This is a genomic window from Kribbella sp. NPDC051586, assembly GCF_044453965.1.
Classification (GTDB): Bacteria; Actinomycetota; Actinomycetes; order Propionibacteriales; family Kribbellaceae; genus Kribbella.
This window is the reverse complement of sequence record NZ_JBITDF010000004.1, coordinates 167801-279702: the sequence shown is the minus strand read 5'-3', so window position 1 is coordinate 279702 and position 111902 is coordinate 167801. Positions and strand designations below refer to the sequence as shown.

The following is a 111902-nucleotide window of genomic DNA, read 5'->3' as shown; positions in this document are numbered from 1 at the left end:
GCGGTCCTGGTCGAGTTGGTGGCGTTTGCCCTGGGCAACAAGAATCGCTTCCGCCTCGGTGCGGTCGCCGGTTTGCTGATCGGGACCGTCGGCGTGGTCGCGGAGTACGCCTGGAGTCATGTCTGGATGCCGATCGCGTGGCCGTCGTCGATCCTGCCGTCCGCGCTCGGGTACGGCGTGGTCGTCGGGGCCGGAGCCGGTCTGGTCGGGGCCTGGCTCGCGACCCGGTACGCCGAGGTCGCCGGCGAGGAGCGTGCGGTCGGGATCAAGCACATCCGGCCGGTCGCGATCCGCCGTACCCATCAGCTCGGCGCCGTCGGGCTGGTCGCGGTGGCGGCGACCGTGTTCTTCTGCGTACCGCGGTCGGCCGATCCGGGCGTGTCGGGGGTCGTGTCGTTGGAGCGGGTCGCCACGGGGGCCGAGCCGACGGCGTACGTCACGGTCACTCTCACGCCTGCTGACGCGGCCGAGGATGCGCGCTGGTTCGAGGCGCTGGCCTGGCAGGGCGGCGGTTTGGTACACCACCCGATGCAGAAGGTTGCCGATGGCACGTATCGGTCGGCGGACGCGCTGCCGATGTACGGGAAGTGGAAGTCGATGATCCGGCTGCATCGGGGGCAGCGGGATCTGGTGGCGGCCTGGGTGTACGCGCCGGAGGATGCGGCGATCGAGAAGCCCGCGGTGCAGGTGTCGAACGGGCAGACGGTGCAGTTCGTCGACGAGCAGCAGATCCTGCGGCGCGAGGAGCGGACCGACGTGCCACGATGGATGTGGAACGCCGGCTATGGCTTGGTCGGAGTGGTCGGGCTGCTCGAGGTCATCGGGATCGCCTGGCTGGTCGGGCGTGGCGCCCGCGGCGGGCGGGCACGCGCGGCTCACCTGGCCGGCGGCGAACGGGAACGGGAGATTGCGTGACGATCCAGTTGGAGCGGTCCGGCGTTACCACTCGGGACGGCGTACGGCTGAACGTCGAGGCGACCGGGCCGGCTGACGCGCCGGTGACTGTGTTGCTGGTGCACGGGTGGACGTGTTCGACGCGGTCGTGGCACAACCAGGTCGAGAGGTTGCCGGAGGTCCTCGGCGAGGACGTCGTACGCGTCGTCACCTACGACCACCGCGGGCACGGCCGGTCGGAGGCGGCTCCGGCCGGTTCGATGCGCCTCGACCAGCTGGCCGACGACCTGGTCACGGTCCTGGACGAGGTCGTCGGCGACGGCCCGGTCGTGTACGCCGGCCACTCGATGGGCGGCATGACCCTGATGGCGGCCGCCGACCAATACCCCGACCTCTTCGGCACCCGCATCCGGGCGGCCGCCCTGGTAAGCACCACCTCGGGCCACCTCACCGAAGGCGCCCTGGGAATCCCCTCACGCTTCGATCCCGCGGCAGCGCGGATCGCCCCCCGAGTCCTGAAGCTCGTAGGCACTCGCGCCGACCGCCGCGCCGAGGCAGCCGCCCGCCGGGCGGCGGCACGCACCCGTCGGGAGCCGGGGGTCGAGCCTGCCTCCGGGACACGGGCCGCCTCGCGGTTCGTCGGAGCAGCTCGTCGTGCGGCCGTTGCCGCCGCGCACCTGCAGCGGCCTGCTTTGCGGCGGGTGGTGTTTGGGCGGCACGTGGATCAGGCGGAGGTTCAGTTGTTCTTGGAGGATCTGGCGGTTGTGCCGGGGCCTTCGTACGGTGGGTTCTTCGAGACGATGCTGGAGCATGATCGGGGGCATGCACTGAAGGTGCTCGGTGAGTTGCCGGTGGAGATCATGCACGGGACGCGGGACCGGCTGCTGCCGCCGCGGCATGCCAACCGGATGGCCGCGCAGCTTCCGTCCGCCCGGTTGTGGATCTACCCCGGCGCCGGCCACATGCTCATGCAGGAGCGCCCGCGCGACGTGACCCACCGCCTGGCGTCCCTGGCCCGCAAGGTGTCCGCCTGAGAGTCGCGTCACGGCCGGCCATCGCGTACTCGCCTACCCTCGACCCGTGAACCTTCTCTCCGACGTCGTGGTCGTGGACCTCACCCGCGCGCTCGCGGGTCCGCACGCGGCGATGATGCTCGGGGATCTCGGCGCCCGGGTGATCAAGGTCGAGACCCCGAACGGCGGCGACGACAGCCGCGGCTGGGGTCCGCCGTTCGTCGAGGGCGAATCGACGTACTACCTGTCCGCGAACCGGAACAAGGAATCGGTCACCGCGGACCTCAAGTCCGACGAGGGCAAGGATTTCCTGACCAAGCTCGTCCGCAAGGCCGACGTCCTGATCGAGAACTTCCGCCCGGGCGTCCTCGACCGCCTCGGGTTCTCCACCGAGCGCCTGCACGAGCTCAACCCCGGCCTCGTCATCCTCTCGATCACCGGCTTCGGTCATGACGGCCCGGACGGCGGACGGGCCGGGTACGACCAGATCGCGCAAGGCGAAGGCGGTCTGATGAGTATCACCGGCGCGGTCGAACCGACCAAGGTCGGCGCACCCATCGCGGACCTGCTGGCGGGTATGTACGGCGCCTACGGTGCGCTCGCCGCACTGCACGAGCGATCGATCACCGGCAAGGGCCGCGTCGTACGGACGAGTCTGCTGGCGTCGGTCGTCGGCGTCCACGCGTTCCACGGGACGAAGTGGACGGTCGCGCACCAGTTGCCCGAGCGGGTCGGCAACCACCACGCGCAGATCGCGCCGTACGGGATGTACCGCACCGCCGACACCAGCATCCAGGTCGCGGTCGGCAGCGAGGGGCAGTGGCGGACGTTCGCGCCGATCGTCGGTCTCGATCCGAACGACGAGCGCTTCGCCGTCAACGCCCAGCGGGTCGCGCATCGCGACGAGCTGACGGCCGCGATCGAGACCGCGTTCGCAGCCGAGCCGGCCGACGTGTGGCTGGAACGCCTTGCGGACAAGGGCATCCCGGCCGGCAAGGTCCGCGACTTCCAGCAGGTGTACGAGTGGGAGCAGACGCAGTCGCAGGGCCTGCTGATCGACGTCGAGCACCCCACCCTCGGCACGATCCAGCTGCCCGGCCCGCCACTACGCTTCGACGACAACCCGCACGCCGGCGCCCGCGAGACCAACCTCCCGCCGCCCCGCCTCGGCGAGCACAACGAGTCGGTGCGTAGGTGGTTGGAGGAGTAGCCGGGCCTCCACCACTCATCAACCACCCGCGGCTTGGCCACCTGCCGCTCAGCCGACCGTCGAGCTCGGCCGTTCCTGGCGCTTGGTGAGTGCCGACGGTCCGCCCGTCGACGCGCGGACCACCAGCTCGGGGCGGATCAGTGTTTTGCGGGGGCGCTCGGAGCTGGATCTCAGGCGCTGCATGAGCAGGTCGACCGCGGTCGAGCCGACCTCGGCCGCGGGTAGCCGGACCGTGGTGAGCGGAGTCTGCAAGTACGCCGCGTAGGGGTGATCGCCGTACCCCGTGATCGCGACATCACCTGGCACGTCGAGGCCGCGCTCGGCGAGCAATCGCAGTACGCCGAGTGCGAAGTAGTCGTTCCCGGTGACGATGCCGTCGGGATGACCGTCGGGGAGCAGCGTCTGCGCGAAGCGGTACGCCTCCTCGGGCTGCCAGGGCAGCGCCAACGAGTCGTAGCGCTTCGTCGGCACTGCCCGGATCGAGTCGTCGGACACCTTGAGACCGGCGTCCGACATGGCTCGCCGGAAGCCGGTCACCCGGTCCGCCGTGGTGGTGATCGGTAGGTCTTCCTCGAGGACGAGCAGCCGGCGGGCGCCGCCCGAGATCAGGTGGCTGGTCGCCTCGTACGCGCCGCGTTCGTTGTCGACGCCAACCATGTCGCAGTCGAGCTCGGGTACGTCACGGTTGACGAACACCAGCGGGATCCCGGCGTCGCGAACGCGGCGCCAGTGGTCCCACTCGGCCTGGACCGGGACGACCACGGCGCCGTCGACCGCGGACCGCAGCAACGCCTCGGTGGCGCGCTGTTCGTTCTCCGCGCTCTCGTCGGTGACGAGCAGCAGCAGCGAGTACCCCTGGGCGCGGGCCCGGAGCTCGATGGTGCTGATCAGCTGCGCGTAGAACGGGTTCGAGGGGTTGGTGATGACGAGTCCCAGCGTCATCGCGGAGCCGAGCACCAGGGACCGGGCCAGCGTGTTCGGCACGTACCCGATCCGGGCGGCCTCGGCCTGTACGGCGGCGCGCGTCTTCGGGCTGACGCTGTCCTTGTCGCCGAGCGCGCGCGACACGGTGTTCACCGACAGCCCGAGAGCCGTCGCGATATCCCGCAACGTCGCCCGCCGCGCCTCCGTCATCCTCAACCCCCTCGAGCAGCTTAGGCCTTCACGGCCAGGTGGATGCGCACCTGGACCGAGCCGTCGACCTTAGCGCGCAGTCGCAGCCAATGGCCGAACCCGGTGACCGGCCAGCTCACCAGCTTGCCGGGCTCGGCTGCGTGCTCCACGTCGTCGAGGTCGCACCAGGTGATCCCGTCGGGGGAGACCTGGGTGATGTACGTCGCCGTACCGTCGCCGCCGACGTGCTGGACGAACCAGCGTGCCTCGCCGGCCCAGGCGACCTCGTACGGCTCGGTGGCGAAGCGGGTGTCGAAGGTGGTGTCGCGTTCCAGCACCGCCGTCATGGACTGTCGCATGGGCCTACCAATCAACCGAGATGAGGACGGAGTCGAGGAAGAGGAAGTTGCGGACGCTGCTGTGAGTGCGGACCGAGAAGTAGAAGTTCAGCAGGTTCTCCAACGTCTCGTACCGCTCCTCGTACGGCGGGACCGGGACGTCGCGCATGTCCATCACGCGATCGTTGACCTGCAGCTCCACGTTGCGGCGCTTGTCGGTGTCGATCAGCCAGCGCAGGTAGTGCCAGTTCACCTTCGTCGGGACCTCGTTGTAGCAGAGCTCCTGCGGCTCGCCGAACGCCTGCCAGTCCTCCGGGTTCGGCGCGGTGAAGTCGGCGGCGTACTCCAGCTTCACCTTGCCCTCGAAGTGCTCGCGCGGCGTCGGCTCGGGGACGGTCGGCGCCATCCACCGCCGGGTGAAGCGGTTGTCCAGGTCGGTGTTCTGGTAGCGCGCGACCGTGTGGTAGCGCAGGCCGCCGTCGCCGCAGAGGTCGGTCGCGACCGTGAACGCGCCGAACTGCGCCTCGGACGGGTGGGTGTTGCCGTCCCACTGCACGTCGCCGAACGTGTCCAGCTCCGAGCCGCCGCCGAGCGTGGCCTCGGACTTGAAGGCGAAGTACGTCTCGAGCTGGACCAGCCCGCGGCCGCTCATCGTCAGCCGGCGGATCGCGACCGCGGTGTGGCCCTTGTACGGGCGGGTGGCGAGCTTCAGCGCGTACGTGCCGCTGAGCGCTCCGTGCGTGCCGATGTCGAAGAAGTTGCAGGCCGACAGCTGCGGCGGCCGGAAGTCGCGCATGTGGTCGTCGACGGTGCTGAGGTCGCCGCGGCCGTTGTAGTTGCCGAGCAGTTCGGTCCAGCCGTGCGTCCCGCTGTCGAACTCGTCGAAGGCCAGGATGCGCGGCAGCGGCGAGAACTTCGACAGCCGCGGATCGGCGGACAGTAACGCGGTGCGTAGATCGGAGGTCGTCACGCAGTGAAGTTAACGTTAACGGGAAATTGCCGTCAACGGGCCGTTCCACCCTCAGCAACGGTGGTCTATTGACACGTAAATATCACGCTTCTACGGTGCATTAACGCTACCGTTAACGTTCACGGCGGTGCCCTTTCTCCCCGGGAGTCGCTTATGCAGTCGCTGAGCCGTGCCCTCACCGTGCTCGCGGAACTGAACCGCGAGGATCGCGCGTACGGCGTGACCGAGCTCGCCGTCACCGTCGGCCTGCACAAGAGCACCGTCCACCGCATCCTCGCGACCTTCTGCGACCACGGCCTGGCCGACCGCGTCGACGACCACCGCTACACCGCCCGTGACGGCCTCGCCGCCCTCCGCACGACCCACCGCCGAGCAGGCCCGGAGCACTCGCTGGCCGATCTCGGCGATCGGCTCGGCCGCCTGGTCGTCCTCGCGAAGCCGTTGCCGAAGAGCATCGGGACAGTCCTGCAGGTCGCGGCGGTGGCCGGTAGTGGCACCGTGCTGCCCGGGCATGCGGTGTCGTTGCGGCAAAGCGCGCTCGGACGTGCCTATCTGTCCGCGTTGCCCGCTGATCAGGTCTCCGGGTCACCGGATCTGCTCGATGCTCTCCAACGGGTCCGTGCCACCGGCTTCGCGCACAACGCCCGGCCGGTCGCGTCGCTGCCGCGAATGGTCGCCGTACCGGTGCGTTCGAGCGACGGGACGTGCGCCGGCGCGCTGGGTGCGGAGTTGATCCAGCCGGGCTCGGTGGACGAGGTGCGGCGTGTGGTGTCGGTACTGCGGAGCGGCGTCTGATGGGGGCGTACGTCGTCCGGCGGCTGTTCTTCTCGCTCTTCGTGCTGTGGGGCGCCGTCACGATCATCTTCGTCGTACTGCGGCTCGTGCCCGGCGACCCGGCGTACATCATGCTCGGGCCCGACGCCGACCAGGCGCAGGTCGCCGCACTGCGGGCGCAGCTCGGTCTCGACCACTCGCTCATCCAGCAGTACGCGACGTACCTGGCGAACGTCGTACACCTGGACTTCGGGCAGTCGTTCCGGCTGAACGCGGACTCGATGAGCCTCGTCCTGCAACGCGTTCCGGCCACGATCCAGCTGGCTTCGACCGCGCTGCTGTTGTCCTTGCTGATCGGCCTGCCGCTCGGCGTGATCGCGGCGCTGCGGGCGCACAGCTGGGTGGACCGCGCGATCTCGGTGTTCTCGCTGATGGGCCAGTCGACGCCGTCGTTCTGGTTGGGGATCGTGCTGATCCTGGTGTTCGCGCGCGGGCTGAAGGTGCTGCCGAGTGCCGGATCAGGAACGTGGTCGCATCTGGTCCTACCGACGATCACGCTCGCGCTGCCGTTCCTCGCGATCCTGGTGCGGCTGACGCGCAGCGGGCTGCTCGAGGTGGTGCACGAGGGGTACGTGCAGACCGCCCGGGCGAAGGGGCTCGGCGAGGGCGTCGTGGTCCTCGTGCATGCGTTGCGGAACGCGCTGATCCCGATCGTGACCGTGGTCGGGCTGCAGTTCGGGGCGTTGCTCGGCGGCACGGTGATCGTCGAGACCGTGTTCGCGTGGCCCGGGGTCGGGCGGTTGCTGATCGACTCGATCGGGCGCCGCGACTACGGCGTTGTCCAGGCCTCGATCTTGCTGGTGGCAACGATCTTCGTGGTGATCAATCTGCTCGTGGACCTGCTCTACGGCTTCCTGGACCCGCGGGTCCGTCTGGCTGGTGACTGAACGATGACTGCTGAGATCTCGCTCGCCGAACCCCGGGTTGCGGTCCGGCGCCGTACCAGGGCCGGGTCGGCCCGGATCCGGTTCGGGCTGGTGGTGATCGCGGTGTACGTCGTGGCCGCGGTGATCGGGCCGTGGCTGATCCGGTACAACCCGGTCGACACCCGGACCGCGGACCGGCTGAAGCCGCCGTTCACCCGGCTGTCCGACGGGTCGTACGCGATCTTCGGCACCGACCAGGTCGGGCAGGACCTGTTCGCCCAGATGTTGCAGGGGGCAAGGATCTCGATCGCGGTCGGACTGGCGACACTGCTGCTGGCCGGAACGATCGGCGTGACGATCGGGCTCGCGGCCGGGTACTTCGGCGGCTGGCTGGACGGCGTACTGATGCGGCTCGCCGACATCCAGCTGGCGTTCCCGTCGATCCTGCTGGCGATCTTCATCGCCGCGTTGCTCGGTCCGTCGGTGGTGAACGTCGTAATCGTGCTCGCGGTGGCGAACTGGGTGACGTTCGCGCGGGTCGCGCGTGGTCAGGCGCTGGCGACGCGGCGACGGGAGTTCGTGGACGCGTCGCGGACGTTGGGCGCGGGGACGTGGCGGCTGATCACCCGATGCGTGCTCCCGGCCTGTGTCGCTCCGGTACTCGTCGTCGCGACGGTCGAGATCGGGCACGTGATCCTGGCCGAGGCGTCGCTGAGCTTCCTCGGACTCGGAACGCCGGCGAGTACGCCGAGCTGGGGCGTGACGATCGCGAACGGGCGCAACTACCTCGCCGATGCGTGGTGGATCTCGACCATTCCGGGGATCGCGCTGGCGTTCCTGGTGATTTCGCTCGGCGTACTGGGCGACGCGCTCCGGGACCGGTACGACCCTCGGCTGAGGAGTCTGTGATGGCTGTCTTGTTGAGTGTGCGAGACCTGCGCGTCGAGTTCAGCACCTCCGGTGGAGTGGTGACCGCGGTCGACGGAGCGTCGTTCGATGTCGGTCCCGGTGAGACCGTTGCGCTGCTGGGGGAATCGGGCAGTGGCAAGAGTGTCACCGCGCAGGCCGTGATGGGTATCGTGCCGAAGCCGGCCGGGCGGGTGTGCGGCGGATCCATCACGTACGACGACCGCGATCTGCTGGTGCCCGGTGTCGCGAAAGGCCTGCGCGGGCGGGAGATCGCGATGGTCTTCCAGGATCCGTTGAGCTCGCTGAACCCGGTGTTCCGGGTGGGCGCGCAGATCGGGGAGATGTTCCGCCGGCATCGCGGGGCGTCGCGCCGGGAGGCTCGCGCGGCGGCGCTGGAGCTGATGAAGCGGGTCGGGATCCCGGCCGCGTCGAAGCGGCTGGACGACTATCCGCACCAGTTCTCCGGCGGGATGCGGCAGCGGGTGATGATCGCGATGGCGCTCGCGCTGTCTCCACGCCTGCTGATCGCCGACGAGCCGACGACTGCCCTCGACGTCACCGTCCAGGCGCAGATCATGGATCTCCTGCGTCGGTTGCAGTCCGAGGACGGTATGTCGCTCGTACTGATCACTCACGACCTGGGCGTCGTGGCAGACGTCGCCGACCGGGTGGTCCTCCTGTACGCCGGACGGGTGGTCGAGACCGGGCCTATCCGCGAGGTCTACGAACACTGCGCTCACCCGTACACGTCCGGCCTGATGGCGTCCGTGCCCATCCTCGACGCCCCCCGCACTCGCCTGACCCCGATCCAGGGCTCACCCCCGGACCTCCTGTCCCTCCCCACCGGCTGCTCCTTCCGCCCCCGCTGCCAGTACGCCGACACCCACTGCGCCAACGAGGAGCCCGCACTCCTCCAACTCTCCCGCCGCCCCACCGGCCACCAGGCCGCCTGCCACCACCCCGAGGGAGTTCTGGCCAATGCCCACTGACCCAAACCCACCGGAGATGTTGTTGTCGGTGCGGGATCTGCACACGTCCTTCCCGCTGCGGTCGGCTGTGCTTCGGCGGACTGTGGGGGAGATACAGGCAGTGGCCGGGGTGTCTTTCGACATTCCGGCTGGGGGGACGTTGGGGTTGGTGGGGGAGTCGGGGTCGGGGAAGTCGACGGTGGCCCGGACGATCGTGGGGCTGGAGAAGGCTCGGTCGGGGAGCATCGTGTTCGACGGGGAAGAGTTGACCTCGTTGCCTCGGGCATCGATGCGGCGGGTGCGCCGGCAGCTGCAGATGATCTTTCAGGATCCGTACGCGTCGCTGAACCCGCGGGCGACCGTCGAGCAGATCGTCGCCGAGGCGTGGGAGATCCACCCGGACGTCGTACCGCGCAACCGGCATCGCGCCGAGGTACGCGAACTGCTCGAGCGGGTGGGGCTCAACCCCGACCACGCGCAGCGCTACCCGCATCAATTCTCCGGCGGACAACGGCAGCGGATCGGGATCGCCCGGGCGCTCGCCCTCAGGCCGAAGCTGGTCATCTGCGACGAGGCGGTGTCCGCGCTCGACGTATCCGTGCAGGCGCAGGTGCTCAACCTGCTGGACGATCTGCGGCGTGACCTCGGCCTCGCGTACCTGTTCATCGCACACGACCTGTCCGTCGTACGGCACATCTCGGACCGGATCGCGGTCATGTACCTCGGCCGGGTGATCGAGACCGCGTCGCAGGACGAGCTGTTCGCGCGGCCGCTGCACCCGTACACGCAGGCGCTGCTGTCCGCAGTACCGGATCCGAAGCCGTGGGACAAGCCGGCGCGGGAGCAGATCATCATCGGCGGTGACGTGCCGTCACCGGCGGATCCACCGTCCGGCTGCCGCTTCCGTACGCGGTGCTGGAAGGCCGAGGACCGCTGCGCCCACGACGATCCCGAGCTGATGACCCGCCTCGACCTGCACCCGGCCGCATGCCACTTCGCCACCGAGCTGACCGGAGCCGCCCGATGACCGAACTCGTCCTCCTCCGCCACGGCGAATCGGTCTGGAACGCCGAACTCCGCTACCAAGGTCAGCAGGGCACCGGGCTGAGCGCGCTCGGTCGGCAACAGGCAAAGGAGGCCGCCGCCTACCTGCAGTCCCTGGCCATCGACGCGATTGTCGCCAGCGATCTGCAGCGGGTGGCGGAGACGTTGCAGCCGTACGTCGACCTGCGCGGCCACCTGCCGATCCGCATCGACCAGCGGTGGCGCGAGATCGACGTCGGGACGTGGGGCGGGCGGACGTTCGCGGACGTGTACGCCGACGAGCCGGAGGTTGTGAACGCCTTCAAACGTGGCGAAGACGTGGCTCGCGGGGGCGGTGAGACCTTCCGGCAACTGCGCGCCCGGGTGTGGGAGGCGGTACGGGACATCTCGGCTGACGGCGCGCAGCGGGTGCTGGTGGTGACGCATGGCGGGCCGATTCGGGTGGCGGCGGCGTCGGCGCTGAGATTGCCGCCGGGAGGCGAAGTACTGCTCGATCCGCCCGAGAACTGTTCGCTCACCACCCTCCACCTCGACGGACTCACGTCGTACAACGTGCCTACCTGGATGGACCGATGACCTTCACCTTCGTGGCGATGACCTACAACCTGTGGGCGGACTTCCACCTCGACCAGCGGCGGGACGCGATCGAGAGCCTCTTCACGATCCGCCCGCCGGACCTGCTCGCCGTACAGGAGCTGCGACCGGTCACCCGCAAGCTCCTGGACGACGTAATGCCCGAGCATGACCGCATCGACGGCACTGCCGGCTGGGAGACGCAGAGCAACCTGTGGTGGCGCCGTGATCTGTTCACCTACCTCGAGCACGGCTCGGAGGACGTCGGCATCCTGTCGCCGGACGCGAAGCTCTTCTGGGTCAAGCTGCGGACCACAACGGGCGCCGACCTGATCTTCAGTACGGCGCACCTCACCTGGCCCGGCCACCCGGACGAACGCACCGACCACGTCAACCGCCGGATCGCGCAGGCCCGGGCGATCGGGGAAGCGCTCGAACGGCTGGCAGGCGAGGGCGCCTGCTTGTTCACCGTCGACATCAACGACATCGGCCCACCGCAGTGGGAGCTCGGGAACGCCGGGTTCCTGGACAGTTTCACCGCCCTCGGCCGGCACTCACCGGTGACCCATCCGGTCGTGCCGACGGTCGCCACCGGCCCTATCGGGACCAGGTTGTCTCCGCTCGCCTCACCACCCAAGGCAATCGACTGGATCTTCGCCCGCGGCCCGCTCGCCGCCCGGTCCAGCGAGGTCGTCGACTTCTTCCACGACGGCCGCGCCCCCTCCGACCACTACCCGGTCGTCGCCACCTACACGTACCACCCCTGAGGAGAACCCTGTGTTGAGGAAGCGATTCACGGCGGCGGTCGCCGTCGTCGCACTGGCGGCGCTGAGCGCGTGCTCGCCCGCCAGTGAACCGACCAGCAGCGGCGGTGACCAGGTCCTGCGGTACGCGCCGGCGATGTTCCCGGTGTCGCTGGACACCTACAAGTACGCCGGTGAGGAGAGCGTCCAGACCACGATCCAGCAGGTCATGGAACCGCTGGTCCGGGTCGACGACGGCAAGATCGTCCCGGTGCTGGCCACGTCGTGGACGAACCCGGATCCGAACACGTGGATCTTCAAGCTCCGCTCGGGCGTGAAGTTCTCCGACGGTACGCCGTTCACCGCGAAGGACGTGGTCGCGTCGTACCAGCGGCACCAGAAGCTCGATGGTCCGCTCGTACCGCTGTACTCGACGGTGACGTCGTTCGCGGCGACCGACGACCAGACCGTGACGGTGAAGACCAGCAAGCCGCTCGGCACGTTGCTGAGCTCGCTGACGCTGCTGTTCATCGGGCCGGCGGACAAGCTCAACACCGACGGGTTCTTCAACAAGCCGATCGGGACCGGGCCGTTCACGGTCACGTCGTTCCAGCCCGACGAGAAGCTCGAGCTGGCCGCGAACCCGACGTACTGGGACGGTGCGCCGAAGCTGAGCAAGCTCGAGTTCGTCAACATCCCCGAGGTCGCCGGGCGGATCACCGCGCTGGAGAACGGCGAGGTCGACGTACTGACGCAGATCCCGCCGGACCAGGTCGGATCGGTCAAAGGGAGCGACGCGATCAGCTATTCGACCACGCCGAGCTGGACGTACTACTTCGACTGGTTCAACGCCAACCGGAAGCCGTTCAACGACAAGCGGGTCCGGCAGGCGATGTGGCACGCGCTCAACCTCGACGGGACCGTCAAGGACCTCTTCGGTGACCTCGCCACGGTCGCGCAGGCGCCGCTGGCCCAGGGCGTGATCGGTGCGCCGAAGCTCTCGCCGTACAGCTACGACCCGGCGAAGGCAAAGCAGTTGCTGGCGGAGGCCGGGTACCCGAACGGGTTCACGACCTCGATGCAGTGGCCGCTCGAAGGCGGGCCGAACATCCGCGCGCTGGCGCAGGCGATGATCTCGGACTGGGCGAAGATCGGCGTCACGGTCAAGCCGCTGGAGAAGGAACGCGCCCAATGGCTGGAGGACTTCGGCAAGCTCAACTGGGACATGAACCTGCAGACCAACGTGACCGGCACCGGTGACGCCGACTACACGCTGGCCCGGCTGTACGTCTGCTCCGCCAAACGCAACGGCTACTGCAACCCGGCGGTCGACAAGCTGCTGCTCGACGCCCGCTCGTCGGTCGACCAGGCCGCGCGTCCGGAGCTCTACAAGCAAGCCGGCCAGATCCTGTGGGACGACGCGGTCGGCATCTTCCCCGCCGACCTGGCCTCGAACGCCGCCGTCCGGTCCCGGGTCCAGAACTTCGTGATGCCGCCGAGCGGCCGCCCGCTCTTCGCGAAGGTGAGCGTCTCGGGCGGCTGACCGGATCCCCGGGCCATCACAACTGACGCCGTCCTCGCGACTTCACGGTCGCGGGGGCGGCGTTCGCACGATCGCGATGGCCTGGCGATCCGCATTCGATCGTGGTCCAAGGGGTTGACGGGTTGGACAGGCGCGGTCTAGCGTCCGGGAAATCGATTACTCGCCCCGGATCGAGGAGGTGTTGTCATGCACGACGCCGCTGTCCTCGTTCGGATGGCCGGGATCGGCAAGCGGTACGGCGGGGTGCGGGCGTGCCAGGACGTCGACTTCGTGCTCGGGGCCGGTGAGGTGCATGCGCTGCTCGGCGAGAACGGCGCCGGCAAGAGCACGTTGATGAAGATCCTGTCCGGTGACGTGACGGACTTCGAGGGCACGATCGAGATCAACGGCGCGCCGATCCGGTTCAGCGGGCCGACCGACGCCCAGTCCGCGGGGATCGCGATGATCCACCAGGAACTCGACCTCGTCCCCGGCCTGTCCGTCGCCGACAACATCTTCCTCGGCCGCGAACTGCGGACCAGCTTGCGAACGGTCGACCGCCGCCGGATGGAACGCGCGGCCCGCGAACTCCTCGCCCGCAGCGGCGTCAGCCTCGACCCGCGACGCCCGGTCGGCGAGCTCCGTGTCGGCGAGCAGCAACTCGTCACGATCGCGAAGGCGATCTCCCTCGACGCCCGCGTGCTGATCATGGACGAGCCGACGTCCGCGCTCACCAGCTCCGAGGTCGAGCGCCTCTTCGACGTGATCCGCGAGCTGCGGCAGAGCGGCGTCGGCATCGTCTACATCTCCCACCGGATGGAGGAGATCGCGAAGGTCGCCGATCGCGCCACGGTGCTCCGCAACGGCCGGATCGTCACCAGCTTCGACCCACGCAGCCGCAGTACGGCGGAAGTCGTCGAGGCGATGGTCGGCCGCCCGGTACAGACCATGTTCACCACTCCCGACGCCGACACCGGCGACGAACTGCTGCGCGTCGAACAGCTGGCTCTGAAACCGCGCCGCCCGCGTCCCGGTCGCCGCGACCCCGACGGCATCAGCCTCACGGTCCGCTCCGGCGAGATCGTCGGCCTGGCCGGCCTGCTGGGTGCAGGCCGGACCGAACTCCTCGAGACCCTGTACGGCGTCGCACCCGGCGGTACCCGAACCGGCCGGATCCTCCTGCAGGGCAAGCCGATCCGCTTCCGCGGGCCGCGCCAGGCCCTTGCCCAGGGCATCGGATTCGTGCCCGAGGACCGGCGTGCGTCCGGGCTCGTGCTGTTCCACTCGATCCTCGCGAACACTGTCGTCTCGAGCCTGCCGACGTACGGGCGTCTCGGGGTGATCGCCCGGCGGATGGAGCGCGCGGCGTCGACGAGGATGGCGGATCGGCTGCGGCTGAAGTTCGGGCGGCTGCAGGACCAGGTCGGCACGTTGTCCGGTGGCAACCAGCAGAAGGTGGTGTTCGGCCGGATGCTGCTGACCGAGCCACGACTGCTCCTGCTGGACGAGCCGACCCGCGGGGTCGATGTGGGCGCGAAGGCCGAGATCTACCGCCTGCTCGGCGAGCTGGCCGCCCAGGGTCTCGGCGTACTGCTGGCGTCGTCCGAGCTCCCGGAATTGGTCGGTGTCTGCGACCGCGTCGTCGTCCTGCGCGACGGCCGCGACGTCGCGTCGTTCAGTACGGCGCACTCGGGCGAGGGCGATCTGCTCGCGGCGGCGATGGGACAAGGCGAGGTCGGAGGAGCGCAATGACCGACGTACAGGACAAGGTAGTGACGACGGAGAACACGTCCGTGGTCGCGACACTCTTCCGGTTCCAGAGTGTGTTCGGGCTGATCGCGGTGTTCATCGCGGCGATCATCTTCTCGCCGCGCAAGAACGGCGCGATCCTGTTCATCAGCGCCGACAACCTCGCGAACGTGGTCCGGGCGGTGTCCGAGATCGGGATCATCGCGGTCGGCATGACGTTCGTGATCCTGATCGGCGGTATCGACCTGTCGGTCGGCGCGGTCCTCGGGCTCGCAGCGGTCGGCTCGGCCGTGCTCATGGTCGAGGACAACTGGGGATTCCTGCCGTCGGTCCTGGTCGTGCTCGTGATCGGCCTGCTGTTCGGCGCCTTGCAGGGGATCGCGACGGCGATGATCGGGATCCAGTCGTTCATCGTCACGCTGGCCGGTCTGCAGATAGCCCGCGGACTGGCCCGGATCTGGTCCGGCGGGCAGGGTGTCGCGATCGCGTACGGCGACGGGCCGAACGAGGCGCCGGCGTCCTTCGCGCTGCTCGGCGAGCGGACCTTCGGCGGTCTGGTGCCGATCCCGGTGATCATCTTCGCGGTGGTCGCGATCGCCGCGGTGGTGTTCCTCCGCGTGAGCGCGTTCTCCCGGCACCTGTACGCCGTCGGCGGCAACGAGAAGGCTGCGCGGCTGTCCGGCGTACCGGTGGTGCGGGTGAAGGTCGCGGTGTTCGCGATCTGCGGCCTGCTCGCCTCGCTGGCCGGCATCGTGCACGCCGTACAGCTCAACCAGGGCAGCCCGAACGACGGACTCGGGTACGAGCTCGACGCGATCGCCGCGGTCGTGATCGGCGGCACCAGTCTGGCCGGTGGCCGCGGTTCGGTGGCCGGGACCGTCGCGGGCGCGCTGCTGCTCGGCGTACTGAACAACATCCTTGCCCTGAACAACATCGACTCCAACATCCAGCTCCTGATCAAGGGACTGGTCATCGTTGCCGCCGCCGCGCTGCAGCGACTCCGCCCCACCTCGTAAGGAAGGCTCTGTCATGCGTTCACTGAAGTTGCCGATCACAACCGCCGCGGTCGCCGCCCTGGTGCTGGCCGGCTGTGGTACGACGAACGAACGGACCTCGGGCAGTGCCTCGCCCGGATCGTCGAAGTCCTGTAAAGGGGCTGATGGCAAGTACACGATCGGGATGAGCCAGGCGAACGTGGCCGAGCCGTACCGGCAGCGGATGGACGACGACATCAAGGCCGCGGCCAAGGACGTGCCGCAGTTCGACGTGAAGTTCGCGGACGCGGCGCAGGACAACGCCAAGCAGGTCGCGGACGTGGAGAACTACATCACCCAGCAGATCGATCTGCTGATCATCAGCCCGAACGAGGCCAAGCCGCTGACCGCGGTGGTGAAGAAGGCCTACGACAAGGGCATCCCGGTGATCGTGCTGGACCGCAAGGTCGAGGGGGACGCGTACACCGGGTTCATCGGCGGGGACAACGTGCAGATCGGGCGCGAGGCCGGGAAGTACATCGCGGAGAAGCTGCTGCCGCAGGGCGGGAACGTGGTGGAGCTGAAGGGGCTGGCCGGGGCGACCCCGCAGGCCGAGCGGCACGAGGGGTTCGTCGAGGGGATCAAGGGCAACCCCAAGGTCAAGGTGATCGCGGCCGCGAGCGGTGACTGGTTGCGGGAGAAGGGCCAGTCGCAGATGGACGCGTTGCTGAAGGCGAACCCGAAGATCGACGTGGTGTTCTCGCACAACGACCCGATGGCCGAGGGCGCGTACCTGGCCGCGAAGGCGGTCGGCCGTGAGAAGGAGATGAAGTTCACCGGCATCGACGCGCTGCCGATCCCGTCCGGCGGTATCAAGGCGGTCGAGCAGGGCCGGCTGTCGGCCACCTTCACCTATCCCACCAACGGCAAGGAAGCGATCGCCGCGGCCAAGAAGATCCTCGTCGACTGCGGCACCATCGAGAAGTCGCAGACGCTGCCGACCCGGCTGATCGACCCGACCAACGCCGCGAAGATCTACGCCGAGGAGAACCCGGCCGGCTGAGAGCTGGCTCGCTCGATCAGGCGCGCGCCGAGGGTGGTCGCCGTTGCCGGGCGGGTGTTGTCGGCGATCCTCGCCAGCAGCAGCCGCGCCGCGACGGCGCCGATCTCGTACGCCGGTTGAGCGACGACGGACAGCGGCGGGTCGACCAGCTCCGCCCAGGGGGCGTCGTCGAACGCGACCAGGCCGACGTCGCTGCCCGCCCGCAGACCGCGTTCCCGCAGGGCTTGCAGTACGCCGACTGCCATGGCGTTGTTCGCGATCAGCAAGGCGTCGGGTGGCTCCGGCTGGGACAGCAGGTCCAGGGCGGCGCGATGAGCACCCGCGGCTTTGTACTCGGTCCGCCGCACCAATCTGGTACGACGCTTGGCAGCTTTCAGCGCGTCGCGATAACCGGCGAGGCGATCATCGGCGGTGCGTACGCCGGTCGGGCCCGTGATGCACCCGATCCGCTCGTAGCCCTGGGCAACCAGATGCGCGGTCGCCTCGCGGGCCGCGAGCCGGGTGTCGACCAGTACGACGTCGCTGTCCTGCCCTGGCAACGGACGGTCCACCGCGACGTACGCCGTACCTCGCCCGGCCAGCTTGGCGACCGACGTCGTGGAGCCGCTCGGGGACAGGATGACGCCGGCGACGCGCTCCTGGATCGCGATGTCGAGGTAGCGGTTCTCCTTCTCCGCGCTCTCGTCGGAGTTGCACAGGACGACGGAGTACCCGACCTCGTGCGCGACATCCTCCACCCCACGGGCGATCGCGGTGAAGAACGGGTTCTCCACGTCGGAGATGATCAGCGCGACCACCGCGGCCTCCTGGCGGCGCAGGTTCCGCGCCGGGCCGTTCGGCTGGTAGCCGAGCTCGGCGGCGGCGGTCCGGACCCGCTCGGCCAGCTCCGGGTCGACGGTCGGTTTCCCGTTCAGCGCCCGCGAGACGGTCGCCGTCGACACCCCGGCCCGCGCCGCCACGTCGCTGATAGTCGGCACCTGTCAAACCTCCTCGCTGACCGAACAGTAACCGCTCGAGTAATGGATTACCCAGACCTGCGTGATGCACTTTACGTACGTAACCTCGGGGCATTACCAGTAGCGTGAGAGGATCACCCGCGTGACTGCCTTGCCGAGTGTTTCGTACTCCATCACCGTTCGCCTCGAGGTGCCCGCGGGTGGCTCGACGGTGAGCAAGCTGACGACCGCGGTCGAGCAGGCCGGCGGTCTGGTCACCGCGCTCGACGTGACCGCGTCCGGCCACGAGCGACTGCGGATCGACGTCACCTGCGCCGCCGCCGACACCGAGCACGCCGGCCGGCTGGTCGAGGCGATGCGGGCCGTGCCGGGCGTCGAGATCGGCCGGGTCTCGGACCGGACCTTCCTGATGCACCTCGGCGGCAAGATCTCGATGGAGGCCAAGCACCCCATCCGCAACCGTGACGACCTGTCGATGATCTACACGCCGGGTGTCGCGCGGGTCTGCCTGGCGATCGCGAACAACCCCGACGACGCGCGCCGGCTGACCATCAAGCGCAACAGCGTCGCGGTCGTCACCGATGGTTCCGCCGTCCTCGGCCTCGGCAACATCGGCCCGAAGGCCGCGCTGCCGGTGATGGAGGGCAAGGCCGCGCTGTTCAAGCGGTTCGCCGGGATCGACGCGTGGCCGCTGTGCCTGGACACCCAGGACCCGGACGCGATCGTCCAGATCGTCAAGGCGATCGCCCCCGGATTCGCCGGCATCAACCTGGAAGACATCTCCGCGCCCCGCTGCTTCGAGATCGAGGCCCGGCTGCGCGAGGAGCTCGACATCCCGGTCTTCCACGACGACCAGCACGGTACGGCGGTCGTCGTCCTGGCCGCGCTCTACAACGCGCTGCGCGTGGTCAGCAAAGACATCACGAACGTGCGGGTCGTGCTGTCCGGCGCCGGCGCGGCCGGTACGGCGATCCTCAAGCTGCTGCTCGCCGCCGGGGTCAAGGACGCCGTCGTCGCGGACGTCGACGGAGTGATCCACACCGAGCGCGAGGGCCTGTCGCCGGAGCTGCGCTGGATCGCGGAGAACACCAACGCCGCGAGGTACAGCGGGAACCTGAAGGGTGCGCTGGCCGGCGCCGACGTCTTCATCGGCGTGTCCGCGCCGAACATCCTCGACGGCGCCGACATCGCCACGATGAACGAGGACTCGATCGTGTTCGCGCTGGCGAACCCGGTGCCCGAGGTCGACCCGGGCGAGTCCGGCGAGCACGCGGCCGTGGTCGCGACCGGCCGCAGCGACTACCCGAACCAGATCAACAACGTGCTGGTCTTCCCGGGTGTCTTCCGCGGTCTGCTCGACGCGCAGTCGTCGAAGGTCTCGGTCGAGATGGAGCTGGCCGCCGCGAAGGCGCTGGCCGGTGTCGTCACGGACGAGGAGCTGAACGCGGCGTACATCGTGCCGAGCGTCTTCCACCCGGAGGTGCACACGCGGGTCGCGCACGCGGTCCGCGACGCCGCCGGCGGCAAGGCCCCGGCGCACGAGAACTACCCGGACGACACCCCGGCGTGACCGTGCCGGTGGTGGAGAAGACAAGGCCCGGCCTGACGGTCTGGCTCTGGCGGATCGCGTTCGTCGCGGCGGTGGCGTTGCAGCTGTACGGCGTCTACTCGCCGCGTGAGGCGGGCCCGCACATCGGGTTCCCGCAGATCGACAAGATCGCGCACTGCTTCCTGTTCGCGGCGGTCGCGTTCACCGGGCTGAAGGTCGGGATCCCGGCGCGCTGGTTGCTCGGAGCACTGGCGGCGAACGCAGTGGTCAGTGAGCTGGTGCAGCACTGGCTGCTGCCGCAGCGCGACGGGGACCCGCTCGATGCGCTCGCCGACCTGGTCGGGGTCGCCCTGGGCACGTGGATCGGCCTCAGAACTCGCAGCAGGGCGAACCGGCGTACGCCATGATGGGGGTATGACGGTCTCGACCCTGACCGGATCGCTGCTGGTGGCGACCCCGTTGCTCGACGAACCGCCCTTCCGCCGGTCGGTGATCCTGCTGCTGGACCACGACGACGACGGCGCACTGGGGGTGGTGGTGAACCGCGCCGCCGACCTCGCGGTGGACCGGGTGCTGCCCGACTGGTCGACGGCGGTGGACGAGCCCGGCGTGCTGTTTATGGGCGGGCCGGTCGGCACCGACAGCGCCCTCGCGGTCGCCGAGGTGGTCGAGGCCACCGACCCGCCGGGCTGGCGGGAGTGCTTCGGCCGGATCGGGCTGGTCGACCTCGACGTACCGCCGGTACTGCTGGAGGGCGCGATCAGCCGCATGCGGATCTTCGCCGGGTACGCCGGCTGGTCCAGCGGTCAGCTCGAGGGCGAGATCGCCGAGGGCGCCTGGTACGTCGTGGAGTCCGTCCCGGAGGACGTGTTCGGCGACGACCCGGACACGCTGTGGCGCCGGGTCCTGCGCCGCCAGAACGACCAGCTGGCCTACCTGGCGACGTACCCCGACGACCCGTCGATGAACTAGCGGGTCCTACTCGCCGCCACCGTCGCCGTCGCCGCCCTTGCCGCCGCCCTTGCCGCCGCCCGGGTTCAGCGAGGCCCAGATCTCCTTGCACTCCGGACAGACCGGGAAACGCTCCGGATCGCGGCTCGGCACCCACACCTTGCCGCACAGGGCCACCACCGGCGTGCCCATCACCATCGCCTCGGTCAGCTTGTCCTTCGGCACGTAGTGCGAGAACCGCTCGTGGTCCCCACCCTCCAGCGGCTGCGTCCGCTCATCGACAACCGTCTCCGCACCCGGGGTCAGCTGAGTACTCATAACCCCGAGTGTAAGACGTCCCCCCAGCCGACCCGGACTTTTCCACAGACTGCCCGTACCCCGACATGCCGTACGACGGTTGTCACGTCTGTCAGGTAACGTTCCTGCACGGCCGACAGTCGACTATCGGGGGAGTATGCCGTCCGTGGATTCGCATCTGCCCGCCGCGCCAGCCGTGCTACCACCGGCGTATCCGGAGCGTGCGGCGTGGGGTACCGCGAGCAAGCTGCGTGCGTGGCAGTCCGAGGCGCTGAAGCAGTATCTCGACGCCAACCCGCGGGACTTCCTGGCGGTGGCGACGCCGGGTGCGGGGAAGACGACCTTCGCGCTGACCGTGGCCGCCGAGCTGCTGCACCGGCGGGTGATCGAGCGGATCACCGTGGTCACCCCGACCGAGCACCTGAAGGTCCAGTGGGCCGAGGCCGCCGACAAGGCCGGGATCGCGATCGACCCCGCGTTCGCCGGGCGGCGCGGCAAGACCAACAAGGACTTCCAGGGCGTCGCGGTGACGTACGCCGGGGTGGCGGTCAACCCGCTGGCGTTCCGGGTCCGGACCGAGCGGTTCAAGACGCTGGTGATCCTGGACGAGGTGCACCACGGCGGTGACGCGCTCAGCTGGGGTGACGGTGTGCGCGAGGCGTTCGAGCCCGCCGCCCGCCGGCTCTGCCTGACCGGTACGCCGTTCCGCAGCGACGACAACCCGATCCCCTTCGTCACCTACGAAGACGCGCACGACGGGGTCGCGCGGAGCAAGGCGGACTACACCTACGGGTACGGCCACGCGCTGCGCGATCACGTCGTACGCCCGGTGATCTTCATGTCGTACTCCGGCGAGATGCGCTGGCGGACGAAGGCCGGCGACGAGGTCGCGGCGCGACTGGGCGAGCCGCTGACCAAGGACCTGACCGCGCAGGCGCTGCGGACCGCGCTGGACCCGACCGGCGAGTGGATGCCGGCCGTTCTGGCCGCGGCGGACAAGCGGCTGACCGAGGTACGGCGGCACATGCCCGACGCCGGTGCGCTGGTGATCTCGGGCGACCAGAACACGGCCCGGGCGTACGCGAAAACCCTCCGCGAGCTGACCGGCGAGGCGCCGACGGTCGTGCTGTCGGACGAGAAGGCGGCGAGCAAGAAGATCCAGAAGTTCTCCGAGGGGGACTCGCGCTGGATGGTCGCCGTCCGGATGGTGTCCGAGGGCGTCGACGTGCCGCGGCTGGCGGTCGGGGTCTACGCGACGCCGACCTCGACGCCGCTGTTCTTCGCGCAGGCGGTCGGGCGGTTCGTGCGGGCCCGGAAGCGGGGTGAGACGGCGTCGGTGTTCGTGCCGTCGGTGACCCGCCTGCTCGGGTTCGCGGCCGAGATGGAGGTCGAGCGGGACCACGTCCTCGGCCGGAAGAACAGCAACGACGACGGCGACATCTTCGCGCTCGAGGACGACCTGCTGAAGCAGGCGAACCAGACCGAGGGCGCCAGCGACGAGCTCGAGGGCAACTTCGAGGCCCTCGGGTCGGACGCGAGCTTCGACCGGGTGGTGTTCGACGGCGGTGACTACGGGACCGGCGGCGACAACGCGTCCGACGAGGAGCTGGACTTCCTCGGCCTGCCGGGTCTGCTGGAGCCGGACCAGGTACGGGAGCTGCTGCACAAACGCCAGCAGAAGTCCCTGGCCGCCCAGAAGAAATCTTCCCGCACGACCAGCGACCGTGAGAACCCGACGCCGACCGAGCTGGCCACCCACGAGCAGATCGCCCTTCTCCGCCGCGAGCTGAACGGCCTGGTCGCTGCCTGGCATCACCGCACCGGCCAGCCGCACGGCGTCATCCACAACGACCTGCGACGCAAACTCGGCGGCCCGGCCGCCGCCCACGCCTCCTCGATCCAGCTGAAGGAGCGCATCGAGCTGATCCGCGATTGGGCCACGCAGCGCCGGGCCTGAGTCCTCGAGCACCGAAACACCCCACCCCGGGAGTCTCCGGGGTGGGGTGTTTCCGTCGATGGCGAGCTGTTGACCTGCTGCCACTCGTGCTGCAAGCTTCCGGTACTGAGCTGCAAGAAACGATCATTCTGATGAAATTTCTCTAGCTCACCTCCCACCGCCCCGATGGAGGACCGATGCGTCGGAAGACTCTTCTACGGCTGCTGCTTGCCGCCGTTCTCATCACCACCGGCCTGCTGTCCGTCCCGACAGCCACCGCCGCCACCCTCACCAAGACCCTCTCCGCCAGCAGTTCGCTCGGGGACTACCCGAGCGGCAATGCGGGCGACGGCAACCAGAACACCTACTGGGAAGAGCAGCAACAGCGCCTTCCCGCAGTGGATCCAGGCGGACCTCGGCGCCACCAAGGACGTCAACCAGGTCACCCTCAAGCTCCCCGCTTCATGGGGCCCGCGCGGCCAGACGTTGACCGTCCAAGGCAGCGCCAACGGCTCGTCGTTCACCACACTCGTCAGCAGCACGGCGTACTCCTTCGGCGGGGGCAACGTCGTCACGATCGACTTCACCAACACGGCCGCGCGCTATGTCCGTCTGACGTTCACCGCGAACACAGGCTGGCCGGCCGCGCAGTTGTCGGAGTTCGAGCTGGCCGGGCCTGGTGGCGGCCCGGTCGAGCCTCCGACCGGGACCGACCTCGCCGCCGGCAAGGCGATCGAGGCGTCCAGTTCGGTCTTCAGCTTCGTCGCCTCCAACGCGAACGACGGCAACACCGGCACCTACTGGGAGTCCAACGGCTACCCGTCGACCCTCACCGTGAAGCTCGGCGCGAACGCGGACCTCAGCTCGGTCGTGGTCAAGCTCAACCCGGATCCGGTGTGGGGTGCACGCACCCAGAGCATCCAGGTCCTCGGCCGTGAGCAGTCCGCGACGACGTTCACCTCCGTCGTGGCACGGGCCGACTACCAGTTCGACCCGTCGGCCAACCAGAACGCGGTCACGATCCCCGTCACCGGCCGGTACGCCGACCTCCGCCTGCAGGTCTTCAGCAACACCGGCGCACCGGGCGCCCAGGTCGCGGAGCTCCAGGTCCTCGGTACGGCGGCGCCCAACCCCGACCTCGTGGTGACGAACGTCGCCTGGTCCCCGGCCACCCCGACCGAGACCACTCCGATCACCCTGTCGGCAACCGTCAAGAACAACGGCACCGCAACCGCCCCGGCGAGCGCCCTGAACTTCCTCCTCAACGGCAGCACGGCAGGCACAGCGGCAGTCGGCACCCTGGCGGCCGGCGCATCCACGACCGTCACGGCCAACGCCGGAACGCATGCCCAGGGCAACTACACCGTTGCCGCCGTCGCCGATCCGGCCAACGCGATCGTCGAGCAGAACGACGACAACAACACCCTCCAATCGCCCACCCAACTAACCGTTGCCCAAGCCGCCGGCCCTGATCTCCAGGTCACCGGCATCACCTCCAACCCGGCGAACCCGGCACCGGGCGCAGCGGTCTCGTTCACCGTTGCCGTGAACAACCGTGGTACGACGGCGTCGGCCGCCAGCGTCACCAAGCTGACCATCGGCGCTACCACCCTCACCGGCAACACCTCATCGATCGCGGCCGGCGCCACCGCCAACGTCGCGATCAGCGGAACGTGGACGGCGACCAACGGCGGCGCGACGCTCGCCGCGACCGCCGACTCCGCCAATACCGTTGCCGAGACCAACGAAACCAACAACACCCTGACCAGGTCGATCGTCGTCGGCCGCGGCGCCGCCGTACCGTTCACGTCGTACGAAGCCGAGGCCGGCTCCTACAACGGCACGCTGCTGACCGCCGACGCGCTGCGCACCTTCGGCCACACGAACTTCGCCACCGAGTCGTCCGGCCGCCAGTCGGTGCGGCTGAACTCGAGCGGGCAGTACGTCGAGGTCACGTCGACCGTGCCGACCAACTCGATCGTGGTCCGCAACTCGATCCCCGACTCCGCCGACGGGCAGGGGCTCCAGGCAACGATCAGCCTGTACGTCGACGGCACGTTCAAGCAGAAGCTGAACCTGTCGTCCCACAACAGCTGGCTCTACGGCAACACCGACCAACCGGAGGGGCTCACCAACACCCCGGGTGGCGACGCGCGCCGCCTGTTCGACGAGTCGCATGCCCTGCTCGGCACGTCGTACCCGGCCGGCACCAAGTTCCGGTTGCAGCGCGACGCCGGCGACACGGCGTCGTACTACATCATCGACCTGGTCGACCTCGAGCAGGTCGCGCCGCCGCTGACCCAACCGGCCGGCTGTACGTCGATCACGCAGTACGGCGCGGTACCCAACGACGGGATCGACGACGCGGACGCGATCCAGCGCGCGGTGACCGACGACCAGAACGGTGTCATCAGCTGCGTGTGGATCCCGGAAGGTCAATGGCGGCAGGAGAAGAAGATCCTCACCGACGACCCGCAGAACCGGGGTCAGTACAACCAGGTCGGGATCAGCAACGCGACGATCCGCGGCGCCGGGATGTGGTACTCGCAGCTGTATTCGACGATCGAGCCGCAGAACGCGGGCGGCATCAACCACCCGCACGAGGGCAACTTCGGCTTCGACATCGACAAGAACGTCCAGCTGAGCGACATCGCGATCTTCGGGTCCGGCCGGATCCGCGGCGGTGACGGGAACGCCGAGGGCGGCGTCGCGCTGAACGGCCGGTTCGGGACCGGTACGAAGATCAGCAACGTCTGGATCGAGCACTCGAACGTCGGGGTCTGGGTCGGGCGCGACTACGACAACATTCCCGAGCTGTGGGGCCCGGCCGACGGGCTCGAGTTCAGCGGGATGCGGATCCGCGACACGTACGCCGACGGGATCAACTTCTCCAACGGGACCAGGAACTCGAAGGTGTTCAACTCGTCGTTCCGCACCACGGGTGACGATGCACTGGCGGTGTGGGCGAACAAGTACGTGAAGGACCAGTCGGTCGACATCGGCCACGACAACTCGTTCACCAACAACACGGTCCAGCTGCCGTGGCGGGCGAACGGGATCGCGATCTACGGAGGCTACGGCAACAAGATCGAGAACAACCTCGTCTACGACACGATGAACTACCCCGGGATCATGCTGGCGACCGACCACGACCCGCTGCCGTTCTCGGGCCAGACACTGATCGCCAACAACGCGCTCTACCGCTGCGGTGGCGTGTTCTGGAACGAGGACCAGGAGTTCGGCGCGATCACACTGTTCCCGTCGAACCTGCCCATCCCCGGCGTCACGATCCGCGACACCGACATCTACGACTCGACGTACGACGGGATCCAGTTCAAGACCGGCGGCGGCGAGATGCCTAACGTTGCTCTCAGCAACATCCGGATCGACAGGTCCAGCAACGGGTCCGGCATCCTCGCGATGGGCGGCGCCCGCGGCAACGCGACGCTCTCCAACGTCGCCATCACCAACTCCAGGGACGGCGACATCCTGACGGAACCAGGCTCGACGTTCACCTTCACCGGCCAGTAGCACCCCGAGACCCCGCACCCGGTTCCGGGTGCGGGGCCCCAGCCTGTGTCACTCCGGACGGTAGACCCGGACGTAGTCGAGCTGCATCGACTCCTCGCTGACCGTCGGCGGGATCTTCCCGTAGACGAACAGATCCAGGATCAGCGCGTCGCCGGTGCCGGCGTACGCCCCCTGGCGGCACACCTCCTTGCCGTCGACATACCAAACCGTATGGTCTGGTCCGAGCTGCTCGGCGATCGTGTGCCAGTCCGTGGTGAGGTCGGTCGGCGACTGGTACGTGCAGGCGCCGCCGGGGGACTGGTGGTTGGTGAGATACAGCGCGTTGTGGTTGTCGCTGTAGAACTCGTACGTGTCCTGCTCGTTGGCTCCGTTGCCGTTCCACGTCCAGGTCGAGGGCCAGAAACCCTTGTCCGCCGGGAGTTTCAGCCGCGTCTCGACATAGTCCCCGGGCTGCACGGCGAACGCCTGCGCCGGATCGTGCCCGCAGGCCTGCCCGGTGGTGATCAATGCGCCGGACCACTCGTACCCGGGCGCCGGGCTGTTCTTCCGCGCGGTCATCGTGAGCTTGCCGTCCTGCACCGACAACGCGTCCCAGGTGTGCCACTCGAGCTGCTGGTTGCCCTTGTTGCCGAGGCACTGGTCGGCTTCCGCGTTCGAGTGGATCGCCCACTTCGTCCGGTCGATCGCCGTACCGTCGAACTCGTCGGCGAAGACGACCTTTCCCGGCGCGGCGTCGGCCGCCCGGATCGGTACGGCGAACAAGCCGAGCACCACCAAGGCAGTAAGTAACTTACGCATCAGCTAGACCTCTCCGTCGGAAACCAACGGATCAAACAGTCGCTTGATCGGCCGCGCGTTGTCAACCTCTGCCGGCCAACCACTGCCGGCCAACCTCTGCGGCTAACTCCTACCGGTCAACTCCTGCATGCCGATCACGTCGAGCAGCCGGATCGCGTGGTCGGATCCGGACCCGGGCTCGGCCGTGTAGAGCACCACCCGCTGGTCGCGTTCCGGTACGACCAGGACCTCGCAGATCACGTCGATCCGGCCGACCTGCGGATGGAAGATCGTCTGGCACAGCGACTGCTGCCGGCCGACCTCGTGCCGGGCCCAGATCTCCGCGAACTCCGGACTTCCGTCGAGCAGGTCGCGGACCAGCCGGGCGATCTCCGGATCGTCCGGGTACTTGCTGGTCGCCGCGCGCAGATCGGCCGCCACCTCGCGAGCGAACTCCCGAGTCTCCTCCTCGCCGAAGAGCCGAGCCTGCCGATCGGTCAGGAACCGCAGCCGGAGCAGGTTCCGCTCGCGCGGGGGCAAGGCGGAGAAGTCCGTGATCAGCGCCGCGGCCAGCGGATTCCAGGCAAGGACGTCGTACTTCGCGTCCAGCACCAGCCCGGGTACGTCGAGCCGCGCGAGCATCCGCAGTACGCCGGAGCGCACGTCCGCGGGCGGCCCCGGCGGCGGACCGGGCTGCTCGCCGGCCAACCGGAACAGGTGATCACGCTCGTCGTCGGACAACCGCAGCGCCCGAGCCAGCCCGGTCAGCACCGGCCGGGACGGACGCGGTCCGCGCCCCTGCTCGAGCCGGGTGTAGTAGTCGGTCGACATGGTCGCGAGGCTCGCCACCTCTTCGCGCCGCAGACCCGGCGTACGGCGGCGCAGTCCGGCGGGCAGGCCGACATCGGTCGGTTGCAGCGCCTCCCGGCGTACCCGCAGGAACTCGGCCAGTCCGTCCCGATCCACGTTCCCAGGATCGCAGCCCGGGGGTGTGCATAACCAGGGACCGCCGGTCCCAGGCTCGGCCCGCTCTGCCTGGATGGCGCGATCGGCCGGACGGTGGACGACATGAACACGAACCAGATCGCGCTCGTCACGGGCGCCAACAAAGGCATCGGCAAGGAGATCGCGCGGCAGCTCGGGCAGGCCGGGTTCACCGTGCTGGTCGGGTCACGGGACGTCGCGCGCGGTGAGGTCGCGGTCAAGGAGCTGGTCGCCGAGGGCCTCGACGCGGTCGGGATCCAGCTGGAGGTGACGGACGAGGCGTCGGTGCGGGCGGCGGCACAGCGGGTCGTGGCGGCGTACGGGCGGCTGGATGTGCTGATCAACAACGCGGCGATCATCCCGGACGGCGACGACGCGGTGTCGCGGATCGAGGCCGGCGTACTGCGGGAGGCGTTCGAGACGAATGTGCTCGGGCTGGTCGGGGTGACGCAGGCGTTCCTGCCGCTGCTGCGGCAGGCCGACGCGGCGAGGATCGTGAACCTGTCCACCTCGCTGGCGTCGTTCGAACAGGTCGGGGATCCGGAGTCGCGGATGTCGACCGTACTGACGCTGGGCTACAACGCCTCGAAGGCCGCGGCGAACATGGTCACTGTCATGCTCGCCAACGAACTCCGCGGCACCGGCATCCTGGTCAACGCCGCCGACCCCGGCAACTGCGCCACCGACATGGGCGGCTGGACCGCGGCGCGCACGCCGGCCCAGGGTGCGGCGGTCGCCGTCGGGCTGGCGACGCTGGGCGCCGACGGCCCGACCGGTCAGGTGTACGCCGAGGAGGGCCGACTGGCCTGGTAGCCGTCAGACGATGGCGCCGGACCAGGCGAGGGCCTGTTTGAGGAGCTGGCCGCGGCCGCCTTCGAGGTCGTTCAGAAGGCTCGGGGCGAGGGCTTCCTCGGGGGTGAGCCAGGTCAGCTCGAGGGCATCCTGGCGCGGGTTGCACTCGCCGGTCACGGGGACGACGTACACGAGGGCGACCGCGTGCTGGCGCGGGTCGTGCAGCGGAGTCATGCCCGGGAACGGGAAGTACTCCGCGATCGTGACCGGGACCAGCGTGGCGGGCAGCCGGGGGAACGCGGCCGGGCCGAGGTCCTTCTCGATGTTGCGCTGCAGCGCGTCACGGATCGACTCGTTGTGCATGACCCGGCCGGAGACCAGCGTGCGGATGATCTCGCCGGTCGCGGCCGAGGTCCGCAGCAGGACCCCGATGTGCTCGATCTGGCCCAGGGCGTCGACCCGGGCCGGGACGGCCTCGACGTACAGGATCGGGACCCGCGTACGGGTCTCGGCGAGCGCGAACTCGGACAGCCAACCGGGATTCGGGTCAGGCGTTTGCAGCGACGACGTCATAGGCACATCTTTGCTTACGGGTTGCAAGCAGACCGGCACTGGGATGGAAGAAGGAAGGAAGAAGAAAGGATGGGGAGGGTTACGGTCTGAAAGCGGACCGGTACTGGGATGGACTCTGTCCGAATGCTGAGCGGAATCTTCTCGTCGCGTGACTGGGGTCGTGCCAGCCGACCTGGGCGCCGATGGTCGCGACCGGCAGCTCGGTCTCGATCAGGAGACCGGCGGCCCGCTCGGCGCGGATGCGGGTCAGGTAGGCCATCGGGGACATCCCGGCCGACTTGCCGAAGAGGCGAACCAGGTACCCGGGTGCGAGGTTGACGCGCGCTCCGAGCTCTTCGAGGGTCCAGGGCTCGGCGAGGTCGGCTTCCAGCAGGCGCATGGCGTGCTGGACGGCGGGGTGCGCGGGCGCGCGGGTGCTGGGACCGCCTGGCACCAGGGCGCCGGAGAGCAGCCCGAACACATCCGGTCCGAGGTAGGCGTTGCGGACCACCAGCCCGCTGCAGTCGACGTACCCGTGCCACTCGCCAGGCCGCAGTACGACGACCGAGTCCGGCGCCAACTCGACCTCCCCGGCCGCCGACACATGCACGCCCCGCCCCGCAACCACGACCGCGATCTCGAAGAAGGCGTGACTGTGGACCGCGACGTCCGCGACCAGCTCCAGCCGCTCGCCCGCCACCGGCAGCCGTGGATCGGGGAACACCTCGCTGCTCAGCACGTTGTGCACGACCGCCTCCAAGAGGTCAAGATCAGTCAAGTCCTGGTCAACCACTGCCTGTCCGTGGCCGCAGCGAGCAGCGAGGCTGGAAACACCTTCCAGTCAACGGAATCCAGGAGTGCCGCGATGACCACGACCGAGCCTACGACACCGCTCAGCCTCGACGACGAGACCATTTCCGCCTATCGCCGCGACGGCGTGGTCCGGATCAAGAACATCATCAGCCGCGAGGAAGCAGCCCGGTTCCGCGATGCCGCCGTGGCCGCGACCGCGAACGCCGACGACCTGTTCAAGGAGTCGAAGATCTTCAACCAGTACGTCAACGTCTGGCGCGACAACGCCGTACTGCGTGAGCTCACCCTGGACCCGCGCCTCGCCGCGGCGGCGACCGCGCTGGCCGGTGTGCCGCTGCGGATCTGGCACGACCAGCTGCTGATCAAGCCGCCGCACAACGGCGCGGCGACCGAGTTCCACCAGGACGCGCCGTACTGGCCGCACGCCGGTTCCCGCGCCTCGTTGTCGGCGTGGATCGCGCTCGTCGACGTACCGGTCGAGCGCGGATGCATGACCTTCATCCCGGGCTCGCAGGACCACCAGAACCTGCGCAGCCAGGACCTGTCCGACCGCGACGACCTGTTCCGTGCCGCGCCCGATCTGCGCTGGGAGGAGCGGCTGACGATCCCGCTGCAGGCCGGCGACTGCACCTTCCACAACGCCTACCTCGCGCACTCGGCGACGCCCAACCTCACCGACGACCCGCGGATCGCGCACGTCAACATCTACTTCGACGCCGAGGCGACGTACACCGGCGCCGGCCACGTGGTGACCGACGGCCTAGGCCTGACGGTCGACGCACCGCTCGACCACGAACTCTTCCCGACTGTTTAATCTTTCACGTTGTGACATAAGTTGTCGTTGTGCGTCTCCTCACCGACATTCGTCCGTTGCGTGAGTCCGCCGATTTCCGGCGGTTGTGGGTCGGGTCGACGGTGTCGCAGCTCGGTCAGCAGATGACCGCGGTGACGGTGTCGATCCAGGTGTACGCGTTGACGCACTCGACCTTCTCGGTCGGCCTGGTCGGGCTGTTCTCGCTGGTCCCGCTGATCGTCTTCGGGCTGTACGGCGGCGCGATGGCCGACGCGATCGACCGCCGTACGCTCTCGCTGGTCTCGTCGGCCGGGCTGTGGCTGCTGTCGATGATCCTGGTCCTGCAGTCGCACCTCGACTGGGGCCGGGTGTGGGTGCTGTACGCCGTGGTGGCCTGTCAGTCGGCGTGCTTCGCGGTGAACAACCCGGCGCGGTCCGCGATCATCCCGCGGCTGATCCGCCCCGAGCTGCTGCCGGCCGCGAACACGCTCAGCCAGGCCGCGTTCAACCTGGGCTTCACCGCCGGGCCGTTGCTCGGCGCGGCGGTGATCGCCTGGCACGGGTTCGCGGCGGCGTACCTGGTCGACGTGATCACGTTCACCGCGGCGCTGTACGCGCTGTTCCGGCTGCCGGCGGTGCCGCCGACCGGCGCGATCCGGCGGGCCGGGCTGCGGTCGGTGCTGGAAGGGTTCACCTTCCTGCGGGCCGCGCCGGCGCTGCTCGCGACGTTCCTCGCGGACATCCTCGCGATGGTGTTCGCGCAGCCGCGGGCGTTGTTCCCCGCAGTGGCCGGGGCGTTCTTCGGTGGCGGCGTACGGACGGTCGGCCTGCTGCAAGCCGCGCCGGCGATCGGGGCGCTGATCGGGGTGATCTTCTCCGGCTGGGTGACCCGGGTACGCCGTCAGGGCGTCGCGATCGTGCTGGCGATCACGGCGTACGCCGCGGCCGTCGGACTGTTCGGGTTGTCGCGGACGATCTGGCTGGGGGTGGCGCTGCTCGCGATGTCCGGTGCGGCCGACATGGTGAGTTCGGCGTACCGGAACACGGTGCTGCAGTCCGCGGCGCCGGACGCGATGCGCGGGCGGCTGCAGGGTGTGTTCATCGTCGTCGTGGCCGGCGGGCCGCGGCTCGGTGACTTCGTCGCGGGGACGACGGCGTCGCTGACCAGCCCCACGATCGCGCTGCTCGGCGGTGCCGCGGTCTGTATCACCGGCCTGTTCATCCTGCTCGCGCGGAACCGGCCGTTCCGGGACTACGACTCGCAGACCCGCGCGCTCAGCTGATCAGCCGCCGGTCGCGAGCTTCTTCAGGACCGTGAACCAGGAGTCCATGTCCGGGTTGATCTCGGTCATCGGCTTGTCGCCGACGGTCACCATCTTGCGATCGCCCAACGGCTTCTTCAGCTTGAACGGGGTCAGCGAGGCGTTGCTGTCCGGCGGGCACGGGGTGTCGACATCGACGAACACCAGCACCTTGTCGTCCTGCTCCTCCACCCGCAGATCGCCGGCGCAGGACAGGCCCGTCCCGATCACCATGTCGTACTCGTCGTACTTCGGGGCGTTCTGGATCCACTTCAGGTAGTGCGGCTTCTTGCCCTTGATCAGCTGGTAGTACTGCACGGGCTGCGGGGTCTTCTCCGAGGTGGGGCCTTTGCCGTCGCCGAGGAACGTGCCGAAGACCATGTCGACGCACGGGTCCTTCATGTCCGGGCCGTCGATCGCGCCGAACGCCTTCGCGGCCTTGTAGCAGCCGACCGCCTCGCGGTTGAACGAGATGTTGAAGCCGACCAGGATCAACGCGCCGACGACCAGCGCGATCGCGAGCATCCGGCGGCTCCGCAGCTGCTGCGGGCCGAGTACGCCGGCCGCGCGCCGGGCCTCCTCCGGAGTCGCGTCGGCGGGGATCGGAGCGGTGCGGAACAGCGCCATGATCGAGCTCGTCCACTGCGGATTGATCAGAGTCGGAACGGCGTAGACCAGGATCAGCACCACGGCCACGAGGACGGCGGGGAGCAGCGACCAGTAATTTCGCACGGCAGCAAGATACGGGCCCATCGGTCCGCGCCCGAATAACGGATACCCTTCTAACGTGCCAGCCGAGACCTCGCAGACGCTCGACCGGGGACTCACCGTCCTCGAGTTGCTGGCGGACGCCCCGGACGGGCTCTCCATCACCGAGCTTGCGGCGGCGCTGGGAGTCAGTCGGACGGTGGTGTACCGCCTGGTGAACACGCTCGAGTTGCATCGCCTGGTGCGCCGCGACAGTGAGGGCCGGGCCCGGCTCGGTCTCGCCGTCCTGCACTACAGCCGCCGCGTGCAGCCGACGCTGCGCGACGCCGCCCTTCCGGTACTGCGTTCGCTCGCCGAGGACACCGGGGCGACGGCGCACCTGACGGTCGCGGACGGCGAGGAGGCGCTGGCCATCGCCGTCATCGAGCCCAGCTGGACCGACTTCCACGTCTCGTACCGGATGGGCTCCCGCCACGCCCTCGACCAGGGCGCCGCCGGCAAGGCGATCCTCGCCGGCCGCCGCAAACCCGACCCCGCCGGCCGCCCCTTCGTAGTCACCTCCGGCGAACTCCAGGCCGGCGCCCAAGGCGTCTCCTCCCCGGTCCTGGGCGTCCCAGGCGTAGAAGCCTCCATCGGCGTGGTCGTCCTGGGCAAACTCGACCGCGACTTCGTCGGCCCCCGAGTAGCCCGAGCCGCCGTAGAAGTAGCCAAACGCCTCGCCTGACCCCGGACCTGCACCACTCACCAACCTGGCACCGTCACCCAGCCCACGCCCCGCCCTCACCCAGCCCGCGCCCCGCCCTCACCCAGCCCGCGCCCCGCCCTCACCCAGCCCGCGCCCCGCCGCCCGACGCCCCACCATGTCCGCGCCCCCTTGCTGAGTGCTGCAGACCCGGATCTTCACCCCATCACAATCCCGTCGGAACCGGCCCCCGCCGCAGGCCACCCCAGCCCGCACCCAGTTGTGATGCTCCGCAGATCCGAGCTCCTCCACCACCTGCACCCCTGGCCGCCGCAGGGAGCACGCACCGGCCACGCCCGCGCCAGCCCGCCCTGCGCGGCTCCGGGCATTTGACCGGTGAACGTCTCGATTTGCCCCTTCACCGCTCTCATGCGAGGGAAGAAGGGACAGCCGGCGGGGTTAACCCCTCAAATGGCGGCGGCGGGCGCGGTGCGGGCGGGTGCGTGAGTGACTGGAGTTGGTGTGGAGGAGGCCGGGGCGTGTCAGGGCTTGGTGGCTGCTTCTACCAGCGGGAGTACTCGGTGGGGGATCTGTTCCGCCAAGGCGATCACGGTGGAGGCTCTTTGGATGCCTCGGACGATGACTACCTGGTCGATCACGCGTTGGAGGTCCGCGTTGGAGCGGGCGACGATGCGGCACCAGAGGTCCTCGGCGCCGGTGATGGTGTGGACCTCGAGTACTTCGGGGATGCGTGCCAGCGCCTCGGCGACCGTCGTATGACCTGAGCCCTGCTCGATCTGCAGCGTCGCGAACGCCGTCACCGGGTAGCCGATCGCCGGGGTGTCGATGTCCGGCCCCCACCCGCGCACCACCCCGTCGCGCTGCAAACGATCCAGCCGCGCCTGCACCGTCCCACGCGCGACGCCCAGCCGCCGCGACGCCTCGAGCACGCCGACCCGCGGTTCGGTCGCGAACAACCGCAGGATCCGGGCGTCCAGCGCATCCACCGACATCTGGCCCCTCCGTCAATAGTCAGCCTGACCAAATAGTCCAGCGAAGTCGCCAGCATACTGTGCAACCTGACCAGCGAAATAACAAACTGTTGCACAACCTGTCCCATCCCGCGAGGCTCGGTGCACGTACCCGACCCGGGAGGACCCCGATGACCAGCACCGACCTCACCCCCGCAGAGCTCGACGCCGATCTCGACCTCGACCAGCTCAAGCAGCTCGTCGGCCTGGTGCCGTACGACGAGAGCACCGATCCGTTCCCGGTCACCGCGATGGACGCGGTGGTGTTCGTGGTCGGCAACGCCACCCAGACCGCGAAGTGGTACCAGCTCGCGTTCGGCATGGACCTGGTCGCGTACTCCGGTCCCGAGACCGGCAGCAAGGACAGCAAGTCCTACGTGCTGAAGTCCGGCTCCGGCCGCTTCGTCATCTCCGGCGGCGTCAGCCCGAAGAGCCCGCTGCTGGATCACCACCGCAGGCACGGTGATGGCGTGGCCGACCTCGCGCTCGAGGTCCCGGACGTCGACAAGTGCATCGAGCACGCCCGCAAGGTCGGCGCGGTCGTCCTCGAGGAGCCGAACGACGTCTCCGACGAGCACGGCACGGTCCGCCGCGCGGCGATCGCGGCGTACGGCGACACCCGGCACACGCTGATCGACCGGAGCAGGTACGACGGCCCGTACCTGCCGGGCTTCGTGGCCGCGACCACCCAGGTGACCCGTCCCGCGGGACACCCGAAGCGGCTGTTCCAGGCGGTCGACCACGTCGTCGGCAACGTGGAGCTCGGCAAGATGGACGAGTGGGTTGCCTTCTACAACAAAGTGATGGGCTTCGTGAACATGGCGGAGTTCATCGGCGACGACATCGCCACCGACTACTCGGCGCTGATGAGCAAGGTCGTCGCCAACGGCAACCACCGGGTGAAGTTCCCGCTGAACGAGCCGGCCGTGGCGAAGAAGAAGTCGCAGATCGACGAGTTCCTCGAGTTCTACGACGGCGCCGGCGCGCAACACATCGCGCTCGCCACCAACGACATCCTGCGCACCGTCGACATCATGCGCGCGAACGGCGTCGAGTTCCTCAACACCCCCGATTCGTACTACGAGGACCCGGAGCTGCGGTCCCGGATCGGCAACGTACGCGTGCCGATCGAGGAGCTGCAGTCGCGCGGCATCCTGGTCGACCGGGACGAGGACGGCTACCTGCTGCAGATCTTCACCGCCCCGATCGGCGACCGCCCGACGGTCTTCTACGAACTGATCGAACGGCACGGTTCGCTCGGCTTCGGCAAGGGCAACTTCAAGGCCCTGTTCGAAGCCATCGAGCGCGAACAAGAGCGACGCGGCAACCTCTGAGCGCCCGGTTCGGCGTCCGGTGACGCAGTTAACCGCGTTACCGGACGCCGAGAACCTTGCCGGGTGCAACTGAACACGGCGTGTCGCCGTCCGATTACCGGAATGACTGTTGAGGCAAGCTCCGTTCGCGTAGTGTGCCTTCCTGAGCGTGCGTCGGGGCGTGCACTCAGGAAGGGTTTCGTCATGAAGACACTGGGCATTCTGCTCAGCACCGCGGGACTGGCCGGAGTCGGCGTGCTCACCTTCGCCGCCGCAGCGCCGGCCCAGGCGGCCGTCGCGGCCACCTGCTCAGGTGCGAGATCCATCGCGTCGGCGCCGATGCTGCGCGACCACAAACCACCCAGCTGGGGCACCGTCCGGCTCGTCCGGGACAGCTGCTCGCAGTACTGGGCCGAGATCACCATGGCCTCGCCGCTGGTGGCCAACGCGAAGGCCAACGCCTTCCTGGTGCAGTACGGCGGCGGCAACAACGGCCGGGTGCTCAGCTGTGACAGCAGCGGCGGCAACGGCTCGGTGATCCAGGGCCAGCGAACCTGCCGGACACCGAAGGTCAAGGGCGGCAGCGGCATCACCTTCGCCGCCATCGGCCGCGAGTACCACAACTACGGCGGCGGCTACGAGGAGATCTCGGAGAACGCCACCAAACGGACCCGCTGACCCTAGGTCCTATCCGGACACTGGGACGGTGCGCGGTACCGCGCAGTAGTTATTAGGCTCGACGTATGAGTGAGGTTGTCGAGCAGTTGCGTCAGGTCCTGCCGCCCGAAGCGCTGGTGACCGATCCGGACCGGATGGAGAGCTACCGGTACGACCGGGCGATGTTCTGCCCGGCCGGCGTGCCGCTTGCCGTCGTGCTGGCGCGGGAGACCGCGCACGTGCAGGCGGCGGTGCGGGTCGCGGCCGCGGCCGGCGTACCGATCGTGCCGCAGGGCGCGCGGTCCGGCCTGTCCGGCGCCGCCAACGCGCTCGACGGCTGCATCGTCATCTCGCTGGAGAAGATGGACAAGATCCTGGCCATCGAGCCGGTCGATCGGTACGTCGTCACGCAGCCGGGCGTGTACAACGCCGTACTGTCGCGCGCCGTGGCCGAGCAGGGACTGTTCTACCCGCCGGACCCGTCCAGCTGGGAGTTCTGCTCGATCGGCGGCAACCTGTCCACGAACTCGGGCGGCCTGTGCTGCGTGAAGTACGGCGTGACCACGGACTACGTGCTCGGCCTGGAGGTCGTGCTCGCGGACGGACGCATCCTGCGGACCGGCCGCAAGACCGTCAAGGGTGTCGCCGGGTACGACCTGGCCAAGCTGATCGTCGGCAGCGAGGGCACCCTCGGCATCATCACCGAGGCCACCCTGGCGCTCCGCCCCGCGGCGGCCAAGCCGAAGACGATGGCCGCGCTGTTCGCCTCCGGCGTCGAGGCCGGCAACGCGATCCTGGAGATCATCCGCAGCGGCGTCTCGCTCAGCCTGCTGGAGATCATGGACCGGACCACGATCCAGGCGGTGAACAAGTACAAGCGGATGGACCTCCCGGAGGAGGCCGGCGCGATGCTGATCGCGCAGTCCGACGCGGGCGGCGAGGCGGGTGCGGCCGACGTCGCCACGGTCGCCAAGCTCTGTCGCGACAACGGCGCGCTGGAGTGCATCGAGGCCGAGGACGACGCCGAGGGCGAGATGCTGCTCGAGGGCCGCCGGGTCGCGCTGACCGCGCTCGAGCAGTTCGGCACGACGATGATCGACGACGTCGCCGTACCGCGGTCGCGGCTGGCCGAGTTCATCGGCCGGCTCGAGCAGTTGTCGTCCGAGCTGGACATCACCATCGGCGTACTCGGACATGCCGGCGACGGCAACATGCACCCCACCGTCGTGTTCGATCAGACCGATCCGGGTGAGGCCGAGCGGGCGCAGCAGGCGTTCGACCGGGTGATGGAGATCGGGCTCGAGCTCGGCGGCACGATCACCGGCGAGCACGGGGTCGGGGTGCTGAAACGGGCCTGGCTGGCCGAGGAGGTCGGGCCGGTCTCGCTCGACGTGCATCGGGCGATCAAGACCGCGCTGGACCCTCAGAACCTGCTGAATCCCGGCAAGATCGTTGCCGAGTGAGCCAGTTCGACGCTGTGACGCAACCGCAATAGAACTGTCGAGGCCATTCGACGTCCATGCCCGTCGAATGTGACGTCGGCCCACCACTATGGAAGGTAGTTGTCTGAACTCGCGGGGGGATTTGATGCAGGGTAGGAGGCGCCCGATGGGTCTGTGGCGCCGTACCGTGCTGCCCGCGGTCGCGGCGGTGGTCGCGACCGCCGCGCTGTCCGCCTGCGCGAACGGCAGCGGACTGCGGGTCGAGGGCCCCGAGTCACCGCCACCGTCGAGCCCGACACCGTCGGTTGCCTTCGGCACCACCCGGCCGCACCCGGAGAAGACCCCGGAGGTGTCCGTCGATCTGACCAAGGTCAGGGTCAGATTGCTCGCCGATCGGCACCTGTCCAGCTACGCGCGGACAGTCCTTTCGAATTGCACGGTGATTTCGCGTTGCCTGAGTGGGGGTAAGACCGTTGATGTATTGCACAGCGGTACACCTCAGCAGATCGTCCTGATCCACACTCTGGAGAAGTTCGTCTTCGGTATCTTCCTGATCGCCGTCGAGCCCTCGGGCCCGCGACCGATCTGGAACCTGAACGTCGAGCAACCGACCGTGAACGCCAGCCCCGAAGGGGACCTGGTGGTCGAGTCGAAGATCTTCACGATCAACGACCCGGTCTGCTGCCCGTCGGGCCGACGGGTCGAGGTCTACCGTTGGAACGGTCGGCAGATGATCAAGGTGAGCTCGACGGACCAGTAGGGAGTTGTAAGTTCGGTGGTACCGGAAGAACCGGCAGCGCGCATTCTCATGGTCGAGGACGACGCGGTGATCCGTGAGGCGACCCAACTGACCCTCGAACGGCACGGCTACGACGTCACCACGGCCGAAGACGGCCTGGAGGCGATCGAGCGATTCGAGAAGGTCCACCCGGACGTCATGATGCTCGACATCATGCTGCCCGGGCTGGACGGCATCTCGGTCTGCCGACGGGTCCGGGAGACCAGCACGGTCCCGATCGTGATGGTCTCGGCCCGCGGTGACGCGCTCGACGTCGTACTCGGTCTGGAAGCAGGCGCCGACGACTATGTGACCAAACCGTTCGACACCCAGGTGCTGGTGGCTCGGCTGCGGGCGGTGATGCGGCGTGCGGTGTCCGATCCGGAGCGTCCGGCGCCGGCGGCCGGTTCCGGCGTGGAGTCGTTCGGCGACCTCGAGCTGGACCGGGAAGCGTTGGAGGTACGGCGCAGCGGCGCGACCGTGCAGTTGACGCCGACCGAGCTCAAGCTGCTGATCGAGTTCGCCAACAACCCCGGTGTCGTGCTGAGCCGATCGACCCTGCTGCAACGGGTCTGGGACTACGAGTGGGGCGGCGACGGCCGGCTGGTCGACGTGCACCTGCAGCGGCTGCGGACCAAGATCGGTGCCGACCGCATCGAAACCGTCCGCGGCTTCGGGTACAAGCTGCGGGCTTAGCTGATGGGGTCTAGTTGATGGGACTGCGCGGCAAGCTCGGTCTCATCTTCCTGCTGGTTTCGGCGCTCGCGATCCTCGTGCTGTGTGTCGCGGTCTACACCCAGGCCCAGTCGGCCCGGCTGGACCGCACGCGCAGTTTCGCGGACGAGCGGATCCAGCTCGCGGCGCAGAGCTACGACACCAACGACGTACCGGTGTTCGGGGCGAAGGTGGACGATCCGGAGCTGCCCCCGCAGTTGCGCGACGCCGTGCTCGAGGGCAAGCGGGCCACGTTCAAGACCGGGTCGCCGCACGCGAAGATGTGGGCGGCGGTCGCGGTCAAGGACGGGAAGATCCTGTCCATCGAGCAGGACTACGAGACCAGCGACGACTCGATGAAAGCGCTGCAGCAGGCGTTGCTGCTCGGCGGCATCGGGACGGTGGCGCTGGTTGCCCTGGTCAGCGTGATCCTGGCGGGCAGCCTGTCCAAGCGGATCGTCGCCGTGGCGGGTATGGCGCGACGGATCGCGGCCGGTGACCTCGAGGCGTCGGCCGCCGGAGCCGTTGGCAAAGGCAAGGACGAGGTCCAGTCGCTGGCGACGGCGATCGACACGATGGCCAGTTCCTTGCGCGGCCAGCTCGAGGCGGAACGCCGGTTCACCGCGGATGTGGCGCACGACCTCCGTACGCCGGTGACCGGGTTGACCACCGCTGCCGAGCTGCTGCCGCCGGGCCGGCCGAGCGAGCTGGTCCGGGACCGGGCCAAGGTGCTGCGCCGACTGGTCGAGGACCTGCTCGAGATCGCGCGCTTCGACTCCGGCGTCGAGCAGGCCGACCTGGAACTGGTCGGTCTCGGCGCCTTCGTCGGATCGGCTGTCGCCCGGTTGCGGATGCAGCAGGCGCTGGCGCCGGACAGCGTGATCGTGCACCTGCTCGGCCGGGACGAGACGGTGTCGACCGACTCGCGCCGGATCGAGCGGATCCTGGCCAACCTGATCGTCAACGGTCTGCGGCACGGCAAGCCGCCGGTCGAGGTGACGGTCAGCGGCCGGACCGTCGAGGTGGTTGACCACGGCAACGGTTATCCGGAGGAGTTGATTGCCGAGGGCCCGCGTCGGTTCCGGTCCGGGATGGCCGAGCGCGGTGTCGGGCACGGCCTCGGCCTGACGATTGCCGCCGGCCACGCGAAAGTCCTCGGTGCGGACCTCACCTTCGGCGAGGCGCCGGGCGGCGGCGCGCTGGCCCGGCTCGTTCTTCCCGCGGGACCTGAGACGGAGTCGTAACACAACCTTTCGCGCTGCCGTCGCGTCTTCTCCTCCGTAACACCAACAAAACGAGGGGAAACCAGAACATCATGCGTACTCAGTTCATTCGCCGTTCCGCGGCCGTCGTCGCCGGTATCGGCCTGGCCGCCGGGGGCCTCGGCCTCGCCGGCGCCCTGCAGGCCGACGCGGCCACGACGCACGTCACCCTGGCGAGCGCGTCCGTCGCGGCGAAGTCGATCACGATCAAGTCGGACAAGACCGCCGCGAAGGCGTGGGCGAAGGTCTCGTTCACCGGCAGGACCAGCGGCATCGCGAAGAACACCGTCGTCCAGGTGCAGCGGCTCGAGAACGGCAAGTGGGTCAACTTCCCGGCCACCACCAAGGTGACCAGCCGGGCGACCTACTCGGTCTGGGTGCAGAGCGGCCGCGTCGGCGTCAACAAGTTCCGCGTAGTGGCGGCCAACACCGCGAGCGCCGCCGCATCGGTGACCATCACCAGGTAGTCAGCAGCTTCGGGGAACTGCGGCAGAGCAGTGGGGACTGTGCACAAGTCATAGCCTGTGCACAGTCCCCATTGGGTTGTCCTAGTGCGTGCCGTAGACATTCAGCTCGGCGGCGGAGCCGAAGACGGCGCCGTTGAGGGAACTGGTGCCGACGAGCTTCACGTAGCGGCCGGGCTTGGCAGTGAAGTCGATGCGCTGGACCGCGGTGGAGTTGGGGAACTCGCCGGTGGCGACCGGCGTACCCCAGTCCTGGCCGTCGGCGCTGACGTAGATCTCGTACCCCTTGAACATCCCGTTCGTCCCACTCTGCCTGGGCAGGTAGCTGAACCCGTTCACGGTGTACGTCGACCCGAGGTCGAGCGTGATGTGGTGCGGGAAGCCGGCCGGAGTCGGCACCTCCGACCAGGCGGAATGCCAGATGGTGCTGGGGTTTCCGTCGATCGCCATCGTCGCGGCGCCACCCGTGGCGACGTCCTCGCTGTCCACGTCCGCGATCTTCATCCGCGACTGCGGCACGATCCCCGGCGGGAGCACGGTCGCCTCCGCAGTGATCGTTGCCTGACCACCCGTTGCCGTCAGCACGTACTTTCCTTCCGGTGTGCCGGTCGGTGGCGTGACGTCCCAGGTCGTCGTCGCCGTCGCTCCCGGAGCGACGGTCGCGTGCGTTGCCGGAGTGGTCGCCGCGACGGTCCACCCGTCCGGTGCGGTCAATCCCAGCGTGATGTTGCTGGCAGCAACCACATCGTTGTTGGTGAACGTCGTGGTGACGGTGTTCGCCTCGCCGGAGACGAGACCGGTCACGCCGGACACCGCGACCGAGGTGCAGTCCGCCGGCTCGGACGTCGTACCGAGATCGGTGACGGCGAAGTTGTCCATGATGAAGTCGGTCTGGTCACCACCATCGCTCAGCTTGCGAAGGCCGACCCAGTAATCGCCGCCACAACCGGCCACGAACTGCTGGTCGAACGTCGCCTTCGTCCGCTGCTCGCTGATCGGAGTCGATTTGACCTCGACCGAGTCCGGGCGATCGACACCCTGCACCCACGCGTACTGGCCGGCTCGACCGCTCTCGTAGTCGAAGCTGACCTTGTACTTGTGGCCCGGCTGGAAGTTCACGGTCGACGGCGTGGTCCGGTAGACCAGACCTGCGTTCTCTTCATGCGACTTGAGCGACCAGGTGCCGTCGAGCACGTCGTCGACGAGCTTGCCGTTCCAGCCGGCCTGCGTGTACGGCGCGTGCTTCTTCGCCAGGACGGTCCGCGGATCCGTCACGCCGCCCGCATCGCCCTTCACGAACGGCCCCCAGCCCTGGTCGACGTTCTCGAAGTCGTCGACGAAGCCCGCCGCCGGACGCGTCGTCTCGACGACTCGCACATCATCCAGGCGAACCCTGGCCGGACCTGCCGCCGCTCCCAGTACCAGGTCGGCGGTGCTTCCCTTTGCTTGGAAGACGACTCGGGTCCGCTGGTAGTACGCCCCGTGTTTGTCGTCAGCGGCAACCATATTCTCCGCGGTCGACCTGGCCACCGCATTCTTCACCCCGTCGACGCTGATGGTCGTCGGTCGGGACTTGCCCGGCTCGACCTCGATCCAGGCGGAGGCGCTGTAAGTACGACCGCGGGTCAGCCCGGTGATGCGCTGGCGCACAGATGAAGCGCGGGTGCCGAGCGAGGCCACGTGCTGACCGTTCTCGAGCGTGTCGATGGTCGCGCCGCCGGTCGGCTTCCAGGCGTTGAGGTTGCCCGCGTTGAAGCCGGGATCCTGCAGGTGGGTGCCTTCGCCCCACGCTGCGGTCCGCGGCTTCGGAGCGGCTACCGGGTAGAGGACGTACGGCTTGCCCGCTGCTGCGTTGAGCGTGACGGTGCCGTGCTGGACCGGGACGGTTGTCGGCTTGGCGCGGCCGGTGTCGGTCAACTGGTAGACGGTGAAACTGCGTGCACCGGCGAAGGACGACGGGACCTTCCAGGTGGTGCGGCCGCCGGCCGGGTTGTAGTGGTAAAGCTTTGTGTTGTTGTCCCATGGCAGCAGGTACTTGTCGCCGTCGAGGACCTTGGCGTTGCCGACGTACACGGCTCGCTTGCCGTTCTCGACCGCGCCGCGGACGCCGCCGGTGAAGGTGATGTCGTTCGCGTTCCAGTCCAGGATCTTCTGCTGCTGCAGGAACTTCGCGGGCAGGTTGCGCTGCCAGATGTTGGTGTAGAACGCGTTCCAGTCGGTCTCACCGGTCCAGCCCTCGAACTCGACGATCGCGGACTGGCCGAGGATCGGGTCGTTGTTCCAGACGTCCTTCTCGTGGTTGCGGACGAACCGGATGATCTGCGAGTTCAGGCCCTTGTTCGTCGGGCCGCCGTAGTCGAGGTCGTTGGCCCAGTGCGACCACAGCGACGTGCGCTCGTGCCGGTCGGCCCACTCGGTCGCGATCTGCCAGCCCTGGTCGGACAGTTGCCGGGTGAGGCCGTCGGCGAGCCAGCCGGACTGGTAGTAGACGTCGATGTACAGCTCCTGCAGGTTCTTGTCGGTCTCGTCGCGGAGCTGCTGGAACCGCTTGACGATGTTGCCGGAGGCAAGATCCGGGCGCTGCTTGATGTAGTAGCTCTGGTTCAGCCAGTTCCAGCCCTTGGCGGTCTTGTCGACCAGGTCCTCGCTGAACGCGTTCGCCTCGGGGTACGACTCGGTGGCGTTCACGTGGACGCCGAAGGCCGCGTTCCAGGACTTGCCCTGCTTGAGCAGGGTGTTGAGGTCGGTCAGTCCGCCGGCGCGGAGGTTGTAGTTGCCGCCGTAGTCCGGGTGACCCGAGTCGTGGCCCTCGGAGGCGTACCCCTTGAGGATCGCCATCTGGCCGAGGCCGTCGGTCGAGAGCGAGATGCGCTTGACGTCGTCGAGCGTCCGCAGGAACGGGTGTGTCGCCTGGCTCGCGAAGTTGAACGGGATGTGCGTGATCACCCGGTCCTTGACCTGGTCGCCGCCGTTCGGCTCGACCATGATCGAGCGGAACGCGACCGCGCCGTCTTCCCAGTCGACGGTCTTGTCGTGGTTCGCGTCCGGCGTCACCACGACCTTCGCCCAGGGGAGCGGCTCGGTGTACGGCGCCGTGTCGGCGCGGTACGTCCACTGGCCGCTCCAGACGCCGACGCGGGTGCTGCCGTCAGCGCTCTTGCGGGCCTGATGCCAGAACCGCGCGCCGTCGTCGACCGACTGACCGGACGGCTTGTCGTACGTCGAGTTCGACTCGATCCCCGCGGCCAGCCCGCTGGTGTTGACGAACGCGTACGCCGCGCCGGTCGGGGACGCCTCGCCCGGTGTCGTCGCGGTGACCGGGGTGATCTTGTCCGCGGTCCGGGTCGAGTCGGGGTCGAGGGTAGTGAACGCGGTGGTCGCGCCCGCGTCCGTGCTCGCGACCGAGACCAGATCCTGGTTCGGGATGTCGATCGTGTGCACGCGACTCGCCTCGGTGTCGCGGACCGCGTCGATGGCGAATTTCGTCACCCGCCCGGCCACGCTCAGACTGGCGTCGAGCTGGACGTCGGGCAGGTCGTCGAAGGCGAGCGTGTACGACGCGCGCCCGTCGCGGACCGTCGGCGCCTTGGTGAGGTGCGCGGTCCTGGCCGTGCCATCGATCGTGACCGTCGAGATCGCGTCCGGTTGCCCGCCGAGGGCCTGGCCGGAGGCGTTGTCGACGTACTTGACCACCCGGGGGAAGTCCGCCCCGACGGTGACCGTCAACTCGTTCGACCGCAGGGTCAGGTCGCCGGCGGCGTGCGCACCTGAAGGCACGCTCAGCACACCGGCAGCCAACGCTACAGCCAGTACTCCACACCCCACTGAACGTTTCATGCGGGAAAAGTTCGCACGTAACCGCTAACTCGTCAAGAGAAACAAACACTAATGAACAAGTTTAGGCAGGAATGATCCGGCCGGTTACCTCTCCCAGGCCGAGGCGGGTGCCGGTGGCTCCGGCTGCCCAGGCGGCGATGGTTATCTCGTCGCCGTCTTCGAGGAAGGTGTGTTCCTTGCCTGCGACGACGAGGGGCTCGCGGCCGCCCCAGGTGAGTTCTATGAACGAGCCTCGTTGGTTCTTCTCGGGGCCGCTGACTGTGCCGGAGGCGTAGAGGTCGCCGGTGCGGACGGTGGCGCCGTTGACGGTCATGTGCGCGAGCATCTGGGCCGGCGACCAGTAGGTGTCGCGGTACGGCGGGGTGCTGACGAGGTGACCGTTCAGGTAGACCTCGAAGGTGAGGTCGTAGTTCACCAGGTGCTTGCCGGCGAGGTACGGGAGGACCGGTGGGTCCTGCGCCGGCAGCGGTACGGCGGAGGCGGCCAGCGCGTCGAGCGAGACGACCCACGGGGAGATCGACGTCGCGAAGGACTTGCCGAGGAACGGGCCGAGGGGGACGTACTCCCACGCCTGCAGATCCCGCGCGGACCAGTCGTTCACGACCACCACGCCGTACACATGATCCTCGAAATCCTCAACGGACACAGGCTTCCCGAGCGTCGACGGCGTACCGACGACGTACCCGAGCTCGACCTCGATGTCCAGCCGCTGCGACGGTCCGTACGTCGGCGCGGCCGCATCCGGCGCCTTGCGCTGACCGGACGGCCGGACGATCTCGGTGCCGCTGGCAACGATCGTGCCGGCCCGGCCGTGGTACCCGACCGGCAGGTGCTTCCAGTTCGGCAGCAAGGGCTCGGAGTCCGGGCGGAACAGCCGGCCGAGGTTCGACGCGTGCTCCTCGGAGGCGTAGAAGTCGACGTAGTCCGCGACCTCGAACGGCAGCTGCATGGTGACGTCGGACTGCGGGATCAGATGCGGCTCGACCGTGTCCCGATCGTTCGCGTTGCGCACCAACTCGAGCAGCCAGCTACGCGTCGCCCGCCAGGCCGGCCGACCGAGCGCGAGGAAGGCGTTCAGCGTCGGCTCGGCGAACAGCTGCGCGCCGTCGAGCATCTGCGCCGACGCGACCGGCGCGAGGTCGATGATCTGATCGCCGATCGCGGCGCCGACCCGCGGCTCCTCGTCACCGTGCCGGAACACGCCGAGCGGCAGGTTCTCCGGCCCGAACGGCGAGCCGTCCGGGATGTCGATCCAGCTCATCAAGCCTCCATCAAACCCAGTGTCGTCAGGTCCTGCCGTGGTTCGTCGATGCTGCACGAGCCGAACGACGTGAACCAGCGCCGTACGCCTGCCGCCTGGTCCTCGGTCAGCCCGCGCGCCTGCCCTGCCAACTCCGAGCCGTCGCGTGAGTCCAGCAGGTGAACCAGTTCGTCGTGCGAGGCGCCGTCCAGCGAAGCGCGCGTCGCCAGCAGCACGTTGAGGAAGCCGTGGTGCTCGAAGCCCGAGCCCTCCGCGGTGTGTCGGACCGCGTTGTGCAGCCCGGCCGTGCACTTGAAGGGCACCTCGCGATCCAGGCAGGCGATGACGAAGGACGCCACCTGATCCGCCGACGGGAACAGCGACGCGTCGAGCCCACCGGTGCGCAGTTTGGCGGCGTACCCGGCGTCGGCGACCACGTCGAGCGCGCGCTCCCATGCTCCCTGCAGGCCGATCTCGACGTACGCCGTCTCCTCGTCGAAGCAGTCGTCGCAGGCCCGGACGACGCGCAGCGCGTTGCGCGACAGGTCGTCCTCGTCACGCAGCCGGACCTCGACCGCGGTCACCTCGACGTCCTTCGAGCGATCGCCCCAGCGGACGGCGGGCTCGATCCCGCCCGCGCCGCCCGAGATCACGACCGACACGCGGAGCGGCCCGGCGCCGGAACGCACCGCCTCGGCGGCGACGTCCATCAGGTCCTGGTCGGTGCAGACGAACGGCCCGACCAGCTCTGCGTACGGCGAGCTCAGGTGAGCCTGGTGTGCGGAGACGGCCTCGGCCATCGGCAGGTTCCCCGGGGGGAACATGGCAGCGTCGTCGACCAGGTGCCGGAACAAGGCGGGGACGGTTGACATGGCCCAGAGCCTAACGGATGCTTTCGGTAAGCGGACGCACGCGTTCGATTATCGGATACTCTGGAGCAATTCTGATGGCGTTCTACCGGCAGGTCGGGGAAGTTCCGCCGAAGCGGCACACGCAGTTCCGGAAACCGGACGGCGGGCTGTACTACGAGGAGCTGATGGGGGAGGAGGGGTTCTCATCGGACTCGTCGCTGCTGTACCACGCCGGCGTGCCGTCCGCGATCGTCGATTCACAGGTATGGGACCTCCCCGACCTGGCCACTGTCGCCAACCACCCGCTGACCCCGCGGCACCTCAAGCTGCACGACCTCTTCACCGACACCTCCAAGTCGAACGCCGTCGAGGACCGTCGGCTCGTGCTCGGCAACGGTGACGTCCGGATCTCGTACGTCGTGGCCGAGCAGCCCTCGCCGTACTACCGGAACGCGATCGGCGACGAGTGCGTGTACGTCGAGAAGGGCTCCGCGACCGTCGAGACCGTGTTCGGCGTACTGAACGCGGTCCAGGGCGACTACGTGATCATCCCGCGCGCGACCACGCACCGTTGGCTGCCCGGCCCGGAAGGCCTGCACGCGTACGCCATCGAGGGCAACTCGCACATCGCGCCGCCGAAGCGCTACCTGTCGCGGTACGGGCAGTTCCTCGAGCACTCGCCGTACTGCGAACGCGACCTGCACCCCACGACCGAGCCGCTCGTGGTCGAGGAGAGTGATGTCGAGGTACTGGTGAAGCACCGCGGGAACGGGGCCGGCGGGATCGTCGGCAGCCGGATGACGTACGCGACGCACCCGTTCGACGTGGTCGGGTGGGACGGCTGCCTGTACCCGTACACGTTCAACGTGAGCGACTTCGAGCCGATCACCGGGCGGGTGCACCAGCCGCCGCCCGTGCACCAGGTGTTCGAGGGGTACAACTTCGTGGTCTGCAACTTCGTGCCGCGGAAGGTCGACTACCACCCGCTGTCGGTGCCGGTGCCGTACTACCACTCGAACGTCGACTCCGACGAGGTGATGTTCTACTGCGGCGGCGACTACGAGGCGCGGAAGGGCTCGGGGATCGGGCTCGGATCGATCTCGCTGCACCCCGGCGGGTACGCGCACGGGCCGCAGCCGTCGGCGATCGAGGCGTCGCTCGGCGCGGAGCGGTTCGAGGAGCTGGCCGTGATGGTCGACACCTTCCGTCCGCTCGAACTCGGCGAGGGTGGCCAGGCCGTCGACGACGGCGTCTACGCCTGGACCTGGGCTGGTCGTCGCAAGAGCTGAGCGAGCGGGAGACACGCCCGTGTGGGATTCTTTCCCGTGTGAGTGAGGACGGGGACACGTCGCAACAGGTAGTGGAGCAGGTTTCACCGGAGCCGGAGCCGGAGCTGGACCCGGAGTCTGCCGATTCGCCGGAGGTGGAAGTGCAGGTGCCGCCGCGGGATCCGGGGGCGCCGTTCGTCGTCGGCGTCGATCGGGACGCGGTCCGGCGCCGGCGCGAGGTGGTGCGGACCGTCGAGCGGCGCGGCGCTTGGATCACGCTGGCGATCGGCGCGGTCGGCATCGTCGCCGCGGTCTACGTCCTGCTCGCGTTCCGTGGTTCGGGGATGTGGCCGTTCGCGATCTTGTTGATCCTGGCAATGATCCCGCTGGTGCTCAGCACGGTGATGGTCTACCGGCTGCAGGCCGAGCGGCAGCACTGGTACGACGCCAACGATCTGCAACCGGTCGCGATGCGGATGTCCCTCAAAGGACTCGAGCTCGCCTGCGACGGAGCGGCGTACCCGGTTGTTCTGCAGTGGCAGACGGTCCGCGGCTTCCGGCAGCAGAAGCTGCTCGGACAGTACGTGCTGGACCTCGACCTCGTGCCTGGCGTGAGTGCGACCACGGCGGGCGTCCGCGGCCTCGACCAGGCTCCGGTCCGCAGCGTCGTCAAACCCAACCCGCTGCTGCGCCCGACCGGCCTGTTCCTGGTCAAGGCGCTGGACCAGCCGGTCCACATCATCGACGAGGCCATGAAGCACTTCTCCGGCGGGACGGCGCAGGTCCGCCGCTAGCAGGGCAGGGAGCGGTACGTGTAACCCAGCTTGGTGAGTTTGGTGAGCGCGCTGTCCAGGGCTGCGACCGTCTGGGAGCGGTTGCCGCCGCCGTCGTGCATCAGGATGATCGCGCCGGGCCGTGCCCCGGACATGATCGCGTGCTCGATGTGGGCGACACCCGGCTTCTCCCAGTCCTCGGTGTCGACGTCCCAGAGAACCTCACGCTGGTGGTACTCCGCCGCGACCGCGTGGACGATCGCGTTCGTGGCGCCCTCCGGCGGCCGCAGGCACTTCGACCTGATGCCTTGACCGACCTCCTGCCGCACCTTCGCCTCCGGCAGGTGGGTGAGCGTCTTGTGGTCGTACGTGTGGTTGCCGACGTGATGCCCGGCGGCCCGCTCGACCGTGACCAGCTCGGGGAACTGCGCCACCTGGATCCCGATGACGAAGAAGGTCGCCTGCGCGTGGTGCTTGCGCAGTACCTGCAGAACCTTCGGCGTCCACTCGTGCTGCGGACCGTCGTCGAACGTCAGGTACAGGACCTTTCCGTGGCTGGTCAGGTTCCAGTCGTCGGCCGGCGGCTTGGGCGCGACTGGTTTGACGGCCGCACGCGTGGGCTTGGCCGCCGACGGTTCACCCCGCTTGGAGGTGGTCGACGTACTCAGGAGCCCGTGGCTGGGCGCCTTGGCGGCGGGTTTGGCGGACGTGGTGGAGTGCGAGGACGGAGCGGCGGCTTGGGCGAGGACGGCACCGCAAAGCAGGGCGGCGACCAACGGCAGGAGCTTGCCGGGCGGCTTGGTCATGAGGGGCATCTTCTCGCGCCGGGCGGTTCATCGGGGCACCGGGGCGGCCGTAGGGTGGCCCTCGGGCCGGAGATCCCGGCCGGCAGACCAGTGAGGCGGCTGATGACGGACAGCGGTGAGCGTACGACGATGACCAGACGAACCCTGATCGGTGGCGCGTCCGCCCTGGCGGCGGCCGGGTTCACGGCCGTTCCGGCGTACGCCGGTGGACCCGGGCACGGGAAGACCGTCCGGCTGAGCGTGATGGGTACGACCGACCTGCACGGCAACGTGTTCAACTGGGACTACTTCAAGAACGCGGAGTACGACGACACCGCGCACAACGACATCGGCCTGGCCAAGATCTCGACCCTGGTCACCGCGGTCCGGGACCGGATCGCCGCGGACCGGCACGCGCCACGCCCGCTGATGCTGGACGCGGGCGACACGATCCAGGGCACCCCGCTGGCGTACTACTTCGCCAAGATCGAGCCCATCACCGGTGGTCACACCCATCCGATGGCGGCCGCGATGAACCGGATCGGGTACGACGCGGCGGCGCTCGGCAACCACGAGTTCAACTACGGGATCGAGATCCTGCGCAAGTTCCAGCGGCAGCTGCGGTTCCCGCTGCTCGGCGCGAACGCCCAGGACTGGACCACGGGTCTGCCCGCCTTCCCGCCGTACGTGCTGAAGCGGGTGCACGTGCCGGGCGAGAAGCCGATCACCGTCGGCATCCTCGGCCTGACCAACCCGGGCATCGCGATCTGGGACAAGGCGAACGTCGAGAACAAGCTCAAGTTCGGCGGTATCGTCGAGCTGGCCAAAGTCTGGGTCCCGCGGGTCCGCAAGGCCGGCGCCGACCTCGTGATCGCGTCCGTGCACTCCGGCATGGACCTGTCCTCGTCGTACGGCGAAGCGCTGCCGTACCCGGAGAACGCGTCCGTCCTGATGGCCGAGACCGTCCCCGGCATCGACGCCGTACTCGTCGGGCACGCGCACCTGGAGATTCCCGAGCGTCTCGTCACGAACAAGACCAGCGGCGAGCAGGTCGTGCTGAGCGAGCCGCTGAAGTGGGGCATGCGGCTGTCGCTGATCGACCTCGACCTGCAGAAGGTCCGCGGGCAGTGGAAGGTCGTCGGCCGGCACAGCCAGGTGCTGAACGCCAACACCGTCGACGCCGACCCGCAGGTCGTCGCGCTGCTGCAGAAGGACCACGACAAGGTCGTCGAGTACGTGAACTCGAAGATCGGCACGTGCACCGAGGCGATGTCCGCGGCGACCGCGCCGTGGGAGGACACCGCCGCGCTGGACTTCGTCAACTTCATCCAGGCGGATGCGGTCTCGAAGGCGCTGGTCGGCACCCCGCAGGAGTCGCTGCCCGTGCTCGCGATCGCGGCCCCGTTCAACCGGGCGGCGGCGATCCCGGCCGGGGACGTGTCGATCCGTGACGTCGCCGGGCTCTACATCTTCGACAACACGCTCCTCGCGGTGACGATGACGGGCGCAGAGATCAAGGACTACCTGGAGTTCTCGGCGCAGTACTACAAGCAGGTGACGGGGACCGGGCCGTTCCCGTCCGACCAGATCACCAATGCGCCGACTCCGACCGCGCCGACCGGTACGCCGGACTACAACTACGACGTACTCGGCGGCTTGACCAAGGCGCTGACGTACAAGATCGACATCGCCAAGGCCGTCGGCGCGCGGATCACCGACCTCGCGTACGACGGGACCGCGGTGGCGGCCGATCAGGAGTTCGTTGTCGCGGTCAACAACTACCGGCAGTCGGGCGGCGGCAACTTCCCGCACGTCTCGACCGCGCCGGTCGTCTACAACCGTCAGGTCGAGATCCGCCAGCTCATGATCGACTACGTCACCGCGACCGGCGAGGTCGACCCGAAGACGTTCCACACGATCGATTGGTCCCTGGTCTCGAACGGCGCCCCGATCACCGTCACCGGCTGACAGCCGGACCGCTTGCCTTTGCTGGGCTGTGCCACTCCGGATGGCCCGGCATCGGCGGTGTGGTTGGGCTGTAGAGCCAGTTGTCGAAGTACTGGGTGAGGTTGCGGCCGCTGATCCGGTTGGCGATGTCGATGTAGTCCTGCGTCGAGGCGTTCCGGTCGCGGTAGCGGTCGAAGAAGGTCTGTTCGATCCGGTGGAAGGTCTCGTCGCCGACGATCGTGTTCAAGCCGGTCAGCATCAGCTGGCCGGGGGCATCGGTGTCGAAGAGCAGCGCGATCGGGTTGTTGACGTGGCCCATCGGGCCGGAGTCGCTGCGGTTCTGCTGGTCCTGTTCGTACAGGTCCTTCAGCTCCGCGTTCAGGTCGGTGAAGCCACGCGCCGCGGCGTACTTGCGTTCGTAGTACCGGGCGTGTCCTTCGCTGAGCCACATGTCGTCCCAGCTGCGGACGGCGACCGCGTCACCGAAGTACTGATGCGTCATCTCGTGAACGAGCGTCGGCGCCTCGTCCTTCGGCGGCAGCGAGAGGCCGGCGCCGAAGGTGGACAGCGTGGCGGTCTCCAAGGCAACGCCGTCGTACCCGCTCGCCAGCCCGAGTACGCCGTACTGCTCGAACGGGAAGGGCCGGCCGATCTGCCCCTGCAGCCATGCCAACTGAGCCGGCGTCTCGCGAGCGGTCGCCTCCATGCCATCCGTCAGCGGATGTCCCTGCAACGACAGTTGAGTGAGGTAGCTGCGTCACGCGCATCATGGCCAAGCTCGACGTACCCAACCGCACCAAGATCGCTCTCCTGGTCCACGACGCCGGCCTCGCCTAGGACTTGTTGCCCGACGCCGCGAGGTCTTGACCGGGCGAGTGGCTAAGTGATTTAGTCAGTTTGTGAGTTACTCAGCTGCCGAGATGCCGCCCAGTCTGTCCGACCGGTTGACCGAGTCGATCCTCGGCATCATCCGGGACGGCGGGTTGCGGCCCGGTGATGCGATTCCGTCGGCCCGGGAGTTGGCGAAGCGGTTCGCGATCACGACGCCGACGGTGCGCGAGGCGCTGCGCAAGCTCGAGGCCACCGGCGCGGTCGAGTTCCGGCACGGCTCCGGCACGTACGTCGGTCCGACCATCAACAACGTCGTACTGGCGAATCCGCACCGGCCGCCGATCACCAAGGACTCGGTGCTGCAGCTGATCAGCGCGCGCCTCGTGATCGAGCCGGCCGTCGCCGCGCAGTCCGCGGTCGCACGGCAGGCCGAGAACCTGGACCGACTGGAGGCCGCGGTCACCAACGCGCTCGTCCCGCCCGGTGGTCCGGCGTTCGCGCTCAACTTCCACGTCGAGCTCGCTGCCGCCTCCGGGAACCCTTTGCTGCAAGAGGTTCTCGCGTCCTTGCTGAAGGTCCGTGTCCGCGAGCAGCAGCAGATCCGTGCGCTGTACGACAACCGCGAGCGCGACCACGAGGAGCACCAGGCGATCGTCGAGGCCGTCCGCGCCCAGGACGCCGGACAAGCCGAGCGCCTCACCCGCGAACACCTCGACAACATCCGCCGAGCCGTCGAGTCCTCCCCGGAGCTGTCATGAAGCTTGCCGAGATGACCACGGACGAAGCGCTCGAGGCTGTCCGGAAGGCGCCGCTGGTGATCATTCCGGTGGGGGCGCAGGAGCAGCACGGTGGTGGAATGGCGATGTCCACCGACACCGTTCGCGCGGTCGGCGTGGCCGAGCGGGTCGCCGAGCGGCTGGCCGGTCGCGCGGTGATCGCGCCGGCCGTGCCGTACGGCGTCTCGCCGCACCACATGGCCTTCGCCGGCACGATGACGTTGTCCCCGGCAACGTTCATGCAGGTTCTCCGGGATGTCGTCGCCAGTCTGCGGGAGCACGGCTGGCGGCGGTTCCTGGTGATCACTGGGCACGGAGGGAACAACGCAGCCCTGTCCGTGCTCGCGCAGGAGTACGTCCGCAGCGAGCTCACGTTCGCGTGGACCCCGGTCACGTCCGTCGTCTCGGACCTGATCACAGGAGTCAGCCAGGTGCACGGTCACGCCGGCGAGGCGGAGACCGCACAGATGCTGTACCTGGCGCCGGACCTGGTCCAGGCCGATCGCCTGGAGCCGGGCGCCACCACGCTCGACGAACTGACCACGACGGCCCGGCTGTCCCGGCAGTCGCGCGGGCCGCGGCTGTCCGTCGGGTTCGATACGTACCACAAGCGTGGCGTACTGGGTGATCCCCGGCGCGCCACTGCTGATGACGGCCGGCTCCTGGTGGAGACCGCCGCGGACCGGATAGCCGCCTTCGCCGACGAGTTGCTCACGGCCTGACGCTGCACCATCCCCGAAGACTGGACCTTCGCTCATCCAGGTCCAGGCGCGAGCCTGCCCGCCCGCAGGCCGCTTGCCCGAGGAGGCACCCCTGATGAACCACACACGCCCCGAAATATCCCGTCCGACCGGTTGGTGTACCACCCGGCGCCTCGGCACCCTGCTGGCGTCGGCGGCTCTGGTGGCCGCCGCCACCACGTTGCCGACGGCAACCGCATCCGCCGCGTCCACCACTCCCGGCTGCGGCAAACAGGCCGCCCCGAGCGGCGACTACACCGTGCAGAGCGGCGGTCTCACCCGCACCTATCGCCTGCACGTGCCGGCCGGCTACAAGAGCTCCAAGGCGTCCTCGCTGATTTTGGTATACCACGGTCGAGGCAAGACCGGCGCCCAGACCGAAGCGTTCTCCGACCTCTCGGAACTCGACTCGATCGTTGCCTACCCCAACGGTGTGATCGGCGACGAGGACAAGCAGGCCTGGCAAGGAGCGCCGTACTCCGCCAAGGGCGTCGACGACGTCAAGTTCACCGCCGACCTGCTGGACGAGCTGGAGTCGAAGTACTGCGTCGACAAGCGCGCCGTCTACGCCACCGGCAAGTCCAACGGCGCCGGGTTCACCGGGATCCTCGCCTGTCAGCTCGCGGATCGCTTCGCCGCGATCGCCCCGGTCTCCGGCGCGTTCTACATCCAGGGCACCCACTGCGCGCCCAGCCGGCCGATCCCGGTCCTCGACATCCACGGCACCGGCGACACCACGATCCCGTACGGCGGGGACGGCGAGCGGGACCTGCCCAGCGTGCAGACCTGGGTCCGTGACTGGGCCGTCCGCGATCACTGCGACGCCGATCCGAGGACGAGTCAGGTCGGCGACGACGTCCTGAAGTTCACGTACAAGGGCTGCAAGGCCGACGTCGTACACGTCGCGGTCACCGACGGCGGGCACAGCTGGCCGGGCTCGGACTCGACGTCCGGACCGGGGTACGTCACCCAGACGTTCGAGGCGCACGAGTTGATCGGCGCATTCTTCAAGGCGCACAAGCTCTCATGAGTACGACGACCGAGACGAGGGAGCTGCCCCGGCTGGTCCGGGCGATGGCGGTCATCGAGCGGATCGGCAACGCGCTTCCGCATCCGTTCTGGCTGTTCTGGATCCTGTCCGCGATCCTCGCCGTGGTCAGCGCGATCCTGTCCGGGCTGGATGTGTCGGTGCTGTCGCCGAAGGACGGCAAGGAGGTCGCCGTACAGAACCTGCTGTCCGGCGACGGACTGCAGATGGCGGTCTCGACGGCGATCTCGAACTTCGCCGAGTTCCCGCCGATGGCGACGATCGTGGTCGTGATCATGGGGGTCGCGCTGGCCGAGCGGACCGGTTTCCTGCAGGCGCTGATGCGGGTGAGCGTGTCCCGCGTGCCGACCTCGATGGTGGTGTTCGCGGTCGCGTTCGCCGGCACGATGGCGCACGTCGCGTCCGCGGCGGCGTACATCATCCTGGTCCCGCTCGGCGGACTCGCCTTCCGGGCGGTCGGGCGGTCGCCGATCCTCGGGATCGTGGTCGCCTACACCGCGATCGCGTCCGGGTACGACGCGAGTCCGATCCCCACCCCGAACGACGCCATCTTCGCGGGCATCACCACCGCGGCCGCGAAGACGATCGACCCGGACGCGCACGTCTCGGTGCTGTCGAACTGGTTCTTCAACATCGCGTCGTCGATCCTGCTGGCGCTGGTGATCACGCTGGTCACGAGGCTGGTGCTGAGCAAACGAACCGACCTGGACGCCGATCCGGACGCACCCGGCGACGACCCGGATCAGCTGTCCGTTTCGGTTGCCGAGCGCAAGGGTCTGCGCCGGGCCGGCATCGTCTTCCTGGTCGCCGCGGTGGCGATCGTCGCTGTGCTGCTGCCGCACGACTCCCCGCTGCGCGGCAAGGACGGCAGCATCGTCGACTCGCCGTTCCTGGACGGCATCGCGATGGTCGTCGCCGTCCTGTTCGGCCTCGTCGGCATCACCTACGGCGTGACCGTGAAGGCGATCGAGCGCGCGGCCGACGTACCGAAGGTGATGGCCGAGGGCATCAAACAGATGGCGCCGGTCCTGGTGCTGTTCTTCGCGATCGCGCAGTTCCTCGCGTACTTCGACTGGAGCAACATCGGCGATCTGCTGTCGGCGGAGTCGGCGCGCTGGCTCGGCGACCTCGGTGCGCCGAAGGTGGTGATCTTCCTCGGCATCCTCGCGCTGCTCACGGTGATCAACGTCCTGGTCACCAGCGGCTCCGCGATGTGGTCGCTCACCGCGCCGATCCTGGTCCCGATGATGCTGCTGCTCAACGTCCCCGCCGAGACCACCCAGGCCCTGTTCCGGATCGCCGACTCAGGCTCGACCGCCATCACCCCGATGAGCCCGTACTTCGTCATGGCCCTCGGCTTCCTGCAGCGCTACCGCAAAGACGCCGGCGTGGGCACCTTGGCGTCGTACACCGTCCCCCTGGCCATCTCGATGACGATCGCCTGGACCCTCCTCTTCCTGGCCTGGTGGGCCCTAGGCATCCCCCTGGGCCCGGGAGCCCCCGTCAAGTGACGTTTATGCCGGCGGTGCGGAGATCGGTGAGGGCTTGTTCGGTGGTGGAGGGGGCTACGCCGGCGGTCAGGTTGATGAGGACCGTGGTGCCGAAGCCTTCCGTGCGGGCGTCGAGGGCGGTGGCGCGGACGCAGTAGTCGGTCGCGATGCCGCAGACGTCGACGTCGGTGACGCCCTTGCCGCGGAGCCAGTCGGCGAGGGCGTGGCCGCCTTCGTGCGACTTGCCCTCGAAACCGGAGTACGCCGCGGCGTACTCGCCCTTGTCGAAGATCGCGTCGAACGGCTGCGGGTCCAGGTTCGGGTGGAAGCTGACGCCGTCCGTCCCGGCCACGCAGTGCCGCGGCCAGGAGTGCACGAAGTCGGGCTCCTTGGAGAAGTGGTCACCCGGGTCGATGTGGTGGTCCCGGGTGGCCACGACGTACTCGTACTGCCGCTCGTCGGGCTCGGCTTCGTGCCAGTGGTGCAGCAGTTCGCCGATCCGGAACGCGACGTCGGCCCCACCGGCGACGGCCAGGCTTCCGCCCTCGCAGAAGTCGTTCTGCACATCCACCACGATCAGTGCCCGGGCCATCACGACGCTCCTTCATCGGGAAACTTCCCTCAGCCCACGGTACAAGCGTCGACGCCGTCGCGGCGGTATTGCGCGTTTATGCGGGCAGCAGGCTCCCACCGGTCACGCGCAGGATCTGGCCCTGGATCGCCTTCGTCCGCGGCGAGGTCAGGAACAGGATCGCGTCCGCCAGTTCGGTCGTCTCCGGCAGGTGCCGCGCGCTGAACCCGGCCGCGATCTGCTCGAGCGCGGGCCGCGGGATGACCCGGTGTGCGCCGTTCTCCAACGTGATGCCGGGCATGACGACGTTGACCAGTACGCCGTCCGCGCCAAGATCGTGCTGCACGCTCGCGACCAGCCCGTGCAGTCCGGCCTTGGCCGCGCTGTACGGCCACGAGCCCGGCAGGCCACGCTCGGCCAGATCGGTCGAGATCAGCACCAGCCGCCCGTACTCCGACCGCCGCAGCGCCGGCGCCACCTGCTGGACGAGATGGAAGTTGCCCTCCAGGTTGGCCCGCATGATCGGCACCCACCACTCCGGCGGCCCGTCCTCCACCTTCGTCGGCCGCTCGTGGAACCCGGCGTTGCCCCAGTCGACCGCGTTCCCCACCACCACGTCGAGCCCACCCCAGTGCGCCACGACAGACTCGACCGCCGACGCGATCGTCTCGGGCGCACCCAGGTCCATACCTACGACGTACGCCGTCCCGCCCGCCGCCTCGATCTCCGCCGCGACCGCCTCGGCCGCGTCCTTCCGCGAGTTGTAGGTGATCGCGACGCGAGCCCCCTCGGCGCCGTACGCGATCGCCGTCGCCCGCCCGATCCCCGACGACCCGCCCGTCACCAGCACCGCCGCGTCCTGCAAACCCAGCTCCATGAACCGCTCCTCATGCAATAGTTAGTCGGCTATACAAAAAACTTAGCCGACTAATAAACGGGTGGCAAGCCATCGCGGTCCGCCGGTTCCCGGACTTCGGGGAGCACAATGGCGCTCTGGCGAAAGGAGCTGCGGGGTGAGCTTCACCATGCTGGCCGTGGTCGTTGCGATCGGCCTGGCCGGGCCGCTGCTTGCGTTGCCCCGGGGCTGGCACATCCCGGTCGTACTCGGCGAACTGCTGGCGGGCGTGATCCTCGGCCGGACGGGCTTCGGGTACCTGCTGTCGTCCGACGACAAGTTCAGGTTCCTCGCCGACATCGGATTCGGCCTGGTGATGTTCGTTGCCGGCACCCACGTTCCGGTGCGGGACGTGAGCCTGCGCAAGGCGATCCGGCCAGGCCTGCTTCGAGCGGTCGTCGCCGGCTTCGTCGCGACCGGCCTCGCGTACGCCCTGAACGCGGTCTTCGACACCGGCCACGTCGCCCTGTACGCCGTACTGATGGCCTCCTCGTCCGCGGCGCTGGTCCTGCCGGTGGTCGACTCGCTCGGACTCGGCGGGCGGCCGGTGGTCGAGTTGCTGCCTCAGGTCGCGATCGCCGACGCGGCCTGCATCGTGGCTCTGCCGCTGGCGATCGATCCGCCGCACGCCGGCCGGGCGGCCCTCGGCGCGCTGGCGGTGATCGGCGCGGGGGTGGTCATCTTCGTCCTGCTGAACTGGGCGGAGCGGTCCGGCGCTCGGCGCCGGGCGCACCGGGTGTCGGAGGATCGGCGGTTCGCGGTCGAGCTGCGGGTCAGCCTGATCGTGCTGTTCGCGCTCGCCGGTCTGGCGACGGCGACGCATGTGTCGATCATGCTGGCCGGGTTCGTGCTCGGGCTCGCGGTGGCGGCGGTGGGCGAGCCGCGGCGGCTGGCGCGGCAGTTGTTCGCGCTGACCGAGGGGTTCCTCGGGCCGGTGTTCTTCGTCTGGCTCGGAGCGTCGCTCGATCTGCGGGAGCTCGGCACCAAGCCGGAGTTCATCGTGCTGGGCCTGGCGCTCGGCGTCGGTGCCTTGATCGGTCACCTGTCCGGAATGCTGTCCAAGCAGCCGTTGAGCATCAGCGTGCTGGCGTCGGCCCAGCTCGGGGTCCCGGTGGCGGCGGCCACGGTCGGTACGACGCTGCACGTTCTCCGACCGGGGGAGCCGTCCGCGCTGATCCTCGGGGCATTGGTGACGATCGCGGCCGGAGTCGTCGCGGGCGGCGTCGCCGTACGACGCGGTCTCGTCGCGGAGAAGGCAGTGTCGAAATAGCGCCCGATCCGGCGACGGCGACCGCGGCGTACGGCGCCGGGTCTCGATGAACCGGCCTGGGGTTCGCCTCAGGTGATCGATACCGGGGTCGGGCGTGGACCGGCTTTGGGCCAGCCCATCGAGCCGGGATCGCGGGCCTCGCGGCGGATTCGCTTGTCGATGACGAACTTGCAGGCGGTCTCCTTGATCACCGCGCCCAGGCGGCCGGCGATGTAGAGGTTCACCGCGGTGTCGTCCTTGCGGGCGAGTTGCCGGATGCCCGCGTGCCGGCCGAGGCTGACACACGCTCCGGTGAACGCCAGGTCGAGCGCCGCCGGTTCGGTTCCCGCGATGCGGCTGAGCACGGTGTTGGCCGCCTGCGCCCCGAGCGGCCCGGCGGCGTACGTGCTCATCCGCAGCGGTTGTCCCGACGGTGCGGCGGCGTCGCCGGTCGCGACGATGCGGTGGTCGTCGACGCTGGTCAGCGTCTCGTCCGTCAGCAACCGGCCGAGCGAGTCGGTACGCAGTCCGCTGGCGGCCGCCAGCTCGGGGACGCCGAACCCGGCTGACCAGATCGTCAGCGCGCTCGTACGCACTACGCCGTCGGACAGCACGACCGAATCCGCCCGTACCTCAGTCACCCGCTCGGCCTCGAGTACGACGACGCCGTGCCGAGCCAGCCATTTCGCGATGTACCGGCGCCCCTGCGTGCTGAGCGTCGGCGCAAGAGTTCCACCGCACACCAGCGTGACCTTGCGCCCTTGTTCGGCCAGCTCAGCCGCCGTCTCGATGCCGGTGAAGCCGCCACCGACCACCGTGACCGGAGCGTCGAGAGCCAAGTCGTCCAGCTGCGAACGCAGCCGTTGCGCGGACTCGAACTCCGCATTGTCGAACGCGAACTCACGCGCGCCTGCCACCGAGGCTGGAATCGCCGCCGTACTCCCGACCGCGTAGATGACGTAGTCGTAATCCAGCGCGCCACCCGACGCCAACCGCACGCTCCGCGTGGCGGTGTCGATCTGCGTCGCGCTGTCCACGACCAACTCGATCCCCTCGCCGAGCAGCGTGCCGTAGTCGATCGTGGCGTCGCCGGTGCGGGCGACGAACTGGTGCAGCCGGATCCGCTCGACGAACCGCGGCCGGGGATTGAGCAAGGTGATGTGGACGTCGGCGCGCATCCGGAGATGGTTGGCCGCGAGAGTTCCGGAGTACCCGCCGCCGATGACGACGACCCTGTGTTCAGACATGGTGGACATTCCTTTCGTTGTCTCACCAGTCCGACAGCTGAGTCCGCCGGAACGTGAGGCCTCACAATCCAGCGCGCTGTCTTGTCGTACGGGCATGAACGAACGGCGCCAGCTGATCAATCTCGCCTACCGGCTCCTCGGCTCCCTGGCCGATGCCGAGGACGTCGTCCAGGAGGCCTACGCCCGCTGGTACGCGATGTCCCGGCCGGAGCAGGACGCGATCGTGTCCCCGGGCGCATGGCTGACGACAGTCACCAGCCGCCTCTGCCTGAACCTGCTCTCGTCGGCACGCGTCCGGCGGGAGACGTACGTGGGCGAGTGGATCCCCGAGCCGCTGCCCGAACCGACGAGCCTCGATCCGGCCGACCGCGTCACCCTCGACGAGTCGGTGAACATGGCCTTCCTCGTCGTACTCGAGTCGATGACCCCGGCCGAGCGCGTCGCGTTCGTCCTGCACGACGTCTTCCGCTACCCGTTCGCCGAGGTCGCCGACATCGTCGGGCGCACCCCGGCGGCCTGCCGTCAGCTCGCCTCCTCCGCCCGCCGCCGGATCCGCGCCGCGCAGGTCCCCGTCACGCCGGCCGCCCGGCAGGCGCAGCTCATCAGGCAGTTCAAGCAGGCCTGGGAGGCCAAGGACATCGAGGCGCTCGTCGGCCTGCTCGATCCCGATGCCACCGTCGTCGCGGACAGCGGCGGCCTGGTCAGCGCCGTACTCGGCCCGATCGAGGGCGCCGAGCGGATCGCGCGGTCGATGCTCAGGTTCGCGGGCAAGCTCAGCGAGCTGACGATCGTGGAGCGGACGGTCAACGGGCAGCCCGGACTGGTGGCGCAGCGGGACGGCGTGACGGTGACGGTGTACGCGTTCGAGGTCGCGGGGGACCGGATCAGGCACATCTGGGGTGTCCGCAACCCCGGCAAGCTCCGGCCCTGGATTCGCGACAGCGTGAGCTGACAGTTATCGTTTGACGGCGCATAGTCACCGAGTCATGGGTCGGCATCTTCCGCCGGAGCGGGCCCAAGGGGGTTCGCTCATGAAGAAGGCTGTTCTGGCAGTTGTCACCGGCGCGGCTGTGGTCGCCGCGGCACTGGTCCCGTCCGGGCCCGCGGTGCAGGCCGCCGAGTCCTCGGCGTCGGCCGCACAGGCGCACACCGCGCCGCGCGGATTCGGGTCGGCGCTGTCGTCGGTGCAGCAGACGTCCTGGCAGACGAACGCGAGCGTGAACGCGGTCGCCGTCGCGGGCGACCTGGTGTTCGCGGGTGGCCTGTTCACCCGGGTCCGGCCGCCGGGGAAGGCCCGCGGGGTCGGGGACGTGGCGCGGAAGTACTTCGTGGTGCTCAACCGGACCACCGGCGTTCCGACCCGGTTCGCGCCGCAGGTGAACGGGCCGGTGTGGAGTGTGGCCACGTCGCCCGACGGCCGGTGGGTCGTGATCGGCGGCGACTTCACCGTCGTCGACGGCGTGCCGCGGTCGCGGGTGGCGATGTTCGACAGTGCGACCGGCAAGCTGGTGACCGGGTGGGACCCGGTGGTCAACTTCCGGGTCGCGGCGCTGAAGGTGACCGGCAAGACGGTCTACCTGGGTGGGTCGTTCGGACTGGTGGACAAGATGGCCCGCAGCCGGCTCGCCGCGGTCACGCTGAGCACCGGCACGCTGCTGCCGTGGAGCCCGGACGCGAACAACGACGTCCATGCGATCGAGATGTCCACCGACGGCGACCGGGTGTTCGTCGGCGGCGGCTTCACCCGGATCGGCGGCCGGAGCGACCATGCCCTCGCGATGCTGAACGCCACGACCGGCGCGGTGCTCCCGATGCCGGCGATCGCGGCGATCCCGCCGAGGTCCGAGGCCTGCGACAGCCAGGTGAAGGACCTCGAAGTCCAAGGAAACAAGGTCTTCGCGGCCAACGCCGGCTCGGGTCTCGGCTGCTACGACGGGGTACTGGCCGCCGACGCGACGACCGGCAAGCTGATCTGGCAGAGCAACTGCCTGGGCGCGACCGAGGCGATCAAGGCGATCGGCAACTGGCTGTACAAGGGCTCGCATGCGCACGACTGCAGCTCCGACGGCGGGTTCCCGGACAAGACCGGCATGCATCATCTACTCGTCTACAGCACGATCACCGGCAAGCTCGGCCCGTGGTTCCCGAACACCGACGCCGGCGGCGAGACTCTCGTCGGCCCGCTGTCGTTCGCGTCCGGCGGCAACGACCTGTGGTCCGGAGGCGATTTCACCGAGGTGAACGGCGTGCCGCAGGAAGGCCTGACCCGGTTCACCAGCACTCCCGGTGGCGCCGCGCCGATCCGGCCGGCCGCGCCGAAGGTCGCCAGCGCGCGGGCCAACAAGGTGACGATCAGCTTCCCGACCGTGCTCGACCGGGACAACCTCACCCTCACCTACCTGCTGTACCGCGGCAGCACGCGGATCGGTAGCTGGTCGCGTACGTCGAACTCCTGGACCAAGCCGACCGTCACGACCGTCACCGACTCCCGCCTGGCCAGCGGTCACGCGCTCTCGTACCACCTCGAGGTCAGCGACGGCCGCAACGTTCAGAAGAGCCCGACGGCCAAGGTCAAGGTCCGCTGACTCAACACCGCGTGCCGCGGACCGGGACGACGAGCTCGGACAAGTAGTCGTCGATCTTGGCCCGGGCGCAGTCGTTGGACTGGTACAGCGTGTGCCCCGGCCCGTCGTGGTAGATCGACCCGCTGCCAGGCACCTGCTGGATGACTCGCGATCCCGTGTCGTACTCGCTCCAGTTGCCCGCCATCAGCAGCGGTGGCAGACCGTGCGGCAGCGCGGCGGGTGGGTTGCGGACAGGGACCGGCCAGCCAACGCAGGACAAGATGGCTTGCTCGATCGTGCCCGCCGCGCCGGTGTAGGGAGCAGCAGCCTCCATCGCGCGCACCTGCCGTTCGAGCTGGCGCTGGTTCGCCGGGTGCGGCCAGTCGGTGCACTCCACCACGCCAGGCGTGGGTGAGCCCGGGAACGGCGCGTTCGGCGGCTCCGGCACGAACCCGGACGCGTCGGCGGTCGCCGCGGCCGTCTTGATCGCGGCGGCGAGCTTCGGATACGCCGTCGCTCCTTGCCGCGCGAGCGACAACCCCATCCAGCGGATTTCGTCGCCGTCGTACGTCGTAGTTCCGGCCGGCATCGGATTGCGCTGTGCCCGGGCGACGACCTGTTGCCAGAGTTTGGGCGCCTGCGCGCAGTTTCCTTGCGTACGGCACCAATCGAAGAAGCGGGTGATGAACGTCTGTACATCCCGCGCGAGTCGCGGCAGTTCGCGGTCCCAGTTGTCCGTGCTGTGGTTCCACGTGCCGTCGAGCACCATCGACCGTACGTTCCGCGGGAAGAGTTGCGCGTACGCCTGCCCGATGAACCCGCCGTACGACGCGCCGTAGAAGTTGACCTTCGACTCGCCCAGAGCCCGCCGGACCGCGTCCATGTCGCGGGCATTGCTAGCCGAATCCATGGCCGCGAACAATTGGGTATCCGTCGCCTGACATTTCGTCGCCGCGGCGCGGTTGGTTGCGGCGAGCCGGTCGAACTCGGCCTGGTTGCGGGGAATCCGCGGCATCCGCTGGTACGACCAGTCGCACGGCAGATTCGTGCTCAGACCCGGGTTGTTGGGTCCGCCGCGGACGTCCCAGGTGACGATGTCCATCTTCTGGCGCAGCCCGGCGAAGGCCTCGCCACCGCCGTACTTGCGCATCAGGTCGATGCTGATCCCGACCGGCCCACCGAAGTTGACCAGCACGGATCCGCCCGGCTTCGGCCCCGTCGAGCGCAGGCGGCCGAGCGTGAGGGTGAGTTGCCGGCCGCCGGGATGTGCCCAGTCCACGGGCACCTGCAGCGTGGCGCATTCGATGCCGACGGCACCTGGTCCGCCGGGGCACTCGCCCCAGTCGAGAGCTTGAGCGGCGGGCGGAGTGATGACGTTGGTCGTCAGCAGGCCGGTGGCCGCCAGGGAAAGGAGTTTGAGCATGCGGCCCAAGGTTTCGCGGATCCGCGAGCCGCACATCGGACCACGGGCCGACGGACCTCGGTCCGAGGTGATGGTCCGTCGGCTCGGTTAGGTTCGACCTGTGACAGAGGGCGCGGACTGCGGGCTGACCCGCCGGCAGCTGATCCTTGCCGACGGTGTCGTCGCGATCGGGTACGCCGTCCTGCTCGTCACGTCGGCGACCGGACTCGGCTGGCCGGTCGTCGTCGCACTCGGGCTCGCGCTGCCGATCGCGGTCCGGCGGATCTGGCCGTTGCCTGCGCTGGGAGTGGTGGCTTTCGTTTCGGCGATCGCCGTCGCCGCCGACGTACTGCGTGATCCACTGCTCGCCGCGGCCTACGTTCTGTACGTCGTCGCCCTCACCCGTGCGTCGCCGCGGCCGCTCTCCAGCCGCCGGTTGATCGGCTTGGCGGGCAGCGCCGGTCTGGTCGTGCTGATCCTCGCGCTGGTCGCGGGTGCACCGGCAGGGCGGACGGACGTGGGGCTGGTGCTGACCGGGTTCGCCGCGCTGTACGGCGCGTGGATGCTCGGTCGGGTCATCAGGGACCGCCGGGCAGCCGCAGCCCGGGCGGCGCAGGCGCTGGCCGAGCGGGCCGTGGCCGACGAGCGGCTGCGGATCGCCCGCGAGCTGCACGACATCGTTGCCCACAGCATGGGTCTGATCGCGGTCAAGGCCGGTGTCGCGAACCACGTCCTGGCGGTGCGTCCGGAGGAGGTGTCCGACGCCTTGTCGGTGATCGAGTCGACCAGCCGCGACGCTCTGGTGGACCTGCGGCACATGCTCGGCCTCCTGCGTACGTCGAGCGAGCCTGCCGACCTCGCCCCACCGGCCGGCTTGGCCGCGTTGCCGGAGCTGGTCGCCCGCGTCGAGTCGACCGGAGTACGGGTCGAGCTCGACATCGACGTTCCCGCGCCGTTGCCGGAAGCGGTTGAGCTGACCGTCCATCGAATCGTGCAGGAGTGCCTGACCAACGTGACGAAGCACGCGCAGGCCGGCCGATGCCAGGTGACGGTTCGCGCCGACGCGAACGGCGTACGACTGCAGGTGACCGATGACGGGGCCGGGGGAGCCGCGGTGGAAGGGCACGGTCTGATCGGGATCCGGGAGCGGGTGAGCATGTACGACGGGACGTACCACGCCGGACCGCGGGACGGTCGCGGGTTCGAGGTCGTCGTACGGCTGCCGTACCAGCGGGTGGGCACATGATCCGGGTGCTGGTCGCGGACGACCAGGCGTTGTTGCGGGGCAGCTTCCGCGTACTGATCGACACCACGCCCGGCCTGACGACGGTCGGCGAGGCGGCGGACGGGGCCGAGGCGGTCGAGCTGTGCAAGCAGTTGCGGCCGGACGTGGTCCTGATGGACGTGCGGATGCCGCGGCTGGACGGCATCGAGGCCACCCGGCAGATCTGTGCGGCCGGGCCGACGCCGCGGGTGCTGATCCTGACCATGTTCGACCTGGACGATTCCGTGTACGCCGCCCTGCGGGCCGGGGCGAGCGGCTTCCTGCTGAAGGACGTGCCGCCGGCCGACCTGCTGCAGGCGATCCGAGTCGTCGCCGCCGGGGAAGGGCTGCTCGCGCCGTCCGTCACGCGGCGCCTGATCGCGGAGTTCGCCCGCCTCGCCGAGCCGGGCCGGGCGCCGTCGACCGCTCTGGACGGGGTGACCGACCGCGAGCGGGAGGTGTTGTCGCTGATCGCCCGCGGACTGTCGAACAAGGAGATCTGCGAGCATCTGCACGTCGGCCACGGCACGGTGAAGACCCACATCGGGCATCTGCTCGCCAAGCTGCACGCCCGCGACCGGGCTCAGCTGGTGATCGCGGCGTACGAATCAAGTCTGGTGCGGCCGCGGCGGCGATGATCTAGGCTGGCCGCGGGGTCGGGACCTTGGAGTCGAGACCTTCGAGTCGATCCGTGGAGGAGTTGGGGATGCCCGGCCAACCGGGCACGCGCTGACCGCAACCGTCATCGCGTGCCGCCTGCAGAGCCTTTGTGCAGTGGCACCTCCCCTTACCCGGGTATGCCCCGGGCCGGAACTCCTGGGACTTCTTCGTGTCGCTGTGGACGCATCGTGATTTCGTCCGGCTCTGGATCGGCCAGAGCGCATCACAACTCGCGGGCTTCGCCGCCCAGGTGACCGTGCCGCTGGTCGCGGTCACCTCGCTCGGCGCCAGTGCCGCCCAACTCGGCGTACTGCGCTCCGTGCAACAACTCCCGATCCTGCTGTTCTCGCTGGTGGTCGGCGTACTGGTCGACCGGTGGCGTTTCCGGACCGTGCTGGTGGCCGCGGATCTCGGTCGGGCGCTGGTGTTCGCCTCGGTCCCGTTGGGGCTCGGGCTCGGGCTGCCGTTCCTGTACGGCGTGGGCTTCGTGGCCGGGGTGTTCACGGTCTGCTTCGACGTTGCGTACCAGTCTGCGTTGCCGCGCCTGGTCGAGCGGAATCAGCTTGCCCAAGGCAACAGCATGCTGGAGACGACGCGGTCGGCCGCGCAGATCTCGGGGCCGGCGCTCGGCGGTGGGCTGGTGTCGCTGCTGACGGCGCCGTTCGCCGTGCTCGCGAGCGCGGTGTTCTTCGCGTGCTCGAGTGTGTCGGTCGCCCAGATTCGCAATCGGACCACCACCGGCGTTCCGCGCACCGGTGTGCTGCGGCAGATCGGGGAGGGTTTGCGGATCGTGGTTCACGACGCGTCGTTGCGGGCGATCGCGGCGGCGACCTGTGTTTACCAGTTCGGGTTCACCGCGCTGACGACGGTCTACCTGCTCTTCCTGAGTCGCACGCTCAGCCTGCCGAGCGCGTTGGTCGGCCTGGAACTGGCGTCGTTCGGGCCGGGCGTGCTGATCGGCTCGCTGGTGTCGGCGTGGTTGCCGCGGCGTTTCGGGTACGGCCCGGTCGTGGTCTTCGCCGCGTTGATCTCGGATCTCGTGATGCTCGTCACGTCGGCGCTGCATGGTTCGGGGCCGTCGACGGTGGCCGCGTTGATCGTGATCAACGTGCTGTTCGGCGCGCTCAGTCAGTCCGTCGACGTGGCGGTGACGGCGGTACGGCAACTCGTTACGCCATTGGAGGTCCAAGGCCGGGTCGTTGCTACGATCAACTTTCTTGGAATGGGACTGACGCCGTTCGGCGCACTGCTCGGTGGCGCCCTGGCCGGGGTGGCCGGCATCCGTACCGCGCTGCTCGTGGCGACGGTCTGGCTGTTCCTGTCGCCGCTGTGCCTCATGCGGCTGAGTCGTAGTCTGGCGCGATGAGGACAACGTGACGGGACCGGAGCAGTTGGCCGTCGTCGGTGCCGGGCTGGGTGCGGGCATCCTGACGTCGACCGTCGGGGTCGCGTCGTTGCTGAGCTTCCCGGTGCTGATCGCGTTGGGGATCCCGCCCGTGGTCGCGAACGCGTCGAACACGCTCGGTCTGCTGCCGGGTGCGTTGAGTGGCGCGTTCGGGTACCGGCGCGAACTGCGTGAGGTGCCGCGTCATCAGACGGTTGCTGTCGTCGTGATCTGTGCCGTCGGCGCGATCGGTGGTGCCGCGCTGCTGCTGGCGCTGCCGTCGCGGGTGTTCGCGTCGGCGGCACCGTGGCTGATCCTCTTCACCTGCCTGATCGTCGGCGTCCAGCCGTGGATCTCGCGGTGGCTGCGGGCCCGGTCCGACCACCCGCACGGCACGCCGCGATCGATGTCACCGGCAACCACCGTGTTCACCGCGCTGACCGGTGTGTACGGCGGCTACTTCGGCGCGGGTGCCGGCGTCATGATGATGGCTGTCCTCGGGATCGGACTCGACCTGGAGCTCCGGATCGTCAACGGCCTGAAAACCCTGGCCCTGCTGGCGGCGAACCTCGTCGCCGGCACCATCTTCATCTTCATCGCGGACCTCAACCTGGCCGCGTCCGGCCTGCTCGCCCTCGGCTCCATCGTCGGCGGCTACGCCGGCGCCCACATCGGCCGCCGCCTCCCCGCCACTGTCCTACGCGTCCTGATCGTCATCGCCGGCGTAGTAGCCGCCGTCCTCATGTTGCGTTAGAAGTGCTGCAGGACGGCGGCGACGGCGATCAGTAGGCAGATGCCGCCGTTGAGGTACGGGTGGCTTAACAGGATCGCCACGAACTCCCGGATGGTTGCCGTCGGCCAGTAGTACGCGGCGGTGGGGGAGCCGATGACCTGGCCGTTCACCTTGGCCTTGCGGGCGGTCATGGCGGCGCGGAAGGCGTGGAAGTTGTTCGTCACGATCAGGCAGCGGTACTTCGGCGTACGCGCGGCCATCAACTCGCGGCTGAAGGTCAGGTTCTCCATCGTGCTGGTCGACCGGTCCTCGCGCAGGATCTGTTCGCCGGGGACGCCACGCTCGATCAGGTACGTCGCCATCGCGTGCGACTCGGGGACGTCCTCGTCCGGGCCCTGGCCGCCGGACGTGATCAGCGTCGGCGTACGGCCCCGGCGCAGCGCCCGGTCGTACACCTGCTTGGCACGGTCGAGCCGGCTGGCCAGCAGCGGCGGGACCCGCGCGCCGCGCAGACCGGCGCCGAGCACGATCAGGTAGTCGACCTTCCGGGACGAGCGGACCCGGCTGTAGACGAACGCGTACGCCAGGAAGCAGACGAACAGGAACGCGATGTAGGTCAGCACCCCGATCAGCACCGATCGCAGCGCCGCCAGCGGCTCCCAGCCGATCTTCTGCACGACCACGCTGAACACGACGAACCCGATGATGCCCAGTCCGGCCAGCAGCGACAGCAGATTCTTCGGCCGACGGCCCTCACGGCGCAACATTGTGATGCCGTTGACCACCAGGAACACCGCGAGTACGGCGATCGCGAGCGGGATGACGGCGAGGATCGCCAGCACCAGCCACCGGGCCGCGGTGTCGTTGAACGCGTCGACCACGAAGATCAGGCCGATGCCGGTGAACATCAGCGTCAGGACCAGGAAGATCCCGTTCTTGAACAGCCGCCGGTCCCGCAGGAAGCTGACCACGAACACGACGAACCAGAACGCGGCGACAGCGAAGGCGTACATCGGCCACATGAAATCACGGCGGGCCGACCAGTTGCTGGAACCGGGGATTCGTGAGTGTCCCGCGTGTGCGAGGCTGATCGGCATGAGCGGCGGACTGACGAACTGGGCGGGGAACATCAGCTTTGCTTCCGAACTGCGCCGGCCGCGGTCGGTCGAGGAGCTGCAGGAGCTGGTCGCCGCGGCGGAGAAGGTGCGGGTGCTCGGCACCGGGCACTCGTTCAACCGGCTCGCGGACAGCGCCGGCACACTGGTGAGCGTGGCCGACCTGCCGGCGGTCGCCGAGGTCGGCGACGGTGGCGTGACCGTCTCGGCCGGGATGCGGTACGGCGAGATCACGGCGGCGCTGCAGGCCCAAGGGCTCGCGCTGCACAACCTCGGCTCGCTGCCGCACATCTCCGTGGCCGGCGCCTGCTCGACCGGGACGCACGGGTCGGGTGACACCAACCGGCCGCTGGCTGACGCGGTCAACGCGATCACGTTCGTGAACGCGGACGGCGAGCTCGTCACGCTGACCCGCGAGGACCCGGATTTCGCCGGCTCGGTAATCTCGCTGGGCGCGCTCGGGGTGACGGTGAGCATGACGCTCGACGTGCAACCGTCGTACCAGATCAGCCAGGTGGTGTACGACGGGTTGCCGGTGGAGCGCCTCGGGTCGGACTTCGCCGAGGTGATGGGGAGCGCGTACAGCGTGAGCGCATTCACGGACTGGGTCGACCCGGACGTGATGGTCTGGCGCAAGTCGCGTGATCTCGGCGAGCCTGCGCCGCAGTGGCTGGGTGCTCGGCTCGCGGACGGGGCGCGGCACCCGATCAAGGTGATGCCGGCCGACTACGCGACCCAGCAGGGCGGCGTACCGGGCCCGTGGAACGAGCGGCTCCCGCACTTCCGGCTCGAGTTCACCCCGAGCAACGGGGACGAGCTGCAGTCGGAGTACTTCGTGCCGCGCGAGCGGGCTCCGGAGGCCTTCGAGGTACTGCGGTCTCTGGGCAGCCGGTTCGCGCCGATCATCCAGGTGTCCGAGGTGCGGACGATCGCCGCCGACGAGCTGTGGTTGAGCCCGAGTCAGGGCCGGGACACCGTGGCGCTGCACTTCACCTGGATCCAGGACGAGGCCGCGGTCCGACCGGTCGTCGCCACGCTGGAGGAGGCCCTCGCGCCGCTCGACGTACGACCGCACTGGGGCAAGGTCTTCGCGGCCGACGCCGCCACGCTGGCCGAGCGCTACCCCAAGGTGCAGGACTTCGTCGCGCTGGCGGCGAAGTACGACCCGGCGGGTAAGTTCCGCAACTCCTACCTCGACACGTTCCTGCCTACGAGCTGAGCTCGACCAGCGACAGCGGGAGATCCTCGATCCGGTACGCCGGGGCCGGTGTCCGCAGCAACGTGCCGCCGACGTGGCGGGGCGCTGTTGCTGAGCACGATCCGGCCCTGATCGTTGACAATGGCAACCTTCCGCTGGGTCGCCCGCAGGCACGGCAGGATCGCCTTCTCGAAGGTGAAGACCCGGACATCGGCCCCGGCCACGCCGACGAACCGGTCCCGCACGACGACCGGCACGGTGAAGGTCAGCGTGTAGTCGTCGGTGCAGAGGTAGTCGACGTACGGGCCGGTGATGTGCCGATGGCCGGTCCGCTGCGGCACGTCGTACCAGGGCAGAGCCTCGTAGTCGTAGAAGTTCTCGCCGCGCGGATCGGTGTCGACGATCAGGCGCTCGGTGACGCCGTTGCTGAGCATGAACCACTCGAGCCACCACTGGGCATCGGCCAGTGCGTCGATCGCCGCGACGAAGCCGGCGCCCTGGATCAACGCGGCCGGGGCCTCCAGCGTGGGCTGGACCAGCTCGAGCACGCCGCCGAGGTCCGCGCGGCGGACGGTCGGCTGCCGGTCGAAGACGGCCGCGGTCGCCGCGCTGATCCGCTCTGCCAGCCCGAACGCCTCCCCGACCACGGACTCGACCAACTCGAGCACCGTCTCGAGACCGGCGTCGAGGGTCAAAGACTCTGTGCTCATGTGTCCTCCAACGCCAGTCTGAGGTCGATCAGGCGTGCCGTCGAGTCGGCCACGCGAACCTCCGCGGCGGTGCGGGCCGCGTCGCCGTCGGTTCGGCCGATCGCGGCGACCACGTCGCGGCAGCTCAGCACCGTCCGGCGGTGGCTCTCGTCGTCGCCGAACGCGAGCCAGAGCAGCGTGCCGACCTCGGCCTGCAGGCTCACCTCGGCCCGGTAGAGCCGGGTCGACTGCGCGGTCGCGGCCACCTCGATGTGGAACTGCGCGTCCGCCCGCCGGCGTCCGCCCAGACCTTCGGCGTTCTCCAGGCTGTCGCAGACCGCGGTGAGTCGTCGTACGTCGTCCGACGTGGCCCGCTCGGCCGCGAGCCGGGCAGCCGTGCCCGCGATCGCGCCGTAGTGGTCGCCGAGGTCCCGCAGTTGCGCGAGGCTCAGCTCTGCCAGCCGATCGCGGACGATCGCGGTCGTCATCTCCTGGTGGGCGCGGACGAAGCTGCCGCCGCCGCGACCCCGGCGGGTGTCGATCAGGCCGCGCTGCCGCAGGGACGAGAGGGCCTCGCGGATCGTGGTGGTGGAGACGCCGAAGATGCCGGCCAGGTCGGTCTCGCCCGGCAGCTGCCCGGAGTCGGGGACGAGGCCGAGCGCGATCGCGTCGGTCAGCCGGCGGGCCACCAGTTCCGAGCGGCTGAGCGTCTCCAGCGGTGCGAACACCGCCGCCGCGCCACTGCCGTAGAACCGCAGCGCCATCCGGTCTCACCAACCCTCACGACACGACTTCGAAACAGGTCGCGGACATTGTCGCCGATCGCTTGAACTTTAACATCCGATTTCATATGTTTACGCCCAACCGGCGTTCGGGAGTGCTGATGAGAACAGTGCGGAACCTGATCAATGCAGAGCTGCGGGACGCGCACAGCGGCGCGACCAGTGAGCTGGTCGACCCGGCCACGGGCAAGGTCTTCGGCACGGCTCCACTGTCCAGCGAGGAGGACGTGGACGACGCCTACCGGGCCGCGGCGGCCGCCGTGCCGAGCTGGGGCGGGATCACTCCGGCCGAGCGGCAGCGCATGCTGCTCCGGTTCGCCGACCTGGTCGAGGCGCGCGGCGACGATCTTGTCGCGGCCGAGTCGGAGAACACCGGGAAGCCGCTGGAGCTGACCAGGACCGAGGAGCTCGCGGTCATGGTCGATCAGCTGCGCTTCTTCGCCGGCGCCGCCCGGATGCTCGAAGGCAAATCGGCCGGCGAGTACCTGGCCGGCCATACCTCCTGGATCCGCCGTGAGCCGATCGGCGTCGTCGGCCAGATCACGCCGTGGAACTACCCGATGATGATGGCGGTCTGGAAGATCGGGCCGGCCCTCGCCGCCGGGAACACGCTCGTGCTGAAGCCGGCCGAAACCACGCCGGTGACGACCGCGATGCTCGCCGAGCTGGCGGCCGAGGTACTGCCGCCCGGCGTCTTCAACGTCGTCTGCGGCGACCGGGGGACCGGCCAGGCCGTGGTCGGGCATCCGACGCCGGGCCTGGTCAGCATCACCGGTTCCACCCGGGCCGGCTCGGAGGTCGCGAGCACGGCGGCTCTCGATCTGAAACGCACCCACCTCGAGCTGGGCGGCAAGGCGCCGGTGGTCGTCTTCGCCGACGCGGATCTCGCAGCCGCCGCTGAGGCGATCGGGGTCGCCGGCTTCTTCAACGCCGGCCAGGACTGTACGGCGGCCTGCCGTGTCCTGGTCCATGCCTCCGTCCACGACGAGTTCGTGCAGACGCTGGTCGACTGGGCCCGGGCCAATGCGAAGCCAGGGCTCGCCGATGACGCCGACGCGCTCTTCGGCCCGCTCAACAGCAGCCTGCAACTGGATCGGGTCCGCGGCTTCCTGGCCCGGATGCCCGAGCACGGCACGATCGCGCTCGGCGGTGAACGACCGGGCGGACCCCTTGCCGACGGCTACTTCCTCGAGGCGACGGTCGTCACCGGACTGCATCAGGACGACGAGATGATCCAGGACGAGGTGTTCGGGCCGGTCATCACCGTGCAGTCGTTCGCCGACGACGACGAGGGGCTGCAGAAGGCCAACGACGTACAGTTCGGGCTCGCGGCGAGTGTGTTCACCACCGACCACTCCCGGGCCCTGCGGATGTCCAAGGCGCTCGATTTCGGCTGCGTCTGGATCAACACGCACATCCCGTTGGTGGCCGAGATGCCGCACGGTGGCTTCAAGCACTCCGGTCACGGCAAAGACCTGTCGATGTACGGCGTCGAGGACTACACCCGGGTGAAGCACGTGATGTCGGCGATCGGATGACGGCGTTGACCACCGACGAGCAGGTGAAGGCCGTGACCGATGCCACGGCCGTCAGCCTGCGCGGTCTGCGGAAGACGTTCGGGGACGTCACCGCGGTCGACGGGATCGATCTCGACCTGACCGAGGGCACAGAAACTGTCCGGCGACGCCGAATCGCTGGGCGCCGGTCGCTGACGGAGGGATGTCGCGCGGATCACACCGGCGGTCCGCCTACAGAACGCCCGTTTTTCGCGTCAGAGAGATGTGGGGATCCTCGACAAAACTGTCACGACGATTTTCGTTCTCCTGGGCGGTGTTGCCCTGGTCGGCTTCGCCGCCGACCTCAGCACGGTGGTAGCGCCGGACAACGTCCGTGAGCTACACGCGTACCAGACTGAGCCGCCCTGCACGGTGGCTCCGTCCGCACCGGCCGAATGCCGGTGGACGGAGGAGTTCACTGTGTCCGACGTTCAGGTCGTCCCGGAGTACAAGAAGGGCGAGCGCAGCGCTGTCCTGACCAGCGCGTCGGGCGTCAGGTGGATCACGGACTTCGGCCATAGCGGCCCTGTCCTGGAGAAGCTCGCCGACGGCGACCGGGTGATGGGCACGGTCTGGCGGGGCCGGCTGACCGAGATCACGGGCCACGGCGCCGCCCAGGAGACCAGGAGGGCTCCGGTCAACGGGAGCGGACCCGACATCCTGGCGCTGGTCCTGGCATCCAGCGGCCTGGTCACGATCTTCGTCTGCGGCTGGCGGCTGCGACGCGGCCGTGCGACCACGGAGATGGAGGCCACCTTCGTCGTCGCCATCGCGCTGCTCCTCCTGGGGCTCTTCTCTGAGGTTGTACTTCTGATCCTCGCCGAGGTCCTGCCGTGGGACGTGGCCGACCACTTCTGGCTGTTCGCTGCCGTCTTTGTCGCCGGTGCCGCCGGGATGACTGTTCGGCAGCGGCGGAGCTTCAACGCACCGCCGAGCCTCCCCGGGATTCCGATCTAGGCGTACACGTCAGGGCTCGAGGGTGCTGGTGATGGTCCAGAGGAGGTTGCGCATGATGCGACGGTCTTCGGGGGAGAGGGCGGCGAGGGCGCGGCGGCCGGCGCGGTCGTAGATCTCCTGGACCGTGTCGGCGAGCTCGACACCGCGGTCGGTCAGCTCGATGCCGACCTGGCGGGCGTCGGCCGCGCTCTTGACCCGGCGTACGAGACCGGCGGCCTCCATCCGCTGGGTGGTCTTGGTCGCGGTCGGTACTTCGACGTCGAGCACCTTCGCGAGCTTCGCTACCGGGAGCGAGCCGTGGTGCAGCAGCTTCGCCAGCACCAGCTCCTGCCCGGTGTGCAGCCCACTCCCGGCCATCTCCTCGGCCACCGCCTTCCGCGCCGCACGCTCCGCGAACCGCAGCGCAACCAGCACATCCGCCTCATCAGCAGGCGCGTCCGCCGACCATCCCGCCTGGCCGGGCGCAGTACTCACGTGTGGCTCCGGGGGTGGAACGGGTTGCGGGCGTCGTAGTCGCCTTCGTACTCCGTGGGGATGGCGGGCTCGCCGCGGCTGAGTTGGCTGGCGGAGCGGGGGAGCTCGTCGCGGACCTTCTGGTGGAAGGCCTGCGACTCCTCGGGAGTGGTCCGGCCGATGATCTTGCCCGCCTCGACCAGCGGCCGCAGCAGCACCCGGTCGTCACCGTCGTCGACCGGCTGCTCGCCGACCCCGATCAGCTCGATCTCCGCGACGCCGGCCGCCGAGCGCCGCCGCAGCGCCCACTTCCGGCCGCCGATCGAGATCTTGTCCGGGCTCTTCTTGGCAACCGGCGCCAGCGTCCCGCTCTCGTCCTCCCGCGCGACCAGCTTGTACACGAATCCGCAGGTCGGGTACCCGGAGCCGGTGACCAGCGACGTGCCTACGCCGTACCCGTCGACCGGCGCCGGGGCGAGCGCCGCGATCTGGAACTCGTCCAGGTCGCTCGTCACGATGATCCGCGTCTTGGTCGCGCCGAGCGAGTCCAGCTGCTCGCGGACCTGACCGGCCAGCGACGGCAGGTCGCCGGAGTCCAGCCGCACCGCGCCCAGGTCCGGCCCGGTCAGCTCGATCGCGGTCCGGACGGCCTCGGCCACGTCGTACGTGTCGACCAGCAGCGTGGTGCCCTTGCCGAGCGCCTCGACCTGGGAGCGGAAGGCGTCCCGCTCCCGGTCGTGCAGCAGCGTGAACGAGTGCGCCGCCGTACCGGTGCTCGGGATGCCGAACCGGCGGGCTGCCTCCAGGTTCGACGTTGCGGTGAAGCCGGCGATGTACGCCGCCAGCGCCGAGGCGACCGCTGCCTCTTCGTGGGTACGCCGTGAGCCCATCTCGATACAGGGCCGCCCACCGGCCCACCAAGTCATCCGCGACGCCGCCGAGGCGACTGCGGAGTCGTGGTTCAGGATCGACAGGAAAACGGTTTCCAGGAGCACTGCCTCGGCGAACGACGACTCGACCACGAGCACCGGGGAGCCGGGGAAGAAGATCTCCCCGTCGGCGTATCCGGAGATGTCTCCGGTGAACCGGTAGTCCGCCAGCCAGTCCCGGGTAGCCTGGTCCACGACGCCGCGATCGGCCAGGAAGGCGATCGTCTGCTCGTCGAAGCGGAACCGCTCGAGCGCGTCGAGCAGCCGGTTCACGCCGGCCACCACGCCGTACCGGCGGCCGTCGGGCAGGCGGCGGGCGAACAGCTCGAAGACCGAGCGGCGTTGCGCCGTGCCGTCGGCCAGGCCGGCCTGCAGCATCGTCAGCTCGTAGTGGTCCGTGAGAAGTGCCGTCGAGTGGGTCACAGAGGCAGCCTATTGCGAAGCCGGAACCGATGATGGGGAGAATGGACAGGTGAGCACCGCACCGAGCGAGCTGGAGAGCCCCGAGGTCACCGAGGCGATCCAGCTGAGCCCGCCCTGGATGACGATCGTCTGGAACGATCCGGTGAACTTGATGGACTACGTCACGTTCGTGTTCCAGACGTACTTCGGCTACTCCAAGCAGAAGGCGGAGAAGCTGATGCTGCAGGTGCACCAGGAAGGCAAGTCCGCGGTCTCGAACGGCAACCGGGAAGCGATGGAACGCGACGTGGAAGCGATGCACTCCTACGGCCTGTGGGCCACCTGCGAGAAGTCGTGACGCGGTTCCGCAAGCGCCGCAAGACCGTCGTCGTCAGTTTCGCCGAACACGAGGCGGACATCCTGGCGAACCTGCTCCGCAACCTGGTCGAGCTGCTGTACGACGGCCTGCCGCCGCGCTCGGCCGAGTCCTCGGACCCGCTCGCGGCGCTGCTGGAGTCGGACGGGCCGACGTCGCCGCCGGAGGACGTCGTACTCCAGCGGCTGCTGCCGGACGCGTACAAGACCGACGACATGGCGTCGGCGGAGTTCCGCCGCTTCACCGAGCGGGGCCTGCGCGAAGGCAAGGTCACCGACGCGAAGCGGGTCCTGTCGGCCCTGGAGGAGTCCGGCGCCGACGAGATCGCGCTGGAGCCCGACGAGCAGCTGTCCTGGCTCCGGGCGTTGAACGACCTCCGCCTGGCCATCGGCACCCGCCTGGACATCAAGGACGAGGACGACTACTCCACCTGGGAGAAACTCCCCGACGAAGACCCCCGCCGCCTCACCTACGACCTGTACGACTGGCTCGGCTACCTCCAGTCAGCCCTCCTCCACAACATGCGCTAACAGAGGCCACCACCTCCGGCGGCGGCTGTTTGTCAGCGCCTTCGGCGCGGGCGGTTGAGATGGTCTCCTGCGTAGCATGCGGGGGGTGAGTTATCCGAGGGTCGGGGTGCCGGAGTTTCCTGGGGTTGAGCGTGGGGTGCTCGAGTACTGGGAGGGGGATGGGACTTTCCGGGCGTCGCTGAAAGGCGAGGATGAGTTCGTCTTTTATGACGGCCCGCCGTTTGCCAACGGGTTGCCGCACTATGGGCATCTGCTGACGGGGTACGTGAAGGACGTCGTGCCGCGGTACCAGACGATGCGGGGGCATCGGGTGGAGCGGCGGTTCGGCTGGGATACGCATGGGCTGCCGGCGGAGCTGGAGGCTCAGCGGGTGCTCGGGCTGAAGACGAAGGCGGAGATCCTGCAGCTGGGGATCGAGAAGTTCAACGACGCGTGCCGGGCGTCGGTGCTCAAGTACACCGACGAGTGGCGCAGCTACGTGACCCGGCAGGCGCGGTGGGTCGATTTCGAGCACGATTACAAGACACTCAACCCCGATTACATGGAGTCGGTGATCTGGGCGTTCAAGACGCTCTACGACAAGGGCCTGGTGTACGAAGGGCTGCGCGTCCTCCCGTACTGCTGGAACGACGAGACCCCGCTGTCCAACCACGAACTCCGGATGGACGACGACGTCTACCAGCCGCGCCAGGACCCGTCGGTCACGATCGCGGTCGAGCTCGAGACCGGCGAACGCCTGCTCGCGTGGACGACCACCCCGTGGACCCTGCCCAGCAACCTCGCGATGGCGGTCGGACCTGACGTGGACTACGCGGTTGTGCTGGTGGACGGCCGGGAGACGATTCTGGCCGAGGCCCGGTTGGCCGCGTACGGGTACACCGACGTCGTCCGGCGGCTCACCGGCGCCGAGCTGATCGGCCGGCGCTACACCCCGTTGTTCGACTTTCTCGCCGGCACCGCCAACGCGTTCCAGGTGATCGCGGCCGACCACGTGACCACCGAGGACGGTACGGGCGTCGTCCACCTGGCCCCGGCGTACGGCGAGGAGGACCAGCTCGCGTGTGAGGCCGTCGGGATCCCCACGGTGCTGACCGTCGACGACGCGGCGCATTTCACCTCGGTCGTTCCACCGTACCAAGGTCTGCATGTCTTCGAGGCGAACCGGCCGATCATCCGTGACCTGCGCGCGGCCGGGGCGCTCGTGCGCGAGGACAGCATCGTGCACAGCTACCCGCACTGCTGGCGCTGCCGGAATCCGCTCATCTACAAGGCGGTCTCGAGCTGGTTCGTCGAGGTGACCCGGATCCGGGACCGGATGGTCGAGCTCAACGAGCAGATCACCTGGGTGCCGGAGCACGTCAAGCACGGGCAGTTCGGCAAGTGGCTGTCGAACGCGCGCGACTGGTCGATCAGCCGCAACCGGTTCTGGGGTTCGCCGATCCCGGTCTGGCGGTCCGACGACCCGGCGTACCCGCGCATCGACGTCTACGGCTCGATCGAGGAGCTGGAGCGGGACTTCGGCGTCGAGGTGACGGACCTGCATCGACCGTACGTCGACCAGCTGACCAGGCCGAACCCGGACGACCCGACCGGGCGCTCCACGATGCGGCGGGTGCCGGATGTGCTGGACGTCTGGTTCGACTCGGGGTCGATGAGTTTCGCGCAGGTGCACTACCCGTTCGAGAACACCGACTGGTTCGAGGACCACTTCCCGGGTGACTTCATCGTCGAGTACATCGGGCAGACGCGTGGGTGGTTCTACACGCTGCACGTGTTGTCGACGGCGTTGTTCGACCGGCCGGCGTTCCGGTCGTGCCTGAGCCACGGGATCGTGCTCGGGAACGACGGGCAGAAGATGAGCAAGTCGCTGTGGAACTACCCGGACGTGACCGAGGTCTTCGACCGCGACGGCGCGGACGCGATGCGCTGGTTCCTGATGTCGAGCCCGATCCTGCGCGGCGGCAACCTGATCGTCACCGAACAGGCGATCCGCGACGGCGTCCGCCAGACCCTGATCCCGCTCTGGAACGCCTGGTCCTTCTTCACCCTGTACGCCAACGCCGCCGACACCGAGGGCACCTGGTCCACCACGTCGCCGCACGTCCTGGACCGGTACCTGCTGGCAAGCCTCCGCACGCTGGTCGCCGACGTCCAGACCCACCTCGACCGCTACGACATCGCCTCTGCTTGTGATGCGGTCCAGGGCTACACCGAGATTCTCACCAACTGGTACATCCGCCGCTCGCGGGACCGTTTCTGGTCCGGCTCGCAGGACGCGATCAACACGCTGTACACAGCCCTCGAGGTCTTGTGCCGTACGGCGGCACCGCTGCTCCCGCTGGTGACCGAGGACATCTGGCGCGGCCTCACCGGCGGACGCTCCGTGCACTTGACCGAATGGCCCACCACAGCCGGCCTCCCCGACGACCCCGAACTGGTCGAGCGGATGGAGCGCGCCCGCGAGGTCTGCTCGGTGGCGTCGTCGATCCGGAAGGCAGCAGGGATCCGGGCCCGCCAGCCGTTGCTCAAGCTGACCGTTGCCACGTCCGCGGACCTGCAGTCGCTGGTGCCGCTGATCGCCGCCGAGGTGAACGTCCGTGAGGTCGTGCTGACCCCGGCGGACGGCGGCGGCACCCGGGTGGAGCGGCGGTTGACGGTGAACGCCCGGGCAGCCGGCCCGCGCTTGGGACGGGACGTGCAGCAGGCGATCAAGGCCTCCAAGAGCGGCGACTGGTCAGTGTCCGCCGACGGCGTGGTGGTTGCCGGGGGCATCGAGTTGCAGGACGGCGAGTACACCCTGGAGACCACGCTGGCCGACGACCAGACCGCGAGCGGATTGCTGGCCGGCGGCGGCTTCGTCGTGCTCGACACGACGCTCACCCCCGAGCTCGAAGCGGAAGGCGTCGCCCGCGACATCATCCGCTCCATCCAGCAGGCGCGCCGAGACGCCGGCCTCGAGGTCACCGACCGAGTGCGAGTTTCGCTCACCGTCGACCCCGGCACCTTGCCAGCAGTCGAGGCACACCGCGAGCTCATCATGACGGAGACGCTGGCGGTGGCCGTCGACGTTGGTGAGGGCCCGGAGCTGACGGTGGGTCTCGAGAAGGCTTAGGCGGCGGACGCCCACCACTCACTAACCGGTCCGGTGGGCCGGGCCGCACGCTCAGCACGCCCGCGCTCGAGCCCGTCAACGGACCTTGGTGAGTGCTGGAGATCCGCCTACGGGACACTGGTCCGCATGGAGACGCGGAGGCTTGGACGGACCGGTCGCGATGTGGGTGTGGTCGGGCTCGGCGCGTGGCAGTTGGGCGCGGACTGGGGCGCGGTGGACGAGGGCGACGCGCTCGGCGTACTGCATGCGGCGATCGATGGTGGCGTCACGTTCATCGACACCGCGGACGTGTACGGCGACGGACGGAGCGAGCGACTCGTCGGGCAGGTGCTGAAGTCGCACGACGGGCTGACCGTCGCGACGAAGATGGGCCGCCGGGTCGAGCAGGTGCCGGCGAACTACACGCCGGACAACTTCCGCGCGTGGAACGACCGCTCCCGCCAGAACCTCGGCGTCGACACGATCGACCTGGTCCAGCTGCACTGCCCGCCCACCCCCGTGTACTCGAACGACGAGGTGTTCGACGCGCTCGACGCGATGGTCGACGAGGGCCGGATCGCGGCGTACGGGGTGAGCGTCGAGACCTGCGCCGAGGCGCTCACCGCGATCGCCCGGCCGAACGTCGCGTCCGTGCAGATCATCCTGAACGCCTTCCGTCTGAAGCCGCTCGACGAGGTGCTCCCCGCCGCTCAGCAGGCAGGCGTCGGCATCATCGCCCGCGTCCCGCTGGCCAGCGGTCTGCTCTCCGGCAAGTACGACGAGCACACCACGTTCTCGGCCGACGACCACCGCACGTACAACCGGCACGGCGAGGCGTTCGACGTCGGCGAGACGTTCTCCGGCGTGGACTTCGCGACCGGCCTGGAAGCCGTCCGCCGCCTGATGCCCTGGCTCCCGGCCGGCGCCACGATGGCCCAGTTCGCCCTCCGCTGGATCCTCGACCAAGCGGGCGTCTCGGTCGTCATCCCGGGAGCCCGCAACCCCGAGCAGGTCACCGGCAACATCTCCGCCGCCACCCTCGCCCCGCTCACCGAGGACCAGTTGACCGCCGTCCGCGACACCTACGACGAGCTGATCCGGCCCCAGCTCCACGACCGCTGGTAACACACTGTCCGCATCGTGGACCGACTTCGCGGTTGGCGGGGTCGGTCTCGCGGTCGCCGTACCGTGGAGTCGTGCTGGTCATCGAGCAGGAGACGTACGACGCGATCGTCGCGCACGCCCGGAAGGATCATCCGGACGAGGCGTGCGGTGTGGTCGCGGGGGTGGAGGGGTCGGATCGGGCCACCCGGTTCATCCCGATGCTGAATGCGGCCATGTCTCCGACGTTCTACGAGTTCGACTCGGGTGATCTGTTCCGGCTCTACAAAGAGATGGGCGAGCGGGACGAGGAGCCGGTGGTGATCTACCACTCGCACACCGCCACCGAGGCGTACCCGTCGCGCACCGACATCAACCTCGCGCAGGAGCCCGGCGCGCACTACGTGCTGGTGTCGACGCGGGACGGCGCGGACTCCCCGGCGTACGACGGGCCGGTCGAGTTCCGCTCGTACCGGATCGTCGACGCCGAGGTCACGGAAGAAGAAGTACGCGTGGTTGGTTCCTATGAAGCAGTGTCAGTTGAAGAAGGCTCTGAAGGAGAACACTGAGATGGCGATCGAGCTGCGCGTGCCGACGATCCTGCGCACCTACACCAGTGGCGCGAAGGCGGTCAACGGTGACGGCGCGACCCTGGCCGAGTTCATCGACGACGTGAACGGCAACCACCCTGGCCTCAAGGAGCGCATCGTGGAGGGCGAGCCGGAGGAGCTGCGCCGGTTCGTGAACGTCTATGTGAACGACGAGGACGTCCGGTTCACCGGCGGCCTGAAGACCGGCGTCAAGGACGGCGACGTGGTCGTCGTGCTGCCCGCGGTCGCCGGCGGCTGAGCGGTATCTGACGATGCGTTTCGACAGCCTGCTCGACTCGATCGGCGGCACCCCGCTCGTCGGCCTCCCGAAGCTGTCGCCGTCGGGTGACGTGCGGCTGTGGGCGAAGCTCGAGGACCACAACCCGACCGGCTCGATCAAGGACCGGGCCGCGCTGCGGATGCTGCTCGACGCGGAGAAGGACGGCCGGCTCCGTCCGGGCAACACGATCCTGGAGCCGACGTCGGGCAATACCGGGATCTCGCTGGCGATGGCGGCCAAGCTGCGCGGCTACCGGATGGTCTGTGTGATGCCGGAGAACACCTCCGAGGAGCGCCGCCAGATCCTGCGGATGTGGGGCGCGGAGATCATCTCGTCCCCGGCCGCGGGTGGGTCCAACGAAGCCGTCCGGGTGGCCAAGCAGGTGGCCGAGGACCACCCGGACTGGGTGATGCTCTACCAGTACGGCAACCCCTCGAACGCGCTCGCGCACTACGACGGCACCGCGCGCGAGATCCTCGCCGACCTCCCGTCCGTGACGCACTTCGTCGCCGGGCTCGGCACGACCGGCACGCTGATGGGCGCCGGCCGGTTCTTCCGCGAGCACAAGCCCGAGGTGAAGATCGTCGCTGCCGAGCCGCGGTACGGCGAACTCGTCTACGGCCTGCGCAACCTCGACGAGGGCTTCGTCCCCGAGCTGTACGACGAGACGCTGATCGACGGCCGCTTCTCGGTCGGCCCGCGGGACGCCGTCCGGCGGGTGCGCGAACTGCTCGACAACGAGGGCATCTTCGCCGGCATCTCCACCGGCGCGATCCTGCACGCGGCGCTCGGCCAGGCGGCCAGGTGCGTGCGCGACGGCGAGACAGCGGACATCGCGTTCGTCGTCGCGGACGGCGGCTGGAAGTACCTGTCCACCGGCGCCTACGAAGGCACGATCGACGAGGCCGAGGACCGGCTCGAAGGCCAACTCTGGGCCTGAACCGGGCTCGGGTGCAGGGGTAGGGACAGTCCGGGCCGGCGGGCGGAGGGCCGGTCCGGGCGCGATGCCATTTGTTGCCTTGGGCATCTAAAAGGGGATTTAGGTCATGTCCGCCTACTGTTGTTTGAAGAAGAGCTTGCGGCCCAGTCGGGGTTGGATCCCGCGGCCCTTGCAGCTGCTGCACGGGCGTTGGGCGTAGCTGAAGATGCTGCCGTGGTGCCGGCCGGCACCTTTGCATCGGTTGCACTTGGCATTCGGGTGCAGGGACAGCGAGACGACGTACAGCGCGAACGCCGCCATCAGGAGCAGGAGCAGCATGCCGGTCGGCCCGATGGCCGTCACGACGTTCGCTGCGGTGCTCGCGTTGGTGTCCGTGGCCTGGGTGGCCGCCCGTCCTGCGGCGGTCACGTGATCAGGCTGTGGAGTTGGTGCGGTGCCCAGTACCACCGCGATGTGGTGCGCCAGGCTCATGGCATCACGAGGGGCGGTCGAACAAACATCGCTCCAGAGTGGCGCGCATCACGCGAAAAGGCAATTCCATAACGTAAAGATGTGGATAACCTCGGCGTGTCTTCTGGCCGGGTTAGGTAAGGCTGCCTTGTGGTCTGCCCGGTGGCGGACCTGTATAAGCTTTTCCCGTGGCTGACGCACCGGTGGGGATCTTCGACTCAGGCTTCGGGGGACTCACCGTCGCCCGCGCGGTTCTCGACCAGTTGCCGCACGAACCGATCCTGTATCTGGGCGACACCGCCCGCCAGCCGTACGGCCCGAAGCCGATCGCCGAGGTCCGGGAGTACGCGCTGGAGTGTCTGGACCATCTGGTCGAGGCTGGCGTGAAGATGCTCGTGATCGCGTGCAACTCCGCCAGCGCCGCGATGCTGCGCGACGCCCGCGAGCGGTACGACGTACCGGTCGTCGAGGTGATCCTGCCCGCGGCGCGACGGGCCGTTGCCGCGACGCGCAATCAGCGCGTCGGGGTGATCTGCACCAAGGCAACTGCGCAATCGCTTGCTTATGAAGACGGTTTCGCCGCGGCGCCGCAGATCGAGCTGTTCACCCGGGCGTGCCCGAAGTTCGTCCCGTTCGTCGAGGCCGGGGTGACGTCCGGTCCCGAGCTGATCGAGGCGGCGCACGAGTACCTCGACCCGATGGTCGAGGCCGGCGTCGACACGTTGATCCTCGGCTGCACGCACTACCCGCTCCTGACCGGCGTGATCTCGTACGTGATGGGTGACAACGTCACCCTGGTCAGCAGCGCCGACGAATGCGCCAAGGACGTCTACAGCGTGCTCACCAAGACCGGCCTGCTCCGCCCGGACAACCTGCCGGCCCCGCAGCACCGCTTCGTCACCACCGGAAGCCCGGACGAGTTCGCGGCCATCGGCTCGCGCTTCCTGGGCCCGGTGCTGTCGTCGGTCGACCAGTTCGCCTGGCTCCGCTGATGTGACCTGGATCGCACTGGATGTTGTCAGGGGCATCGGTCAACCGCGGAACGCCTGTGTGGCAGGCGGATCGACGCGACGGGCCTGTCTGCGAACGTCGGAACTCGCCGGTAGTGTTCGAGGTATGAAGCTCACCGTGATCGGTTGCTCCGGGTCCGTGCCCGGGCCGGACTCGGCCGCCTCGAGCTATCTGGTCTCTGCCGACGGGTTCAACCTGATCCTGGACCTCGGCAGCGGCGCGCTCGGTTCGCTCCAGCGGCACCTGGCAGTGCCGGAGATCGGGGCGATCGGCCTGTCCCACTTGCATCCTGACCACTGCATGGATCTGTGCGGTCTGTACGTCGCGGCGAAGTACGCGCCGGGCTCGCCGATCCCGCGGATCCCCGTCTTCGGCCCGCCCGGTGCGGCGGAGCGGATGGCACTGGCCTACGACCTGCCGCTGAATCCGGGGATGGAGGAGGAGCTGGAATTCCATGCCTGGCAGGAAGTTCAGACCATCGGGCCCTTCACGGTCCGGACCGCGCCGATGGTGCACCCGGTGCCGGCGTACGCGATCCGGGTTGAGCACGGCAACAAATCGCTCGTCTACACCGGCGACACCGGGCCGAACGAGGCGTTGGTCGACCTCGCCCGCGGCGCCGACATGCTGCTGTCCGAGGCGGCGCTGCCGGACAACGATCCGCACAACCCGACCGACCTGCACCTGACTCCGGCCGACGCCGGCGAGCAGGCCAAGAAGGCCGGCGTGAAACGGCTCGTCATCACCCACGTCCCACCGTGGTACGACCGCGTCACCCAGGCCGAGAACGCACGCCGCACCTTCTCCGGTCCCGTCGACATCGCCACCCCGCATGCCGTTTTCGACATCTGACGGCGTGCGGTTGTGGACCGCAACCAGTGGAACGGCGACGCCTGGTGACACGGTGCCGGCCGTGGTGATCCTGCACGGCGGGCCGGGTTTGTGGGACGACTACGCCGTGCTCGCGGACATGATCGACGACCTCACCGTCGTGCACCGCTTCGACCAGCGCGGTTGCGGCCGATCGGATCCGTCGGACGTCCAGACCATGGCCCGGCACGCGCAGGACATCGACGAGCTCCGCGCGTACTTCGGCCATGAGCGGATCGTTGTGCTCGGCCACTCCTTCGGCGCCACGCTCGCGCTGCTCTACGCCGCGACGTACGGCGATCACGCGGCGGGTCTCGTCTACCTGGACGGCGTCGGCATCGGCGACTGGCGTACGCCGTCCCGCGCGGAGCAGGCGCGCCGCATGACCGCGGAGCAGACTGCCCGACTCGAAGAGCTCTCCGGTCGGCAGCGCACGCGGGCCGAGGAGACCGAGTTCCGGGTGTTGTCGTGGTTCACCGATCATGCCGACCGGGACCGGGCGATGGAGTGGGCCTACCGGAGCGCCTCCGTCGATCTCCCGATCAACTTCGCTGCCAACAGCGCGCTCGGGGCGGAGATCAGGAGCTGGTCCGAGGACTACATCCCCGGTCTCGCGGCCGGCCTCGAGTGCCCGGTCACGTTCATCCACGGCGAAGGCGATCCGCGGCCGGCTTCCGCCGTGCGGGACCTGGCCGCTCACGTCCCGCACCACACCTTCGAGCTGATCCCGGCAGCTGGGCATTCGCCGTGGCTGGAGCAGCCGGAGCTGTTTCGGAGCGTGCTGCGTCGCATCGTGTCAGGCGAAGAAGGGGCGTAACGACTCCGCGACCTCGGCCGGGCCGCCGTCGTCGGTGGGGCCGGAGTGGTCGAGCTTCGGGATCGTGATCCGCTCCGAGCGGGGCAGTACGTCGGCCAGTGCGTCCAGCGACCGCCCGAAGTACGCCGGGCTGCGTGATCCCGCGAGCAGGAGGACATCGGCGTCGACGGTCGCGTAGTCCTGGGTCGTGTCCGCGAGTTCGTCGATCAGTTGCATGTCGCCGGACATCGTCGGGACGAGGTCGGCGATCGGTACGTCGTCGCCGGCGGCCTTGCGCTGGAAACGGAACGCGAGGTTCAAAGGCGGGACGAGCACGAATCGGGGGACCGTGGTGAACAACCGGTCCGCTTGGAGGCCCTTGAGAACGGTCACCAGCGCCGACGGGGTCTTGCCGGCGGCGAGTTCGCGACGGTACCGAGGCAGCCAATCGACGGGCACCGATCCGTTGATCGACAGCGGCGGCTCGTAGAGCGCGAGCCTCTCGATCGCCGGTGTCACCCGAGCTGTGCGAACGCCGATCAGCGCACCTGAACTCAGCCCGAACACCCTCGAAGCGCCGGTCTCCTTGAGCAACGCCTGCAGGTCCTCGACCTCGCGATCGATCCCGTACCCGGCGCCGTGCGGTCCACTCAGGCCGCGCCCTCGGCGGTCAGGCACGGTCACGGTGTAGCCGTCCGCCAGAGCGGTGGCGAGCTTCATGAAGTCCTGCGCCGCGAGCATCGACCCGTGCAGGAGCACCACACCCGGGCCGCTCCCGACCTGCCGATAGCCGATCGTCGTGCCGTCGGCCGACACCACCGATCCCTTGCGATACATCCGTCCTCCCCAACCCGGGCACACTGTACGCAGTAACAGTACTGCGAACGCCGTGCGCAGTAAACTCCCGGCATGGACCGACCACCGATCTGGCTGCGCCCGGAGCGAGCCGCCCGCGGACCCCGGCCGGCGCACAGCCGCACCGAGATCGCCGCGGCCGCCGTCCGGGTCGCGGATGCCGAGGGCCTCGCGGCGGTGTCGATGCGCCGCGTCGCGACCGACCTCGGCACCGGCACGACCTCGCTCTACCGGTACGTCGACGACAAGGACGAACTCCTCGACCTGATGGTCGACCAGGCGATGGGTGACGCCCGCCCGCCTGCCTTGACGGGAGACTGGCGTGCCGACCTGGCCGCGATCGCTCACGCGCAACGGGCCTTGATGCTGCGCCACCCCTGGCTCGTCCGGCTGCCGGCGACCAGGCCCGCCCTCGGCCCGAATTCACTGGCCTGGCTGGAGGCGACGTACGGCGCGCTCGACGTACCGAGGCTGAGTGCCGATGAGGTGCTGATGCAGGCAGCGACCGTGCTGACCTTCGTCCGTGGCCACGCCCTCGAGGAGTCGACCGAGCGTGAGGCCGGCTCGACGATGGCGGATTGGCTGAGCAAGCAGTCGCAGTACGCCGAGCGGGTCATCGGCAGCGGCGACTATCCGCATCTGAGCCGGATGATGCTCGAGGCCGGGACTCCGCACGCGGCTGACCGGTTCGACCAGCTGTTCGCGCGCAGTCTCGACCATGTGCTGACCGGTCTGGCGGCGGAGCGGGACTAGACATCTCGCAATTCTGAGATCTACTCTCAAATTAGAGTTGATCTCAGAAAGGTGTTAGTCATGACCGCGACGACCCTCGACCCGCGCCGGTGGTGGGCGCTGGGTGCGATGTCCATCAGCCTGATCGTCATCGGGCTCGACCTGACCGTGCTGAACGTCGCGCTGCCGACGCTCGCGACCGACCTGAAGGCGTCGACCAGTCAGCTCCAATGGTTCGCGAACGCGTACACGCTGGTGCTCGCGTCGCTGCTGCTCCCGGCCGGTCTGCTCGGCGACCGGTTCGGGCCGAAGCGGCTCATGCTGGGTGCGCTCGTGGTCTTCGGGCTGGCGTCCGCGGCGTGCGCGTTCGCGAACTCTCCGGGTCAGTTGATCGCGGCGCGGGCGGCGCTCGGGGTCGGCTCGGCGTTCCTGATCCCGTTGTCGATGTCCCTGCTCAACCTGCTCTTCGCGCCCGAGGAACGGCAGCGGGCGATGACGATCTGGCTGATGGCGAACTCGATCGGCATCCCGCTCGGTCCGCTGCTCGGCGGCTGGTTGCTGGACCACTACCGCTGGGGCTCCATCTTCCTGATCAACCTGCCACTAGTTGCAATTGGACTAGTTGCAGTGGCCCTGCTGATTCCGTCGACGGGCGGCCACCGGTCGCGGCGGATCGACGTACCGGGGATCCTGCTGACCGCGGCCGGGCTGGTGTCGCTGACGTACGGGTTCATCGCGGCCGGCGAGCGCGGTTGGGGTTCGGGCTGGACGCTGGGTGGGATCGCGGGCGGAGTGATCTTCCTGACCGCGTTCTGTGCCTGGGCCCGGCGTGCGACGGATCCGCTGGTCGACCTGAAGTTGTTCAAGTCGCCGGGGTTCACCTGGGGGACCGTGCTCGCGACATTGGCGTCGTTCGCCCTGGTGGGGTTGCTGTTCGTGCTGCCGCAGTTGTCCCAGGCGGTGCAGGGCGCGGACGCGTTCCAGGCCGGGCTGCGGTTGCTGCCGATCATCGGCGGGATGCTGATCGGCGCCAAGGCGGCCGAGCGGCTGCTCGAGCGGGTCGGGGCCCGGGTGACGGTGGTGATCGGGTTCTCGTTGATGCTGGCCGGGTTGGTGATCGGCGGGTTCACGCGGGTCGACGGCGGCTACGGGTTCACCGCGATCTGGGTCAGTCTGGTCGGGGTGAGCATCGGGTTCACGCTGCCGCCGATGAACGGGCTGGCGCTCGCGGCGTTGCCGATGGAGCGCAGCGGATCCGGGTCCGCGCTGATCCAGGCGTCTCGTCAGGTCGGTGGCACGCTCGGGGTCGCCATTCTCGGTACGGTGCTGAACGCGGCGTACCGGAGCCATCTGGATGTCAGCGGACTGCCGCCCGCGGCCGCCGGCGTGGCCCGCGACAGCGCGTCGGCCGCGGTCGCGATGGGTTCTCCGGGGCTGACCCGCTCGGCGCGCGCCGCGTTCGTCGACGGCATGAACGTGACGTTGTGGGTGTGCAGTGGGCTCGCGGTGGCCTCGATCGTGCTCGCCATCGCCTTTCTGCCACGCCGCACCCGGGATGTTGCTCCACAGTCCGAGGAACTTGCCACAATCAAGGCATGAGCGGGTTGCGGGAGCGGAAGAAGGCCAGGACCAGGGCGGCGATCCAGGAGCATGCGCTGCGCCTGTTCCGGGACCAGGGGTACGCCGAGACCACGGTCCAGGAGATCGCCGACGCGGCCGAGGTCTCGCCGGCGACGTTCTTCCGGTACTTCCCGACCAAGGAGGACACGATCGTCCTCGACCGGCTCGACCCGGTGCTGATCGAACTGTTCCGCGGTCAGCCTCCCGAGATGACTCCGACCGACGCCCTCCGCGCCTCGATCCGGGACAGCCTCAACACCCTGACCGAGGACGAGTGGGCGCTGGAGTCCCAACGCCAGCAGTTGGTGATGAACGCTCCCGAGCTCCGGGTGCGGATGCTCGATCAGTTCTACGAAGGCATCGACCTGCTCGCCGCGCTCGCGGCCGAACGGACCGGCCGGGCCCCGGACGACATCGCTGTCCGGGCCTGGGCCGGGGCGGTCGTCGGGGTCGTGATGGCGACGTACCAGCAGTTGCAGGTCGACGGTCCGCTGCCGAAGTACCTCGCGATGATGGACCGCGCCTTCGAGCAGCTCGGTGGTCTTCGGATGGGACCGTAGTCAGGCCACCTTCTCGGCCACCTGGGCGGGCAGGGGATCACCTGGTCGCAGACCGAAGGCGGCCGCTGCCGAGCCGCCGCGGATCACGAGCTCGGTGAAGCCGGTGCCGGAGCTGCCCTGGATGATGCCGGGCGCGTTCCGCGGTACCGCGGTCAGGTGCGGGTAGCAGGCCACGTCGACGAACACGTCGTTGCCCTTGGCAATGGTCACGGTGTCGCCGGGGACGAGGCCGAGGTCGCGGTCGAGCTTGCAGTTGCCGAAGTTGTCGACGACGGCAACGATCGGGTCGGCGTCGAGCGTCTCGGGGATGACGGTCTCGACGGCCGGTACGGCGCGGCCGTCGGCGACCCACTTGGCCAGCAACGGCAGGTACCACAGGCTCCTGAACTGGGTACCGGCGATCTTCTCGATCTCGGCCGGCGCGAATCCGGCTGCGGTGACGGCCTCGCGGATGTCCGTGACGTAGACACGCTCGATGCCGAGCTCGCGGCGTACCAACGAGAGTGCGCGGGCGTTGAAGGTGCTCGCGACGAGGTGCTTGCCGTGCCAGAAGAAGCAGAACGGCACGCCGTTCGGCCAGACGCCGTCGCGGGGCGCGATGTTGAGCAGCGTGATGGTCGGGTGGCCGTCCTCGCCCAGTGACTCGGTGGCGAAGAGGCAGTCGAGCAGGGTCAGTGCGGCGAACGACTCCGGATCGGGTCCGTCGGCGGCGACGATCGTCGGTGATTGACCGAACAGCGCGCCGATCCGGGCGCTGAGTCTGGCTCGGGCGTTGCCGTCGTGACAGTCGGTGATGTAGGTGATCGGGTACATGCGATGGCTCCTGGGTGGTTGCAGCTTCCTGGGAAACGAAAGAGGCCCCCGACATCGGGGGCCTCTCGCTGCAAGCACACGTGCCTACGCCGCTGAAGTCCTCCCGCATCGAGGGCTCAGCATTCGCATCGCGGCGTACCAGGTCACGTCGTGGATGGTAGCACTCAGCGCGTCTGGCCATGGTCGAAATAGCTGACCAGGGCCGGGTCGAGCGGGGGGATGTCCTGCGGTACGCCGTCCGCGCGCAGCGACTGGGTGGCGGCGTAGCCGGCGGCGACCGCGGCGCGGGCGGCGACCGGGGAGGTGAGCGTCGCGCCGCCGTCGCGGACGAAGTTCACGAACTCGGCCACCAGGTGCGGGTCGGCGCCGCCGTGGTGCTCGGTCTCACCGGCGATCTCGACGACCTGGTCGGCGTCCTCGCGGTACCCGGAGCGACGGCTGTTCCACACCTTCACCACGCCGCCCGCGGTGTCGCCGAAGTTCTCCAGCCGGCCGCGGGTGCCGATGACGGTGTAGTTGCGCCAGTAGTCCGGCGTGTAGTGGCACTGCTCGTAGTTCATCATGACGCCGTTGTCGAGCAGCAGGTTCACCTGGGAGATGTCCTCGACGTCCATCACGGGCGCCAGGCCCGTCTGCTCCAGCGGCGGCCAGTTCTTCTCGCTGACGAACTCCTTGAACCGCTGGTCCGAGCGATCCTGCCGGTCCGTGATGCCGCCGTACAGCGTGAGGGCGCCCATCGCGTTGACCCGGGTCGTGTAGCCGCCGGCCAGCCAGTGCATCACGTCGATGTCGTGGGCACCCTTCTGCAGCAGCAGCCCGGTGGTACGGCGGCGGTCGGCGTGCCAGTCCTTGAAGTAGAAGTCACCCCCGTGGCCGACGAAGTGCCGGCACCAGATCGCCTTCACGTCACCGATCGCGCCGTCCTGGATCAGCTTGCGCATCGTCAGTACGACGGGCATGTGGCGCATGTTGTGGCCGACGTACAGCCGGGCGCCGGAGTCGTACGCCGCCTGCAGGACCCGGTCGCAGCCCTCGGTGGTGATCGCCAGCGGCTTCTCCACGAACACGTTGACCCCGGCCCGGAGAAAGTCGATCGCCGGTCCCTCGTGCAGGTCGTCGGGCGTCGTCAGGAACACACCGTCGAGCTTGCCGTCCAGCAGCTCGGTGTGGTCGGCGTACGCCGTTGCTTGCGGGTACAACTCGAGCGTCGCGTCCCGCTGGGGTGCGGACGGGTCGGCAACGGCCACGACCTCCGACCCCTCGCCGGGCCGGTGCGCGTACTTCGCGATCCGACTCCGGGCCCCGAGACCCACCACGCCAAACCGAAGATCACTCATACCAGGCACTCCTGCACATAGTTGTTTCCAGAAGCCTAACTCCGCGCAGTTCTGATCCTCAATCACCTGCCTTTGACATGCCGTTGCCCCACTCGTCATCCGCCGAACATCACAGTCTCGCTCCGTGCGCCCACCATGGCGGAATGTGAGCCTCCACTACGTGGCACTGGGGGACTCGACCACCGTAGGGGTCGGGGACCCGATGAACGGCAGCAGTACGACCGACCTGTCCGGTGCCGGTGCGCGCCCGGGCGAGGGGTGGCGGGGCTGGGCCTCGCTGCTCGCCGACTCCCTGGCCAGCTCCCACCGTGTGACGTTCTCCAACTTCGCGACCAGCGGCGCCACCGTGCCGGTCGTCGCGACCGAACAACTGCCCGCGGCGATGTCCCTGGCCGACGGCCCGATCGACATCGCCTCGCTGATCGTCGGGGTGAACGACACCCTGCGATCGACGTTCGACGCCGGCCGGATCCGCGAGCACCTGAACCTGGTGGCGGAGCAGTTGACCGCCCGCGGGGCGCTGTTGCTGACGGTCCGGTTCCACGACCACGGCAAGGTCTTCGGCCTGCCGACCTGGCTGCGCAGGCCGCTGTGGCACCGGATCGAGCAGGTCAACGTCGTGTTCGACGACCTGCATGCGCGGTTCGGCGGGATCCGGCTGGACATGGCCGACTACCCCGAGGTGTACCGGCGCGACTTCTGGAGTATCGACCGGTTGCATCCGGGTGAGCGCGGGCACCGCAAGCTCGCCAGGGCGTTCGCCGACGAGTTGGCGGTCCGCGGGCTGCGGATCGACGTACCGCCGGATCTGGGTTGTGCGTACCGGCCGCCGAGCCGATGGGCGGACGCGATATGGCTGGTGCGCGAAGGCGTGCCCTGGGTGGGGCGCCGGGCCAGCGATCTGCTCCCGTGGGCGGCCCGGATGGCCTTCAGTCCGTCGCATCCGGGTCCGCTGGCCCTTCCGCCCTCGTCCAATGCGGAGGTCCAGCGGCTGGAGGCATAGGGTCTGATTCATGGCCCGTATCGATGGACGTAATGCTGACCAGCTCCGCCCGGTGACTATCACCAGGAAGTGGCTCGACCACGCCGAGGGCTCGGTGCTGGTCGAGTTCGGGCGGACCCGGGTGCTGTGTGCGGCGAGTGTGACCGAGGGCGTGCCCCGCTGGCGGAAGGGCTCCGGGCTCGGTTGGGTCAGCGCGGAGTACGCGATGCTCCCGCGGGCGACCAACACCCGCTCGGACCGCGAGTCGGTGAAGGGCAAGATCGGCGGCCGTACGCACGAGATCTCCCGGCTGATCGGGCGTTCGCTGCGGGCCGTGATCGACTACAAGGCACTCGGCGAGAACACGATCCTGCTGGACTGCGACGTACTGCAGGCCGACGGCGGGACGCGGACCGCGGCGATCACCGGCGCGTACGTCGCGCTGGCGGACGCGGTGTCGTTCCTGCGCGAGAAGAAGCTGCTGAAGAGCGAGCCGCTGACCGGGACGGTGTCGGCGGTGTCGGTCGGGATCATCGACGGCGCCCCGATGCTCGACCTCTGCTACGAGGAGGACGTCCGGGCCGAGACGGACATGAACCTGGTGATCACCGGCGACGGGAAGTTCATCGAGGTGCAGGGCACGGCCGAGGGCGCGCCGTTCGACCGTTCGGAGCTGGACAGCCTGCTCTCATTGGGCGTCGCAGGCTGCGCGGACCTGGCGAAGATCCAGCAGGAGGCACTCGCGTGAGCCGCGTGCTGCTGGCGTCGAACAACAAGAAGAAGCTCGAGGAGCTGCGGCGGATCCTGACGCCGATCGTGCCCGGGATCGAGGTGCTCGGGCTCGGCGACGTGCCGGCGTACGACGAGCCGGCCGAGACCGAGCCGACGTTCGAGGGGAACGCGCTGCTCAAGGCACATGCCGCGCTGGCCGCGACCGGGCTGCCGTCGATCGCGGACGACAGCGGGATCTGCGTCGACGCGCTGAACGGGATGCCGGGCGTGCTGTCGGCGCGGTGGTCCGGGCCCGCGAAGGACAACCACACGAACAACCTGCTGCTGCTCGGTCAGTTGGAGGACGTTCCGGACGAGCGGCGCGGGGCGTCGTTCGTCGCGGCGGTGGCGTTCGTGCGGCCCGATGCCGAGGACGAGGTCGTGATCGGCGAGATGCGCGGGTCGGTGATCCGTGAGCTGCGTGGGACCGGCGGGTTCGGGTACGACGTGCTGTTCCAGGCCGAGGGGTACGACCGGACCACGGCCGAACTGTCCATCGAGGAGAAGGACGCGATCAGTCACCGCGGCAAGGCGCTCCGCGCGCTCGCGCCGCTGGTCGCGAAGGCGTTGGGGAGCTAGCCATGTTGTTCGCAGGATCGGATCGGGATGGGGTCGCGGACGGGAAGATCACCGTCGCGTACCGGCGGTGGGCCGAGCCGCGGGTGATCGAGGGACGGATCTACCGCACGAACGCGGGCCGGATCGAGATCGACAGCATCCGGCAGGTGAACCCCGAGCTGATCGCGGACACCGACGCCGAGGTCGCGCTCGCCGACCGCCGCAACGCGAAGGACGTCCGCCGGCGGCTGCGCGGGGACGAGTCGATGCCGACGTTCCTGATCCGCTTCCATCTGGTCGAAGGGCCGGACCCGCGCGAGCAGCTCGCCGCCCAGTCGTCACTCACGCCCGAAGACCTCGCCGACGTCCGTGCCCGCCTGGCCCAGTTCGATCAGCTGAGCCACCACGGCGCGTGGACCACCGAGACCCTCCGGCTGATCCAGTCCAAACCCGCCACCCGGGCCGCCGACCTCGCCGCCTCGGTCGGCCGCGAGACCGCGCCGTTCAAGCTGGACGTCCGCAAACTGAAGAACCTCGGCCTCACCCACAGCCTCGAGGTCGGCTACGAACTCAGCCCCCGCGGTGCGGCGTATTTGGATGCTCTAGGCAACTAGGCGGCGGAGCGTCTCAGGTTGCGCGAGGTGTCGCTCGGTCGCTGGCCGGGGCGCGTGATCTGCAGCTCGACAGGTAGTGCACCGCGAGACGGTGTATGCCTGAAGGCGATCACGCTCAGGTGCACTAGGGGACTGCCCGACACCTCCTGTCCGCGTGCAGATTCGACCACCCGCACATCGGTCACAAGAGCCGGTTGCCCTGACCTAGGGTTCGTCGGCGCGGTGGAGGTTGAGAGTGGCCAGCAGGTCCTCGTGGAGTTCGAACCAGACTCGGTGGCAGGAGTCGACGTCGGTGCGGTCGACCCAGGCCGTCTGGCCGGCGGTGGCGCGGGCGAGGGCGGCTGAGAAGCGGGTGTCGTAGCCGCGGAAGCGGGGGAGGACGCTCGTGAGGCGGTCGGTTATCGGGCCGAGGGCGCTGTCGAGCGCCTTGAGCTCGTGGAGGACTCCGGCGTCCCAGGCTTGGTCATCGTGATCGTTGGCGGCGAGCGGGTCGGTGGGCGTCGGACGTAGTTGCCAGTCGGTGCAGGCCTGTTGCAGGAGGGCGTTGAGCGGCAGGAAGTCGGCGTACACCTCGCTCACGTCTGTCTTGTCGGCGAGCTCGGCGGCTAGTAGGCGTTCGTTCTCTGTGCGGCCGCTCTCGGTCAGGGACCAGCCTGAGGTGCCGGCGAAGGTACTGCGGGTTGTCCAGCCTCGCGCCTCGGCGTCCTCCAGCGCTTCCTCGACCTCTCGCTGCGGGAGGTCGAAACGCCGAGCGACCGCCGGGGTGTCCGCGAAGCCCAGCAGTCGTACGGCGTGCAGCACGAGACGCATCACGAGTCCATCCGTGCCGCGAGCCGATTGAACCGCTGCTGGCAGGCCTGTGGGGAGCTGAACCCCATCGCGTCGGCCATCTCCGCCCAGGTCAGCCCTGAGCTCCGCGCCAGGAACAGCAGGCCGGACTCGACCTCCTCGACCTCGGCGCGCGCGGCCGGCAACAGTGCGAGCGCGGCCAGCAGATCGTCGTCGGCGAGGTCGGTGGATCGCCAGGCCGCGAACTGGGTCAGATCCACCGCAGACAAGGGGATCGGTGCCGGTCGCCACGGTCGCGCGGGCAGATCCTTCGCACCCTTCGCGAGGAGCTGTTCGCGGGCCTCGCGCTGGCGCTCGGCCTGGACCTGATCCGCGTCCTGCTTGCTTCGCATCCGCCAACAGTGGATCATCAACAGAACATTGTCAACGTTCTGTTGTCAACGTTTCGTTGATCGGAGACTGCATGCTGGTGCCGCTCGCGGTGGCGACCGTGGACGCGTACGGCGGCAAGGCCGGCGGTCTCGGCGCGCTCATTCGCGCCGGCCTGCCGGTCCCGGCCGGGGCGGTCGTGCCTGGCCCGCCGGATCCGGCGGGCGCCGTCGTGGCTGATGGCGCCCCGGCGGACGAGCTTGGGCGGTGGCTCGAGCGGATGGGCGACCCGGTGGTCGCCGTACGGTCGTCTGCTGCGAACGAGGACACCGCCCTTACCTCGGCGGCGGGGCAGCACGACAGCTTCCTCGGCGTACAGGGGTTGGCTGCGGTCTTGGACGCCGTGCGTGCGTGCCGGGCGTCGGTGTGGTCGGCGCGCGCGGTTGCTTACCGCAACGGATCCGAGGCGCCGTCGATGGCCGTGATCGTCCAGCTCCAGGTCGATGCGGACGTCTCCGGCGTGATGTTCACATCGTCGTCCGGCGTCACGATCGAGGCGTCGTGGGGGCTAGGTCCGAGCGTCGTCGAAGGTCGCGTGACGCCTGACAGGTACGAGGTCGCCAACGGCGCCGTCACCCGCACGATCGCGGACAAACAAACCACCCTCGACCGCGACGGCATCCACGAGGTCCCTACGTCTCGCCGCCGTACCGCGACGCTCGACGACGCAACCGCCGTACGCCTGGCCAACCTCGGCCACCAGGCCGCCACCGCCCTGGGCGCACCCCAAGACCTCGAGTGGGCGATCGCCGACCACGCCTTGTGGCTCCTGCAATCCCGCCCCATCACCGCCCAACCCCCGGCGGACGCGGGCTCCCCAACCACACCCCTCCACGGCACCCCCGGCAGCCACGGCACGGCCACCGGCCCGGCCCGAATCGTCCGCGGCCCCGCAGACTTCCCCCACGTCCGCCCCGGCGACATCCTCGTCTGCCCCTACACAGACCCCGCCTGGACCCCACTCCTGTCCATCGCCGCCGGCGTAGTCACCGAACAAGGCGGCATCCTCTCCCACGCCGCCATCATCGCCCGAGAACGCAAGATCCCCGCCGTCCTGAACGTCCCCCAAGCCACCACCAGAATCCCCGCCAACAAACCCCTGACCATCAACGGCACCACCGGCGCCGTCGAGGTTTGAGTCAGCGGTTGTCGCCGGTGCCGCTGAGCATGTTGCGGGCTTGGCGGTCGGCGAGTTTGGTGAGGTTGAGGTGGGCGATCTCTTCCAGGGGTACGTCGAAGTGGTCGGCCAGGACTGCGATGTACCAGAGGGTGTCGCCGAGTTCCTTCTTCAGGTCGTCGGGGTCCCACTGGGAGAAGTCGCTGTCCTTGTCGCGGACGATCTTCTTGGCCTTCTCGGCGATCTCGCCTGCTTCGCCGACGAGTCCGAGCAGCAGGTGGAAGACCTCGTTGGGCTTGTCCTTCGGAGCGGCGGTCCGGAGGGCGGCCTGCTGGTACTCGTTCAGCTGCATGTGCCAGAGGCGGGAGTTGAACCCGCACGCCCGGGGGCGCCGGCACCTAAAGCCGGTGTGTCTGCCGTTCCACCACTCTGGCTGAAGAGGCACGCCGGCCTCCCCTAGGCAGACATCCTAGGGGAGGCGGGCGCGTCAGCGGCTCTGTAGGGCGTCGATGAAGACGTTCTTGAGGTCTCCGGGCTGGCGGGCGACATACGCCTGGCCGCCGGTGGCCTGAGCCAGCGCGCTGAGCTCGTCGGCGTTCACCTCGGGGCCCATGCCGAGCGCGATGATGCGGACCGGACGGCCGGGGTCCTGCAGGCCGCGCAGGGTGGCGACGGCCTGGGCCAGCGTCGGGCTGCCCGGGTCGTCGTTCTTGCCGTCGGTGAACAGCAGGATCGAGTTGACGGCCCGCTGGTCGTAGCCCTGCCGTACGGCGCGGACCGCGGCGATCGCGGTGTCGTACAGGCCGGTGCCGCCGTTCGCGATCGGGCCCTGGATCTTCAGCTGGTCGACGATCTTGCCGCGCTGCCGTTTCGACAGCGGGGCGATCGGCACCAGCTCCTTGTAGTCGGCCTGATCGACCCCGATCTTCGTCGAGAACGTCCACAGGCCGAGCGAGGCGCTGTCCGGGAAGAGGCTCAGGCCGCCGACGGCCGCCTCGATCGTCAGCTGCATCCGGGTCTTGGTGCCCACCTTGTCGGCCATCGAGCCAGAGACGTCGATGACTGCCAGCGAGTGGGTCAGCAGCGACAGCCGGGTCCAGTTCTGCAGCGTGGTGTCGATCGCCTCGCTGGTCGGCTTGGTGAGCTGGTTGACATCGCCGACGCCACGCCCGCCGCTGAGCGCGCTCAGCTGGGTGTCGCGGAATCCGGCCTGGTCACGTGCCTGACCGGCTGTGTCGGTCAGCAACTCACCGGCCAGCGCCTGGGCCGCGTCGGAGGCCTGGTCCGTGTCCGACTTGGCGGTCACCACGATCGGGTAGTCCAGGTACAACGTGCCGGTCGTCGGCTGGATCGCTCGCAGCTGGGCGTCCGGGTGGTCCTCCTGGTACTTCACGAAGCTCTGCTCGGACGCCGGTACGACGGTCGTGCTGCCGTCCTGGTCGGCCCGGCCGAACAGTGCGTCGGCGTCCGTGTACGGCCTGGCCATCGAACCGAGGCGCTGCGCCAGCGGGACGATCACCTGCGACACAGCGGTCTCGGACGCGGACGTCTTCGCCCGCTCCGCCTGCACGGCGAGCAGTGCGAGTGCGCCGGGCGAGGTGCTCAGCGGGTCGAGGAGTGCGGGCTGGGTCTTGCCCAGAATGCGCAGCCAGGAGGAGGTGTCGGCGAAGTTCGTCCGCCGGCCGACGAGCACCAGTGGTGAGGTCGCGATGGACTGGACCGCGATGGTCGGGACGCTCTCGCCGTCGTCGGCCTGGGCGACCCACAACGAGGAGTCCGGCACCCACAGGTCGGGCCGGTTGTCGCTGCCGTGAGCGACGTCACGGGCGATCTGGGACGACGGCGCCGCGGAGATGGTGAACTGCAGGCACGGGTTGCCGTCCTTGCCGCCCTTGGCCGCGAGCGACTTCGCCGCGGTCTCGAGCGAGGACTGCATCTCGGGCGTGGTCGCCAACTGGATCTGCGTCGGGTCGTCGCACGCCTTGCTGTTGCCGAGGAACCCGTCCGCGCCCGATTCCGATCCGAAGGAGCGGACCACGAACACCGCTCCCAGTGAAAGCACCAACAAGCCGACCGCGGTGATGTACACCGAACGGCGGTTGTTGTTACTTCCCGTCACCGCAGAGGAATGTTTTCCCATCGCGGCAGGTCCCTCCCTCCCAGAGGCTGACTGCGCGCGCAGATTACCCGGTTTCGGCAGGTCAGGGCGAAGGCCGCGACGATTCTTGACACAGCTGTGGTTGAACGCGGGTAGTCCCCGCAGTACCGCTCTTTCACAGGAACGCTGTAAAACTCACCGACGGTATTGGAGCGGTCGCGGTCCGGTGAGATCTGGGTGTGATCCAAATCACAGCAACCAGTTTGCTCAAACGACCGTTCCATGGACCGTCTGCATGAAACGGTCGAAGGTTTCCCTCCGGTAGCCGTGCTTCCGAGGGTGCCTTTTCACAGTGCGGCGGTCACGGGGCTGCGGTCACAGGGCTGCGGTCACAGGGCTGCGGTCACAGGCCCAGGTCGCGGCGGAGCTTGGCGACGTGCCCGGTGGCCTTGACGTTGTACTGCGCGACGGCGACCTTCCCGTCCGGGTCGACGACGAACGTGGACCGGATCACGCCGGTCACCTTCTTGCCGTACATCGTCTTCTCGCCGAACGCGCCGTACGCCTGCAGGACCTCCTTGCCGGGGTCGCTCAGCAGCGGGAACGTCACGCCGTCACGCTCGCGGAACTTCGCCAGCTTGGCCGGCTTGTCCGGTGAGATCCCGAGGACGGCGTACCCGTGGGCCTGCAGCGAGTCGAGCGAGTCGCGGAAGTCGCAGGCCTGCTTGGTGCAGCCCGGGGTCATCGCGGCCGGGTAGAAGTAGACGATCACGTTCTTCCCGCGCAGGTCCTTCAGAGCCACGTCGTTGCCGTCGGCATCGGGCAGGGTGAAGTCGGGTGCGGTGTCGCCGACGGACAGACGATCGGACATCAGGTCCTCCACGGGTAGGTCGAGTGCGGCCAATGCTACGTGCGGCAGAACCGGGCCCGGTTAGCCTGAGCGCATGCGGGCCATGACAGTGACACCGGGCAAGTCCGACTCGGCGACAGTAGGCGAGGTCGCGGAGCCACCTGTTGCCGACGGGTCGATCCTGGTGGAGGGCCTGTTGACGGGCATCTGCGGGACCGACATCGAGCTGGTCTCCGGGGCGTTCGGCAGTGGACGTCCAGGATCGGACCACCTCGTCATCGGACACGAGTCGCTCGGGCGTGTGCTGGAGGCACCGGCGGGCTCCGGCTTCGCAGCGGGTGATCTGGTGGCCGGAGTGGTACGCCGACCCGACCCGGTGCCCTGTCCGGCGTGTGCACGCGGTGAGTGGGACTTCTGCCGCAACGGGCAGTACACCGAGCGCGGCATCAAAGAGATGGACGGGTACGGCGCCGAGCGCTGGCGGGTGGACCCGTACTTCGCCGTACCGGTGCCTGGTGAGCTGGGCGAGCTCGGTGTCCTGGTGGAGCCGACCAGCATTTTGACCAAGGCGTGGGAGCAGGTGGACCAGGTCGGCGGCCGATCGTGGTTCGGTCCGCAGCATGTCCTCGTCACGGGCGCAGGTCCGATCGGGCTGCTCGCGGCGCTCGTCGCCCGGCAGCGCGGGTACGACGTACATGTGCTGGACAGGGTCGCCGACGGACCGAAGCCGGAGCTGGTGCGGGCGCTGGGCGGGACCTATCTGACTGACCTGGGACAGCTCGGTGTCGTGCCGGATGTGGTCATCGAGGCGACCGGAGTCGGACAGATTGTCTTCGACTGCGCATCACTGTTGCCGCCGGCCGGCGTCATGTGCCTGGCCGGAATCCACCCTGGTCCGGCGACCGTCGACGTGCAGCTGGATGCGCTGGTCCGGCAGCTGGTGGTGCGCAACGCAGCGCTGGTCGGGACGGTGAACGCGGGCAAGCGGCACTACGCCGACGCTGTGGACGTACTGCTCGCGGCCGATCGTGCCTGGCTGCAGCGGCTGGTCACCCGGACCGTGCCGCTGTCGCACTGGCCCGACGCATTGGTGCGGGAACCGGATGACATCAAGGTGGTCGTCGACTTGCGGGGATGACCTGCGAGGATGGTGGGTGACGAGGGGCAGATCGGGGCATGCCCCGCGGATGGAAGGAGCGTCGACAGGTGTCGGACACGAAGGCTCGGACCGCCGAGCAGATCGAGGCGGACATCGCCGCCACCCGGTTGCGCCTGGCCTCGACCGTGGACGAGCTGGTCGACCGGGCCAACCCGAAGAACGTGGCGCTGCGGCAGGTCGAGCAGGCCAGGTCCCAGGTCTTCGACGAGCAGGGTCAGCTGCGGACCCAGAAGATCGTCGCTGTCGCCGGCGCAGTGGTCGGCGTCGTCGGCGTGCTGCTGGTGATCCGCCGGCTGGTGGGTCGCCGGTGACTCCACGCAAGCGGCTGTCCGACGACAAGCTCCCGATCCGGATGCTGCACGACCGCGTCCTGGTCTCCCTCGAGCAGGAGGGTGAGCGCAAGTCGTCGGCCGGCATCCTGATCCCCGCGACCGCGCAGATGGGCCGCCGCCTCGCCTGGGCCAAGGTGGTCGCGGTCGGCGCGAACGTGCGGACCGTCGAGGTCGACGACCGCGTCCTGTTCGACCCGGAGGACCGGGCCGAGGTGGAGGTCCGCGGCGACGACTACATCCTGCTGCGCGAACGCGACCTGCACGCGGTCGCCGCCGGCCGCCTGGAAGACGGCCAGACCGGCCTCTATCTCTGAAATCGAAAGTGCGTCGGGGTGTTCGGACCGCCCGTGACCAGGTCGCGGATGAACGCGCCCACCAGCGGCACGAGCTTGAAGCCCTGCCCCGAGAACCCGGCCGCCACGGTGATCGGCCCGGCGCGGTCGATCACGAAGGTGGCCGACGGCGTGTTGTCGTAGAGGCAACTGATCGCGGCGGACCGGGCTGAGTCCAGTCCGGGGTACCACTGCTCGACGTACCGCAGCAGCGTTGAGTCCCGCTCCGGCTCCGGCCGGAAGTCCCGGGTGTCCGGGTCCACCTCGGGCCCGCTGGCGTGCAGGCCCACCTTCACTCCGGACCCAGGCTCATAGAGGCCATAGCTGTCAGGACCCCAATGCACGAAGCTCGGCCACTCCATGTCCTCGGACACGGGTGTGAAGAACCGTGGCTGCTCCTGCGTCACTCTGAACGGCGGTAGCGGCACCAGACCGCTCAGCAACTGCGGAGTCCAAGGCCCAGCAGTAGCCACGACCTGCCGCGCCCGCACAGCACCACCTGGTACGTCGAGCTCCACCAGGTCGTCATGGATCCGCAGCGCCCGCACTGGCGACTGCACGCGGAACTCCGCGCCCAACCGAGCAGCCACCGTCTGCAGCGCGTGCACGGTCCGATCGGCGTAGATCCGACCTGACCCCGGCTGGTAGAGCACCTGGCTCTCGAACCGGAACCCGGGCCACCGCTCGGCGGCCTCCTTCGCGGCAAGCACCGTTCCGGTTGCCGCATGCAACAACCGGAACGTGTCGACGGACTCGGCACTCATCCCGTGGTCGATCCCACCGGTCACCTCGAGCAGCGTCTCGCCCGAGTCGGCCTCCAGTTCACGCCACAGCGGCCGCGCTCGCTCGGTCAGCTCGGCCACCTCGGCGTCGTCCGCCGCCGGCCGGAACAACCGCGTCGCGCCGTGCGAGCCACCCCGCTCGTGTCCGAGCGTGAACTGCTCCAGTACGACGACCTCGCGCCCGGCTGCCGCCAGCGCACGAGCCGCCGCCGACCCCATCGCTCCGGCCCCCACCACCGCCACGTCGTACGTCATCCCAGCAGAGTACGAGAGGCGGGCCGGGCCGGGTTTCTCGCGGAGCGGGCGGCCGACGGCGGGCCGTACCGCCGGCAGGGGAGAATGGCGGCGTGATCTTCGAGACCTCCAGCCGGCTGCCAGACTTCCCGTGGGACAAGCTCGCCCCTTACAAGCAGAAGGCGGCCGAGCATCCTGACGGCATCGTCGACCTGTCAGTCGGTAGTCCGGTGGACCCGGTGCCGGATCTGGTGAAGAAGGCCCTGGCCGACGCGGCGGACGCCCCGGCGTACCCGACGACGCTCGGTACGTCGGCCGCACGGCAGGCGGCGGTGGACTGGATGGCCCGGCGTCTCGACGTGACCGGAGTGGATCCGGCGAGCGACGTACTGCCCGTGATCGGCACCAAGGAGCTGATCATGATGCTGCCGACGCTCCTCGGCATCGGCGCCGGCGACACCGTCCTCATCCCGGATCTGGCGTACCCGACGTACGAAGCCGGCGCAGCGCTCGCCCGGGCGACCAGCGTGCCCGTTGCGGACCCCACGACGTATGACGGGCCGGTGCGGGTCGCGTACCTGAACTCCCCGCGCAATCCGTCCGGTGAGATCACCTCTGCGGACGGCCTGCGCCGCGCGGTCGAGTGGGCCCGCGCGAACGACGTACTGCTGGTCAACGACGAGTGCTACACCGAGTTCGGCTGGGACGAGAAGCCGGTCTCCGTGCTGCACCCGGACGTGTCGGGTGGCAGCTTCGGCAACCTGCTCGCGGTGCACTCGCTGTCCAAGCGGTCCAACCTGGCCGGGTACCGCGGCGGCTTCGTCGCCGGTGACCCGACCGTCGTGGCGGAACTGCTTGCCGTACGCAAGCACGCCGGGCTCATGGTGCCGTCGCCGATCCAGGCTGCGATGGCGGCCGCGTTCGCGGACGACGTACACGTGGAGGAGCAGCGTGCGCGCTACCTCCGCCGGCGTGCGGTACTGCGGGACGCGCTGACCGATGCGGGCTGGGAGATCACGCTGTCCAACGGCGGGCTCTACCTGTGGGCGTCGCACCCGTCGTACGACGCGTACGGCTCTGTCGGGGCGCTCGCGGAACGGGGCATTCTGGTCGCTCCCGGTGCTTTCTACGGCACTGCCGGTGAGCGGCATGTCCGGGTCGCGCTGACCGGGACGGACGAGCGCATCGACTCCGCGGTGAAGCGACTGCACGAATAAACGAAGTCCGCACTCCCGTGTGACGTCTCCCGGTGTGGCTGCCTCTTATATGGGTAGTTGTTGTCCAAGGGGAGGGGGAGGCGGATGAAGCGCTTCGTCGGGGTGGCTGTTGCGGTACTGCTGGGTCTGGGGCCGGTGAGTGTCGCGCATGCCGACGACTCGCCGTCGCCCAGCATCACGCCCAAGGTCTCGTCCAAGGTCTCGCCGAGTGTCACGCCCGGCGAGACACCTTCGCCGACTCCTGCGTCCACCCCGGCACCGCCCCCGACACCAGCATCGACGGCAACATCGACGCCGGCATCGACGCCAACGCCGGCGCCGAAGCCGGTGGCGACGCCGGCGGCGACTCCCGCGCCGGCCTGGTCGATCACGCTGGACCAGCCGGCCGCGTCCTGGGAGGACAAGGTGACGGTGTTCACCGGCAAGATCAGCCGGCCGATCACCGGGTCGTACATCACCCTGTGGCAGCGCGTTCCCGGCGCCTGGGTGCTGCGTGCGTCGACGCGTACCACTGCCGGTGGCGTGTACCGGTTCAGCTACGTCTCGGCGTACACCGGGACGTGGGCGTTCCGCACGATGATCGGCGTCAAGGCGGAGACGGCGCTCGCGATCTCGGCGTACCGGAGCGTGCCGATCCAGGACCGGAAGATCCTGATCAACACGCCGGCCCCCTGGTACGCCACGCTGACCGGTGTCTCGGTGATCGGCCGGATGGTGCCGGCCGAGCCGGGCAAGGAGCTCGCCCTGCAGAGCTACCTCGGCAGCGGCAAGTGGCAACTGCTGAACATCGGGGTCATGGATGCCAAGGGCAACTTCCGGCTCCGGCTCCCGGACGATCTGCCGGCCACCCGGACCGTACGCGTCGTCACGAGGTACGTCAGTCAGGCGGCGATGGAGTACTCCGGCCTGGCGACGATCGTGATCAAAGCAGCGCTGAACCCCAAGGTGTACGCCGTTTCCGCCTCGATGGTGCCGAACACGTACCGCGCCGGATGTCCGGTCGCGCCGGCGTCGCTGCGGCTCCTGCAGCTGAACTACTGGGGTTTCGACGGCCACGTGCACCGCGGCGAGCTGATCCTGCGGGACGCCGCCGTGGCGAAGATGATCACGGTCTGGACCACGACGTTCGCGTCGAAGTTCCCGATCCGGCAGATGCGGCGCGTGGACGTGTTCGGCGGCAGCGACGTGAAGTCGATGGCGGCCGACAACACGTCGGCGTTCAACTGCCGGCGGGTGACGGGTGATCCGTACTCGTTGTCGCCGCACTCGTATGGCTGGGCGATCGACATCAACACCGTGGAGAACCCGTACCTGGCCGCGAACGGCGTCTGGTACCCGTCGAACGGTCTGGCCTACCGCACCCGTACGCCGTCGCGTCCGGGCATGCTGTTCGCGAGCAGCGTGGCCACGAAGGCACTGGTCGCACAGGGCTACTTCTGGGGCGCCGGCTGGGCCAAGCCCGACTACCAGCACTTCGAGCCGAAGTGAGAGCCGTCGGCCGCTGCGGTGTGCTGGTCGGCGTGCTGACGGTCGTGCTATGTGGCTGCAGTTCCAACTCCGCGGCCCAGTCCGCACCGGGCGCGACCCAGCAGCCCAGTGCTTCGCCTGTCATCCCCAGCACCGTCGGCGGGACCGTGCCGGTGCCGCCGGCCACCTTGAGCACCAGCAAGCCGACAGATGCCGCCGTACCTCCCGAGTTGCCGGAGCAGGCGACCGCTCCGCCGCCTGCCAGCGCCGGACCGCTCACCGCAGGCAACCTGCCGACTCCCGAGAAGCTAGGGGCCGGGTGGAAGACCTACACCGACCCAGGCGGCGCTGAGGCCGGCTTCATCGGCAACAACACCTGGACCCGCCGCCGCGACCCCCACCAGGCGTCGTACGAGGCTCTACCCGCCGGCTGCGCAGGCCGCCCGGTCAGCGGCTCACTCCCGATCCCCGCGTACGCCTTGAGCGGCACCTACCGGACAGCCGAGGCCCAGCCCGCCACTGCCCTCCTCCTACGCTTCACCACGCCGGCCCGGGCCCAGACCTACTTCCAGGGCTACGAGACCCGCATGAAGTCCTGCGGCACCGGCGGCGACCTATCCGTCAACCCGCTGTGGTCCACAGACGCAGCAGCTGCGGCAGTCCGCGCCTACACCGGAGCTGAGTCTTACGTGGACCTCTCCGTCCTCCACGGCTCCACTGTCGCCCTCCTGGCCGCCACGTCCTCCCACCCCGACCAGCAGTCCGCCTGGGCCCGTTCCGTCGTACCGACCTTGGAAGGTCTCATAGATCAACCCTAAAGTTGTATTACCTTTCAGTATTTCGTGACTTACACTCCGGTTATGGGTGACTTCGACCGGTATGCCCGTCTGACCGCGGGCCTCGACGCGCCGTACGCGGTGATCGATCTCGACGCCTTCCGCCGGAACGCGGACGACCTGGTCCGGCGCGCCGGCGGCACGCCGATCCGGGTCGCGTCCAAGTCGGTCCGCTGCCGCGCGCTGATCGCCGCCGCGCTCGAGCGTCCCGGGTTCCACGGCGTGATGAGCTACGCCCTCCCGGAGGCGCTCTGGCTGGCGCGCAACGGCGTCGACGACATCCTCATCGGCTACCCGACCACCCACCGGTCCGCTCTCCGCGAGCTGTCCGAGGACCCCGAGGCCGCGGCCCGGATCACGCTGATGATCGACTCGCCGGAGCACCTGGGGTACATCAAGGCGGCCGCGACCGGCCCCGCCCGCCTCCAGATCTGCCTCGACGTCGACGCGTCGCTCCGGGTCTTCGGCCAGCACCTCGGCGTACGCCGTTCCCCGCTGCGGACCCCCGCCGACGTGGCGACGCTGGCCCGCACCGTCGCCGCCGACGACGCGTTCGAGCTGACCGGCGTGATGTTCTACGAGGCTCAGATCGCCGGGCTGCCGGACACCTCGCCGGCCGTCCGCTGGGTCAAGCGCCGTTCGGCCGCCGAGTTGGCCGACCGCCGTGGCGCGGTCGTCGACGCGGTCAAGCAGATCGCCGCGCTCCGCATCGTCAACAGCGGTGGCACGGGCAGCCTGGAGATCAGCAGCGCCGACCCGGTCGTCACCGAGGTCACCGCCGGTTCCGGTCTCTACGGCCCGACCCTCTTCGACAAGTACGACGTCTTCCAGCCGGCGCACGCGATGGCGTACGCGCTCGACGTCGTACGGCGTCCCGCGCCGCGCATCGCCACGCTCTTCGGCGGCGGGTACGTGGCGTCGGGGCCGGCGAAGAAGTCGCGGCTGCCGCTGCCTGCCTGGCCGGCCGGCCTCGAACTGCTCGGCACCGAGGGCGCCGGCGAGGTGCAGACCCCGGTTCAGGGACGATCGGCCGATCGGCTGAATCTCGGCGACAGGGTGTGGATGCGCTACGCGAAGGCAGGCGAGATGCTGGAGCGGTTCGACGTCGTCCACGCGGTCGGCTCAGATGGGTCGAGGGATGAGGTGAACCAATTGCTCACCTACCGCGGCGAAGGGAAGAACTTCGGATGAGCACCTGGCGGAACTGGTCCGGCACCGAGTCGGCAACCGGTATCGATACCCTGCGCCCGCGGTCGACCGACGAGCTCGCCGCCGCGGTCAAGGCCGCCGCCGAGCAGGGCAAGAAGCTCAAGGCGGTCGGTTCGGGGCACTCGTTCACGGGCTGCTCGGTGCCGTCGGAGGTGATGATCCGTCTCGACGGGCTGTCGTCGATCACCCACGCGGACCAGCCGTCCGGCCGGGTCACCGTCGGCGCCGGCACCGGCCTGCGGAAGCTCAACGCGGGGCTCGCGGCGTTCGACCTCGCGATGGCGAACCTGGGCGACATCGACAAGCAGACCATCTCCGGCGCGATCTCCACCGGCACACACGGCACCGGCGCGCGACTCGGCGGGCTGGCCACGCAGGTTGTCGCGCTCGATCTGGTCACCGCCGATGGCTCGATGCTGCACTGCTCGGCGGAGGAGAATCCGGACGTCTTCGCCGCGGCCCGGGTCTCGGTCGGGGCGCTCGGCGTGATCAGCTCGCTGACTCTGCAGTGCGTGCCCGCGTTCCTGCTCCGGGCGCAGGAGATGCCACTCCCGCTCGCTGAGGTCCTGGCCGGGTTCGATGAGCTTGCTGATGGCAACGATCACTTCGAGTTCTACTGGTTCCCGCACACCGATATCGCGCTCACCAAGCGGAACAACCGGGTCGCCGCGGGGGTCGACGCATCCCCGGTCGGCCGGGTCCGCGGCTGGGTCGACGACGAGCTCCTGTCCAACAAGGTCTTCGAGCTGACCAACCGCCTCGCGGTCCGACGGCCCGCGATGGTGCCGCGGATCAACCAGCTCGCCTCCCGTGCGCTCTCGGCGCGCGAGTACGTCGACGCGTCGTACAAGGTGTTCTGCTCCGAGCGCAACGTGATCTTCCGCGAATCGGAGTACGCCGTGCCGCGCGAGCACGTGGTCGACGTCATCCGCCGGCTCCGGGACTGGATCGACTCGTCGGGGTCGCGGATCCCGTTCCCGATCGAGGTCCGGGTGGCCGCGCCGGACGACATCTGGCTGTCCACGGCGTCCGGGCGCGAGACGGCCTACATCGCCATCCACCAGTACCACCGGCTGCCGCACGATCCGTACTTCCGCGCGTTCGAGAGCATCGTCGCGGAGTACGACGGGCGCCCGCACTGGGGCAAGCTGCACACGCTCACCGCGACCGACCTGCGGGCCCGGTACCCGCGTTTCGACGACTTCCTCGCCGTTCGCGACCGGCTCGACCCGCAGCGGACATTCGAGAACCAGTACACCCGTCAAGTCTTCGGCTGAGCCTCCGCCGGGCGATAGCCTTCCGGCATGAATGCTGTGGAGGGGCTCGAACCATTGGTCGAGGACTGGCAGAAGGCGCTGGCGATCGTCGCGCATCCGGATGATCTCGAGTGGGGATCGGCGGCTGCGATCGCGCGCTGGACCGGGCAGGGCAAGCACATCGCGTACTGCCTGCTGACCTCCGGCGAGGCGGGGATCGACGGCGTCGACCCGGTCGAGTGCGGACCGTTGCGGGAGGCCGAGGAGATCGAGTCGGCCCGGATCGTCGGAGTGTCCTCGGTCGAGTTCCTCGGTCAGCCGGACGGGACGATCGAGTACGGCGTACCGCTGCGGCGCGTCATCGCCGCCGCGATCCGCCGGCACCAGCCGGAGATCGTCATCACCGGCAACTTCCGCGACACCTGGGACGGCGACGTCGCGCTGAACCAGGCCGACCACATCAACACCGGTCGCGCGGTGGTCGACGCGGTCCGGGACGCCGCGAACCGCTGGATCTTCCCGGACGCCGGCGACAAGTGGGACGGCGTACGGCAGGTCTGGGCGGCCGGCTCACCCAATTCGCGGCACGGGGTCGACACGACCGACAGCTTCGACCTGGGCTTGCAGTCGCTGAAGGCACACCAGGCCTACATCGACGGGCTGAACCGCGAATTCGACCCGGAGGAGTTCCTGGAGGGCACGTCCCGCCCGACGGGTACTCAGCTGGGGACGAAATACGGCGCTCGGTTCGAGGTCTTCACTCCGTAGCCGGCAGATCACGGGATGCCTGCAGGTGCGGCGGCATCGGCTTGGGGCGTCGCGGCTCGCGGTCACCGGCGGTGCCGGGGCCGGGCGGGTTGCCCGGGCCGACCCACGAGCGGACCAGCGCGCGGCCGCCCTTGCGGGTCATCCGGTGCAGGTCGATCTGCTGGACCTGGCCGGCCGGGATACCGAGCTGGGCCAGGCTCCGGTTCACCATGGCGCAGGCCTCGTCCTGCTTGCGCGGCGACAGCTTCTGTTGCAGGACGACCGCGATCGACCCGTCGGGCAGATCCTCGACGCGCTGGAAACGCATGCCCTTGTCCAGGGACCAGGACATCAGGGCGAGGTCGATGTAGTCGGAGTTGGACAGTCGATCGGTCTTCGCGCGCGCAACCACTTCGTAACGGGCCATATCCCGATCATCCGTCGCCCGGACCGGGTTTTCCAGCGATCTGCGCTCAGCGAATGGCGTTGACAGCGGCCGCGACCTGCCTGGGGCTGGAGATCAGCGTGAGGTGGTTGGCGTCCGGGATCAGGGTCGGCGCGGGTGCGCCGATGCGGGTCGCGGTCTCGGTCGCGTTGCCGCCGTTGGTGTCGAGCGCGCCGAACACGACCGATTTGGGGATCGGGAGCGCCCGGAGCTTCGCCAGCCGATCGGCGGACACGGCCGGGATGCCGTGCGCGGTCATCTGCCAGACCGCCTTCTCCGCTCCGGGCTGCCGGAACGGGCGGGTCCAGTCGTCGACGGTCATCGCGGGGCAGTCGGGCGAGCAGACGCTGTTGTAGATCTTCTTCAGCAGCCACCCCTGGTCGAGCACCAGCCGGAACAGCGACGTCCGGTACGGCGGGACGATCAGCCACCGCGGCGGGCCGGCCTGCCCGCCCGGCAGCGGCAGCCCGTCGCCGTCGAGGAACAGGAGCCCGCCGATCCGGTTCGGCGCCTCCAGCGTCGCCTCGGCGATGACACCGGCCCCGAGCGAGTGCCCGACCAGGATCGGCCGCGGCTCACCCGGCGCGCCGAGATGCATCGCGTCCAGGAACCCGAGCAGCTGTGCCGCGAGATGCTCGATCGTGTACGGCGCTTTGCGCTCGGAGTACCCGTAGCCGGTGAGGTCGTACGCGTACACGCGATGGTTGGTCGCGAGCAGCGGGACGAGTCGCGACCAGGTGTCGACGGATTCGGCTGCACCGTGGACGAGTACGACCGGCGCGCCCGACGCACCCCAGGTTTGGTAGCGGGTGTTGATGTCGCCGGCCTGGACGTACTTGAGGCCGGGAGGTGGCGCGGCGGTCCCACTGGTGGCGAGGTTGTAGCCGAGCGATGCCGCGGTGACGATCAGCCAAAGCCCGAGAAGTCCCAGGAACCCCCGCCACAGGAACCGTTTCACGCTGCCCAGTTTAAGAGAGCGGCTGTGGGCTCTCTTGCAGCTGCAGGATGCCCTCGGACGCGGCCA

At 68.9% G+C, this 111902-nt stretch carries 112 protein-coding genes and 1 tRNA gene (2 of these 113 running past the window's edge); 74 read left to right on the top strand and 39 right to left on the bottom strand.

Going from position 1 to position 111902, the window contains the following annotated elements; translation table 11 throughout:
- The 3 genes in view from ACIA58_RS28070 to ACIA58_RS28060 are tightly spaced (at most 46 nt apart) and all read left to right on the top strand, a layout consistent with a single transcriptional unit that may run on beyond the window.
- On the top strand, window positions 1–915 hold the 3' portion of the coding sequence (locus ACIA58_RS28070) for a hypothetical protein (RefSeq protein ID WP_396406784.1). 909 nt of this gene lie to the left of the window's left edge; only the last 915 of its 1824 coding nucleotides appear in the window; the start codon falls outside the window, past its left edge; it ends in the stop codon at window positions 913–915.
- On the top strand, window positions 912–1928 hold the full coding sequence (locus ACIA58_RS28065) for an alpha/beta fold hydrolase (RefSeq protein WP_396406783.1): 1017 nt from the start codon (window positions 912–914) through the stop codon (window positions 1926–1928). The genes ACIA58_RS28070 and ACIA58_RS28065 overlap by 4 nt, the downstream gene beginning before the upstream one ends.
- Window positions 1929–1974: 46 nt before the next feature.
- The gene (locus tag ACIA58_RS28060) at window positions 1975–3117 is read left to right on the top strand and encodes a CaiB/BaiF CoA transferase family protein (RefSeq protein WP_396406782.1); all 1143 of its coding nucleotides are present in this window, start codon (window positions 1975–1977) and stop codon (window positions 3115–3117) included.
- Between the two features lie 48 nt (window positions 3118–3165).
- On the opposite strand, the gene ACIA58_RS28055 is transcribed toward ACIA58_RS28060, so the two are convergent.
- The 3 genes from ACIA58_RS28055 to ACIA58_RS28045 are packed head-to-tail and all read right to left on the bottom strand — an operon-like array spanning window position 3166 to window position 5538.
- Window positions 3166–4251: a LacI family DNA-binding transcriptional regulator gene (locus tag ACIA58_RS28055; protein WP_396406781.1), complete on the bottom strand. Its 1086-nt coding sequence runs from the start codon at window positions 4249–4251 to the stop codon at window positions 3166–3168.
- Window positions 4252–4271: 20 nt separating this feature from the next.
- Window positions 4272–4589 (bottom strand): hypothetical protein, encoded by a 318-nt coding sequence (locus ACIA58_RS28050; RefSeq protein ID WP_396406780.1) that lies wholly within the window; start codon window positions 4587–4589, stop codon window positions 4272–4274.
- Window positions 4590–4593: 4 nt separating this feature from the next.
- Window positions 4594–5538 (bottom strand): DUF6772 family protein, encoded by a 945-nt coding sequence (locus ACIA58_RS28045; protein ID WP_350848096.1) that lies wholly within the window; start codon window positions 5536–5538, stop codon window positions 4594–4596.
- 153 nt (window positions 5539–5691) lie between these two features.
- Between ACIA58_RS28045 and ACIA58_RS28040 the strand changes: the two genes are divergently transcribed.
- The 11 genes from ACIA58_RS28040 to ACIA58_RS27990 all read left to right on the top strand — a co-directional run bounded on the left by ACIA58_RS28040 (window position 5692) and on the right by ACIA58_RS27990 (window position 16783).
- Window positions 5692–6333: a helix-turn-helix domain-containing protein gene (locus tag ACIA58_RS28040; RefSeq protein WP_396406779.1), complete on the top strand. Its 642-nt coding sequence runs from the start codon at window positions 5692–5694 to the stop codon at window positions 6331–6333.
- A complete protein-coding gene (nikB, locus tag ACIA58_RS28035; RefSeq protein WP_396406778.1) occupies window positions 6333–7259 on the top strand; it encodes a nickel ABC transporter permease in 927 nt (308 codons plus the stop codon). The genes ACIA58_RS28040 and nikB overlap by 1 nt, the downstream gene beginning before the upstream one ends.
- A 3-nt stretch (window positions 7260–7262) precedes the next feature.
- A complete protein-coding gene (locus tag ACIA58_RS28030) occupies window positions 7263–8147 on the top strand; it encodes an ABC transporter permease (protein ID WP_396406777.1) in 885 nt (294 codons plus the stop codon).
- On the top strand, window positions 8147–9136 hold the full coding sequence (locus ACIA58_RS28025; RefSeq protein WP_396406776.1) for an ABC transporter ATP-binding protein: 990 nt from the start codon (window positions 8147–8149) through the stop codon (window positions 9134–9136). The genes ACIA58_RS28030 and ACIA58_RS28025 overlap by 1 nt, the downstream gene beginning before the upstream one ends.
- Window positions 9126–10142: an ABC transporter ATP-binding protein gene (locus tag ACIA58_RS28020; protein ID WP_396406775.1), complete on the top strand. Its 1017-nt coding sequence runs from the start codon at window positions 9126–9128 to the stop codon at window positions 10140–10142. Before ACIA58_RS28025 ends, ACIA58_RS28020 begins: the two co-directional genes overlap by 11 nt.
- Window positions 10139–10735 carry a histidine phosphatase family protein gene (locus ACIA58_RS28015; protein ID WP_396406774.1) on the top strand — a complete coding sequence of 199 codons (597 nt, stop codon included), beginning with the start codon at window positions 10139–10141 and terminating at the stop codon, window positions 10733–10735. The genes ACIA58_RS28020 and ACIA58_RS28015 overlap by 4 nt, the downstream gene beginning before the upstream one ends.
- A complete protein-coding gene (locus ACIA58_RS28010; protein ID WP_396406773.1) occupies window positions 10732–11499 on the top strand; it encodes a hypothetical protein in 768 nt (255 codons plus the stop codon). The genes ACIA58_RS28015 and ACIA58_RS28010 overlap by 4 nt, the downstream gene beginning before the upstream one ends.
- Window positions 11500–11509: 10 nt before the next feature.
- Window positions 11510–13018 (top strand): ABC transporter substrate-binding protein, encoded by a 1509-nt coding sequence (locus ACIA58_RS28005; RefSeq protein WP_396406772.1) that lies wholly within the window; start codon window positions 11510–11512, stop codon window positions 13016–13018.
- Between the two features lie 186 nt (window positions 13019–13204).
- A complete protein-coding gene (locus tag ACIA58_RS28000; protein ID WP_396406771.1) occupies window positions 13205–14749 on the top strand; it encodes a sugar ABC transporter ATP-binding protein in 1545 nt (514 codons plus the stop codon).
- Entirely contained in the window at window positions 14746–15762 is a 1017-nt protein-coding gene (locus ACIA58_RS27995) for an ABC transporter permease (protein WP_396406770.1), read from the top strand. The genes ACIA58_RS28000 and ACIA58_RS27995 overlap by 4 nt, the downstream gene beginning before the upstream one ends.
- A gap of 13 nt (window positions 15763–15775) precedes the next feature.
- The gene (locus tag ACIA58_RS27990; protein ID WP_396406769.1) at window positions 15776–16783 is read left to right on the top strand and encodes a substrate-binding domain-containing protein; all 1008 of its coding nucleotides are present in this window, start codon (window positions 15776–15778) and stop codon (window positions 16781–16783) included.
- On the opposite strand, the gene ACIA58_RS27985 is transcribed toward ACIA58_RS27990, so the two are convergent.
- Window positions 16756–17760: a LacI family DNA-binding transcriptional regulator gene (locus tag ACIA58_RS27985; RefSeq protein WP_396406768.1), complete on the bottom strand. Its 1005-nt coding sequence runs from the start codon at window positions 17758–17760 to the stop codon at window positions 16756–16758. The genes ACIA58_RS27990 and ACIA58_RS27985 overlap by 28 nt on opposite strands.
- Before the next feature lie 121 nt (window positions 17761–17881).
- Between ACIA58_RS27985 and ACIA58_RS27980 the strand changes: the two genes are divergently transcribed.
- Genes ACIA58_RS27980 through ACIA58_RS27970 form a run of 3 tightly spaced genes read left to right on the top strand, consistent with a single transcriptional unit; the run spans window position 17882 to window position 20260 of the window.
- Complete coding sequence (locus ACIA58_RS27980; RefSeq protein ID WP_396406767.1) at window positions 17882–19309, top strand: NAD-dependent malic enzyme; 1428 nt, start codon at window positions 17882–17884, stop codon at window positions 19307–19309.
- 11 nt (window positions 19310–19320) lie between these two features.
- Window positions 19321–19695, top strand: a complete 375-nt coding sequence (locus tag ACIA58_RS27975; RefSeq protein ID WP_396406766.1) for a VanZ family protein — start codon at window positions 19321–19323, stop codon at window positions 19693–19695.
- A 7-nt stretch (window positions 19696–19702) separates the two neighbouring features.
- A complete protein-coding gene (locus ACIA58_RS27970; protein WP_396406765.1) occupies window positions 19703–20260 on the top strand; it encodes a YqgE/AlgH family protein in 558 nt (185 codons plus the stop codon).
- A 6-nt stretch (window positions 20261–20266) separates the two neighbouring features.
- Here the strand turns inward: ACIA58_RS27970 and ACIA58_RS27965 are convergent, their stop codons facing one another.
- A complete protein-coding gene (locus ACIA58_RS27965; protein ID WP_396406764.1) occupies window positions 20267–20557 on the bottom strand; it encodes a DUF3039 domain-containing protein in 291 nt (96 codons plus the stop codon).
- Between the two features lie 145 nt (window positions 20558–20702).
- Here ACIA58_RS27965 and ACIA58_RS27960 point away from each other — a divergent pair, with 145 nt between their 5' ends.
- Together ACIA58_RS27960 and ACIA58_RS27955 are read left to right on the top strand one after the other, a co-directional pair.
- Window positions 20703–22493 carry a DEAD/DEAH box helicase gene (locus ACIA58_RS27960; RefSeq protein ID WP_396406763.1) on the top strand — a complete coding sequence of 597 codons (1791 nt, stop codon included), beginning with the start codon at window positions 20703–20705 and terminating at the stop codon, window positions 22491–22493.
- 318 nt (window positions 22494–22811) lie between these two features.
- On the top strand, window positions 22812–26003 hold the full coding sequence (locus ACIA58_RS27955; RefSeq protein WP_396406762.1) for a CARDB domain-containing protein: 3192 nt from the start codon (window positions 22812–22814) through the stop codon (window positions 26001–26003).
- Window positions 26004–26051: 48 nt separating this feature from the next.
- Here the strand turns inward: ACIA58_RS27955 and ACIA58_RS27950 are convergent, their stop codons facing one another.
- Window positions 26052–26801, bottom strand: coding sequence for a family 16 glycosylhydrolase (locus tag ACIA58_RS27950; protein WP_396406761.1), 750 nt, complete (start codon window positions 26799–26801; stop codon window positions 26052–26054).
- Between the two features lie 102 nt (window positions 26802–26903).
- Entirely contained in the window at window positions 26904–27746 is an 843-nt protein-coding gene (locus tag ACIA58_RS27945) for a helix-turn-helix transcriptional regulator (protein WP_396406760.1), read from the bottom strand.
- Between the two features lie 102 nt (window positions 27747–27848).
- Here ACIA58_RS27945 and ACIA58_RS27940 point away from each other — a divergent pair, with 102 nt between their 5' ends.
- Window positions 27849–28577 carry an SDR family oxidoreductase gene (locus ACIA58_RS27940; protein ID WP_396406759.1) on the top strand — a complete coding sequence of 243 codons (729 nt, stop codon included), beginning with the start codon at window positions 27849–27851 and terminating at the stop codon, window positions 28575–28577.
- Window positions 28578–28580: 3 nt separating this feature from the next.
- Here ACIA58_RS27940 and ACIA58_RS27935 read toward each other — a convergent pair whose 3' ends face one another.
- Window positions 28581–29129: an NUDIX hydrolase family protein gene (locus ACIA58_RS27935; protein ID WP_134122831.1), complete on the bottom strand. Its 549-nt coding sequence runs from the start codon at window positions 29127–29129 to the stop codon at window positions 28581–28583.
- A gap of 79 nt (window positions 29130–29208) precedes the next feature.
- Window positions 29209–29886: an AraC family transcriptional regulator gene (locus tag ACIA58_RS27930; RefSeq protein ID WP_396406758.1), complete on the bottom strand. Its 678-nt coding sequence runs from the start codon at window positions 29884–29886 to the stop codon at window positions 29209–29211.
- A gap of 87 nt (window positions 29887–29973) precedes the next feature.
- On the opposite strand from ACIA58_RS27930, the gene ACIA58_RS27925 reads away from it, so the two are divergent.
- Window positions 29974–30735: a phytanoyl-CoA dioxygenase family protein gene (locus ACIA58_RS27925; protein ID WP_396406757.1), complete on the top strand. Its 762-nt coding sequence runs from the start codon at window positions 29974–29976 to the stop codon at window positions 30733–30735.
- Window positions 30736–30764: 29 nt separating this feature from the next.
- A complete protein-coding gene (locus ACIA58_RS27920; RefSeq protein WP_396406756.1) occupies window positions 30765–31997 on the top strand; it encodes an MFS transporter in 1233 nt (410 codons plus the stop codon).
- On the opposite strand, the gene ACIA58_RS27915 is transcribed toward ACIA58_RS27920, so the two are convergent.
- Complete coding sequence (locus ACIA58_RS27915; protein WP_396406755.1) at window positions 31998–32747, bottom strand: hypothetical protein; 750 nt, start codon at window positions 32745–32747, stop codon at window positions 31998–32000.
- A 55-nt stretch (window positions 32748–32802) separates the two neighbouring features.
- On the opposite strand from ACIA58_RS27915, the gene ACIA58_RS27910 reads away from it, so the two are divergent.
- Window positions 32803–33447 (top strand): IclR family transcriptional regulator, encoded by a 645-nt coding sequence (locus ACIA58_RS27910; protein ID WP_130444922.1) that lies wholly within the window; start codon window positions 32803–32805, stop codon window positions 33445–33447.
- Between the two features lie 500 nt (window positions 33448–33947).
- Here the strand turns inward: ACIA58_RS27910 and ACIA58_RS27905 are convergent, their stop codons facing one another.
- Window positions 33948–34418 carry an Lrp/AsnC family transcriptional regulator gene (locus tag ACIA58_RS27905; RefSeq protein WP_396406754.1) on the bottom strand — a complete coding sequence of 157 codons (471 nt, stop codon included), beginning with the start codon at window positions 34416–34418 and terminating at the stop codon, window positions 33948–33950.
- Between the two features lie 149 nt (window positions 34419–34567).
- On the opposite strand from ACIA58_RS27905, the gene hppD reads away from it, so the two are divergent.
- The 7 genes from hppD to ACIA58_RS27870 all read left to right on the top strand — a co-directional run bounded on the left by hppD (window position 34568) and on the right by ACIA58_RS27870 (window position 41069).
- Window positions 34568–35770 carry a 4-hydroxyphenylpyruvate dioxygenase gene (gene hppD, locus ACIA58_RS27900; protein WP_396406753.1) on the top strand — a complete coding sequence of 401 codons (1203 nt, stop codon included), beginning with the start codon at window positions 34568–34570 and terminating at the stop codon, window positions 35768–35770.
- A 183-nt stretch (window positions 35771–35953) separates the two neighbouring features.
- Window positions 35954–36427: a hypothetical protein gene (locus tag ACIA58_RS27895; RefSeq protein ID WP_396406752.1), complete on the top strand. Its 474-nt coding sequence runs from the start codon at window positions 35954–35956 to the stop codon at window positions 36425–36427.
- A gap of 65 nt (window positions 36428–36492) precedes the next feature.
- Window positions 36493–37869, top strand: a complete 1377-nt coding sequence (locus ACIA58_RS27890; protein WP_396406751.1) for an FAD-binding oxidoreductase — start codon at window positions 36493–36495, stop codon at window positions 37867–37869.
- Between the two features lie 145 nt (window positions 37870–38014).
- On the top strand, window positions 38015–38608 hold the full coding sequence (locus ACIA58_RS27885; RefSeq protein WP_396406750.1) for a hypothetical protein: 594 nt from the start codon (window positions 38015–38017) through the stop codon (window positions 38606–38608).
- A gap of 15 nt (window positions 38609–38623) precedes the next feature.
- A complete protein-coding gene (gene cseB, locus ACIA58_RS27880; RefSeq protein WP_396406749.1) occupies window positions 38624–39322 on the top strand; it encodes a two-component system response regulator CseB in 699 nt (232 codons plus the stop codon).
- 17 nt (window positions 39323–39339) lie between these two features.
- Window positions 39340–40584 (top strand): ATP-binding protein, encoded by a 1245-nt coding sequence (locus ACIA58_RS27875; protein ID WP_396406748.1) that lies wholly within the window; start codon window positions 39340–39342, stop codon window positions 40582–40584.
- A 71-nt stretch (window positions 40585–40655) separates the two neighbouring features.
- Complete coding sequence (locus tag ACIA58_RS27870; protein ID WP_396406747.1) at window positions 40656–41069, top strand: hypothetical protein; 414 nt, start codon at window positions 40656–40658, stop codon at window positions 41067–41069.
- Window positions 41070–41150: 81 nt separating this feature from the next.
- Here the strand turns inward: ACIA58_RS27870 and ACIA58_RS27865 are convergent, their stop codons facing one another.
- The 3 genes from ACIA58_RS27865 to ACIA58_RS27855 all read right to left on the bottom strand — a co-directional run bounded on the left by ACIA58_RS27865 (window position 41151) and on the right by ACIA58_RS27855 (window position 47015).
- Window positions 41151–44903 carry an endo-alpha-N-acetylgalactosaminidase family protein gene (locus ACIA58_RS27865; protein ID WP_396406746.1) on the bottom strand — a complete coding sequence of 1251 codons (3753 nt, stop codon included), beginning with the start codon at window positions 44901–44903 and terminating at the stop codon, window positions 41151–41153.
- Between the two features lie 61 nt (window positions 44904–44964).
- Window positions 44965–46164 carry a fumarylacetoacetase gene (gene fahA / locus ACIA58_RS27860; RefSeq protein ID WP_396406745.1) on the bottom strand — a complete coding sequence of 400 codons (1200 nt, stop codon included), beginning with the start codon at window positions 46162–46164 and terminating at the stop codon, window positions 44965–44967.
- Window positions 46164–47015 carry a hypothetical protein gene (locus ACIA58_RS27855; RefSeq protein ID WP_396406744.1) on the bottom strand — a complete coding sequence of 284 codons (852 nt, stop codon included), beginning with the start codon at window positions 47013–47015 and terminating at the stop codon, window positions 46164–46166. The genes fahA and ACIA58_RS27855 overlap by 1 nt, the downstream gene beginning before the upstream one ends.
- 74 nt (window positions 47016–47089) lie before the next feature.
- Between ACIA58_RS27855 and ACIA58_RS27850 the strand changes: the two genes are divergently transcribed.
- Complete coding sequence (locus ACIA58_RS27850) at window positions 47090–48283, top strand: homogentisate 1,2-dioxygenase (protein ID WP_396406743.1); 1194 nt, start codon at window positions 47090–47092, stop codon at window positions 48281–48283.
- A 38-nt stretch (window positions 48284–48321) separates the two neighbouring features.
- Window positions 48322–49056 (top strand): hypothetical protein, encoded by a 735-nt coding sequence (locus ACIA58_RS27845; RefSeq protein ID WP_396406742.1) that lies wholly within the window; start codon window positions 48322–48324, stop codon window positions 49054–49056.
- On the opposite strand, the gene ACIA58_RS27840 is transcribed toward ACIA58_RS27845, so the two are convergent.
- Window positions 49053–49841 carry a polysaccharide deacetylase family protein gene (locus ACIA58_RS27840; protein WP_396406741.1) on the bottom strand — a complete coding sequence of 263 codons (789 nt, stop codon included), beginning with the start codon at window positions 49839–49841 and terminating at the stop codon, window positions 49053–49055. The genes ACIA58_RS27845 and ACIA58_RS27840 overlap by 4 nt on opposite strands.
- 129 nt (window positions 49842–49970) lie before the next feature.
- Between ACIA58_RS27840 and ACIA58_RS27835 the strand changes: the two genes are divergently transcribed.
- Window positions 49971–51788 carry a bifunctional metallophosphatase/5'-nucleotidase gene (locus ACIA58_RS27835; RefSeq protein WP_396406740.1) on the top strand — a complete coding sequence of 606 codons (1818 nt, stop codon included), beginning with the start codon at window positions 49971–49973 and terminating at the stop codon, window positions 51786–51788.
- On the opposite strand, the gene ACIA58_RS27830 is transcribed toward ACIA58_RS27835, so the two are convergent.
- The gene (locus ACIA58_RS27830; protein ID WP_396406739.1) at window positions 51778–52473 is read right to left on the bottom strand and encodes a M1 family aminopeptidase; all 696 of its coding nucleotides are present in this window, start codon (window positions 52471–52473) and stop codon (window positions 51778–51780) included. The two genes, ACIA58_RS27835 and ACIA58_RS27830, sit on opposite strands and share 11 nt — an antisense overlap.
- A gap of 193 nt (window positions 52474–52666) precedes the next feature.
- On the opposite strand from ACIA58_RS27830, the gene ACIA58_RS27825 reads away from it, so the two are divergent.
- The 4 genes from ACIA58_RS27825 (at window position 52667) to ACIA58_RS27810 (ending at window position 56673) form a co-directional block, all read left to right on the top strand.
- Entirely contained in the window at window positions 52667–53356 is a 690-nt protein-coding gene (locus tag ACIA58_RS27825; protein ID WP_396406738.1) for a FadR/GntR family transcriptional regulator, read from the top strand.
- Window positions 53353–54096, top strand: a complete 744-nt coding sequence (locus ACIA58_RS27820) for a creatininase family protein (RefSeq protein ID WP_396406737.1) — start codon at window positions 53353–53355, stop codon at window positions 54094–54096. Before ACIA58_RS27825 ends, ACIA58_RS27820 begins: the two co-directional genes overlap by 4 nt.
- 94 nt (window positions 54097–54190) lie before the next feature.
- Window positions 54191–55144 carry an alpha/beta hydrolase family esterase gene (locus tag ACIA58_RS27815; protein ID WP_396406736.1) on the top strand — a complete coding sequence of 318 codons (954 nt, stop codon included), beginning with the start codon at window positions 54191–54193 and terminating at the stop codon, window positions 55142–55144.
- The gene (locus ACIA58_RS27810; protein WP_396406735.1) at window positions 55141–56673 is read left to right on the top strand and encodes an AbgT family transporter; all 1533 of its coding nucleotides are present in this window, start codon (window positions 55141–55143) and stop codon (window positions 56671–56673) included. The genes ACIA58_RS27815 and ACIA58_RS27810 overlap by 4 nt, the downstream gene beginning before the upstream one ends.
- On the opposite strand, the gene ACIA58_RS27805 is transcribed toward ACIA58_RS27810, so the two are convergent.
- On the bottom strand, window positions 56666–57244 hold the full coding sequence (locus ACIA58_RS27805) for a nicotinamidase (protein ID WP_396406734.1): 579 nt from the start codon (window positions 57242–57244) through the stop codon (window positions 56666–56668). The genes ACIA58_RS27810 and ACIA58_RS27805 overlap by 8 nt on opposite strands.
- Before the next feature lie 76 nt (window positions 57245–57320).
- The gene (locus ACIA58_RS27800) at window positions 57321–58100 is read right to left on the bottom strand and encodes an SDR family NAD(P)-dependent oxidoreductase (protein ID WP_396406733.1); all 780 of its coding nucleotides are present in this window, start codon (window positions 58098–58100) and stop codon (window positions 57321–57323) included.
- Window positions 58101–58236: 136 nt separating this feature from the next.
- On the opposite strand from ACIA58_RS27800, the gene ACIA58_RS27795 reads away from it, so the two are divergent.
- On the top strand, window positions 58237–59388 hold the full coding sequence (locus ACIA58_RS27795; RefSeq protein ID WP_396406732.1) for a cation:proton antiporter: 1152 nt from the start codon (window positions 58237–58239) through the stop codon (window positions 59386–59388).
- Window positions 59389–59456: 68 nt separating this feature from the next.
- Here the strand turns inward: ACIA58_RS27795 and ACIA58_RS27790 are convergent, their stop codons facing one another.
- The gene (locus ACIA58_RS27790; protein ID WP_396406731.1) at window positions 59457–60614 is read right to left on the bottom strand and encodes an NAD(P)/FAD-dependent oxidoreductase; all 1158 of its coding nucleotides are present in this window, start codon (window positions 60612–60614) and stop codon (window positions 59457–59459) included.
- Window positions 60615–60708: 94 nt separating this feature from the next.
- Here ACIA58_RS27790 and sigJ point away from each other — a divergent pair, with 94 nt between their 5' ends.
- Entirely contained in the window at window positions 60709–61566 is an 858-nt protein-coding gene (gene sigJ, locus ACIA58_RS27785; protein WP_396406730.1) for an RNA polymerase sigma factor SigJ, read from the top strand.
- A 79-nt stretch (window positions 61567–61645) separates the two neighbouring features.
- Window positions 61646–63199, top strand: a complete 1554-nt coding sequence (locus ACIA58_RS27780; RefSeq protein WP_396406729.1) for a fibronectin type III domain-containing protein — start codon at window positions 61646–61648, stop codon at window positions 63197–63199.
- A 1-nt stretch (window position 63200) separates the two neighbouring features.
- On the opposite strand, the gene ACIA58_RS27775 is transcribed toward ACIA58_RS27780, so the two are convergent.
- Entirely contained in the window at window positions 63201–64601 is a 1401-nt protein-coding gene (locus tag ACIA58_RS27775; RefSeq protein ID WP_396406728.1) for an alpha/beta fold hydrolase, read from the bottom strand.
- Between the two features lie 100 nt (window positions 64602–64701).
- On the opposite strand from ACIA58_RS27775, the gene ACIA58_RS27770 reads away from it, so the two are divergent.
- The 4 genes from ACIA58_RS27770 (at window position 64702) to ACIA58_RS27755 (ending at window position 68642) form a co-directional block, all read left to right on the top strand.
- Window positions 64702–65826 carry a histidine kinase gene (locus ACIA58_RS27770; protein ID WP_396406727.1) on the top strand — a complete coding sequence of 375 codons (1125 nt, stop codon included), beginning with the start codon at window positions 64702–64704 and terminating at the stop codon, window positions 65824–65826.
- Window positions 65823–66482 (top strand): response regulator, encoded by a 660-nt coding sequence (locus ACIA58_RS27765; protein WP_396406726.1) that lies wholly within the window; start codon window positions 65823–65825, stop codon window positions 66480–66482. The genes ACIA58_RS27770 and ACIA58_RS27765 overlap by 4 nt, the downstream gene beginning before the upstream one ends.
- Before the next feature lie 131 nt (window positions 66483–66613).
- On the top strand, window positions 66614–67870 hold the full coding sequence (locus ACIA58_RS27760) for an MFS transporter (RefSeq protein WP_396406725.1): 1257 nt from the start codon (window positions 66614–66616) through the stop codon (window positions 67868–67870).
- A gap of 7 nt (window positions 67871–67877) precedes the next feature.
- Complete coding sequence (locus ACIA58_RS27755) at window positions 67878–68642, top strand: sulfite exporter TauE/SafE family protein (RefSeq protein ID WP_396406724.1); 765 nt, start codon at window positions 67878–67880, stop codon at window positions 68640–68642.
- Here ACIA58_RS27755 and ACIA58_RS27750 read toward each other — a convergent pair.
- Complete coding sequence (locus ACIA58_RS27750) at window positions 68639–69634, bottom strand: YdcF family protein (protein WP_396406723.1); 996 nt, start codon at window positions 69632–69634, stop codon at window positions 68639–68641. The genes ACIA58_RS27755 and ACIA58_RS27750 overlap by 4 nt on opposite strands.
- A gap of 82 nt (window positions 69635–69716) precedes the next feature.
- On the opposite strand from ACIA58_RS27750, the gene ACIA58_RS27745 reads away from it, so the two are divergent.
- Window positions 69717–70955: a D-arabinono-1,4-lactone oxidase gene (locus ACIA58_RS27745; protein WP_396406722.1), complete on the top strand. Its 1239-nt coding sequence runs from the start codon at window positions 69717–69719 to the stop codon at window positions 70953–70955.
- On the opposite strand, the gene ACIA58_RS27740 is transcribed toward ACIA58_RS27745, so the two are convergent.
- The gene (locus ACIA58_RS27740; RefSeq protein ID WP_396406721.1) at window positions 70925–71644 is read right to left on the bottom strand and encodes a cache domain-containing protein; all 720 of its coding nucleotides are present in this window, start codon (window positions 71642–71644) and stop codon (window positions 70925–70927) included. The genes ACIA58_RS27745 and ACIA58_RS27740 overlap by 31 nt on opposite strands.
- Window positions 71641–72387 (bottom strand): FadR/GntR family transcriptional regulator, encoded by a 747-nt coding sequence (locus tag ACIA58_RS27735; protein WP_396406720.1) that lies wholly within the window; start codon window positions 72385–72387, stop codon window positions 71641–71643. Before ACIA58_RS27735 ends, ACIA58_RS27740 begins: the two co-directional genes overlap by 4 nt.
- 119 nt (window positions 72388–72506) lie before the next feature.
- On the opposite strand from ACIA58_RS27735, the gene ACIA58_RS27730 reads away from it, so the two are divergent.
- On the top strand, window positions 72507–73943 hold the full coding sequence (locus ACIA58_RS27730; protein WP_396406719.1) for a gamma-aminobutyraldehyde dehydrogenase: 1437 nt from the start codon (window positions 72507–72509) through the stop codon (window positions 73941–73943).
- 438 nt (window positions 73944–74381) lie between these two features.
- Window positions 74382–74918, top strand: a complete 537-nt coding sequence (locus ACIA58_RS27725; protein ID WP_396406718.1) for a hypothetical protein — start codon at window positions 74382–74384, stop codon at window positions 74916–74918.
- Window positions 74919–74927: 9 nt separating this feature from the next.
- Here the strand turns inward: ACIA58_RS27725 and ACIA58_RS27720 are convergent, their stop codons facing one another.
- On the bottom strand, window positions 74928–75392 hold the full coding sequence (locus tag ACIA58_RS27720; RefSeq protein WP_396406717.1) for a MarR family winged helix-turn-helix transcriptional regulator: 465 nt from the start codon (window positions 75390–75392) through the stop codon (window positions 74928–74930).
- Window positions 75389–76678: a nicotinate phosphoribosyltransferase gene (locus ACIA58_RS27715; protein ID WP_396407825.1), complete on the bottom strand. Its 1290-nt coding sequence runs from the start codon at window positions 76676–76678 to the stop codon at window positions 75389–75391. Before ACIA58_RS27715 ends, ACIA58_RS27720 begins: the two co-directional genes overlap by 4 nt.
- Before the next feature lie 94 nt (window positions 76679–76772).
- Between ACIA58_RS27715 and clpS the strand changes: the two genes are divergently transcribed.
- The 7 genes from clpS (at window position 76773) to ACIA58_RS27680 (ending at window position 83610) form a co-directional block, all read left to right on the top strand.
- Entirely contained in the window at window positions 76773–77060 is a 288-nt protein-coding gene (gene clpS, locus ACIA58_RS27710; protein ID WP_137253255.1) for an ATP-dependent Clp protease adapter ClpS, read from the top strand.
- Window positions 77057–77608 carry a DUF2017 domain-containing protein gene (locus ACIA58_RS27705; protein ID WP_396406716.1) on the top strand — a complete coding sequence of 184 codons (552 nt, stop codon included), beginning with the start codon at window positions 77057–77059 and terminating at the stop codon, window positions 77606–77608. The genes clpS and ACIA58_RS27705 overlap by 4 nt, the downstream gene beginning before the upstream one ends.
- A 76-nt stretch (window positions 77609–77684) precedes the next feature.
- Entirely contained in the window at window positions 77685–80720 is a 3036-nt protein-coding gene (gene ileS / locus ACIA58_RS27700) for an isoleucine--tRNA ligase (RefSeq protein ID WP_396406715.1), read from the top strand.
- A gap of 126 nt (window positions 80721–80846) precedes the next feature.
- Window positions 80847–81824 (top strand): aldo/keto reductase, encoded by a 978-nt coding sequence (locus ACIA58_RS27695; RefSeq protein WP_396406714.1) that lies wholly within the window; start codon window positions 80847–80849, stop codon window positions 81822–81824.
- 71 nt (window positions 81825–81895) lie between these two features.
- A complete protein-coding gene (locus ACIA58_RS27690; protein WP_396406713.1) occupies window positions 81896–82369 on the top strand; it encodes a Mov34/MPN/PAD-1 family protein in 474 nt (157 codons plus the stop codon).
- A 1-nt stretch (window position 82370) separates the two neighbouring features.
- Window positions 82371–82649, top strand: coding sequence for a MoaD/ThiS family protein (locus ACIA58_RS27685; RefSeq protein ID WP_396406712.1), 279 nt, complete (start codon window positions 82371–82373; stop codon window positions 82647–82649).
- Window positions 82650–82662: 13 nt separating this feature from the next.
- Complete coding sequence (locus tag ACIA58_RS27680) at window positions 82663–83610, top strand: PLP-dependent cysteine synthase family protein (protein WP_396406711.1); 948 nt, start codon at window positions 82663–82665, stop codon at window positions 83608–83610.
- 114 nt (window positions 83611–83724) lie between these two features.
- Here ACIA58_RS27680 and ACIA58_RS27675 read toward each other — a convergent pair whose 3' ends face one another.
- The gene (locus ACIA58_RS27675; protein ID WP_396406710.1) at window positions 83725–84018 is read right to left on the bottom strand and encodes a hypothetical protein; all 294 of its coding nucleotides are present in this window, start codon (window positions 84016–84018) and stop codon (window positions 83725–83727) included.
- Window positions 84019–84248: 230 nt separating this feature from the next.
- Here ACIA58_RS27675 and murI point away from each other — a divergent pair, with 230 nt between their 5' ends.
- The 3 genes from murI to ACIA58_RS27660 all read left to right on the top strand — a co-directional run bounded on the left by murI (window position 84249) and on the right by ACIA58_RS27660 (window position 86758).
- Window positions 84249–85052: a glutamate racemase gene (gene murI, locus ACIA58_RS27670; RefSeq protein ID WP_396406709.1), complete on the top strand. Its 804-nt coding sequence runs from the start codon at window positions 84249–84251 to the stop codon at window positions 85050–85052.
- A gap of 124 nt (window positions 85053–85176) precedes the next feature.
- On the top strand, window positions 85177–85923 hold the full coding sequence (locus ACIA58_RS27665) for an MBL fold metallo-hydrolase (protein ID WP_396406708.1): 747 nt from the start codon (window positions 85177–85179) through the stop codon (window positions 85921–85923).
- Between the two features lie 52 nt (window positions 85924–85975).
- Window positions 85976–86758 (top strand): alpha/beta fold hydrolase, encoded by a 783-nt coding sequence (locus tag ACIA58_RS27660; protein WP_396406707.1) that lies wholly within the window; start codon window positions 85976–85978, stop codon window positions 86756–86758.
- On the opposite strand, the gene ACIA58_RS27655 is transcribed toward ACIA58_RS27660, so the two are convergent.
- Window positions 86738–87574 (bottom strand): alpha/beta fold hydrolase, encoded by an 837-nt coding sequence (locus ACIA58_RS27655; protein ID WP_396406706.1) that lies wholly within the window; start codon window positions 87572–87574, stop codon window positions 86738–86740. The two genes, ACIA58_RS27660 and ACIA58_RS27655, sit on opposite strands and share 21 nt — an antisense overlap.
- 72 nt (window positions 87575–87646) lie before the next feature.
- Between ACIA58_RS27655 and ACIA58_RS27650 the strand changes: the two genes are divergently transcribed.
- The 3 genes from ACIA58_RS27650 to ACIA58_RS27640 are packed head-to-tail and all read left to right on the top strand — an operon-like array spanning window position 87647 to window position 90504.
- Window positions 87647–88345 carry a TetR/AcrR family transcriptional regulator gene (locus tag ACIA58_RS27650; protein ID WP_396406705.1) on the top strand — a complete coding sequence of 233 codons (699 nt, stop codon included), beginning with the start codon at window positions 87647–87649 and terminating at the stop codon, window positions 88343–88345.
- Between the two features lie 60 nt (window positions 88346–88405).
- A complete protein-coding gene (locus tag ACIA58_RS27645) occupies window positions 88406–89923 on the top strand; it encodes a DHA2 family efflux MFS transporter permease subunit (protein ID WP_396406704.1) in 1518 nt (505 codons plus the stop codon).
- Window positions 89920–90504 carry a TetR family transcriptional regulator gene (locus ACIA58_RS27640; RefSeq protein ID WP_396406703.1) on the top strand — a complete coding sequence of 195 codons (585 nt, stop codon included), beginning with the start codon at window positions 89920–89922 and terminating at the stop codon, window positions 90502–90504. The genes ACIA58_RS27645 and ACIA58_RS27640 overlap by 4 nt, the downstream gene beginning before the upstream one ends.
- Here ACIA58_RS27640 and ACIA58_RS27635 read toward each other — a convergent pair whose 3' ends face one another.
- Together ACIA58_RS27635 and ACIA58_RS27630 are read right to left on the bottom strand one after the other, a co-directional pair.
- Window positions 90505–91317, bottom strand: coding sequence for an SAM hydroxide adenosyltransferase (locus tag ACIA58_RS27635; RefSeq protein WP_396406702.1), 813 nt, complete (start codon window positions 91315–91317; stop codon window positions 90505–90507).
- 164 nt (window positions 91318–91481) lie between these two features.
- The gene (locus ACIA58_RS27630; RefSeq protein ID WP_396406701.1) at window positions 91482–92654 is read right to left on the bottom strand and encodes a Gfo/Idh/MocA family protein; all 1173 of its coding nucleotides are present in this window, start codon (window positions 92652–92654) and stop codon (window positions 91482–91484) included.
- A gap of 145 nt (window positions 92655–92799) precedes the next feature.
- On the opposite strand from ACIA58_RS27630, the gene ACIA58_RS27625 reads away from it, so the two are divergent.
- From ACIA58_RS27625 to ACIA58_RS27610, 4 genes are read left to right on the top strand one after another with little or no spacing between them, the layout of a single operon-like run.
- On the top strand, window positions 92800–93657 hold the full coding sequence (locus tag ACIA58_RS27625) for an SGNH/GDSL hydrolase family protein (RefSeq protein WP_396406700.1): 858 nt from the start codon (window positions 92800–92802) through the stop codon (window positions 93655–93657).
- 10 nt (window positions 93658–93667) lie between these two features.
- Window positions 93668–94384: a ribonuclease PH gene (gene rph, locus ACIA58_RS27620; protein ID WP_396406699.1), complete on the top strand. Its 717-nt coding sequence runs from the start codon at window positions 93668–93670 to the stop codon at window positions 94382–94384.
- Window positions 94381–94986 (top strand): RdgB/HAM1 family non-canonical purine NTP pyrophosphatase, encoded by a 606-nt coding sequence (gene rdgB / locus ACIA58_RS27615; protein ID WP_396406698.1) that lies wholly within the window; start codon window positions 94381–94383, stop codon window positions 94984–94986. Before rph ends, rdgB begins: the two co-directional genes overlap by 4 nt.
- A gap of 2 nt (window positions 94987–94988) precedes the next feature.
- Window positions 94989–95579, top strand: coding sequence for a hypothetical protein (locus ACIA58_RS27610; RefSeq protein WP_396406697.1), 591 nt, complete (start codon window positions 94989–94991; stop codon window positions 95577–95579).
- Window positions 95580–95783: 204 nt separating this feature from the next.
- On the opposite strand, the gene ACIA58_RS27605 is transcribed toward ACIA58_RS27610, so the two are convergent.
- Complete coding sequence (locus ACIA58_RS27605; RefSeq protein ID WP_396407824.1) at window positions 95784–96389, bottom strand: transcriptional regulator; 606 nt, start codon at window positions 96387–96389, stop codon at window positions 95784–95786.
- Window positions 96389–96760 (bottom strand): hypothetical protein, encoded by a 372-nt coding sequence (locus ACIA58_RS27600; RefSeq protein ID WP_396406696.1) that lies wholly within the window; start codon window positions 96758–96760, stop codon window positions 96389–96391. Before ACIA58_RS27600 ends, ACIA58_RS27605 begins: the two co-directional genes overlap by 1 nt.
- A 71-nt stretch (window positions 96761–96831) precedes the next feature.
- Here ACIA58_RS27600 and ACIA58_RS27595 point away from each other — a divergent pair, with 71 nt between their 5' ends.
- The gene (locus tag ACIA58_RS27595) at window positions 96832–97935 is read left to right on the top strand and encodes a PEP/pyruvate-binding domain-containing protein (RefSeq protein ID WP_396406695.1); all 1104 of its coding nucleotides are present in this window, start codon (window positions 96832–96834) and stop codon (window positions 97933–97935) included.
- Between the two features lies 1 nt (window position 97936).
- Here ACIA58_RS27595 and ACIA58_RS27590 read toward each other — a convergent pair whose 3' ends face one another.
- The 4 genes from ACIA58_RS27590 to bcp all read right to left on the bottom strand — a co-directional run bounded on the left by ACIA58_RS27590 (window position 97937) and on the right by bcp (window position 100883).
- Window positions 97937–98266: a nucleoside triphosphate pyrophosphohydrolase family protein gene (locus tag ACIA58_RS27590; protein ID WP_396406694.1), complete on the bottom strand. Its 330-nt coding sequence runs from the start codon at window positions 98264–98266 to the stop codon at window positions 97937–97939.
- 1 nt (window position 98267) lies between these two features.
- Window positions 98268–98348, bottom strand: a tRNA-Leu gene (locus tag ACIA58_RS27585).
- 53 nt (window positions 98349–98401) lie between these two features.
- Entirely contained in the window at window positions 98402–100033 is a 1632-nt protein-coding gene (locus ACIA58_RS27580) for a substrate-binding domain-containing protein (protein ID WP_396406693.1), read from the bottom strand.
- Between the two features lie 382 nt (window positions 100034–100415).
- On the bottom strand, window positions 100416–100883 hold the full coding sequence (gene bcp, locus ACIA58_RS27575; protein WP_396406692.1) for a thioredoxin-dependent thiol peroxidase: 468 nt from the start codon (window positions 100881–100883) through the stop codon (window positions 100416–100418).
- 73 nt (window positions 100884–100956) lie between these two features.
- Here bcp and ACIA58_RS27570 point away from each other — a divergent pair, with 73 nt between their 5' ends.
- The 3 genes from ACIA58_RS27570 to ACIA58_RS27560 all read left to right on the top strand — a co-directional run bounded on the left by ACIA58_RS27570 (window position 100957) and on the right by ACIA58_RS27560 (window position 102667).
- Window positions 100957–102000, top strand: coding sequence for a glucose 1-dehydrogenase (locus ACIA58_RS27570; protein WP_396406691.1), 1044 nt, complete (start codon window positions 100957–100959; stop codon window positions 101998–102000).
- A 68-nt stretch (window positions 102001–102068) separates the two neighbouring features.
- On the top strand, window positions 102069–102332 hold the full coding sequence (locus tag ACIA58_RS27565; protein ID WP_396406690.1) for a DUF3618 domain-containing protein: 264 nt from the start codon (window positions 102069–102071) through the stop codon (window positions 102330–102332).
- Window positions 102333–102373: 41 nt separating this feature from the next.
- Complete coding sequence (locus ACIA58_RS27560) at window positions 102374–102667, top strand: co-chaperone GroES (protein ID WP_130445451.1); 294 nt, start codon at window positions 102374–102376, stop codon at window positions 102665–102667.
- Here ACIA58_RS27560 and ACIA58_RS27555 read toward each other — a convergent pair.
- Entirely contained in the window at window positions 102658–103722 is a 1065-nt protein-coding gene (locus tag ACIA58_RS27555) for an FAD-dependent oxidoreductase (RefSeq protein ID WP_396406689.1), read from the bottom strand. The genes ACIA58_RS27560 and ACIA58_RS27555 overlap by 10 nt on opposite strands.
- Window positions 103723–103817: 95 nt before the next feature.
- Between ACIA58_RS27555 and dapC the strand changes: the two genes are divergently transcribed.
- From dapC to ACIA58_RS27525, 6 genes are all read left to right on the top strand, one after another.
- Window positions 103818–104918, top strand: a complete 1101-nt coding sequence (gene dapC / locus ACIA58_RS27550) for a succinyldiaminopimelate transaminase (RefSeq protein ID WP_396407823.1) — start codon at window positions 103818–103820, stop codon at window positions 104916–104918.
- Window positions 104919–105002: 84 nt separating this feature from the next.
- On the top strand, window positions 105003–106406 hold the full coding sequence (locus tag ACIA58_RS27545) for a M15 family metallopeptidase (protein WP_396406688.1): 1404 nt from the start codon (window positions 105003–105005) through the stop codon (window positions 106404–106406).
- Complete coding sequence (locus ACIA58_RS27540) at window positions 106403–107203, top strand: hypothetical protein (RefSeq protein WP_396406687.1); 801 nt, start codon at window positions 106403–106405, stop codon at window positions 107201–107203. The genes ACIA58_RS27545 and ACIA58_RS27540 overlap by 4 nt, the downstream gene beginning before the upstream one ends.
- Window positions 107204–107245: 42 nt before the next feature.
- Window positions 107246–108412 carry an amino acid deaminase/aldolase gene (locus ACIA58_RS27535; RefSeq protein WP_396406686.1) on the top strand — a complete coding sequence of 389 codons (1167 nt, stop codon included), beginning with the start codon at window positions 107246–107248 and terminating at the stop codon, window positions 108410–108412.
- Window positions 108409–109707: a D-arabinono-1,4-lactone oxidase gene (locus ACIA58_RS27530; protein ID WP_396406685.1), complete on the top strand. Its 1299-nt coding sequence runs from the start codon at window positions 108409–108411 to the stop codon at window positions 109705–109707. Before ACIA58_RS27535 ends, ACIA58_RS27530 begins: the two co-directional genes overlap by 4 nt.
- Before the next feature lie 27 nt (window positions 109708–109734).
- Window positions 109735–110454 carry a PIG-L deacetylase family protein gene (locus tag ACIA58_RS27525; RefSeq protein WP_396406684.1) on the top strand — a complete coding sequence of 240 codons (720 nt, stop codon included), beginning with the start codon at window positions 109735–109737 and terminating at the stop codon, window positions 110452–110454.
- Here the strand turns inward: ACIA58_RS27525 and ACIA58_RS27520 are convergent.
- The 3 genes in view from ACIA58_RS27520 to ACIA58_RS27510 are tightly spaced (at most 46 nt apart) and all read right to left on the bottom strand, a layout consistent with a single transcriptional unit that may run on beyond the window.
- Window positions 110444–110860, bottom strand: a complete 417-nt coding sequence (locus ACIA58_RS27520; protein WP_396406683.1) for a hypothetical protein — start codon at window positions 110858–110860, stop codon at window positions 110444–110446. The two genes, ACIA58_RS27525 and ACIA58_RS27520, sit on opposite strands and share 11 nt — an antisense overlap.
- Window positions 110861–110906: 46 nt before the next feature.
- A complete protein-coding gene (locus ACIA58_RS27515) occupies window positions 110907–111836 on the bottom strand; it encodes an alpha/beta fold hydrolase (protein WP_396406682.1) in 930 nt (309 codons plus the stop codon).
- A 10-nt stretch (window positions 111837–111846) separates the two neighbouring features.
- Window positions 111847–111902 carry the end of a DUF6817 domain-containing protein gene (locus ACIA58_RS27510; protein WP_396406681.1) on the bottom strand. Its footprint extends 505 nt past the window's final position, so only the last 56 of its 561 coding nucleotides appear in the window; the start codon falls outside the window, past its right edge; its stop codon occupies window positions 111847–111849.

Coding starts and splice junctions, on each gene's coding strand:
- ACIA58_RS28055 (WP_396406781.1), bottom strand. CDS start 4,251: ATGACGGAGGCGCGGCGGGCGACGTTGCGGGATATCGCGACGGCTCTC.
- ACIA58_RS28050 (WP_396406780.1), bottom strand. CDS start 4,589: ATGCGACAGTCCATGACGGCGGTGCTGGAACGCGACACCACCTTCGAC.
- ACIA58_RS28040 (WP_396406779.1), top strand. CDS start 5,692: ATGCAGTCGCTGAGCCGTGCCCTCACCGTGCTCGCGGAACTGAACCGC.
- nikB (WP_396406778.1), top strand. CDS start 6,333: ATGGGGGCGTACGTCGTCCGGCGGCTGTTCTTCTCGCTCTTCGTGCTG.
- ACIA58_RS28030 (WP_396406777.1), top strand. CDS start 7,263: ATGACTGCTGAGATCTCGCTCGCCGAACCCCGGGTTGCGGTCCGGCGC.
- ACIA58_RS28025 (WP_396406776.1), top strand. CDS start 8,147: ATGGCTGTCTTGTTGAGTGTGCGAGACCTGCGCGTCGAGTTCAGCACC.
- ACIA58_RS28020 (WP_396406775.1), top strand. CDS start 9,126: ATGCCCACTGACCCAAACCCACCGGAGATGTTGTTGTCGGTGCGGGAT.
- ACIA58_RS28015 (WP_396406774.1), top strand. CDS start 10,139: ATGACCGAACTCGTCCTCCTCCGCCACGGCGAATCGGTCTGGAACGCC.
- ACIA58_RS28010 (WP_396406773.1), top strand. CDS start 10,732: ATGACCTTCACCTTCGTGGCGATGACCTACAACCTGTGGGCGGACTTC.
- ACIA58_RS28000 (WP_396406771.1), top strand. CDS start 13,205: ATGCACGACGCCGCTGTCCTCGTTCGGATGGCCGGGATCGGCAAGCGG.
- ACIA58_RS27995 (WP_396406770.1), top strand. CDS start 14,746: ATGACCGACGTACAGGACAAGGTAGTGACGACGGAGAACACGTCCGTG.
- ACIA58_RS27990 (WP_396406769.1), top strand. CDS start 15,776: ATGCGTTCACTGAAGTTGCCGATCACAACCGCCGCGGTCGCCGCCCTG.
- ACIA58_RS27970 (WP_396406765.1), top strand. CDS start 19,703: ATGACGGTCTCGACCCTGACCGGATCGCTGCTGGTGGCGACCCCGTTG.
- ACIA58_RS27965 (WP_396406764.1), bottom strand. CDS start 20,557: ATGAGTACTCAGCTGACCCCGGGTGCGGAGACGGTTGTCGATGAGCGG.
- ACIA58_RS27955 (WP_396406762.1), top strand. CDS start 22,812: ATGCGGGCGACGGCAACCAGAACACCTACTGGGAAGAGCAGCAACAGC.
- ACIA58_RS27950 (WP_396406761.1), bottom strand. CDS start 26,801: ATGCGTAAGTTACTTACTGCCTTGGTGGTGCTCGGCTTGTTCGCCGTA.
- ACIA58_RS27940 (WP_396406759.1), top strand. CDS start 27,849: ATGAACACGAACCAGATCGCGCTCGTCACGGGCGCCAACAAAGGCATC.
- ACIA58_RS27935 (WP_134122831.1), bottom strand. CDS start 29,129: ATGACGTCGTCGCTGCAAACGCCTGACCCGAATCCCGGTTGGCTGTCC.
- ACIA58_RS27925 (WP_396406757.1), top strand. CDS start 29,974: ATGACCACGACCGAGCCTACGACACCGCTCAGCCTCGACGACGAGACC.
- ACIA58_RS27905 (WP_396406754.1), bottom strand. CDS start 34,418: ATGTCGGTGGATGCGCTGGACGCCCGGATCCTGCGGTTGTTCGCGACC.
- hppD (WP_396406753.1), top strand. CDS start 34,568: ATGACCAGCACCGACCTCACCCCCGCAGAGCTCGACGCCGATCTCGAC.
- ACIA58_RS27895 (WP_396406752.1), top strand. CDS start 35,954: ATGAAGACACTGGGCATTCTGCTCAGCACCGCGGGACTGGCCGGAGTC.
- ACIA58_RS27890 (WP_396406751.1), top strand. CDS start 36,493: ATGAGTGAGGTTGTCGAGCAGTTGCGTCAGGTCCTGCCGCCCGAAGCG.
- ACIA58_RS27885 (WP_396406750.1), top strand. CDS start 38,015: ATGGGTCTGTGGCGCCGTACCGTGCTGCCCGCGGTCGCGGCGGTGGTC.
- ACIA58_RS27875 (WP_396406748.1), top strand. CDS start 39,340: ATGGGACTGCGCGGCAAGCTCGGTCTCATCTTCCTGCTGGTTTCGGCG.
- ACIA58_RS27870 (WP_396406747.1), top strand. CDS start 40,656: ATGCGTACTCAGTTCATTCGCCGTTCCGCGGCCGTCGTCGCCGGTATC.
- ACIA58_RS27865 (WP_396406746.1), bottom strand. CDS start 44,903: ATGAAACGTTCAGTGGGGTGTGGAGTACTGGCTGTAGCGTTGGCTGCC.
- fahA (WP_396406745.1), bottom strand. CDS start 46,164: ATGAGCTGGATCGACATCCCGGACGGCTCGCCGTTCGGGCCGGAGAAC.
- ACIA58_RS27855 (WP_396406744.1), bottom strand. CDS start 47,015: ATGTCAACCGTCCCCGCCTTGTTCCGGCACCTGGTCGACGACGCTGCC.
- ACIA58_RS27850 (WP_396406743.1), top strand. CDS start 47,090: ATGGCGTTCTACCGGCAGGTCGGGGAAGTTCCGCCGAAGCGGCACACG.
- ACIA58_RS27840 (WP_396406741.1), bottom strand. CDS start 49,841: ATGACCAAGCCGCCCGGCAAGCTCCTGCCGTTGGTCGCCGCCCTGCTT.
- ACIA58_RS27835 (WP_396406740.1), top strand. CDS start 49,971: ATGACCAGACGAACCCTGATCGGTGGCGCGTCCGCCCTGGCGGCGGCC.
- ACIA58_RS27830 (WP_396406739.1), bottom strand. CDS start 52,473: ATGGAGGCGACCGCTCGCGAGACGCCGGCTCAGTTGGCATGGCTGCAG.
- ACIA58_RS27820 (WP_396406737.1), top strand. CDS start 53,353: ATGAAGCTTGCCGAGATGACCACGGACGAAGCGCTCGAGGCTGTCCGG.
- ACIA58_RS27815 (WP_396406736.1), top strand. CDS start 54,191: ATGAACCACACACGCCCCGAAATATCCCGTCCGACCGGTTGGTGTACC.
- ACIA58_RS27810 (WP_396406735.1), top strand. CDS start 55,141: ATGAGTACGACGACCGAGACGAGGGAGCTGCCCCGGCTGGTCCGGGCG.
- ACIA58_RS27805 (WP_396406734.1), bottom strand. CDS start 57,244: ATGGCCCGGGCACTGATCGTGGTGGATGTGCAGAACGACTTCTGCGAG.
- ACIA58_RS27800 (WP_396406733.1), bottom strand. CDS start 58,100: ATGGAGCTGGGTTTGCAGGACGCGGCGGTGCTGGTGACGGGCGGGTCG.
- ACIA58_RS27790 (WP_396406731.1), bottom strand. CDS start 60,614: ATGTCTGAACACAGGGTCGTCGTCATCGGCGGCGGGTACTCCGGAACT.
- sigJ (WP_396406730.1), top strand. CDS start 60,709: ATGAACGAACGGCGCCAGCTGATCAATCTCGCCTACCGGCTCCTCGGC.
- ACIA58_RS27780 (WP_396406729.1), top strand. CDS start 61,646: ATGAAGAAGGCTGTTCTGGCAGTTGTCACCGGCGCGGCTGTGGTCGCC.
- ACIA58_RS27775 (WP_396406728.1), bottom strand. CDS start 64,601: ATGCTCAAACTCCTTTCCCTGGCGGCCACCGGCCTGCTGACGACCAAC.
- ACIA58_RS27765 (WP_396406726.1), top strand. CDS start 65,823: ATGATCCGGGTGCTGGTCGCGGACGACCAGGCGTTGTTGCGGGGCAGC.
- ACIA58_RS27750 (WP_396406723.1), bottom strand. CDS start 69,634: ATGTACGCCTTCGCTGTCGCCGCGTTCTGGTTCGTCGTGTTCGTGGTC.
- ACIA58_RS27745 (WP_396406722.1), top strand. CDS start 69,717: ATGAGCGGCGGACTGACGAACTGGGCGGGGAACATCAGCTTTGCTTCC.
- ACIA58_RS27740 (WP_396406721.1), bottom strand. CDS start 71,644: ATGAGCACAGAGTCTTTGACCCTCGACGCCGGTCTCGAGACGGTGCTC.
- ACIA58_RS27735 (WP_396406720.1), bottom strand. CDS start 72,387: ATGGCGCTGCGGTTCTACGGCAGTGGCGCGGCGGCGGTGTTCGCACCG.
- ACIA58_RS27730 (WP_396406719.1), top strand. CDS start 72,507: ATGAGAACAGTGCGGAACCTGATCAATGCAGAGCTGCGGGACGCGCAC.
- ACIA58_RS27715 (WP_396407825.1), bottom strand. CDS start 76,678: ATGCTGCAGGCCGGCCTGGCCGACGGCACGGCGCAACGCCGCTCGGTC.
- ileS (WP_396406715.1), top strand. CDS start 77,685: ATGCGGGGGGTGAGTTATCCGAGGGTCGGGGTGCCGGAGTTTCCTGGG.
- ACIA58_RS27695 (WP_396406714.1), top strand. CDS start 80,847: ATGGAGACGCGGAGGCTTGGACGGACCGGTCGCGATGTGGGTGTGGTC.
- ACIA58_RS27685 (WP_396406712.1), top strand. CDS start 82,371: ATGGCGATCGAGCTGCGCGTGCCGACGATCCTGCGCACCTACACCAGT.
- ACIA58_RS27680 (WP_396406711.1), top strand. CDS start 82,663: ATGCGTTTCGACAGCCTGCTCGACTCGATCGGCGGCACCCCGCTCGTC.
- ACIA58_RS27665 (WP_396406708.1), top strand. CDS start 85,177: ATGAAGCTCACCGTGATCGGTTGCTCCGGGTCCGTGCCCGGGCCGGAC.
- ACIA58_RS27655 (WP_396406706.1), bottom strand. CDS start 87,574: ATGTATCGCAAGGGATCGGTGGTGTCGGCCGACGGCACGACGATCGGC.
- ACIA58_RS27650 (WP_396406705.1), top strand. CDS start 87,647: ATGGACCGACCACCGATCTGGCTGCGCCCGGAGCGAGCCGCCCGCGGA.
- ACIA58_RS27645 (WP_396406704.1), top strand. CDS start 88,406: ATGACCGCGACGACCCTCGACCCGCGCCGGTGGTGGGCGCTGGGTGCG.
- ACIA58_RS27640 (WP_396406703.1), top strand. CDS start 89,920: ATGAGCGGGTTGCGGGAGCGGAAGAAGGCCAGGACCAGGGCGGCGATC.
- ACIA58_RS27635 (WP_396406702.1), bottom strand. CDS start 91,317: ATGTACCCGATCACCTACATCACCGACTGTCACGACGGCAACGCCCGA.
- ACIA58_RS27630 (WP_396406701.1), bottom strand. CDS start 92,654: ATGAGTGATCTTCGGTTTGGCGTGGTGGGTCTCGGGGCCCGGAGTCGG.
- rph (WP_396406699.1), top strand. CDS start 93,668: ATGGCCCGTATCGATGGACGTAATGCTGACCAGCTCCGCCCGGTGACT.
- ACIA58_RS27610 (WP_396406697.1), top strand. CDS start 94,989: ATGTTGTTCGCAGGATCGGATCGGGATGGGGTCGCGGACGGGAAGATC.
- ACIA58_RS27605 (WP_396407824.1), bottom strand. CDS start 96,389: ATGCGTCTCGTGCTGCACGCCGTACGACTGCTGGGCTTCGCGGACACC.
- ACIA58_RS27600 (WP_396406696.1), bottom strand. CDS start 96,760: ATGCGAAGCAAGCAGGACGCGGATCAGGTCCAGGCCGAGCGCCAGCGC.
- ACIA58_RS27595 (WP_396406695.1), top strand. CDS start 96,832: ATGCTGGTGCCGCTCGCGGTGGCGACCGTGGACGCGTACGGCGGCAAG.
- ACIA58_RS27590 (WP_396406694.1), bottom strand. CDS start 98,266: ATGCAGCTGAACGAGTACCAGCAGGCCGCCCTCCGGACCGCCGCTCCG.
- bcp (WP_396406692.1), bottom strand. CDS start 100,883: ATGTCCGATCGTCTGTCCGTCGGCGACACCGCACCCGACTTCACCCTG.
- ACIA58_RS27570 (WP_396406691.1), top strand. CDS start 100,957: ATGCGGGCCATGACAGTGACACCGGGCAAGTCCGACTCGGCGACAGTA.
- ACIA58_RS27560 (WP_130445451.1), top strand. CDS start 102,374: ATGCTGCACGACCGCGTCCTGGTCTCCCTCGAGCAGGAGGGTGAGCGC.
- ACIA58_RS27555 (WP_396406689.1), bottom strand. CDS start 103,722: ATGACGTACGACGTGGCGGTGGTGGGGGCCGGAGCGATGGGGTCGGCG.
- ACIA58_RS27545 (WP_396406688.1), top strand. CDS start 105,003: ATGAAGCGCTTCGTCGGGGTGGCTGTTGCGGTACTGCTGGGTCTGGGG.
- ACIA58_RS27535 (WP_396406686.1), top strand. CDS start 107,246: ATGGGTGACTTCGACCGGTATGCCCGTCTGACCGCGGGCCTCGACGCG.
- ACIA58_RS27530 (WP_396406685.1), top strand. CDS start 108,409: ATGAGCACCTGGCGGAACTGGTCCGGCACCGAGTCGGCAACCGGTATC.
- ACIA58_RS27525 (WP_396406684.1), top strand. CDS start 109,735: ATGAATGCTGTGGAGGGGCTCGAACCATTGGTCGAGGACTGGCAGAAG.
- ACIA58_RS27520 (WP_396406683.1), bottom strand. CDS start 110,860: ATGGCCCGTTACGAAGTGGTTGCGCGCGCGAAGACCGATCGACTGTCC.